This is a genomic window from Streptomyces sp. NPDC003016, assembly GCF_053591455.1.
In genome coordinates this window covers 1-113,612 of the sequence record NZ_JBSFTV010000010.1, presented here as the reverse complement: position 1 = coordinate 113,612, position 113,612 = coordinate 1, and the positions used below count along the sequence as shown (strand labels likewise).

Here is a 113,612-nt window from a genome sequence, read left to right as displayed (position 1 = left end):
GCCGGGCACGGGCCCCGAACCGCAGTGCGTCACCACCGGAATCCCGGCCTCCGCCAGGAGCCCCCACACGGGGTCGAGCAGCGCGTCGTTCGCGTCGTACGCCCCGACCTGGAGGTGGGACTTGAAGACCCGCGCCCCGCTCTCCACGGCCTGCCGCACATACGCCGCCGCCCCCTCCTCCGGGAAGAACGTCGCCGTACGCAGGCACTCGGGGGTCCGGGCCGCGAAATCCGCCGCCCAGCCGTTGAGCCAGGCCGCCATCCCCGCCTTGTGCGGATAGAGCATCGAGGTGAAGTACCGCACCCCGAACTCCCGCAGCAGCGCGGCCCGTTCCTCCTCCTCGTGCCGGTAGACGACGGGCCACTCCGTCCCGGTCAGCGGCCCGACGGCGTCGAAGTACGCCCACACCTTCCTGAGCACCCGCTCCGGCATGAAGTGCGTGTGCACGTCGATGATCCCCGGCAGCCCGAGCCGCTCCCAGAACCGCCGTACGCCCGCGGCCTCCCCCTCGCCCGCGCCCTCGGGCACGTCCGCACTCCGCGCACGGCGCGGTTCTTCCTCGTACCTCTCGTCCATGCCGGTCACCCTCCCCCGCGGGCACCCCCCGGTCCACCCTCCTGGGCAAGGGATCCCAAGAGGGCCCACGCCCCGCCCTCCCGGTCAGAAGAGCCCGCCCTGCACGCCCCGCTCCACACTCTTCACCGGCACGCCCACGCCCGCCGCCCCACTCTCCGCCCCGGCCAGCTCCCACCCGCTCATCAGCCGGGTGTCGAGGACCACCACCCCGCCGTCCGCCGTCCCCAGATGCAGATCGGGCCCGGCCGCGGCCAGCAGCCGCCCCGCGACCACCCCGCCCGGGACCAGTTCGGTCACCACGCCGGTCATCGGCCGCAGCCCCTCCAGCCCGAACACCCGGGCATGGTCCACCGCCTCGAAGGGCGCCCGCTCCAGCGACTCCGGCCAGCCCGCGAGCGCCCCGGCCCGCCCGTGCAGCTCCTCGATCTCCCGCGCCCGCTCCGCCCTCCCGGGCAACGAGGTCCGCACGGCCCGCTTGTCCTTGTACGGGATCCGGTCCGGCACCCCCAGCGCCGCCCGCAGCAGTTCCTCGGTCCGCCGCGCCGCCATCAGCGGCCCGCGCCCCAGCCAACCGAACGCCACCGCCCCCTGCTCCAGCAGCCGCGCGGACCCGCGCTCGTCCGCCGTGATCCCGACCTTGACCATCCCGGGACCGAACCAGGCCAGGTAGACGGCGTACGGCCGCGGATCGTCCGCCACCGTGTCCGCCGCCACCGACCGCGACCGGTCCAGCCGCGCGCACTCGGGGCACTGCCCCCCGCTGCTCCGCCCCGGCACCACGGCACGCAGCGGGCACCCGCCCCGGCGCGCCCCGACGCACAGGCGCTCCGCACCCGTCACCCGGAACGCGATGTCGCTCCCGTACGCCGGCTCACTGACCCGCCCGGCCCGCCCCGGACCCCCGCTCCCGCCCTGCCCGTACTCGTACTCGTACTCGTACCAGGCAAGCACCGGCCGCCCCCCTGCCCACCGCAGCCCACCGCACCACCAGCCCATACCCGGAGGCTAACGGCGCCCTCCCTCCGGAACGCAGAAACCGGAGGCCCCGACGATTTCTCGTCAGGGCCTCCGGCCTGTTGTGCACTCGGCAGGATTCGACCCTGCAACCTTCTGATCCGTAGCTCCGGCCGGAACGGTCAGCGACGGCCATACCGGCCGCTTCGCGGCACTGTGGGCTCCGGGCCGTCCCGCTGCGGAACACCCGTCACACGTGCAGCTCACTCCTGGCCGCCCTTCGGGTGCATCCGAAAGTGGCACCGCGAATCCTTCGCCGCTCGCAGATCGCCATGACGATGGAGGTCTACGCCGAAGCGAGCGAGGAAGCCGTACGCGCCGCGATCGGCAAGCCGTCCGAAGCGACGGCCGGCACCGGCTGACACGGTTGCTGTACTTCGCTGCTGTACGGGAAACACCAGAGGCCCTCAGGATTTCTCCTGAGGGCCTCTGGTCTGTTGTGCACTCGGCAGGATTCGAACCTGCAACCTTCTGATCCGTAGTCAGATGCTCTATCCGTTAAGCTACGAGTGCTTGGCGTCCTGGGCTTTTCTGCCCCGTCGGCGTTGCGAGAACAACATTACATGACCTGCGCCGTGACGCGAAATCCATTCCCCACAGCCCTGCTGAGCTGCGGAAACGGCCTTCGAACAGCCCTGGAACGACCGAAGCCCCGGTCCAGGGACCGGGGCTTCGGTGATCACACGCGGAGGCGGAGGGATTTGAACCCTCGATGGGCTTTAAAACCCAAACCGCATTAGCAGTGCGGCGCCATAGACCGGACTAGGCGACGCCTCCAGCACACTCTCGCCTGCGCGAGTGGGTGCGTGCAGATGATGACACAGCCTTGCGGGGTGCCACCAATCGCTGCCCACGGTACTAGGCAGGCGGGCCGAAGAGCAAAGTCCTGGCCGTTGCGCAACGCCGCGGGCCTCGGAGCGTTAGAGAGTGCGGGGCACCCGGCCCCTGCTTTCCTCGCCCCAGGAGTCTCCATGCTGCGTCGCCTCGTCCTCACAGCCGCCGCGTCCGCCGCCGTACTGTCCGCCGCCCTCCCCGGCGCCACCGCCGCGGCCATGCCCATCCCGCTGCCGTCGCTCCAGGAGGTGCTCCCGGTGACGGACGATCCGCAGAGCCCGCAGGACCGGCTCACCGTGACCACGGCCGAGACGGGCAACCGGGCCGCCAACGGAACGTACGAACTGCGCTGCGGACCCGCCGGCGGCACACACCCCGACGCGCGGTCCGCCTGCAACCGGCTCGAGGAGCTGGCCAGGCAGAACGGCGACCCCTTCGCGCCCGTGCCGCAGGACCGGATGTGCACCCATCAGCACGGCGGCCCCGCCACGGCACGGATCATCGGAACGTGGCACGGGCGGAGCGTCAACGCGAGCTTCAATCGGGGCAATGGCTGCGAAATCTCCCGCTGGCGCGAAATGGAGCCGGTGCTTCCCAGCGTGCGTTCCTAGTCCGCCCCTGTTCCGCCTCCAGCAGCTCCAAGGGGGGCTCGCACCTGGTCAGGGCGTACGCCACGACGTCCGATGTGCCCCCAACCGCACAGAACCTTGGTGAGAGCTCCCCCTCATCCGCCGTCGCGCGCCCACCGCCTGCCTTTAGACTCCCTCCAATGACAGCTTGCGGCCCGAGGGTCAGAATGAGGCCGGTTGTCGGCAAGGTGCAGTAGTTCAGGGAGGAACCGTCGACGTGAGCAGCAGGCCATCCCGAGGCGCTGCTCGCCTCGCAGCAATACTCGACGCGCTCCCTGACGGGCTGTTGCTCGTCAATTGCAACGGCACCGTCGTCAACGCCAACACCATCGCCCTGGAGATGTTCGAGTCGCCGGGCACCGGGCTCGTCGGGCGCGGACTGCTGGATCTGCTGCCCTCCTTCGACTCGAAGCTGATCCCTGGATCGATGCGGCGGGCCGACGGCGCGGACGACCAGGGACGTACGAAGCCGACCCGGATGATCGCGCGGCGCACGGACGGGACGGAGTTCCCGGTCGAGGTGACCAGCGCGAACCTGGAGGACGGCCGGGACGCGTACGCCTCCCACACCGATCGCCCCGGCTACACCGGCGACGAGCTGCTGATGCTCGTCGTGCGCGATCTGTCGGGAACCGTCGACACCGAGGCGGAGCTGGCGCGTTCGCAGCGCCAGACCGAGATGATCCTGCGGGCCGCGTCCGAGGGCGTCGTCGGGACCGACACCGACGGGCGCGTGGTGCTGGTCAACCCGGCCGCCGCGCAGATCCTCGGCTACCGCGCGAGCGACCTCGGCGGCAAGGAGCTGCACACCCTCGCGATCCACTCGCGCGCCGACGGCAGCCCCTTCCCGTACGACGACTCGCCCCTCGCCGACACCCTCAAGTCCGGGCGCAAGCACCGGGTGCGCGGGCAGGTCCTGTGGGCGAAGAACGGCAAGCCGGTGTCGGTCGACCTGACGACCGCCCCCGTGCGGGACGGCGACCAGCTGGTCGGCGCGGTGATGACCTTCACCGACCGCCGGCCGTACGACGAACTGGTCGAGAAGCAGGCCGAGGTGCTCGACCGCGAGAACCGGCGGTACGAGGAGATGGCCGCGCGCCACGCCCAGCTGACCGCCGTACTGGGCGACTCGCTGCGCGGGCCGCTGGAGGAGCTGCGGGGCGAGCTGGGGACGCTGGCGTCCGACCCCGCCGGGCAGCTGTGGCCCGAGGCCAACCAGATCCTGCACCATCTGGCCGCCGGGTACGCCCGGATGACGACCCTCGTCGACAACGTGCTGGGCTTCCAGCGCCTCGCGGCGGGCACGGAGCGGCTGGACAAGAAGAAGGTCCTGCTCGACGGCGTCGTGACGGCCGGTGTCGAGGGCGCTATCGAGCTGATCGGGCCCGGACGCGCGCAGTTCGCGGTGCACGCGCCGCCGATCGAGGCCGAGGTGGACGCCGGGCGGCTGGCGACGGCGCTCGCCCACCTGGTCGCCGACGTGGCCGGGATCGACTCGACGGGCAACGCCCCGGCGGCGGCGCCCGGCGGCGGGCACACGGACTCGACGATCGTGGTCGCGGCGGCGCAGCGCGGCGAGGTCGTACGCATCGAGGTGCGCGGTCCGTACGCCGGGGGAGACCCGGTGCACGAGCCGATTGTGCGCGGCATCGTGGCGGCGCACGACGGTGTGCTCCAGACGCATGAAGTGCCCGGTATGGGCGGAAGTGCGTACGTACTCGAAGTACCGCTCGGCGCGGGTGCGGGGGCGACGGTTCCGGCGCAGGGCAAGGCTGCCGTGGCCGCTCCCGACCCGGTGCCGGTGCCGGCGCAGCAGTCGGCGTCCACGGACGGGGCCGGACGGCGGGCACGGCGGGGATCCACGGACGCCTTCCTGGAACTGGAGAGCAAGAGCGCGGCGGCCGAGCCGGCCGACGCAGGCGGCGACGGTGAGGCGGCGCCCACCGGGCGGCGCCGGGCACGGCGCGGCGGGCCGGGCGAGGCCGGCGCCGCCGGTCCGCAGGAACGCATTCCGGCGCAGGGCGCGGGGGACGGCGGCCCGGGTGTTCCGGCCCTCGGTCCGGGGTCCGGCGGTACGGGGCGCAGGCGCGGGCGGCCGAGTCCGGTCGAGGGGCGTACGGGCGGGGACGGTGGCGGCGTAGAACTGCGTGCCGCGCTGCCCGCCGCCGGTGCTCCCGCTGCTCCTGGTGCCGTCTCGGAGGGCTCCGTCGTGACGGCCTCCGAAGGGGCGCACGGAACCGGGCGCGCGGCGCTCGGGGAGACGGTGCCGCCCCAGGGGGTGCCCGTCGACGTACCGGGAGCGGCAGGGCAGCGCGCACGGCGCGGCGGGAACGGGGCGCACGAGAACGCTCTTCCCGCACTGTCCGCCGCGCCGCCCGCCGGGGGCGAGTCCCCGCAGCAGTCTTCCGGGCGACGTGCGCGCAGGGCGCTCGCCCCGGCGCAGGAGCGTTCCCCCGAGGCCCCTCGCAGCGCGTTCGCGCTGCCGCCGGCCGACGCCGACCGCGTGCCGCCGACGGCGGGCGAGGCGGACGCCTCGCTGCCGGGGCGCCACGACGCCGTACGCACCGCTCCGGACGCGGACCGCACTCCGCCGCAGCCGCACCCCGCCCCGGCGCCCACGGGGCGGCGCAGGGCGCGCAGGGACGTTCAGCCGGGGCAGCCGGGGCAGCTGGGGCAGCTGGGGCAGCTGGGGCAGCTGGGGCAGGCAGGACAGCCTGCGCAGCCCGACTGGGCGGCGAACGGGACTCCGGAGCACGCAACGGCCGCGCCCTCCCCGAGCGATGCGGGAGAGCAACAGGCGAAGGCAGGCGCGGAGGCGGGAGCGGGAGCCGGGTCTTCGGCTCCGGACGCCCACAGCGCCCCCCACGACACCGCGCGGACCGGCGGTGCCGCCTCCGTGCCCCCGGGCTGGTCCGCCTCTCCCGGCGGGACCACCACCACGGCCACCGGTACGACCCAGACCTGGCCCGCTCGCGACTTCGCGGCGGGGGCGAACGAGGACGAGGCCGAGCAGCACGGGGGCGGCCCGAACGGCGCCGCATCCGCCCCGGCCCCCGCCACCACCTCCGCTCCGGCTCCCACTCCCGCTCCGGCTCCCACTCCGGCCGCCGGGCCGCAGCAGCCGCGTACCGCGCAGCCGTTGCCGCCCGCCCAGCCGTTGCCGCCCGCCCAGCCCGTGCCCGCCGACTCCTCGCAGGGCCGTGCGTTCAGCGTGCGCACCCTCGGCCAGGGCATGCCGTTCGCGCAGCAGATCGCCCAGCAGCAGAACCAGACCCTGGGTTCGGGCCGGCGCCGCAAGCTCGCCGCCGGGCGGACCGAGGCGGAGCAGCCCGTATCCGCCGAGGGCGCCGAGGTCCCGGAAAGCGCCGAGCCCACCGCCCGCCCGCACCCGCACCCGCACACCCAGGGCCCGCTCCAGCACCGGCTGCCGGCCCAGGCCGAGGGGCGCGCGTACGCCATAGGCGCACCCGACGAGGGCTCCGAGGGGCCCGAGCCGCTGGACGGTCCCAACGGCGCCGTGGAGGTGGCCAACCGGCCCCAGCCGCAGCCCGTCGACGACGAGCTGCCCCCGGAGCCGCTCGACAACCCGCGCCGCCTGCTGGTGTGGCCGGCCCCCGATCCCTCGACGCAGCAGGCGCTGTGCGACCGCGGCTACCGTCCGGTGGTCGTGCACTCCCGCGAGGAGGTGGACGCGCAGATAGCGGCTTTCCCCGCCGCGCTGTTCGTCGACCCGCTGACCGGGCCGATCACCCGTACCGCGCTCCAGTCGCTGCGCCAGGCCGCCGTCGCCGCCGAGGTCCCGGTCCTGGTGACGGCCGGGCTCGGGCAGGCGACGCGTGAGGCGGCGTACGGCGCGGACCCCGCCGTACTGCTGAAGGCGCTCGCGCCGCGCGACAGCGAGCAGCACCCGTCGCGCGTCCTGCTGATCGACGAGCACGAGGAGATCGCGCTCGCGCTCACGGAGACGCTGGAGCGGCGCGGCCTGCAGGTCGCACGCGCCGCGACGGACACCGAGGCGGTCGCGCTGGCGACGCAGATGCGGCCGAACCTGGTGGTGATGGACCTGATGCAGGTACGCCGCCGCCGCGCCGGGATCGTGGACTGGCTGCGCGCGAACGGGCAGTTGAACCGCACTCCGCTGGTCGTCTACACCTCGGCCGGACGCGACGAGGGCGAACTGCACCGGCTCGCCTCGGGGGAGACGGTGCTCTTCCTCGCGGAGCGCTCGACCAGCGGTGAGGTGCAGGGCCGGATCGTGGATCTGCTCGCGAAGATCGGCACCAACTGAGCCGTGGCCGGTGCGGAGTGAAGGGGACCCCGTCGTCGCGGGTCCCCTTCAACGGTCCGGCCCGGCAGTCCGGCTCGGCAGTCCGGCCGGGGCGTCAGAACTCCGTGACGTCCAGCTCGCCGTCCGCGTACTGCTTGCGGATCACCTTCTTGTCGAACTTGCCCACGCTCGTCTTCGGCACGGCCGGGACCGTCGCCCACCGCTCCGGCAGCTGCCACTTCGCGATCCTGCCGGCGAGGAACGCCCTCAGCTCCTCGTAGTCCGCGGTCGCGCCCTCCTTCAGCACCACCGTCGCCAGCGGGCGCTCGCTCCACCTGTCGTCCGGTACGGCGACGACGGCCGCCTCCGCGACGTCCGGGTGGGCCATCAGGGCGTTCTCCAGCTCCACGCTCGAAATCCACTCTCCGCCGGACTTGATGACGTCCTTCGCGCGGTCGGTGAGGGTGAGGTAGCCGTCGGGGCTGATGACGCCGATGTCGCCGGTCCTGAGCCAGCCGTCCGCGCTGAACTTGTCGTCCGGCCTGAGGTCCTCGCCGGCCGCGCCGCCGTAGTACGCCCCCGCGATCCAGTTGCCGCGTACCTCCAGCTCACCCGCCGATTCGCCGTCCCAGGCGAGGACGTCGCCACCGGGCCCGACCAGGCGCGCCTCGACACCGGCCGGGAAGCGGCCCTGCGTGACGCGGTACGGCCACTCCTCCTCGGGGGTGAGCCCGGCCGGCGGGTGGGCCATGGTGCCGAGCGGCGAGGTCTCCGTCATGCCCCAGGCGTGGCACAGGCGCACCCCGAGCTTGTCGTACGCCTCCATGAGGGCGGGCGGGCAGGCCGCGCCGCCGATGGTGACGCTCGCCATGGAGGAGAGGTCGCGGGGGCGGGCCGTGACCTCGGCGAGCAGGCCCTGCCAGATGGTGGGGACGGCGGCGGCGTGCGTCGGCTTCTCGCGCTCGATCATCTCGGCGAGCGGGGCGGGCTGGAGGAAGCGGTCCGGCATGAGCATGTTGATGCCGGTCATGAAGGTGGCGTGCGGCACCCCCCAGGCCATGACGTGGAACTGCGGCACCACGACGAGGGTGGTGTCGCGGTCGGTCAGACCCATCGACTCGGTCATGTTGACCTGCATGGAGTGCAGGTAGAGCGAGCGGTGGGAGTAGACGACGCCCTTGGGGTCACCGGTGGTGCCGGAGGTGTAGCACATGGCCGCGGCGGCGCGTTCGTCCAGCTCGGGCCAGTCGTACGTGGTGGGGCGGTCCGCTATCAGGTCCTCGTACGCGTGCACGCGCGGCGCGCAGCCGTCGAGGAGCGAGCGGTCGCCGGGACCCGACACGACCACGTGCTCGACGGTCTTCAGGTGCGGGAGGAGCGGCGCGAGCAGCGGCAGCAGCGAGCCGTCGGCGATGACGACGCGGTCGGCGGCGTGGTTGACGATCCAGGCCAGCTGCCCCGGGGGCAGGCGCAGATTGAGCGGGTGGAGCACGGCGCCCATGGAGGGGATCGCGAGATACGCCTCCACGTGCTCCGCGTTGTTCCACATGAGGGTCGCGATCCGCTGGTCGCCGTCGACACCGAGCTCGTCGCGCAGGGCGTTCGCGAGCCGGATGGCGCGCTCGCCGGTCTCGGCGAAGGTGCGGCGCCGGGGCTCGGCCTCACCGGTCCAGGTGGTGACCTGTGAGCGACCGTGGATCGTCATCCCGTGCGTCAGGATGCGGGTCACGGTCAGTGGTACGTCCTGCATGGTGCTCAGCACGGCGTCCTCCCGGTGGGCGCTACGTGGCAGTAATAAGGGTGGCCTGATTCTGCGCACGTACCGCTCGGTATGTCACTACTTCCGGGGGTACGAATCGGCTGAGACCCGCGAAGAGGCCCGGGGAGAGCCGGGGAGACCCGGGGAGATCAGCGGGCCGGGGCCAGTTCCGGGTCCTCGCGGAGTTTGCCGAGGGCGCGCGAGACGGCGCTCTTGACCGTACCGACGGAGACGCCGAGGATCTCGGCCGTCTGGACCTCGCTGAGGTCCTCGTAGTAGCGCAGGACGACCATCGCGCGCTGGCGGTCCGGCAGCTTCATGACCGCCCGCCACATCGCGTCGCGCAGCGCCTGCTGCTCGGCGGGGTCGGCGGCCGTGGTGGCGGCGGTGGCGGTGGCGGCCGGCTCGGGCAGCTCGTCGGTGGCGAACTCGTCGACCTTGCGCTTGCGCCACTGGGAGGTGCGGGTGTTGAGCAGGGCGCGGCGTACGTAGCCGTCGAGGGCGCGGTGGTCCTCGATGCGGTCCCAGGCGACGTACGTCTTGGTGAGCGCCGTCTGCAGCAGGTCCTCCGCGTCGCACGGGTTCGCGGTGAGCGAGCGCGCGGTGCGCAGCAGCACGGGCCCCCGGGCGCGGACGTACACGGAGAACGACGGACAGGGCGTCGGTGCCGGCGTCGGCGTCGGCGCCCTCGTCGCCGCCTTGGAGGCGCTGGTGCAGACAGGCGTGGTCATGGCTCCACGCTAGGAGCGGGTACCGCGCCGCGGATCGGCCCCAGGTCCCGGAGCCGGATCCGCCTCAGGTTGTAGGGATGGTGCCGGCCCCACCTCCTGAGGGTGGAGGACGCACGGACTTCCGTAGGGGGCGCGTCTCGGGGGCGGAGCCGGCTCGTCGGCCGTTGCGGCAGGTCAGGGGTGTTTCAGGAGCGGGTCAGGAACGGATCCGGGCGACCGGGGCGTCCACCGTGTTGCGGTCGATGCTCAGGCGCCGGCCTCCGTGCTTCTCCGTGACGTTCCCGGCGTACTGGTGGATGCGGCGGTGCGGCGTCCAGGCCCGGTCGGACAGGGACCGCTCGCCGTACAGCGACGGCTTGCCGTTCCAGCGGGCGAACCACATCGCCGACGGCAGGTCCGCCTCCTTCGCCTTGCGGGCGCGCTCCATGTGCCGCACGCCGGAATCCGCGCTGCTGTAGAAGCCGGGGAGGTACGCGTACTTGCGCACTTCACGGCTCCAGCCGCGGACGAAGTCGAGGGTGGTGCGGGCGCAGCGGCTGTTTCCCGCGTCGTACGCCTCCATGTCGAGGTAGAGCGCGCTGCCCTTGAGCATGCCCAGCGCCTTCGCCGCGCGGACCGCCTGCCTGGCCTCCTTCTTGCCCTGGCGCCAGGGCGCGTTGCCCATCCTGACGTGCCGCTTGTTCTTGGCCACTACGCAGGGGGACTGCGAGCCGACGAAGACGGGCAGCACCCGCCAGCCCGTCCGGTCCACCTCCGCCACCCACTTCTTGGTGAGGTTGCGCTGCTTGGGACAGGCCCGGCCGCGGCCTCCGAAGTAGACGCCGACGGCCCGGTACGGGGAGGAGCGCCAGGCGCGCATCGTGGAGAGCGACGGGGTCAGGCAGGTGTCGAAGGCCCGGCCGCGGAAGGTCACGGTGGGGGCCGCGGCGGGGGCAGGAGCGGAGGCCGGGGCGGGGGCCGGGGCTCTCGACTGTGCGTCCGCCTGTCGCGGAACGCCCAGCACTCCGAGCACGGCCACCAGCGCGACTGCGTATCCGAGGAGTCTCTGCAGGTACATGGGGAGGTACATGGGGAGAGTGAACGTGCCCCCGGCGCCGCCGGGCGCCTCTCACACCCCGCCGTCAGCCATCCGCGCCCAGGTTCAACCCGGACGTGGGAACTCCTTGCCCGGGCGGCGGCACCCGGGCGGCGGTACCCGGGCGGCGGTATCCGGGCGGCGGTATCCGGGCGTGATCACGCCCCGGAACGGGAACGGCCTGCGTGACGGCGCCGACAGCACCATCACGCAGGCAGTCATTCACCCCGCAGCACAGACCCCGGCCGGGCCCCGGCTCACCAGAGCTCGGCGAAGTTCACCGCGACGTTGTCGTTGGACTGGTCGATCGCCGTGAAGCCCCAGCCGCTCACGCTCGCCGTGTTGTTCTGGTTCGACGCACCGGCACCCGTCGCGACCTGCTGTGTGGTGGTCGAGTTGCCGTAGTTGTCGTTGCCGACACCGCTGCCGCCGATCGTGGCCACGCTGGCGTTGGATCCGTCGTTCGCGAAGGAACCGTTGTCCGCGAGGGCGACACCCGAGAAGAGAGCGGCCGCGAGGGGCAGGGTGGCAACGGCGGCGATGACGCGAGCGGTACGGATGTTTGCCATGTGAATTCCTCCGTGGGCTGTAAGTACGGCTTTTTCCGGGGCAGTTGGCCGACTGCCTCAGTGTTGGTCACGACGTCGCGAGATCAGAATTGCCCACCGAATCCCCGGCGAACCAGGTCGGAGTCCCTTATTCCCCCTCAAGCGTGAGGACATGTCGATAAACACCCTTCACGCCCCCAAAACCCCAGCTCACCCCTGTCGCACCCCACACCCCGGACCCACCAAGGGAAAAAGCGTTCCCCCGCATTTCCGGCCACCCCCTTCCCTCGTCCGCCCCCCTTCCTTTATTCGAACCTACGTACGAAAATAGATCCATGGCCACCTACGACCGGCGCACCGCCACCCTGGCCCTCGCCCACGCCCTCTCCGCAGCCGAGCGCGGGCTCCCCGTCATCCCCTGTCCCGCACCAAACTCCCCGCCCTGCGCTCCCCGCACCGGGACGCCCCCGAGCCGTTCCTGTGCCGGGGCGAGTGCGGGCGCCCGGGACACGGTGTCCACGACGCCACCGCCGACCCCGCCACCGTCCGCGCCCTCTTCGCCGCCGCCCCCTGGGCGACCGGCTACGGCATCGCCTGCGGCCGCTCCCCGCACCACCTCATCGGCATCGACCTGGACACGAAGTCGGACACCGACGCCACCGCCTCCCTCAGGCACCTGGCGCTGCGGCACCTCTTCACGATCCCGGAGACCGTCGTCGTCCTCACCCCCAGCGGCGGCCGCCACATCTGGCTGACCGGCCCGCCCGGCGTCACCGTCCCCAACTCCGCGAGCCGCCTCGCCCCCGGCATCGACATCCGCGGCGCCGGGGGCTACCTGGTGGGCCCCGGCTCCCTCACCGACCACGGCATCTACCGCACCGCGCCCGGCACCGGCCACCTCGCGCCGGCCCCCTGCCCCGGCGCGCTCCTGCGCCTCCTCGTGCCCCCCGCCCGTTCCCACCCCCGCGCGGGCCGCCCCGCCGACGGGCCCGGACACGGCCACGGCCTGGTCCAGTTCGTACGGGCGGCACACGAGGGCCAGCGCAACACCCGCCTGTTCTGGGCCGCTTGCCGCGCGTACGAGGACGGCATCGGCGACTCCCTCGCGGACGCACTCGCCGAAGCGGCCGTCCACGCGGGCCTCACCGACCGCGAGGCCCGCGCCACCCTCGCCTCCGCCGCCCGCCTCACCACGGCCTCCTGAGCCCGCGCGCACGCCACCGCGCGAGCACACAGCGCCGCGCGCGAGCACACACGGGACACGCGCCGGACATGCCGAAGGGACGCCCGGAAACTCCGGACGCCCCTTCGGACGGACTGCGGTGGGTGTGGGATTTGAACCCACGGTGACATCGCTGCCACGACGGTTTTCAAGAGAGTGCTGTGAGAAACGACTCCGGTGTGCCTGACCTGCACCTACCGAGCTTTCAGGCCCTCTTAGGTTCGGTTGTGGTCCACTCCTGGTCCACAGGTCTCACTTCCGCGGGGCTCGCACGTCGGGCACACGCCTTCGCCTGATCGAGTTCTCCTGGGGGAAGACTGTTCACATGCCACGTGAGTACCGGGTCGGGATCGTCTGCACCGACAGGGGACAGCATGCACGGATTCGCTTGACCATGGCACGACGTGAACCCGACGGTAGTCATGGGATGACCTATGCATTCAGATATTTTGCGTCGCCCATGAGTGATGCCGAGCCTGGCTCCATGGTGGGACGCAATTCGTACATCTTCAGATGTCCCTCGTGCTCGCGCACTCCACAGGTCGAGGCAACAAGATGGTGGCAGATCGTAGATGAAATGAGGGCTGGGGGCTTCACAGAGCTGGATGTCTCGTTGCTACCATGACCCTGCTGCCGTATGGATCGGGCAGCCCCTGGGCGAGGACGGGGTTACTTTCCAGTCGCTTGAGCGACGTTCGCCGCAAGCCCACTCATCCGGTGGGTAGCTTCTAGCTGCCCACGGAGACTTCATGCAGGGCTTTATCCTCGATGTCCTTGCCAATCTGGCCGCAAGCTCAGTTGCAACCATGGGCGTACTTGCGACCCGCAACGTGCTGTCCCGTTGGCGTAGTCGTCGAAGCCAGCGAAGCGACGGCGACGCCAGCTAGCCACGACGGCCAGCCGACCGGTCCCGCGTTGAGGCAGACACGGGACCGGTGCTAGCTGGCTAGTGACCCTGGCGAACATCCCAGTGTCGTCAGCTCAGTGTGTTCTCGATGGCCTCGAAGATGTCGGCGTCGGTCTCCTGCTGCCAGGACGGCAGGTCGGGCCAGTCAGCCACGTAGCCCGGCTTCGGGTCCTCGAAGTACTTGAACATCTGGGCCGTCCAGCACGTCGCAACGAACCGGCTCTTCTGTTCACGGGACAGCCTCGACGTGTGGCCGCCGCTGATCTCGATGAACTGCCGGACCTGGTCGTAGACCGATCCGGCGGCCTCGCGCTCCCACTGCGGGGTCTCTTCCCACGGGGTGACGTAACCGGCCTTCGGCTCCCCGGGGAAGTGCTGATGCACCCCCGCGATCCAGGTTTCCCGGAACAGTCGTGCACCTTCGGTCTGCGACATGTCTGCCCCTCTCGTCACGGCGTGCTCAGCGTGGCGATCTCCGCCCCCAGCTCCGCTACGCGGTGGTCGCGGTTCAAGGGACCGAACTCGTCGCACAGGGCTTGGAGTCTACGGGCGACGTACCCGGATGCTGAGGCTCGGGCCAGGCCGACGGCTTCCCGCCCGTACGCAAGAACCTGGTCTGGATCACGCCGCTTCGCGCCGATGGCGGCCAGGCTGGTCAGCACTGCACCCCGGCGCCGATATGACTGCCCCGACGCAAGGGCTGTCTGCGCCAATGCGCTCTTCAACGTCGCTTCCGCCAGGTCCAGGCGTCCGAGCTGCACGTACCGCGCACCGCGTTCCTCGGCCAGGCGAGTGCCGTCGAACCGGAGCCATCCGCCATTCGTACTGTCCGCGGTGAGATCCATGACCTTCTCGGCCTGGTCCAGCGCGCGTTCGCACGCTGTGAGGTCCCCAAGGCCGGCGTACGCCTCCGCTTGGACCGACGCGACCCAATGCCGCGTCGAAAGGTCGCTGTCCCCTCGACCGGCCAGTCGTTCGGCCGCACCCAGCATCTGCGCCGCCTGGCGGTAGCGCTGCTCGGACATGTCCACGTAGGCGTGGCGTACGAGGGCGCAGGCCCACAGGTCGTACGCGCCCGCGTCCTTGCTGACTGAGGCCGCGAGCGAGTACGAGGCTGCGGCGTCGGTGTACCGGTTCCCGTCGAAGGCGACTTCGCCGGCCATCTGGAAGAGATCCGCCGCTGCGCTCAGAAGGGGGCGGGAGCCGCCTCGGCTGGCAGCCAGTGCTCCGTTCAGAGTCGTCAGCTGGTCACGGATGACGGGGTAGACCGAGCCTTTCGAACGCGCCAGTTGGTAGACCTGCCACAGGTGGCTGTTCATCCGCTCGAAGTCGGCGGGCATCCCCCTCAGCACCCCATCGGCGAGGGCCTCGGCCTCGTCGACTGGCAGGGCCGTCAGGGCCCCGCTGACCGTGAGGATGCGGAGGAATTCGCGGCGGATCATTTCGTCGGGGTCTCCCGCGCTCGGGTGGTCACTGGACTGCTGCCCTGTGGCCTCCTGCCCTGCGGCTCGTAACTCTGTCAGGAGGGCGTCAAGCTCTTGGAGGCTGACTTCGAGGGCGATGGCCAAGCCTCGCCGCTGAGGTGGCTGCGGTTCGATCCTGCCGCTCTCCCAGCGCCCGACCGTCGTGCGGTCCACGCCGAGCAACCCGGCCAATGTCTCCTGACTGTAGCCCAGGGTCCTACGCCGTTCGGCTAGCCCCATGACGACCCCTTCCCGCGACTTCGAAGCCTGCGGCACCCGTGCACGGATCTGATCCAAGAATGCGGCATGTATGCCGTGGAGTCCTTCGACTCTCGCCGCTTTCATGAGAGTTGACGCGAACAGACCGGTCATGAAGCAGCGGAAGGGTGCGCATATGGGAACGCAGAACGGCGCCGATGGGCACGTCCACAAACGACGCTCTCGGCCTCTCGACCTCGCTTCCGAGCCGCGCCTCCTCATGACGCTTCGCGTCTCCCGCGACTCCGGTCGTACGTGGTCTCGGACGACCCGTGTCCAGTCGGGTGACCCTTACGTCATCCTCTCGGACCCGGGCCGCTACCCGCCGTGCGAGTGCCCGCGCTGTGGCGGCGAGCCAGTATCCGCCCGTGCACTCAGCCCGGCACCCGTCAAGCCGGGGACGGCGTAGTGGATGCCTTACCTCAAGCACGGCGGAACGGTTGTGACCCGCAGGGCTGGCGCCAACAACTCGCTGTGTTCCTCTACATCGTCGGCGTGAGCGTCGTTGTGGTGGTCCTGGCCCTAGCTGGGGACCCCGGCCACTGACCCCCAGATCTCGGCCTCGCTCTTCCTGAGCACGCCCGGGTCCGATGCACCAACCGCGAGTGGTGCCAGCCCCGCCTATTTGGCTTTCTCTTCTGTATGGAGCCCCTTCGTGGAAAGCGCACCACACACGCCGTTCCGGCACCCTCACCCCCCTCGCAACGAGAGCTGCGGGGACTGGGCGGTAGCGGCGCCGACTCGTCCGGCAAGAGCTGCGGCACCTGCAACGGGCTCGGCGAGATCTACTGCCGCGCTGGCCGCCAGGGCTTGCGCGCGCCGTCACGTTCCGTGATTCGGAAGGAAGGGCACTGATGACCCACGCTCTGATCGCCTCCCCGTTCCTCGACGGGCACCTACTCCTCAAGCCTGGGGCTCGGTCCGGGGCCCGGATCCCCACCGCCGATTACAACGAGCTGCGGAACGCCACCGCCGACGGCCAAGCGCTGCCCGCATGGGCGGTGCAGACCGCCGCCGAGGTGTGGGGCCTGGATCTCATCGGCCGACGCGTGCAGGGCACGGTGCTGGTGCGCGAGCCGTCCCCGTACGGCTATTGCCGCGCCTCCTGGGAGATCAACCTCGGCTGCAACTTCGGCTGCAAGCACTGCTACCTCGGCGAGCGCCCCTTCTCCGGCCTCGACTGGGAGGGCAAGGTGCGGCTGCTGGACATCATGCGCGAGGCCGGTGTCCTCTGGCTCCAGATCACTGGCGGCGAGCCCACCATGGACCCTCACTTCCAGGGCGCCTACCGGTACGCCTGGCAGGCCGGGATGATGCTCACCATCTCCACCAACGGCTCGCTGCTCTGGCGGCCGGACCTCCTCAAGCTCTTCCGCGACAGCCCGCCCTACCGGCTGGTCGTCAGCATGTACGGGGCGAGCGAAGAATCCTTCGACACGCTCACCCAGCGCCGCGGGGCCTGGAAGGCATTCCGGCGCGGCATGGACGCCGCGCGCGAGGCGGGCCTGCCCCTGCGCATCAACGTCGTGGTGACCGAGGACAACGCCTCGGAGGCCGATGAGATGGCCGCCCTAGCCGAGGAGTGGAACGTCGAGAACCACGCGTACACGAACATGACGCCCACGATTTATGGCGGTGGTGAGCCTCTGCTCGCCCAGTCCGCCGCGCACCTGCGGCAGCGCAAGCCGTTCGCCGGATGCAACGCGGGACACACCTTCTTCCACGCCGACCCGCACGCCAAGGTATCGATCTGCAAGGTCGGCCGGGACGACCAGATCGACCTCATGGCTGAAGGCGTCGACGGCCTCACCCGGCTCGGCGCGATTGCCGACCGCCTCATGCTTCGCACCGGAGGGTGCGAGGGCTGCGCCTTGTCCGGCACCTGCCGGGTCTGCCGCCCCCTGGCCAAGCACTACCAGGAAGCCAAGGCGCCGCTGCACAGCTACTGCCAACACGGCGACAAGGAGAACGCATCATGACCCCGCCCGTACTGGTGGACCTTCTGCCCGGCCCGCCGCCCTCGGCGCGCCGCGCTGCACCGCCCGTAGCCGCCCTCGCGGTGACCGCCGTCCTGGACCTGGACGACATCGTGGAGAGCGCAGAGTGCTCCTGCGACGCCGGCGACGACAACCCCCACTGACCGACGGATCCAGTCGGTTCCGCTCAGGCCCTGGCGTATTCGCGTCGGGGCCTGAGCCCTGACCGGCCGACCGCTAGGGTGCCGCTCATGCTCTTCCGTTGGGACTGGCTCCAGCCCGTATTGACCGCGCCGATCGTGCCGACGCTCGGTCCCGTCCATCCCAACGCCCTGACCGTCGACATCTTCGAAGACACCCTGCGAGTGGCCGCCACCGGGGACTTCCTCCCCTACGACAAGGACCGGCGCTGGGGCGGGGAGAAGGACGAGATGGTCCTCCGCGACGACGTGGTGCACCAGCCGGATCACACCCTCATCCCCACCCTGAACCGGCGCGGACGCGGCACCGTCAAAGTGTTCGCCTATGGGCACTGCGGCAGTGTCGTGAACAAGGCAGCAGAGCTGGCCGCCAAACTCGCCGCCTTGCACGACGCGGTCAACGGCCGAGTCGTGCGCCCGCTCGGCCCCGAGACCGACTCCCCCCGCGGCACTCGCATCCAACTCCAGGACTTCACCACCCGCGCCTGCTCCGACCCCGGCAGCCCGGTCCGCCCTGTGACCGACTGGCCGACCACAGTCCAGGAGACCTTCGCGCCGTTCGCCACTGCCATGGCCGCTGATGGCCTGGCCTTCCTCCACGCCCAGATGCAGGACGGCCTGTGCGGCCCGGTCCTCGCCGCCGCCGTGGAGGACCGAATTTTGGGCGCGATCGGCCCCATGGAAGTACGCCCCGACGCGATCGGATGCGCCCAGCTGATGCCTCAGTACTTCGCCGTCCTACCCGAGGCGCGAGGTCAGGGCTTGGGCCGCGCCCTATGGCGGGCCGCGATGCACTGGGGCCAGTCCCACAGCGCCGCCTACCAGCTCCTTCAGACCGAGGTCGGCGGCCCTTCCGACAGGCTGTGCCAGGCCGAAGGACTGACCTCCCTCGGTTTCAGTCACACCACACCGGCGTAGCCACTTCAGCGCCTGCGCTCCCACGACAACTGCACTACCCGCTCTGGCCGTCGCCCATGCTGGTGCGGCGTACAACGCGGTCGGCCGGAGCGGCTTTGGCCGGTGTCCTGTTCGGGTTGGGGTCGGGCATGTTCAGGGGGCCGTACGCTGGCCCGGCAACTCGGGCAGGCTTTGCCCCTGCCCGGAATTTGAACGAGTGGCCCCCTGGACTTGCCCGACGCGGGCCCCGAGCCGAACAGGTGGGTAAAGCCGTGGAGGCCGGCCGCCCCGGCCACAGCTGGTTGAACGGCAATCCGCGGTGAACGGTGCGGACTTGGCATGCGCCCCGCTCCTGCTGGCCGTGCTCTTCGTGGGGCGGCAGGCGAGGTTCTTCACGGGTATGGCTGCCCGCTTCTCGGGCTTTTGCGGCGCGAGCGGGCGGGGGCCGTCGCGGGCGGTGGCGGAGACATGGAGCCAGCGGCGGCCTGGGGCCGCCGCGCCGCGCGGCCCGCGCCAGCGGGCCGCCTTGATCCAGTAAAGAAACTTTGGACAGCTCACCCCTTCGGCTGCTTTCGGCCGGTAGGCAGTGGGCGCTTTGCCATGTTTCACCCCGTTCTCCTAGCGATCTAGCTGTTTCACACCAGTCTGTTCGCGGGATCGCCGGAATCTATCCACAGGCTCCCCGCTGTCTGATGTTCCTGCTGGAAGTTGTCCACAGGTGTACAGCCGGATGCGGGGCCGCTGGAAAAGGGGCGGAGATGCGCGTTCTGAGGGGTGTCCGCTTTCGCTGATTGCGTGCGGCTCGCGCCGGAAGTTCCGGGGCCTATGTACACAGAAAACGAGAGATGTGATCCAGGTCATGTACATGCGGGGTCAGACGCGGACCGATTGCGACACCTCTATAGGCATCCCGGGGTCGCGGGCGGCGAAACATAGCCGACGATCGCCGGTTAGGGAAACCGGGAATTCTCCGGATCATTGCCGCAGTCGGAGAGCCCGCGCACCAGGAGAAGGGGCTGTGATGGGGGTCACATGGGCGACTGTCACACGCTCAGGGTTTTCGACACCTGTAGCAAGTGAGAGTCCGGATGCCCCTCGGACGGCTCGTATCCGGCGGGGCGGAAATTCGGAATTCACGGATTCTCCGGAGGATTACCGGAGGGCTGCGGCCCAGGAAGCAGAGGTGGGACGGGTGGGGATCGATGGCGGTCCGCGCTGGTCACAGCGGCCGACGGCTTTCCGCGTGGCGGTACGGCCCTGCGACTCTTCCGCCCGTACGGCGGGAAGTCAGGAGGGTTTCGCCTACGCGCTCCCGCCCGGCGGGCACCAGGGTTGCGGCAGGGAGTCCGGGTTCAGCAGGCTTCCGGAACAAGAGGCCCGATGGTGCACGCGAGCGTCACCAGGGCGGGCCACCGAGGGGTCTTGCGAAACGGTACGAAAGCACGGCACGGCGATGGACGGGGAAACGGTGAACGAGTCGGAGATAGCAGCGCTGGACGCGGACGTGACGCGCCTTGCAGTAGAAGTGGCCGACCTCGCGTCGTTGATTCAGTCCGCGAGGGGCGAGGCTATGCGTCTTCTTCGTCTCCGTCGACCTGACGCTTCAGTTCCTGCATCAATTCGAGAACTTCTGTCAGGTGGTCCCGCATGACAGAAACGTCCCGCCGAAGGTCTGCGACCTCTTGGGAGAGTCGGACGTATCGCGCATCAGGGCTGGGGGGAGCGTCGGAAGGTGCTTCCGCAGGTTCTTGCTGAACCTCCGTAGATGCGGTTTCGGGGGCGGGCCGGCGGATGAAGCTGCCCCGCCCCTGAACGCTGTAGATCAGCCCTTCGCTCTTGAGCATCCGGAACGCGTTCTGCACGGTGGCACTGGCGAGCCCGAACTTCTCTTGCAGCTCCCGCGAGGACGGCACCTTGTCGCCAGGGCCTAGCTTGCCGCTCTGGATCTGGCGTCGCAGGTACTCGGCCACCTGGACGTAGGGCGGCCGGGAGTCGTCTTCGAGGGGCAGTGTCATGCCCGCAGGATACGACCGCCGCCCCTGGCCCACCTATGGAACGCACGGATAGCAGGCTCCCTCCAACACGCAGGTGTTGCAGTACACCTATGTGTTGTGGTTATCTCTGGGTGTGGCCGAGCGGTCACAACCCCGACTGAAAGGGCTTCTCTGTCATGGCCAGGACCTTCATCCGTGTGCACGTACTGGACTCCACGAACGTCATGGTCGGCACGCCGGCGGTGCCGAAGTGGAAGGACCAGGAGAACGGCGTGCGTTCGGTGGACTTCGAGACCGGTGCGCCGCTGTGCACGCTGACGCTCTTCGTGATGGAGGGCGACCGCGCCGAGGCGCTCAAGGTGGCTGTTCCGCAGACCGGTCTGCCCAACGGTCTGCACCCGGGCCGGTTCGTCCGCCCGGTGGACCTCTTCGCCAGCCCGTGGGCGCGGATCTTCAACGACCAGCTTCAGGAGGGCGTGGCCTACCGCTGCGCGGCCCTGGAGTTGGTCGCCACTCCACAGGTGCCGCAGGACGTGGCCGCGCCCGAGGCCGCTGCGGCATGACGCCGCTCCCCGCACGCCGGGGTGAGACCCAGGATGGCGGCCGCTCGCTCGTGATCTTCGTGGACGAAGCGGCCGCCTGCCTGGGGGAACTGCGCCCCCTGGTCTTGCAATTCCCCGCGCGCTTGGTACCGCGCGATTTCCCGAACGAAATGAAGGAGGACTGGTGAACGAGCTGGACAATGCGTTCGGCTGGCTGCGTGGAGCGGTGTGGCTCGGGCTCGGGCTGATGGCCCTGTGGGCCGTGGTCTGGGTCGTCCGTTATCTGATGGCCTCGCCGATGGAGCGGATCAGCATCCGGCAGGCGGTAAGGATCCGTCGGGGTTGGAAGCGACTGGCGCAGATGTGCGGGCTGTCGGTTACGGACAAGATGCCCACCGCCCTGGCCTCGCTCGCCAACACGGACGGCAAGCAGCCCAAGCCGCGGGTCCTGGTCCCGGCCCTGAAGGTCACCCCCGACGCCTTCGGAGTGAGGGCGTGGGCGACCTGCCTGCCGAAGGTGGGTCTGGCCGAGTTCCAGAAGGCCGCCCCCTACCTGGCGGATGCCTGGCGCATGACCCGTGTGTCCGTGCTGCCGGGGGACAATCCCGGACAGGTCATGCTGCGCGGGGTGCGGGTGGACCCGCTGATCACGCCGACCGCTCACGTGCCCACCGGCCGCCCGCCGAAGGAGTACGCGAAGTGGGACCTGGGCGTGGACGAGTTCGGCATGCCCGTCTTCGTGCCCCTTAAGGAGGTTCCCGGGGTGGCCATGGGCGGCCTGCCGGGCTTCGGTAAGACCTCGTGCGTGAACCGGCTGGTGTGTGACTGGGCTCCTTCGCCGGCCGTTCAGTTCGTCTTCTTCGACGGGAAGGTCTCCCACGCTTACGAGGGCGACTACGCCGACCTCGTACAGCGGGCGTTCGAGTTCTGCGGCGATGACCTGGAGGAGGCGAACAAGAAGCTGAAGGAACTGGTCGAGCTGCGCCGTGGCCGCTCAGCGTCCATCCGCAGCGTGCTGGGCGTGAAGAACATGTGGCACGTCGGCCCCTCGGCGGACTGGCCGCTGATCGTCGTCGTCATTGACGAGGCCCATACCTACTTCCGCGACCACAAGGGCTCCGATCCGGCCACGAAGCGGCTGGCCGCGCTCGCGGCGGAGAACGCCCGCCTGGTGGAGGACCTGGTGAAGAAGGGACGCTCGGTCGGCTTCCTGACTCTGCTGACCACGCAGAAGACCACCGGGGACGCGATTCCCACGTTCATCCGGGACGTGTGCCCGGTCGGACTGTCCTTCGCGCAGAAGACCGCCGACGCCGCCGTGGCCGCGCTCGGCGACGACATCCGCGAGTGGCCCGACGCCAGCCCGGTCAACCTCCAGGACCCCGCCTACGTCGGTGTCGCGGTCATGTCCCAGCACGGCCGCCCCGGCTTCGTCCGCATCCGCACCCCCTACGTCGCCGACGAGGACGCCGCCCGCGTCGCCGAAGGCACCGCCCACCTGGTGCGCCACCCGGCCAGGCTCCTGGAGGACCTGGTCAGCCGTGCAGCCGTGGACCTCACCAAGGAAGACCCCGAACCCCCGGCGGAGGCGGCCTGACATGCGCCCCATCATGCGGATCTACATCCGGCACATGCGCAAGGCGATCACCACTGGGGACCTCGACAGGGCGGGACGGATCGGTATCGCCGCATACCGCATCGCCAACACCAACGAGCGCCGGGTTCTGGAGACCTACCTCGGCCCGAACGCCGCCCGCATGGCCGGCCTCACTCCCTGGAACTGAGCCACCGTCCTCGGACCCGACTTCACGCACGGAAGGAGGTGAAACCTCTTATGTCAGAAGACCGGATCACTCAGCGCACCGTGACCGTGGTCATGGCGGTCATCGCCCTGCTGGCCTTCGTGTTCTCCTTCGGCAACGTCTGGTCCCTGGCCCTGCGCCTGGGCATCCCCGGCCCGATCGCACCCCTGATCGCGCCGATGGTGGACCTGTCCGTCCTCGGTCTCCTGGTCGCCCTGCGGTACCTGTCCCTGCGCGGCGTGGCCGCCGACGACCTCAAGGGCGCGAACCGGCTGATGCACACCTCCGGCTTCTTCACCCTCGCCCTCAACATCGCCGAACCCGTCATCGCCGGGCACTACGGCCGCGCCTGCGTCGACGCCGTGGCCCCGCTGCTCCTCCTCGGCTGGGGTGCCGTCGGCCCGGCGCTTCTGCGCCACTTCCACGCCGTCACCACACCGGCCCCCGCCGCCGCACCGGCTGTGTCCCTGGCCCCGGCCCCCGTGACCGACCCGGCGCCCAATCCGGAACCGGTACCGGAAGACCCCACGGCCGAACCCGAAGCCGCCCCCACCTCGGAGCCTGCTTCTGAATCGGTTGCCGTGTCCGAATCCGCGGTGCCCCCGACTCCCGCGCCGACGCCCATCGCTCCCGCTCCTGTCGCTGTGCCGCCTCCGGCGGTCAAGGTGGCCCCGGCCCTGCTGGACGCCGCCCGCGAGATCGCCGACACCCACCGTGCCGCATACGGCCAGCCGATCACCGCGCCGGAACTCAAGGCCCGCCTCGGCGTCAGCCTCCCCCTGGCCACCGCCGCACACGCGGCCCTGACGGCCTAACCCACCCGGCACCTCCCCATTCCCGGCCCCATGGGCCTGACCCGCCATGCCCCCGGGCAGCACCACCAACCCTCCCTCGGTGCTGTCCGGGGCCCTCATCCAGCGGAAAGGATTCATCTGCCGATGCCCCGCGACCTCGACCTGCGGCACGTGATCAGCCCCGCTGTCCGGGACCTGATCGAACTGGCCAACCTCGGCGACTTCGACCGCACCCGCGAACAGATCACCCGCCTACGCGGCTGCACCCGACCGATCAACCTCGTCGGCCACACCATCACCCGCAACCACACCGGCGACGTGGTCCGCTCCTACTCGACCGACCACGAACCCACCGGGCGGCTCCTGACCACCTGCGGCAACCGCCGCGCCTCCCGCTGCCCCACCTGCTCCCGCCTCTACGCCGCCGACACCTACCACCTCATCCGCGCCGGACTCTCCGGCGGCAAGAACGTCCCTGAAACCGTCCGCACCCATCCCAGGGTCTTCCTGACCCTCACCGCCCCCTCCTTCGGCCCCGTCCATAACCGACCCACCACCAAAGACGGCAAACCCCACCCCTGCCGCTGCGGCATCCGCCACCCCGACGGCGCCCCCGAACTCGGCACCCCGCTGAGCCCGAAGACGTACGACTACACCGGCGCCGTGCTGTGGAACGCCCATGCAAGCGCTCTTTGGGCACGCTTCACCCTCAACCTCCGCCGCACCCTCGCCGCCAACTTGGGCCTCACGCAGAAGGACATGAACGCGGCCCTGCGGATCTCCTTCGCGAAGGTCGCCGAGTACCAGCAGCGCGGCCTGGTCCACTTCCACGCCGTCATCCGCTTCGACGGCCCCGACGGTCACACCAGCCCTCCGCCGAGCTGGGCCACCGCAGACCGCCTCCTCCTCGCCATCAAGCCCGCGCTGAAACGCACCAGCCTGACTGTGGTCTCCGACACCGTGGGTGACCACGAAATCCACTGGGGCAAGAAGTTCAAGGTGGACGAGATCACCGCGCTCGGCGACGGCGAACTCACCGACAAGGCGGTGGCGGGCTACATCGCCAAGTACGCCACCAAGAGCGCCGAGGACTCCGGCACGGTTGACCGTTCGTTGGTCTGCCGGACCTGCTCCGGCCGTGGCACGGTCGGCGACCGTATCCGGGACCTGTGCCCCGACTGCGAAGGCACCCGCCGGGCCGAGCCCTTGCGGGACCTGCCCGTCCACCAGCACGTGAGGCAGATGATCCGCACCGCCTGGGATCTCGGCGGCCTGCCCGAGTTCGCAGATCTCAAGCTCTGCAAGTGGGCCCACATGCTCGGCTTCCGCGGCCACTTCTCCACCAAGTCCCGCGCCTACTCCACCACCCTCGGCGCCCTCCGCGACGTACGCCGCGCCTGGCGCCTCGCCCAGGCCGACACCGCCCGCACCCGCGCTGGCCACCCCGCACTCGCCCCGGACACCGTGCTCGTCACCGAGTCCTCCTGGGCCTACCTCGCCTCGGGCTACCGCCCCGGCGAGGAACTCCTCGCCGCCCAGACCCGCCACGAAATTGACCAAGCCCGCGCCCACAAGGAACGAATCAAGACTGAAGGGGAGGTGTGGCAGTGATCGCCGCACCCGTCAGCCGGACGCTGACCCTGGCCGAGGCTCTTGCGGAGATTCGTATGTCCCGAGCCGCGTTCTACCGGCTCAGAGCCCGAGGCAAGGCCCCACGCCATCTCAAGCTCCCCAACGGGCAGATCCGCATCCGCCGGGCTGACCTCGACGCGTGGTTCGAAGGCTGCGAGGTGCCGGCATGCTGACGTACGACGTGAAGATCTGGGGCATCCGCAATCGCTCCGACCGCGCTGCCGCCTACCAGCTTCGCTGGCGGGTCGGTGCCCAGCCGTTCTCCAAGAGCTACAAGCTCAAGGCGCAAGCGGACGGCCGCCGCACGGAACTCCTGACGGCCCTGCGCAACCGCGAGCGCTTCGACACCGACTCAGGTCTGCCCGAGTCCGAGGTCCGAGCTCTGGAATCCTCCACGTGGTTCGCCCACGCTCGCGCGTACGCCGCGATGAAGTGGCCGACCGCCTCGGCCAAGCACCGCGCAAGCATCGCAGACGCCCTGGCGACGGTCACTCCCAAGCTGGTCAAGGACAACCGTGGCGCTCCGGCAACGAAGGTTCTTCGTGCCGCGCTTTACTCCTGGTCCTTCCGGTTCATCCGTAGTGACGACGGCCAACTGCGGTGCCGTCTCGATGTGGAGACGCCTCCGGCCGACATCATGGCCGCGCTCGACTGGATCGACCGTAAGTCCGTGGACATCACCGACCTGAGCACGCCTTCCGTAGTACGGTCCGCGCTTAACGCCCTGAAACTCAAGATGGACGGGACGCCTGCGGCCGAGAACACGGTCAGGCGCAAGCTCCCAGTGTTCAGCAACTGCCTCAGGTACGCCGTGGAACGCGAGTTGCTCACCAAGGTGCCCCTGGGCCAGGTGGACTGGAGCCCGCCGGAGACAGACGACGAGATCGACTTCCGATTCGTCCCCGGTCCCCGGCTCGCCAGGGATCTGATCGACGCCGCTGGAAGGCAGAGTGAACGCGGTCGGCACCTGAAGACGTTCTATGGCTGCCTCTACTACGCAGCGAATCGGCCGGGTGAGGCGACCGGGCTACGCGAGAACGACTTCGTCCTCCCCGAAGAGGGCTGGGGAGAGGTGATCCTCTCTATCAGTACCCCACGCGTGGGGTCGGGCTGGACGGATACGGGCGAGTCCTTCGACACTCGGGGCCTCAAGAGACGGGCCCGCAAGGCAACCCGTTCCGTGCCCATCCCTCCCGTCCTCGTCCGCCTGGTCCGCGAGCACATCAAGGAGTTCGGCACCGCCGAGGACGGCCGCCTCTTCCGCGCGGTCCAGGGCGGCCACCTGCTCTCAAAGGAGTATGGCGAAGTCTGGCAGGCCGCTCGCCGCGAGGTCCTGACGACAGCCGAAGTGGACTCGCCGTTGGCAGACGTTCCGTACTCTCTCCGGCACGCGGGCGTCTCCCTCTGGCTCGACTCCGGCGTCACGCCCGCCGAGGTTGCCCGGCGCGCCGGCCACAGCATCGCGGTCCTCTTTCGCTTCTACGCCAAGGCGATACATGGATCTCAGGACAGGGCCAACGCTCTAATCGAGAGTCGCTTGCTATAGCGTCACCTCGACGCGACCTGACCGCTCGTGCTTCCAGCCGGAGCAGGAATAGCGATGGCCGCTTCCCGACCTACCTCGCGCCCCTCAGAGTATTGGTCCAGAAGGCCCTCCAAACGGGATACGACAAATTCCCACTCGTCGAGCACGACAGAAGAGGCATTCAAGAGACCCGAGCGGCCATGCAAAATGTCCGATGACTTCTTGTAAATATGGCGAGACAGCCTGATGACGCCAAGGACTTCTCCGTACCTATCCTGCCCAACAAGGCCGAGCACAAAGGCTAGCTGAGCATCCGCCCCGTTTGAGATAGACGGCAGTCGATCCGGCTTGCACACTAGCTTATAGGCATCGAAAGAAACCCTCTCGATTCGTAGCCTCAACTCCAGAACCTTGATTCTGCGCAACGAGAGGTCGGCCACATACATTCAGAAACCCCACTCCCCCAGCGTCGAACACGCATCAAGACCCGCCCTGATTTCCAATTTCAAATCTGCCTTCACTTCCTCATTCCCATGCGCAGCACCGTTCCACTTGGCAACGTGATGCCCACATGCCTGCCTGGCCTTATCTACAGGGTGAGGAAGAGCGGGATCCAAAGAGATGATCTGCTTAGCTGAGTCGAGTCGCTTCACGGTCGTCATTGCTTCATCCAGAAGCCCCAATGACATAGCCACATTCTCTCCCGAGTGGAGCGAATACCGGACAACACACTGCCTTAGCGCATCATCCAATGCCTGCCGCAGCAACCCACGGATGATCTGCACCTCGCTAAGGTACCCGGTAGAAGAAACCTTGGGCGAGAACTGCCATACCGACTCGGCGTCCTTAATGAGGACTCGCCACAGTTCGTCTGTCTTCTCGACTGAGATCTCTCCCCGAACCCCGTCACGACTCACAGCCCATGCATCGCACACTAGACTCCGCGCCAAGAGGTGCTCCTTCAGGCGCTCATCGTGAGTTAGAACGATGACACGCCTAATCTTAGCCAGGTCGGAAATCACGGCCGCAAGCCTGTCCACTCTAATTTCATCGAACGAATGGACAGGGTCATCAAGGATTAGAAAATTGAATGGCCCAGCGCCAGCCGTTGCGAAGAGCGGGGCAAGCAGGAAGGCATTCCTCTGTCCCGCGCTTAGCATGGCAAGTTCCAGCTTGTTCCCGTCGGCTCCCTGCACTGAGATCTCAGCCCGTGTCCGCTTGAGGCTTACCGACTCCAACACGATGCCTGCATCCTTTAGGAGCCGCTCTACCTGCACACCGGCCTTACCTTCGAAACGAACAGTGCGCCCGGTACGCAGGCGGTCCTCAAGTTCACCGATACACTTGCGCGTCGCTTCCCAGAGGGGAGCAGACTCGGCTTCCTCGTGCTCCTGCTCCCAGGCCGCGATATACGATTCCAGCATCGCCCTACGGCCCCGTCGCCACTGAGCTGAAATATCACTCAATTCGATCGCCTTAGCCGAAAGACCCTTCCAGGATTCCCCCGACAGTGCCTCACGAATACTTAGGAATTCTTTTACAACAGGGGCGACAGGCTGCTCACCGTACCCCTCAAACGCGGCCAGCAGAGCGGCATAATCAGATCGAAAACTCTTTAGCAGAGCTTCGTCGAACTCCCCTAGCCCTGAAACGATATCGAGAACGGTCGGGATGACCTCAATGGCTCCCCGTAGCGTCTTCAGCGAGGCGTTTGTCGCATTCCTTCTTGGCGCGGCCTCGGCAACATTGGCGAGGTTTTCAGCCAGGCGCTGTACCCAATCGGATACCTCACTGTCACATACCGGGCAGATATATCCGATGTTGGCAACCTGCCCAACCTCTGAATGGAGAGAAGTCAGATGAATCGCCAAGCGATGGTGAATCGTAGGAACGTCCCCCAACACCAGCTCTAGAGCCCGATCAACATCATGCAGTGAAGTTATCAGCCTTTCGATTCCAGCCGCCGTGACTTCAGGTAGCGTTGCTCCAACTTCAGTGAGTCCATTCTCAGTTAGCCAGGCCCGCACATCGTGCATATCTTCATTCCAAAAAACATCCGGAAGATGATGCTGTGGATCGAGACCCTGGAAGTGGGCGTCTACCTTGGCTACCCTCTCCTTAGCGCTTTTGAGTGCGACTGTGAGGCGCTTACGGCTAGCCGATGCAGAAGAGCTAATCTCCTCGACACGACGTTCCAGGTGATCGAAGCAGCCACCAAGTGCGAGCAGGTTTTCGATATACCTCTGCAGATCTTCATGCTGCTGTACACGCCTCTCTACGTCGGCGTACGAAAATACCGGCGGGTGAGATTCAACGGCGTAGCCCCATGGAGTTTCCGAAATATCGAATCTCTCAGTCGCCCCGTTCGGAAGCTCACGAAGAGAATCGAATTTGCCAACCTGACCATCCTTGCCGATCTGGGCTGCGAGCCGAAGGGACTCGTCGCCACGCATCAACCTGACTTCAACCGTCGCTACTTCCGCATCGCGAGCACAGTTCACTTTCTCCCACAACGGACTCTTCCCGCTTCTCGCGGCCGCCGGAGTGACTGCTGCCCACCAGTCGGATCGCCCTGAAAGCGCCGTGCGAATGCCATCAGAGATACTCGACTTGCCGGATCCATTGGGCCCATGAATGATGGTCACGCCCGGCGTCGGGTCAAACTGAAAAGAGAATGGAACGGTGGCGCCCTGAAATCCCTCGATCCTCAACGAAACTAGGTCCCACGAAAGACCGATCGCGGGATCCCAGGCATCGGTTATCCCTGTTCCCCTGATCCCCTCGATCAGAGTGATGAGGTTTCCCCAAGCCTTCTTCTTCTGAGGGCTGTTCGCACGAGCCAGTACGATCTTGCTCTCCTCGGCAAGGTCTGAGTACGTGAGAAGGCTCAGTTCGCTGGGGCCGGCCGAGGATGGGGAGCCATCGCCATCAGAGGCCGAACTGGTAGCCGTGTGACGACGAGGATCCACCGATGCTCCCTGTGCAGAACGCTCTTTGCGAGTCGTGATGCTACCCAGGTAACTACGGCTGGTGCATGGGGTTTTGCCCGATTCCCTTTACCCTGCTATGGAAGGTTCACAGTGGTCCACGCCTGGTCCACACACCATGATCTAAAGCGGCACACGGGCGAGTCAGGGTGAGACAGGGGCCCATGCCGAAGGGGCGCCCCTGATGGGACGCCCCTTCTGACCTGCACATACTCTGACCTGGCGGTGGGTGTGGGATTTGAACCCACGGTGACATCGCTGCCACGACGGTTTTCAAGACCGTTCCCTTAGGCCGCTCGGGCAACCCACCCTCGCGCCACCGTCCCGCGGCGGCGCGAGGACAGCCTAACCGGTCAGCTGTCGTCGCCCTCGCGCTGGCCCAGGGTGACTTCGACCGTCGAGGTCTTGCCGTCGCGCTCGTACGTGAGCGTGACCTTGTCGCCCGGCTCGTGGGTCCAGATCTCGCTGATCAGGGTCGGGCCGCTGTCGATCACCCGGTCGTCGAGCTTGGTGATGACATCGCCCGCCTTCAGACCGGCCTTGCCCGCCGGGCTGTCCGACGGGACCGCCGGGGTGCCGCCCGTGCCGCGGTCCGCGATGACGGCGCCGCCGTCGCCCTTCGGGTCCATGGAGACCGTGGCGCCGATCACCGGGTAGACCGGCCGGCCCGTCTTGATCAGCTGCTGGGCGACCGTCTTCGCCTGGTTGACCGGGATCGCGAAGCCCAGGCCGATGGAGCCCGCCTGGGACTGGCCGAAGCCACCGGTGCCGGCCGACTGGATGGCCGAGTTGATGCCGATGACGGCGCCGCTCGAATCGAGCAGCGGGCCGCCCGAGTTGCCCGGGTTGATCGACGCGTCGGTCTGCAGGGCGCTCATGTACGACGCCTTGCTGTTCTGGCCGTCGCCCGAGGCCACGGGCCGGTTCTTGGCGCTGATGATGCCGGTGGTGACCGTGTTCGACAGGCCGAAGGGCGCGCCGATGGCGATCGTCGAGTCGCCGACCGCGACCTTGTCCGAGTTGCCCAGGGGCAGCGGGGCCAGGCCGGAAGGGGCGTTCTTCAGCTTCAGCACGGCCACGTCGTAGCCCTGCGCGCGGCCGACCACCTCGGCGTCGTACTCCTTGCCGTTGGAGAAGGTGACCGACAGTTCGCCGCCGTCCGCCGCGGACGCCACCACGTGGTTGTTGGTGACGATGTGGCCCTGCACGTCGTAGACGAAGCCCGTTCCCGTGCCGCCCTCGCCGTCGCCGCCCTGCGCCTCGATGGTGACGACGCTCGGCAGGGCCTTGGCCGCGACCGCCGCGACGGTGCCCGGGTCGCGCTTGAAGTCCTTCGTGTTGCCGGACGCGGAGACGGTGGTCGAGTCGGTGGGGTTGTCGCCCCGCTCGGCGGCCCAGTACCCGATGCCGCCGCCGACGCCGCCCGCGACCAGCGCGGCGGCCAGCACCCCGGCGACGAGACCGCCGGCGCGCTTCTTCTTGTGCGCGGGAGGTACGGGCCCCATGGGCGCGCCCCATCCGGGACCGGCGCTGTCGCCGCTGCCACCGCCGCCGTGGGAGGGCGGGGGAGGCGGCCATCCGGCCCCGGGCTCTCCCTGCGACTGCGGATACGACTGCGGATGCGGCTGCGGGGCGGGAGCCACGGGCTGCGGCACCGGCATGTACCCCGGCTGCGGGGTGGGGGTGTGCCCCTGCGTCGTGGGGTTGTGGGCGGGCCGCTCGGGGGCGGGGTTCTGGGCAGCCTGCTGGTCGGGGGCGGGGTTCTGGGCGGACTGGCTCGCGGCGGGCGGCGCCGGCTCGTGGCCGGGGGCCACGGCGTCCGTGCCCGTGGCGTCGGGGGCGGGCCCGGGAGCGGCCACCGGCACGGGAGGTGCTGACGGGGCGGCCGGAACCGCAGTGCCCTCGTTCTCGGTGCTCACAGCTCTCTTCTCCTCGGTACCACGTCGGTCTCGGTCAACGTCACCAGTGTGCAAGTGTCCGCTGTCAGCTTTTCTCACCGCACATCAGGCGGCCGTAAGCGGTTCCTGTGCATCCACGGAACATCCTTTACATCGGTCAAAACGCCCGCATCCCGAGAAGGGCCGAACCAGCTCCCCCCTGTGACGTGTCTACGCGCCTACCCACCCTCGGTGACACCATGACGCGGTGACTCACGCACGGCAGCACACCATCCAAGTCGTCGCTCACCGCGGTGCCTCCGAGGACGCCCCCGAACACACCCTGGCGGCGTACACCAAGGCCATCGAGGACGGCGCGGACGCCCTCGAGTGCGACGTACGGCTCACCGCGGACGGGCACCTCGTCTGCGTCCACGACCGCAGGGTGAACCGCACCTCCAACGGCCGCGGCGCCGTCTCCGCCCTCGAACTGGCCGACCTCGCCGCCCTCGACTTCGGCTCCTGGCAAGGCGGCGAGGAGTCGCCGGACTGGGATCCGGCCCGGGGGCACAGCCCTGGCGAGTTCACCTCCGTACTCACCCTGGAGCGCCTCCTGGAGCTGGTCTCGGACGCCGGGCGCCGCGTCGAGCTGGCCATCGAGACCAAGCACCCCACCCGCTGGGCCGGCCAGGTCGAGGAGCGGCTGCTCCAGCTGCTGAAGCGCTTCGGCCTGGACGCGCCCGTGGCCGGCGAGCCCTCACCCGTGCGCGTCATGAGCTTCTCGGCACGCTCGCTGCACCGGGTGGCGGCCGCCGCGCCCGCCCTCCCCACCGTCTATCTGATGCAGTTCGCCTCCCCGCTCCTGCGCGACGGGCGGCTTCCGGCCGGTGCGCACATCGCGGGCCCCGGCATCCGGATCGTCCGCAGCCACCCCCGCTACATCGAACGGCTGCACCGCGCGGGCCACCCGGTGCACGTCTGGACGGTGAACGAGCCGGAGGACGTCGAACTCTGCGCGCGCCTCGGCGTGGAAGCGATCATCACAAACCGCCCGAAGCAGGTGCTTTCCCAGCTCGGCCGCTCATGATTTTCACTACAGGGAGTGCACCGGCGCGTTCGGTCCGTATTCGATCAGTGCGAGTGCGTCACCGACCGGCGCCTGGCCGGTTTCCGGTCCAGGCCATTGGGGCATTCACTCCCTGGCGTGGGGCGAAGGAGGTCTCGGGGGTGGCGTTGGTGGTGGCACGAGAAGTGCCCACGTCGTCGAGCATGGCCGTGCCCCATGGCCCTGCGGGCGTGGGGGAAGCAAGACGCCGTATGCGCGACGAACTGCGTATCAACGGAGTGTCCGATTCGGTCATCGACGATGCCGTACTGATCCTGTCCGAACTGCTCAGCAACTCCTGCCGCCACGGCAGGCCACTGGGCCAGGCCGAGGTGGGCGACGGCGACATACGTGCCGCGTGGCGCGTCGACACGGCAGGCGGGCTGACCGTCGAAGTCACGGACGGAGGCGGGCCCACCCGGCCGGTTCCAGCCACGCCCTCGGTCACCGCACGCGGCGGCCGCGGGCTCAACATCATCACGGCGCTGGCACAGGACTGGGGCGTCCGGGACAACGCGTCCGGCGAGGTCACGGTGTGGGCGAACGTCACCGACGGGCACCGGCGCGACGACTTCGCCACGCGCATCGCGGTCCCGGAACTGGACTTCGCGGTCCCGTTCGACGACCTGGACTGACCAGGGGGCGGGCCGGGACCGGCACCGAACCGGTCCGAACCGACCCCGCCGGTCCCGGCCGGGGGCGTCTCAGCGGCTAGGCTCGCGCCCGACACAGCACTGCCGTGAACGGGAGAAGCCAAGCCATGGCCAAGAAGCGCCCCCAGCCCGCAAGGGGAACCACGTCGCAGGCCCAGGTGAGCAGCGGGGAGGTGCCGGTCGTCGGAGCCCGCGAGCCCTGCCCGTGCGGCTCCGGCCGTCGCTACAAGGCCTGCCACGGCCGCGCCGCCTCGCACGCCGTCACCGAGCTGGTCCAGCGCCCCTTCGAGGGCCTGGCCGGCGAGAGCGACTGGGTCGCCCTGCGCGAGCTGGTGCCCGCCGCGACCGCAGCGCTGACGCTGAGGGACGGGCTGCCGGACGGCGTTCCCTCCGTCACGCTGGCGACCGTACTGCCGATGGCCTGGCCCGCCCTGCGCCGCGACGACGGTTCCGTCCTGCTCGGACTGCAGAACGACACCCCCTCCGGCGACCTCAGCCGCGACCTCGCGGACACCCTGCGACGCGCGCTGACCGCGAAGCCCGGCACCCCGGTGACGGCCGAGCGCGCCCCCGCGGACGGACCGCGCCTCCAGGACCTGCTCGACCCGGACGCCGCGTTCGAGCCGGAAGTGCACTCCGGCTTCGAGTTCTGGGTCCCCGACGCGGAGAACGCGACGCCGGAGGTGAGCGCCTCCCTGGAACGCGCCAACGCCGCCGCGATCCCCACCGTCAGGCTGACCGGCGTCGACGCCGCGTACTGGTGCGAGACCCCCGACAAGAACCACCTGCGCTGGGTCATGCCGCACGCCGAGGAGCAGCTTCTCGACGCGCTCGCCCGGCTGCACGCCGCCGGTACGTCCTCACTCGGCGAAGGCACACGCCCCCAAGCCCCCAACTCCGTTCGAGCAGGGGGGACCCCCTTGGTCGGTTCCTTCCGGGCGCACGGGCTGATGGTTCCGGTGTGGGACCTGCCGAGCGAGGTCAGGGCGGAGGACATCGAGAAGCCCGCCGCGGAGTTCGCCGAGCGGCTCGCCGCGGCCCTCGCGTCGGACGCCCCGCTGACCCCGGAGGAGCGCCGCGCGCGGGGCGGACTCACCAACCGCCAGGTGACGCTCAGCTGACAACCGCAATTCCCGCGGACGGCCGGGGACTCCGGCCACAACTCCCCATATCGGCAGGTAAACCCCTGTCCGAATAGGTGAGATCAAATTTGCCAACCGTGGATATCTTGTTACGGTTCTGAGAGCCCGGTCGCTGGTGCATCCCCCGTCGCCAGCGGCCGGGCCTTTCCGTGCCCCGGTCCCGCCACTGTGCGTAATCGGATGATCAACGGGGAGCGGGAGTCGCCGAGTTGCTTCCCGAACGCAACAGCAGCGGGCCGTTTCCCGCCGCAGCGAACTCCGAAACCGCCGAATAGTGAGCGGCCTTTCCGCGCGACGGTTCACGCGGTGTTTCGCATACTCCCGGCTCGTCCTCGGCGCTCACCACGCAATGCATCTGAACGGTCCGGCCGCCGGGGCCCATCAGCGTGAGTACGGAACGCAGCTCCGTACCCGTGGCATTGCGGTAGTAGGTACGCGCCCACGTGTCGCCGCCGTCGGTCAGCACACAGGTCTGCCCCTCGACGCCTTCCGGGGAGCTGAGCTCGGGGCCGCACTGCGCGGCCGGGTCGCGGCCGGACGGAGGGGCGGACGGAGAGACCGGCGAAGGGACGGGGGGAAGGGCGGTCAGCGGCGCGGGTGAGGGGGTGGCCCGGGAAGCGCTCCCGGGAACGGTCACGGAGACACTCCCGGGAAGGGCCGCAGGGTCGTTCCCGGGAACGGTCGCAGGGGCGTTCCCGGGAACGGTCGCAGGGGCGGCCTTGGCGTCGTCGGGCGCGGGCGCGGGCGCGGGTTCGGGTTCCGCCGACGCGCCGGCCAGCGGCAGCAGGACGGTGAACGCCACGACGGCCGCGAGTCCGATCATGCGGAGGTTCAAGGCGGGTCCCACCTGTCAGCTGCCCGGAAGTTCTTGCGGTGAGCCGAAGGTATCGACGGATGGCCCGCACCAAGGCCGCCGCGCGCCCGATTCCTCCGGAATCCCCCGGAACACGGGCTCCCTCACCCCCGTACGGGTGAGCCGGCGGCGCGTCCTCCTACAGCAGCCGCCGCCGGCCTCACGCCCCCACACCCCACACCCGCACTCGGCACGCGCTTCCGTACGCGCCTCAGTACGCGAGCCGGCTGCCGCCGTCCGGTGCGCCGTTGCTCGCCGCGACCAGCGCGTCCACGACCGCCTCGACATCCGGCAGCCAGGGCGCGGCCGAACCGGACAGGGGCGCCCTCTCCCAGCGCACCTGCCCGGTGCCCGTCTCCGAGGGCGGCAGCACCAGATAGCCGCCCTCTCCGTGGAACCGCAGCGAACTGGGCACCCAGTCCTTGGCGTACAGCAGCTCACCGAGCCGCTCCAGGGAGTACGGGGCGACCAGCAGCGACCAGCGGGTCGGGGTCGCGACGACCGGGCCGAGGCGCATCCCCATGCCGTCGAGCGCCGTCAGCGCGACGGCGCCGGCGGCCGACGGGAGACTGATCGCGCACGGGGCCGCGCCCCCGGTGGCCAGCACGACGGGGGCCGTCGGGCGGTTGGTCCACCACCAGCGGATCATGCGTTCATCGGTGGTGGCCGCCAGGATGCCCGGGTCGAAGGGGTGCGCGCCGGGTACCACGCATTCGGGATCGGGGCAGGCGCAGCCCTGCCCAGGGCCGTCGCGGCCGTCGCGGCCGTCGCGGCTGCCGCGTCCACCGGACGCCTTCAGCCCCACGCCGGGGAGTACGGGCCACTGCCAAGCGGTGGCGCAGGTCAGCGCCGCACCGAGCTGGGCAGGCCCCGCGCTCCGCCGGAACCGGAGGAGCCTGCGTCGCCTTCCGAGGATCTCGCGCATGAGCGCTCGTTCCTTTCCGTTGAACGCCGGGGTCCATGTCGCACTGTGCGTGCGCATCTTCACTGGTCGTGCACGTCGCGTACTGGCTGCGTACTGGTGGCACACCGCCGCGCTTTCAGCCTGCGGCACGGGCAGCGCCTCGGGGCTGAGCGTGAAACGTGGCGGAGGGTGGCGTACGGATGGCGCTTGACTGATCCGTAGGAGATCCGTAGTGCTGCGGTCCGGCCGCTCGGGGATGGGGCACGGCCCGCGGCGGTTAAGACGCCCGGTCCCGCCACCAGGTTCCAGGGCGGTCCCAACTGCCCCTGTCCCTCACCGATCAGGTACCCATCACGGCTGGTATGACGCGCTGTCGAACGCCCTCAGTCGACCTCAAATCGCTGCCGTGTCTGGCATTTTTAGGCCAAGTTGACTATCCCCACAGACACCAGGGGTTCCACGATCGCCATGCTGGACATCCCCTCACTTGTGCGTGTACATGTGGATGCATTGATAGCGGCGCAGAATGACATGGGGGTTTGCGATGCTATTGAGCAGAACGCACCAGCAGGAAAGCCTGCGATCATGAGCGCCCCGCACGTACCGAAAGTGGCTGGAATCGATCCAGCGGTTCCCTCCCCCGCCCACAATGCCGCGTCCCTTCCGCCTGCTCCCGCCCCACCCGCCGCGGGCGTGGTGCTCCAGGACCGGCTCGCGGGCTGGGTCTCCGACCTCACCACCCTCCATGAACTCACCGAGCGCCTGACCCGCACCCGTTCGACCGACGCCGCACTGCACGAACTGCTCCGCGCCGGTGCCGCCCTCGTGGGCGCCCGCCGCGGCTTCGTGGTCCTCGAACCGGCCGACGACGCCGGCCCGTCCGCCACCGTCGGCCTCGGCCTCGGCCACGCCGACCTCGGCCACATCGAGACCGTGCCGCGCAGCGCCACGTCGTACGGCCGGCTCCTCGACGGCCTCCCCGGATCCCCCCGCCCGGGCGAGATCGTCCACCCCGACCTCCTCGGTGAGGCGGAGCTCGACCCGCGCCACCGCGAAGTCGCGGCGCGCCTCGGCTACGCCGCCAGTTACGCGCTGCCCCTGGCCACCGAAGCGTCCCCGCGGCTCGGCGCGGCCGTCTGGCTGTACGACGAACCGGCCGAACCCACGGAGCGCCGGCGTCACCTCGCCGGTCTCTACACGCGCTACGCCGCCGAACACCTGGCCCGGCTGCTGGAGCTGGAGCTCGCCCGCGCGCAGGTGGCGACCGTCGCCGAGGAACTGCTGCCCAGCAGGCTGCCCCGGGTCGCCGGGGTGCGGCTCGCCGCCCGCCACCGCACCGGACCGCACGGCGGCGGCGACTGGTACGACGCGCTGCCGCTGCCCGAGGGCGCCCTGGGACTGGCCGTCGGGTCGGTCTCCGGATCGGGGCCCAGCGCCCTGGCCGCGATGGGACGGCTGCGGGCCAGCCTCCGGGCGTACGCCGTGATGGAGGGCGAGGACCCCGTCGCCGTACTGTCCGACCTGGAACTGCTGCTGCGGCTCACCGAACCCGCCCGGTCGGCCACCGCGCTCTTCGCCTACTGCGAACCCGCCGGGGTCTCCGCTGCCGGAGACCGGGGGAGCCGGATCGTGCTGGCCGGGGCCGGGCACAGCCCGCCGCTCGTCATCGGCGCCCGGCGCACCGAGTACGTCGAGACGTCGCTCTCGGCGCCGCTGGGCATGCTGTCCTGCTGGGAGGCGCCGAGCGTGGAAATCGCGCCCGCACCCGGCGAAACGGTCCTCCTCTACACCGACGGGCTGCTCCAGCGCACCGGTGACCCGATGGACCGTGCTTTCGCACGGCTGCACGCGGCCGCCGCGAGTGTGCCCAGGGCCGACAGGGACGACCCGGGAGCGATCGCCGACCATGTGCTGCGGACCGTGCTGCCGGACGGCGGTGACACGGCCGGCTCGGCGGACGCGGCGGAGGACATCGTGCTGCTGGCGGCACGGTTCGACTGATTCCTCACAGTTGTCCACAGGGCCCTGGGCCGTCCTTCCGTCGCACATACGATGGAGGGCGGTCCAGTGTCGTATCAAGGAGACAGTCGTGTCCGAAGAGCTCAGCCCGGAGACCCCGGAAGAGTCCGAAGAGCCGATCAAGCAGCGGAAGAACGGCCTGTACCCGGGCGTTTCCGACGAGCTCGCCGAGAACATGAAGTCCGGCTGGGCCGACACCGAGCTGCACGGCCTGGAGCCGATCGCGCAGGCCCGGCACACCGCCGACCGCCGCGCCGCGCTCTCCGCGCGCTTCCCCGGCGAGCGCCTGGTCATCCCCGCGGGCAACCTCAAGATCCGCTCCAACGACACCGAGTACGCCTTCCGCGCCTCCACCGAGTACGCGTACCTCACCGGCGACCAGAGCCAGGACGGCGTCCTCGTGCTGGAACCCCGTCCGGAAGCCGGCGGGGGCCACGACGCGACGGTCTACCTGCTGCCCCGCTCCAACCGTGAGAACGGCGAGTTCTGGCTCGACGGCCAGGGCGAGCTGTGGGTCGGCCGCCGTCACTCCCTCGCCGAGGCCGAGCAGGCCCTCGGGATCCCCGCCAAGGACGTCCGCGAGCTGACCGCCGCCCTGAAGGAGGCCACCGGACCGGTCCGGTGCGTCCGCGGGCACGACGCCGCCATCGAGGCCGCACTGACCGACAAGGTCACCGCCGAGCGCGACGAGGAACTGCGCGTCCACCTCTCCGAGGCCCGCGCCGTGAAGGACGACTTCGAGATCGGCGAGCTCCAGAAGGCCGTCGACTCCACCGTCCGCGGCTTCGAGGACGTCGTCAAGATCCTCGACAAGGCCGAGGCGACCAGCGAGCGCTACATCGAGGGCACCTTCTTCCTGCGCGCCCGCGTCGAGGGCAACGACATCGGCTACGGCTCCATCTGCGCCGCCGGACCCCACGCCACCACCCTCCACTGGGTGCGCAACGACGGCGACGTACGCTCCGGCGACCTGCTGCTGCTCGACGCCGGCGTGGAGACCCACACCCTCTACACCGCCGACATCACCCGCACCCTGCCCATCAACGGCACCTTCACCGACCTCCAGCGCAAGATCTACGACGCGGTGTACGAGGCCCAGGAAGCCGGCATCGCCGCCGTGCGGCCCGGCGCCAAGTACCGCGACTTCCACGACGCATCGCAGCGCGTGCTCGCCGAAAAGCTCGTCGAGTGGGGCCTGGTCGAAGGCCCGGTCGAGAGGGTCCTGGAGCTCGGCCTCCAGCGCCGCTGGACCCTCCACGGCACCGGCCACATGCTCGGCATGGACGTCCACGACTGCGCCGCCGCCCGCCGCGAGGCGTACGCCGACGGAACGCTGGAGCCGGGCATGTGCCTGACCGTCGAGCCCGGCCTGTACTTCCAGGCGGACGACCTGACCGTGCCCGAGGAGTACCGCGGCATCGGCGTGCGCATCGAGGACGACATCCTCGTCACCGAGGACGGCAACCGGAACCTGTCGGCCGGGCTGCCCCGTCGCTCCGACGAGGTCGAGACCTGGATGGCGCGGGTCAAGCAGGGCTGACCCGCCTGCCACCCCCGCCGCGAGGGCACGCCGCTCAGGGCCTTCAGGACACCTTGAGCAGCGCGCCCTCGCGCCATTTCAGGATCTTGTCGAAACTGACCACCGCACCGTGCCCCGGCCTGTTCCCGAAATGCACGTGATCGGCGAGCTGCTCGATCAGGCACAGCCCTCTGCCGCTCTCCGCCGAGGCGAGCGCCGGAAGTGGCGCGGCAGGGCGGCCCCGCCGCGAGAGGGGAAAACCCGGCCCGGAGTCGGCGACCTCGATACGGCATTTCTCGCCGTCCAGATAAGCGGTCACGCGGTATTCCGCGGAAGGTGCTCCGGACCCTTCGTCCCCGCCGTGCTCGACCGCGTTCGCACAGGCTTCGCTGAGCGCGACCGACAGGTCGTAGGAGATGTCCGGATCGACCCCCGCCGTCTCCATGGCGCCGAGCAGAAGGCGGCGGGCGAGCGGGACGCTCGCGGCTTCGCGCCGCAAGTGGAGAGACCACCAGATGCTCATGCTCCAGCCTCCTGGCTGCGGCTCGACATACGGTTACGTATTGCCGTGGGCGACGCTCCATAAGCGTGGAGTCAACGTGTTTGCGCTCATTCGGCCGACGCGAGCACTCCTTACGCCGGTGTATACGCTCCTGGACCTGCCGTAGGCATACCGGGGGCGCAGTGCGATGATGTCGAAGCCATGTCTACGTCCGACGCACGCGCCGGAGCCGGTCTGCGGCTGCTGAGGACCGCGGTGTTCACCGCGGTCTGCGTCGTGCTGTCCGCGACAGGACACGCCATGGCGTCCTGCGCCACCGTCCCCTGGTGGACGCTGGTACTCGGCGCCGCCGCCGTGTTCGGCCTGGTCGCCCCGCTCGCCGGACGCGCGCGCTCGATGCCCGCCATCGCCGCCGCACTGACCTGCGGGCAGCTCGCCCTGCACGCCCTCTTCGGGCTGGGCCAGCACAGCCCGGCCCTCGAAAGCGCGGCCACCGACACCTCGCTGCGCGCCTTCGCCGCGAAGCTCGTGTGCGGCGCGGGCGCACTGCCGCTCAGCACGGCCGAAGCGCGGCGGATCGTCACCGAAGCGGGCATCGACCCGGCGTCCGTACACACGGCGCAGCAGCACCTCGCGCACACCGCGCACGCCGCGCACACGGGCATCGCCGCCGGACCGGTCGCCGGACTGCTGCCCACCCTCCCCATGCTGCTCGGCCACCTGCTGGCGGCCGTCGCGACCGGATGGCTCCTGCGGCGCGGGGAGAGCGCACTGTCCCGGCTGGTCGTGCTGTCGGCCCACGGGGTCGCGGAAGGCGCGCTCGTACGGTCGCTGCGCGCCGCCCTGGCTCTCGTACGGTCGCTGAACGCCGGCCCGCTCCCCGGGGCGCCCGCGCACGGGCCGCGCGCCCTGCGCACCCCCTTCGTCACGTCCCTGCGACCGGCCGGCGAAGCCCTCCAGCACACGGTGATCAGGCGCGGACCGCCCGCTGCGGCGCTCGTCCTCGCAGCCTGACACGGCGCACTCCCCGGCACAGCACGCACCACACCACGGGAGCCGCGTCGTGATGCCGGTGCGCACCCGCGCGCCGGAACACCATTCACCCCTGCTCCGTGGAGTACTCACAGCCATGAACATCACCCGTGTCTCCGTCTCCGTCGCCGCCGCGGCTTCCACCGTCCTGCTCTTCGCGGGAACGGCCTTCGCACACGTCGGCGTACAGCCCGTCGGGCCCGCCGAGAAGGGCGGCTACGCCACCGTCAACGTCAAGGTGCCCAACGAGCGGGACAACGCCTCGACCGTCAAGCTCGAAGTCTCCTTCCCCAGCGCCCACCCGCTGTCGTCCGTGATGCCGCAGCCCGTGCCCGGCTGGAAGGCCGAGGTCACCAAGGCGAAGCTCGACAAGCCGCTCAAGGTCCACGGCAGGGAGATCGACGAGGCCGTCTCCAAGATCACCTGGAGCGGCGGCAAGATCGGCCCCGGCGAGTTCCAGCAGTTCCCGCTCTCCCTCGGACAGCTGCCGGAAGACGCCGACCAGCTGGTCCTCAAGGCCGTCCAGACGTACGACAACAAGGAAGTCGTCCGCTGGATCGAGGAGCCCAAGGAGGGCGAGGAGGAGCCGCAGTCCCCCGCGCCCGTCCTCAAGCTGAGCGAGCCCGCCGGTGACGACCACCACGGCGGCTCCGACGATGCGGCCAAGAGCGAGGACGGGGAAACGGCCAAGGCCGACGACGGTCACGAGAGCGAGACGGCCGCCGCCGACGACACCGCCGACACCTCCGGCAGCGACACGACCGCCCGCGTCCTCGGTGTCATCGGCATCATCGTGGGTGTCGCGGGTGTGGCCTTCGGCGTCCTCGCCGGGCGCCGCCGCACCTCCTGACGTCCCCCGACGCCCCCCGCACCTTCACTGAAACACCGGGATCCCCCTCCATGCTCAAGAAGAACGCGCTGGCCGTGGCGCTCGTCGCCACGGCCGCGCTCACCCTGTCCTCCTGCGCCGGCGACACGGCCGACAGCGGCTCCAGCCCCGTCTCCGACGTCTCCGCCGGTACGGACGAGAAGGCCGCGACCGTACTCGACCGGCCCTTCGAGAAGCCGGACCTCGTCCTCACCGACACCCACGGCGAGAAGTACGACCTGCGGGAACGCACCAAGGGCAAGCCGACGCTCATCTACTTCGGCTACACCAACTGCCCCGACGTCTGCCCGCTGACGATGAGCAACATCGCCATCGCCCACAAGAAGCTCCCCCAGGCGGACCGGGACAAGCTCCAGGTCGTCTTCATCACCACCGACCCCGAACGGGACACCCCCGAGGCGCTCGGCACGTGGCTCAAGGGCGCGGGCGACCCCTCCTTCACCGGACTCACCGGCGACTTCCCGACCATCCAGGCCGGGGCCCGCCGCATGGGGATCGGCATCGACCCGCCGAAGAAGGAGAAGGACGGCTCGGTCGTCTCCATGCACGGCGCACAGGTCATCGCGTTCTCCCCGAAGACCGACGCCGGATACGTGCTCTACAGCGACGACACCACCGCCGACGACTACATCGAGGACCTCCCCGAGCTGGTCGAGGGGGAGAACCCGTGAACCGCCGCACCACCCTCGCCACGGCCGTGGCCCTCACCGCGGGCCTCGTACTGGCGGGCTGCTCCACCGGATCCGGGAGCCGGCGACCCGCGCTGAAGGTCGAAGGGGCCTTCATGCCGGAGCCGGTCACGGACGACATGGCCGCCGGCTTCCTGACCGTGAAGAACGACAGCGACACGGCGGACCGGCTCACCTCCGTCACCAGTGACATCGCGGGCGAGGTCACGATCCACCGGACCACGGACCAGAAGATGCAGGAGGTCGATTCCTTCGACGTCCCCGCGGACGGTGAGCTGAACCTCGAACGCGGCGGCAACCACCTGATGTTCATGGAGCTCAGGAAGAAGCCCGAGCAGGGCGACACGGTGTCCGTGGAACTGCACTTCGAGAAGGCCGGCCCGATCAGGGCCGAGCTTCCCGTGAAGGAGACCACCCACAACCCGGACAAGCAGTGAGGGACTGACACGCCATGCCCCCATCCGCCCCGCCCTTCGGAGCCGCAGTGATCAGGCTGCTGCTCGTCACCACGGCGCTCCTCGGCACACTCCTCGCAGGAGCCGCTCCCGCGTCCGCGCACGCCGCACTGACCGGGAGCGACCCGAAGGACGGGGCGGTGGTCGCCACCGCTCCCGAGCACGTCACCCTCACCTTCTCCGAGAAGATCGCTCTCGGGAACGACTCGATCCGCGTACTGGAACCGAGCGGCAAGCGCTCCGACACCGGCGAAGTGCGCGACATGAGCACCGGAGGCGTCGTCAAGTACGGCGTTCCCCTGCACGCCGGGCTGCCGGACGGCACGTACACCGTCGCCTGGCAGGCCGTCTCCGCCGACAGCCACCCCATCTCCGGCGCCTTCACCTTCTCCGTCGGCGCCCCTTCAGAGACCACCGTCGCCCTGCCCGAACAGAGCGCGGGCGGCGGCCTCGTCGGCGCGCTCTACGGCATCGCCCGCTACACCGCGTACGCCGGCTTCGTCCTCCTCGTCGGCGGCGCCGCCTTCGTCCTGGCCTGCTGGCAGCGCGGCGCGGGCGAGCGGCCGCTGCAACGCCTCGTCGTGCGGGGCTGGATCACGCTGACCGCGTCGACCCTGGTCATGCTGGTGCTCCGCACGCCCTACACCGGCTCCGGGAAACTCGCCGACGCCTTCGACCTCAGCGGGCTCAAGGCCGTACTGGAGACCAAGACCGGCGCCTCGCTCGTCTCGCGGCTGCTGCTGCTCGGCGCGGCCGCGCTCTTCGTCGCCGTGCTGTTCGGGGCGTACGCGAAGAGGGAGGACGCCGAGGAGAAGAAGGACCTCACCTTCGGGCTCGCCCTGGGCGGCGGCGTACTGGCCGCCGGGATCGCGGCGACCTGGGCGCTCTCCGAGCACGCGTCGACCGGCATCCAGACCGGCATCGCGATGCCCGTCGACGTACTGCACCTGCTGGCCGTCGCGACCTGGCTGGGCGGTCTGGCCGCGCTGCTGGTCGCGCTCTACCGGGTGCCGGACATCGAACGCGGCGCCGTACGGAACTTCTCCCGTGTGGCCTTCGCGGGCGTCACCGTGCTGGCCGCGACCGGGCTCTACCAGTCCTGGCGGCAGGTCGGGTCCTGGTCGGCGCTGACCGGGACGGCGTACGGACGGCTCCTGCTCGTCAAGATCGGGCTGATCACCGTCCTCGTCGGGACCGCGTGGTTCTCGCGGCGCTGGACGGGGCGGCTCGGGGAGCGGCTCGCGCCGGAGGCGGAAGCCGCCGCGACCGCCGAGGAGCGGACCGAGGAGCGGGAGACGCGGGGGGCGCGGGAGGCGCAGGCCGAGCCGGTCACCGTGCCCGCGGACCCCCAGCGGGCCGCGCAGCTCGCCCGGCAGAAGGCCGCGATGACCACCGCGCGCGTCAAGCGGGTACGCGACGCCGACCCCGGGCGGCTCGGGCTGCGGCGCTCCGTACTCGCGGAGGCCGCCGTCGCCGTGGTGGTCCTGGCCGTGACGACCGTACTGACGGGCACCGAGCCCGGACGTACCGAGGAGAAGGAGGCGGGCCGGAGCGGAACCGCTGCCGCCGCCGTCCCCGACCGCCCGGTCGACGTCCGCATCCCCTTCGACACGGGCGGCGAGGACGGCAAGGGCACCGCCCGGGTCGAACTCGACCCGGGGCGCTCGGGGAGCAACGCCCTGCACGTGTGGCTGGAGCGGCCCAACGGACGGGCGATGGACGCACCCGAGCTGAAGGTCGCGTTCACGCACAACGCCAAGGAGATCGGGCCGCTGCCCGTCGTCCCCGACCGCATCGCCACCGGACACTGGAGTGCCAACGGAGTGCAGATCCCCATGCCGGGGACGTGGGAGCTCGAAGTGACCGTACGCACCTCCGACATCGACCAAGTGACCGTGAAGAAGAACGTGAAGATCGGCTGACCGGCGTGAGTGACAGCGACATCGACAACGGCATCCCGAGGAGGCGGCTGCTCGGGGCGGCGGGCGCGGCCGGCGCCGCGGGCCTCGTGCTCGGCGCCGGAGGCGGAGCGGCCGGATACGCCGCGGCCTCGGGCTCCGGCGGGGGCGACGGGGAGGCGAAGGCGCTGGCGTCCGTCGGCTCCACCGCCGTCCCCTTCCACGGCGAGCACCAGGCCGGCATCACCACGCCCCTCCAGGCCCGCGGCCACCTCGTCGCCTTCGACCTGGCGCCGGGCGCCGGGCGCAAGGAGGCCGCGGCCCTGCTGCGGCGCTGGTCGGCGGCGGCGCGGAGGATGACGGCGGGCGAGCCGTCCGGGGAAGCCGACACCGGGGTGGCGCTGGACGCGGGGCCCTCCTCGCTGACCGTCACCTTCGGCTTCGGCCGCACCTTCTTCGGCCGTACGGGCCTGGAGAAGCAGCGCCCCGCCGCGCTCGACCCGCTGCCCGACTTCTCCTCCGACCACCTGGACACGCGGCGCAGCAACGGTGACCTGTGGGTGCAGATCGGCGCCGACGACGCCCTGGTCGCCTTCCACGCGCTGCGCGCGATCCAGAAGGAGGCGGGGGAAGCCGCCCGGGTGCGGTGGCAGATGGACGGTTTCAACCGTTCCCCGGGTGCGACCGCGCAGCCGATGACCACCCGCAACCTGATGGGACAGGTCGACGGGACGGGCAACCCGAAACCGTCCGAGGCCGACTTCGCCCGGCGGATCTTCGTACCGGCGGACGGGAGCGGCGAGGGGCCCGGGTGGATGGCAGGCGGCTCGTACGCCGTCGTACGCCGCATCCGGATGCTCCTCGACGAGTGGGAGAAGCTGGCGCGCGGCGACCAGGAGAGGGTCATCGGGCGCAGGAAGAGCGACGGAGCGCCGCTGACGGGCGGGAGCGAGACCACCGAACCCGACCTGGAGAAGACCGGCTCCGACGGCAAGCCCGTCATCGCCGCCAACGCGCACGCCCGCATCTCCGCCCCCGAACAGAACGGCGGCGCGGCGATGCTGCGACGGCCGTTCTCCTACCACGACGGGATCGCCGCCGACGGTACGCCGGACGCGGGACTGCTCTTCGTCTGCTGGCAGGCGGACCCGCTGCGCGGCTTCGTCCCGGTGCAGCGCAAGCTCGACCGGGGGGACGCGCTGTCGCCGTTCATCCGGCACGAGGCGAGCGGGCTGTTCGCGGTGCCGGGCGGTGCGCGGGACGGGGAGTACGTGGGGCAGCGGCTGCTGGAGTCCTGAGGGCGCGGCACGCGTCCCGTACGGCGCATTAGGGTGACCGTATGTCGGCCACGCGCTATGCCTATCTCGGTCCCGAAGGCACCTTCACCGAGGTCGCCCTCCGTACGCTCCCGGAAGCCGCCACCCGGGAGCTCGTCCCGATGGTGTCCGTACCGGCCGCCCTCGACGCGGTGCGGGGCGGGGAGGCGGCGGCGGCGCTCGTACCGATCGAGAACTCCGTCGAGGGCGGGATCAGCGCCACCCTCGACGAGCTGACGTCCGGCGAACCGCTGATGATCTACCGCGAGGTGCTGCTGTCGATCACCTTCGCGCTGCTGGTCCGTCCGGGTACGGAGCTCAGTGACGTCAAGACGGTCACCGCGCACCCCGCCGCCCAGCCGCAGGTGCGCAACTGGATGGCGGCGAACCTCCCCGACGCGCTGTGGGAGTCCGCGGCGTCGAACGCGGACGGGGCCCGGCTGGTGCAGGAGGGCCGGTACGACGCGGCCTTCGCGGGGGAGTTCGCCGCGGCGACGTACGGCCTCGTACCGCTCGTCACCGAGATCCACGACGCAGTGAACGCGCAGACGCGCTTCGTGCTGGTGGGGCGGCCCGCGCGGCCGGCGGCGCCGACCGGAGCGGACAAGACGTCGGTGGCCCTGTGGCTGGGCGACGACCACCCGGGCGCACTGCTCGAGCTGCTCCAGGAATTCGCGGTGCGCGGGGTCAACCTGATGCTGATCCAGTCGCGGCCGACGGGTGCGGGGATCGGCAATTACTGCTTCGCGGTGGACGCCGAGGGCCACATCTCGGACCGGCGGGTGGGCGAGGCGCTGATGGGGCTGAAGCGGATCTGCCCGAAGGTGCGGTTCCTCGGGTCGTACCCGCGGGCCGGTGTGACGGCCGAGGACGTACGGGCGCTGCGGCCGGGGACCTCGGACGCGGAGTTCGTGGCGGCCTCGGACTGGCTGGCGCGGAGCCAGGACGGGCGGGTCTGACCGGCCGGGCGGTCCCCCTCGCCGACACCCGTGTTACCCACAGAAGTTATCCACAGGGTCGCTTCTCGCCCTGGGGACAAGTCGACAACGCATCCCGACATCGTCGACAAAGCGGCTCGGACGACCCGCTTCCTTCCACAGTGCAGCGGTGTGGGCAGGCAGAGCGTTGTCACCTCAATTCCATTGATCAACACTTTAGAGCGAGTAATTACCACCCGAATGAGTGTGTGAAGTGGGTTTGGACAAGGAATCCTCCACTCTCCCCGCCTTTCGGAAGGATCTCTTCCGGTGTCCACAGATCTTTCGCACAGCCTGTGGATAAGTCACGGGGGGCGCACATCCCTGTGGACAACTTGTTCGTCAACTCCCGCCCCGCGCAAGGGAGAAGCGTCAAGCCGACCGGAGGAAAGTGCCCCGTTTCGGGCAATAGGGCATGTTTTATTGACGCGCGTCGACAGACGACCGAAGCGCTCCGCCACCACCGTCCATATTTGGGCAATACGGGCAAAGCGCCATGCAATGCGAGAGCAAGTCGAGCGGCGGAAGCGGTCGCGGGTAGCCTGGTGGGGTGATTGACCTTCGCCTGCTCCGTGAGGACCCCGACCGTGTTCGCGCCTCCCAGCGCGCCCGTGGAGAAGACGTCGCCCTCGTCGACGCTCTCCTCTCCGCCGACGAGCGGCGCAGGTCGTCCAGCGTCCGCTTCGACGAACTCCGCTCCGAGCAGAAGTCGCTCGGCAAACTCATCCCCAAGGCCTCCGGAGACGAGAAGGCCGAGCTGCTGAAGAAGGCCGGCGAACTCTCCGCCGCCGTCAAGGCCGCCGACGCCGAGCAGGACGAGGCGGCCGAGGAGTCCAAGCGGCTGCTGCTCCAGCTCGGCAACATCGTCCACCCCGACGTCCCCGTGGGCGGCGAGGAGGACTTCGTCGTACGGGAGACCGTCGGGGCCCCGCGCGACTTCGCGGCCGAGGGATTCGAGCCCAAGGACCACCTGGAGCTCGGTGAGGCGCTCGGCGCGATCGACGTCGAGCGCGGCGCCAAGGTGTCCGGCTCGCGCTTCTACTACCTGACCGGCATCGGCGCGCTCCTCGAACTCGCCCTCGTCAACGCGGCGATCGCGCAGGCCACCGAGGCCGGCCTGGTCCCGATGCTGACGCCCGCGCTGGTCCGGCCCCGCGCCATGGAGGGCACGGGCTTCCTCGGCCAGGCCGCCGAGAACGTGTACCACCTGGAGAAGGACGACTACTACCTGGTCGGCACCTCCGAGGTCCCCCTCGCGGCGTACCACATGGACGAGATCATCGACGCCGGCAAGCTGCCGCTGCGGTACGCCGGCTTCTCGCCGTGCTTCCGCCGCGAGGCAGGTACGTACGGGAAGGACACCCGGGGCATCTTCCGGGTGCACCAGTTCGACAAGGTCGAGATGTTCTCGTACGTCGCCCCGGACGAGGCCGAGGCGGAGCTGGAGCGGCTGCTGGCGTGGGAGAAGCAGTGGCTGTCGTCGCTGGAGCTGCCGTTCCAGGTGATCGACGTGGCCAGTGGTGACCTGGGCGCCTCGGCCTCCCGCAAGTACGACTGCGAGGCGTGGATCCCGACGCAGGGCAAGTACCGCGAGCTGACGTCCGCGTCGAACTGCCTGGAGTTCCAGTCGCGCCGGCTGTCGATCCGGATGCGCGAGGGCAAGAAGGTGCAGCCGCTCGCGACGCTGAACGGCACGCTGTGCGCCGTTCCGCGCACGATCGTGGCGATCCTGGAGAACCACCAGCAGGCCGACGGCTCGGTGCGGGTCCCTGAAGTCCTGCGGCCGTACCTCGGGGGACGAGAGATCCTGGAGCCCCTCTCCAAGTGAGCACCGCTTCCCAGCCGTTCCCGTACAAGCTCGTCGCGACCGACCTCGACGGGACGCTGCTGCGCTCCGACGACACCGTCTCGGCCCGTACGCGCGAAGCGCTCGCCGCCGCCACGGCGGCGGGCGCGGCCCACATCGTCGTCACCGGGCGCGCGGTCCCGTGGACCCGGCACATCCTGGACGATCTGGGCTACGAGGGTCTCGCGGTCTGCGGCCAGGGCGCGCAGGTCTACCACGCCGGCGAACACCGGCTGCTGACCTCGGTGACGCTGGACCGGCAGCTGGCCGGGCTGGCGCTCGCCAAGATCGAGGCGGAGACCGGCCCGCTGGCGATCGCCGCGAGCCGCGACGGCCTGGACGGCGAAGTGCTGGTCGGGGCGGGCTACCGGGTGCAGGAAGGCCCGCTTCCGTACGTCGCCTTCGAGGACCCGTCCGAGCTGTGGTCGGCGCCGCTGAACAAGGTCTACATCCAGCACCCGGACCTGGACGACGACGAGCTGGCCCGGGTCGCGCGCCAGACCGTCGGCAGCCTGGTCGACGTGGTCATGGCGGGTCCCGGCGTGGTCGAAATCCTCCCGCTGGGCCTGAGCAAGGCGACGGGCCTGTCGCTGGCGGCGCGGCGGCTGAGGCTCAGGGCCTCGGACACGATCGCCTTCGGCGACATGCCGAACGACATCCCGATGTTCGGCTGGGCGGCGCACGGCGTGGCGATGGCCAACGCGCACGACGAACTCAAGGCCGTGGCGCACGAGATCACGGCGTCGAACGACCACGACGGCATCGCGGTGGTGCTCGAGCAGCTGCTGTCCGGCTGAGGCCGGTGGCGGGTGGCACATGGCGAGTGTTGGCCGGGTCGGTACGTCACCGGCCAACACCCTTCCCCCGTGAGGTGTACGTCACCACTGTGCCCGGGAGCGCCGGGCGGCGCCACCCCATATTCGGAGTTGTAGGATGACTGGGCAACCGGGCGAATTGTTCGGTGACCAGTGAGCCAGTGACCAGCGAGTCAGTGAGCGGCCAGCGAATCGGAGGCGGGCATGGCGCTGCGGGCGGCGGGACGGCAGTCCCTGGTGGACACCGTCGTGGAACAGTTGCGGGCCCAGCTGGCGGAGGGCGAGTGGGCCGTCGGCGACCGGATCCCGACCGAGCACGAGCTCGCCGAACAGCTCGGCGTCGGCCGCAACACGGTGCGGGAGGCGGTACGCGTGCTGGTGCACGCCGGGCTCCTGGAATCGCTCCAGGGCAACGGCACCTTCGTACGCTCGGCCGCGGACCCGGCGGCGGTACTGCGCGGTATGCGGCACGCGGGCGTACTGGACGTACTGGAACTGCGGGTCGCGCTGGAGGCCGGGGCGGCGAGGCTGGCGGCCGTACGACGCGACGAGGCGGATCTGCGCACGCTGCGCCACGCCCTCGCCGAGCTGCACGAGCAGGGCGACCGGGCCGCCGACGCCGACCTCGCCCTCCACCTCGGCATCGTCGAGGCGACGCACAACGCCGCGTTCACCGAGGTCTACCGGTTCTTCTCCGCCCAGGTGCACGAGACGCTGGTCGCCTCGCTCGGCGACCAGGAGATGCCGCCGATCGACCTGGCCGCGCACACGGCGCTGATCGACGCGATCGAGAGCGGCGGCCCGGCGGCGGCGGAACGGGCCGCACGGGCGGTCCTCCAGGTGCCGATCGACGTGGTGACGTCCCTGATCACCCGCTGACCCTGTCCTCACCCCCTGTGAAAGGTGCTTGTTTTGTCACGCCCGGATTCTGGTCAACTCCTCCTGGACGCCGAGGCCGACGTACGGCCGTCGCCCCAAGGGGCCGCCGCGAGACGGGCTCTGCTCGCCCGTCCGGTGGTGCTGCTGATCGGGATCGTGCTCGCGTCCGTCAACATGCGGGCGGCGCTGGCGAGTGCGTCGCCGCTGGTGAGCGAGATCAGCGAGACGTTCGGGCTGTCGTCGACGGCGACCAGCCTGGTGACGTCGGTGCCGGTGCTCTTCCTCGGCGTGGGCGCGATGGTGGCGCCGTGGCTGGGACGGCGGTTCGGCACCGAAGCGGTGCTGTTCTGCGCGCTGTTGCTGCTGGGCGTGGGCATTGTGGTCCGGGTGCTGCCCGGCATCCCGGCGCTGTACGGCGGCAGTCTGCTGATCGGGCTGGCGATCGCCCTGCTCAACGTCCTGATGCCGGGCCTGATCAAGCGCGACTTCCCGGGCAGAGCCGCCTCCATGACGTCGGTCTACACCGGCGCGATGATCGCGGGCGCGACGGTCGCGGCGGCCGCTTCGGTGCCGCTGGAGAAGGCGTTCGGCGACAGCTGGGAGGCGTCGCTTGCGTTCTGGTCGCTGCTCGCCGTGGTCGCCGCCGTGGCGTGGCTGCCGCAGGTACTGATCGCCCGTGGCCGTACGGGTCATGAGGTACGGGTCGTACCGGCGGGCAGCGGCGGTGACCGCCCCCGCAGTGTGTGGCGGTCGGCGCTCGCGTGGCAGGTGACGCTCTTCATGGGGCTGCAGTCGCTCTGGACGTACGTCCTGATCGCCTGGCTTCCGACGATCTTCACGGACCACGGGATGAGCCGCTCCACGGCCGGTGTGGTCTTCGCCTTCAACAACCTCATCCAGGTCGCGGGCGCGTTCGGCGTACCGCTGCTGGCCGGCCGGATGCGCAGTCAGCGCCCGCTGGTCGTCGTGGTCACGACCATGGTCGCGGCCGGTTACGCCGGCCTGCTGACCGCCCCGGTGGCCGGTGCCTGGCTCTGGTCCGCGGTGCTCGGCGTCGGCCAAGGCGGTGCGGTCGGTCTGGCGCTGACGCTGATCGTGCTGCGCTCGGGGGACGCGGTGACGGCGGCCCGGCTGTCCGGGATGGCGCAGACGGTGGGCTACCTGCTGGCCGCGGTGGGCCCGCTGGCGGCCGGCGCGGTCTACGAGGCGACGGGAAGCTGGACGCTGCCGATCGCCCTGATGCTGGGGGTGTGCGCGGCGGCCCTGGCGGTGGGGCTGTTCGCGGCGCGCGACCGGAAGGTGTAGCAGGCTGGTCCTCGTGACCCGTCCCGACGTGAGAGTGCGCAGGGTGTACGAGCCGCCGTCGGCCGACGACGGTACGCGCGTCCTGGTGGACCGGCTGTGGCCACGCGGCCTGAGCAAGGAGGCGGCGGAGGTCGACGAGTGGCCGAAGGCCCTCACCCCGTCGACGGAACCGCGCCGCTGGTACCACGCCTCTTCCGGCGACTTCGAGGAGTCCGCCCGGCGCTACGAATCCGAGCTCGCCGCCCCCGGGGCGGCAGCGGCCCTGGACGACCTGCGCCGCAACCTCGCGAAGGGGAGCCGGCTCACCCTGCTCACCGCCGCCAAGGACCCGGACCGCAGCCACACCGCCGTACTGCGGCGATTGCTGCCGGCCCGAGGTCCTCGGCGACGGCCGCGCATCAGCGGCGCTTACGCCTCTTTCCGCCCCGACCGCGCTCCAGTGCGCTCAGCCGGTGCGAGACGTCGTCCAGCCTGCGGTCGATGCGGTCCTCCATGCGGCGCATGTGGTCGGACAGATCGCAGAGCCGGTTGCTCATGGCTCCGACCACCTGGCTGGTCGCGTCGAGCCGCCGGTCGAGCCGGTCGAGCCGTAGCGAGATCCCGTGGATGACGGGGCCCAGTTCCTGGAGCACGCGCCCCACCGTGTCGAGGTGCGACTCCACCTTGGTGACGCGCTGGTCGAGCGAGGCGTAACCCGCGCGCCAGCCGTTCTCCTCGGCGTCGAGGAGGTACGTGCGGACGCACCGGGCGATGTCGCTGTCGCGAAGAAGCATCGCGATGTTGAGGACGGTGCGGCAGGTGTGGAGGGTGAGTTGGGTGGCCGCCTGTGGATAACTTGTCCCCAGGTCGTCGCTCCATAGGGACAAGATGTCCCTATGGAAGCTGCGCAGGTCATCGCCTCGCAGGACTTGCAACCCGTTCTCGTCCAGTTCGGCGCGATGCCGCTGGACGACCTTCTTGAGGACCTCTGTGGATACCTCGGAGTACCGGGCCACGTCCTCTGTGCGGACGTACATTCCGTCCGGGAGCATGACAAGCGCCTTGACCTTGTCGAGGACGTCGACGCGCACCAGATACTCGTCGCGCATGGCGCGCGATTCGAGCAGGGTGACTTCTGACGGCACGGGAGTGCCTTTCGCTCGTGGAAGCCGACGGTGGGCAGCCCTGTCCCCGGGCTTGGTGGGGGGCGGAGGACGCTCAAGGTGGCTACTCACTCTGGTGACCGGCCCGGATCCGTTCCGGTACCGGCAATCCCCGGATTCACGAACGCTCGACGTATCAGATTCCAGGTGCCTCCACGCACAGGGAACAACGAGCCGATAAACGTACAGTTACGCGGAAACACGTCAACCCCCGCCCACCGGGCGGGGGTTGACGGACGACAGCGTTCCGCTTACGGCGGTTACTCCTCGCCGGCGAGCTTGAGGGCGCGCAGCTTCTGGCCCGCGTACCAGGTCGCCGCCACCGTCACCGTCGCCAGCAGGATCGTCGCCGTCGGCAGGGCTACGTCCGAGGTGATCGTGCCGTTCTCGCCGATGCGTTCGGCCAGGGACAGCGCCCACTGCTGGACGCTGAGCGTGCGCGCGCCCGGGACGAGGCTGCCGAAGAGGGTCTCCCACACCAGCGCGTAGACGAGGCCGAAGACCACCGCGTGGCGGCTGACCGTACCGAGCAGCAGGAAGAGCGCGCTGTACGCGACCGAGGCGACCAGGGCCGCGACCGTGTAGGCGATGGCGATCTGGCCGCCGTTGCCGTTGAGGATCATCCCCGCGACGAACGTGGGGATCGCGGAGAAGGCCATCGTCACGGCGATCGCGACGACGAGCTTGGTGAAGATGATCGTGGACCGCTTCACCGGCTTGGCGAGCAGGTAGACGATCGAGCCGTCGTCGATCTCCGGCCCGATCGCGCCGGTGCCCGCGATCACGCCGATCAGCGGGATCATCGTGGCGATCGCGAAGCCGCCCAGGACGTCGGAGGCGATCTGGTCGTCCGCCCCCGTGAGCAGCCGTACCGCGACCGCGATGGCGATCAGCAGGGCCGGCAGGACGAAGAGGACGGCGGCCCGGCGGCGGCCGAGGAGGGCCCGGTAGGTGAGCCGGGCGACTGTGGGTTCGTAGATCATCGCTGCAAGCTCCTTTCAGGCCGCTACGAGGTAGGAGAAGACCGATTCGAGCGACTCGTCGGAGGGTGAGACCGTCAGCAGCCGGATGCCGTGCGCGCGGGCGACCTGCGGGAGCAGCGCCGTGAACCGGCCGAAGTCGACGGCCTGGATGCGCAGGGCCCCTTCCGCCAGATCCACTTCGATGCCCGCCGTCGACGGGTCCGCGATCAGCGCGGCGGCGAGTGCGCGGTCGTCGCTGGACCGTACGAGATAGCGGTGCGGGCGGTCCGTCATCAGGCGGCGGATCTTGCGGAAGTCGCCGGAGGCGGCATGGCGTCCGGCCACGATCACCTCGATGTGCGAGGCCAGCTGCTCGACCTCCTCCAGGATGTGGGAGGAGAAGAGGACCGTACGGCCCTCCTCGCCCATCCGCCGCAGCAGATCCATCAGCTGCATGCGCTGACGCGGGTCCATGCCGTTGAACGGCTCGTCCAGGAGCAGCACCGACGGGTCGTGGACGAGGGCGGAGGCCATCTTCACGCGCTGGCGCATGCCCTTGCTGTACGTCGCGATCTTGCGGTCCTGCGCGTACTCCATCTCGACGGTCGCGAGCGCCTTCTGTGCGGCCCGTGCGTCGAGGCCGTGCAGCTCGGCGTTGGCGACGACGAATTCGCGTCCCGTGAGGAAGTCGTACATCGCCTCCCGCTCGGGAACGATGCCGATCTCCTGGTAGACGGCTTCGTTGCGCCAGATCGGCTTCCCGTCGAGGGTGACGGCGCCGGTCGAGGGGGCGAGGAAGCCGCCCATCATGTTGATCAGGGTGGACTTGCCGGCGCCGTTGGGGCCGAGCAGTCCGGTCACACCCGGGCCGACCCGCATGGTGACGTCGTTGACGGCCACCACGTTGCCGAACCAGCGCGAGGTGTGGTCGATGTCGATGGTGGTCACAGCCCGACCTTTCGGTAGCGGCGCATCAGCACGGCGTACGAGCCGAGGACGAGCGCGAGGACGGCCAGCAGGTAGACCACGCCACTGCCGGCCGAGGGGCCCTCCCCTCCGGGGAAGGCGGAAGCGGCGCCGAGGAAGGCGGTCTGCACGCCGTCGATCAGCGTGAGGGGCGAGAAGAGGCCGAGCCATTCGACCGCCCCGGTGGAACCCTGCTCCCAGGCGATCACCTGGACCGTGGACACCGCGCCGTACGAGATGGTCAGTACGGCGATGACGGCGGCCACGCCGAAGCCGCGGCGCGGGGTGAGGGCGGCCATCACCAGGCCGAGGCCGGCGAAGAGGACGGAGAGCAGTGCCACGGAGACCAGCCCCTGTGCGAACGCCTTCGTCTGGTCCGCGAAGTCGAATTCGGCGAGCAGCGCACCGGCGTACAGGATCACCAGGGGGGTCGCCGTGAGGATGAAGAGGGCCGACGCCATCGCGGCGTACTTGGCGAGGACGTAGTCGATGCGCTCGATGGGGCGCGAGAAGTACAGCGGGACGGTTTTGAAGCGCAGGTCGCGCGAGACGGACTGCGGGGCCTGGGAGGCCAGATAGAGGCCGATGACGGCCTGCATGACGATCGCGTACCGCGTGTACTCCAGCGGCAGGTCCGTCATGCCGGGGGTGGCGACGGCGACCGCGACGATGATCGCCGCGACCAGGCACATCACCGCGAAGAGGATCATCGGCAGCACCTTGGACTTGGCGCTTCGGCCCAGGCCGTACGCGCCGCGCAGGGACTGCGAGAAGAGTGAGCGGCGTGCGTACGCCCGGCCCAGGCGCGGTCCGTCGTACGACCGGTAGCCGATGTTGTGGATACGGGTCGGGTCGGTGACCGGCGGTGTCGTGAGGTCAGACGCCATCGCGGCCGCCTCCCTTCTGCTGTACGGCGGCGAAGGGCTCGCGGGCGGCCCCGGCGTCCGATGCGGCGTGAGCGCCTGTGCCTGTGCCTGTGCCTGTCTCTGTTTCTGTGCCTGTGCGGAAGACCTCCGCGATGCGGTGGCGGCGCTGTTCCATCCGTACGAGCCCGATCCCGAGGCCGGCGACGGCGTCCCGCACCAGGTCGTACGTCTCCTCGCCGGTCGCTTCGACGAGCAGGATGTGGCCCGCGCCCGGCAGACCGTCCTCCCCGCGCGCGTGGAGCGTCACTCCCGCGGTGGTCAGCGCCTCGCGCAGGGCGCGGGTGCCGTCCGGGTGGGCCTCGCTGTCGGTCACTTCGACGGCGAGGGTGGTGGTGGTCTGCGTGAAGTCGCTGGTGGAGCTGGAGCGGAGCAGCTTGCCGCCGTCGACGACGACGACGTGGTCGCAGGTGCGCTCCAGCTCGCCGAGGAGGTGCGAGGTCACCAGCACCGAGATGCCGAAGTCGGTGTGGACGCGGCGGATGAGGCCGAGCATCTCGTCGCGGCCGACCGGGTCGAGACCGTTGGTCGGTTCGTCGAGGAGCACCAGCTTCGGGTCGTGGACCAGGGCCTGGGCCAGCTTCACGCGCTGCTTCATGCCGGTCGAGTAGCCGCCGATGGGCCGGTAGCGCTCCTCGTACAGGCCGACGTGGCGCAGCGTGTCGGCGGTGCGCTCACGGGCGGCGGTCGGCGGAAGCCCCGACATGCGTGCCATGTGGACGACGAACTCGGTGGCCGAGACGTCGGGCGGCAGCGCGTCGTGCTCGGGCATGTAGCCGACCTGCTCGCGGATGGCGCCGCCGCTGGTGGCGACGTCGAGGCCGAGCACGGCGGCCGTGCCCTCCGTGGCGGGGGACAGACCCAGCAGGATCTTGATCAAGGTGGACTTGCCGGCTCCGTTGGCGCCCACCAGACCGGTCACGCCGGGTCCGATGTCCAGGGAGAGCCGGTCAAGAGCGGTCACCCTCGGGAACCGCTTGCTCAGGCTTTCGGTCGCGATCACAGTCACGTCTTCGAAGGTAGTGGCGCACACCACAGGAGGCGTCAGACCTGGAGGCTGGATCGGTGTCCGCCTCCAGGCGTACGGACCCGTAGGGGAAGGCCGGTTCGGAGGCTGTTCCGAGGACCGGTTCGGAGGCCGTTTCGAAGATCGGTTCGAAGGCTCGTTTCCGCCTTGGTTTTCCACAGGTACGGTCGGCCCCTTGACCTCGCCGCCGGGCATGGTCACATTCGTCAGTGTCAGGTTTCCGGTTCGACGACGATCTGCCGCACGTGCGGCACTGGGCTGGGCGGGGGAGAAGCCGGCGTGAGTATCGAGGGAGCCACCGAGCGGCGGGTGCGCACGGACGGGATCGAGCTGTGCGTCGCCGAACTGGGCGACGCGGCGCGGCCGACCGTGGTGCTGGTGCACGGCTATCCGGACAGCAAGGAGGTGTGGGCGCAGGTCGCCGCGCGGCTCGCCGAGCACTTCCATGTGGTGCTGTACGACGTGCGCGGGCACGGCAGGTCGACGGCGCCCGTGCCGCTGCGCGGCGGTTTCACGCTGGAGAAGCTGACGGACGACTTCCTGGCGGTCGCGGACGCGGTGAGCCCTGACCGGCCGGTGCACCTGGTCGGGCACGACTGGGGGTCCGTGCAGGCCTGGGAGTTCGTGACGGTCGGGCGCACCGAGGGCAGGATCGCCTCCTTCACCTCGATGTCCGGCCCGTCCCTGGACCACTTCGGCCACTGGATCCGGAAGCGGATGACGCGGCCGACCCCGCGCGCGGCGGCCCAGCTGCTCGGGCAGGGCGCCAAGTCCTGGTACGTGTACATGCTGCACACCCCCGTCCTGCCGGAGCTGGCCTGGCGCGGCCCGCTCGGCAAGCGGTGGCCCGGAATCCTCCGGCGGATGGAGAAGGTGGCGGCCGGTGACTACCCGACGGCGTCACTGCCCCGGGACGCGGCGCACGGCGCCTGGCTCTACCGGGACAACGTCCGCGCCCGGCTGCGCCGGCCGCGCGCCGACGCGTACGCCCACGTACCCGTCCAGCTGATCACGCCGACCGGCGACATGTTCCTCTCCGAGCGGCTGTACGACGATCTGGAGCGGTGGGCGCCGCGTCTGGTGCGGCGCACGCTGCCCGCGAAACACTGGGTGCCGCGCACGCGGCCCGACCGACTGGCGTCCTGGATCGCCGAGTTCGTCACGGCGAACGAGGACACCGCGAACGAGAGCACGGTGAGCGAGGAGACCGCGGCGGGGGCGGCGCCCGGGTCCACGGTGGCGAGCGGTCCGTACGCCGACCGCTTCGGCGGGCAGCTCGTCCTGGTGACGGGCGCGGCCGGCGGCATCGGGCGGGCCACCGCCCACGCGTTCGCCGAGGCGGGGGCGCGGATCGTGGCCGTCGACCGGGACGCGGAGGGCGCGGCCCGTACGGCGGAGACGGCCCGGCTGATCGGCGCCCCCGAGGCGTGGGCCGAGACGGTGGACGTCAGCGACGAGCGGGCGATGGAGAAGCTGGCCGAGAAGGTCGCCGCGGAGTACGGCGTCGTCGACGTCCTGGTGAACAACGCCGGAATCGGCCTCTCCGGCTCCTTCCTGGACACCACCTCCGAGGACTGGAAGGAGGTCCTCGACGTGAACCTGTGGGGTGTCATCCACGGCTGCCGGCTCTTCGGCAGGCAGATGGCCGAGCGCGGCCAGGGCGGCCACATCGTCAACACCGCTTCCGCGGCGGCGTACCAGCCGTCGAGGACACTGCCCGCGTACTGCACGTCGAAGGCGGCGGTGCTGATGCTGAGCGAGTGCCTGCGGGCCGAGTTCGCGGGCCGGGACATCGGGGTCAGTGCGATCTGCCCCGGGTTCGTGAACACCGGCATCACCTCGACCGCGCGGTTCGCCGGAACCTCGGCGGCGGAGGAGAAGCGCCGGCGGCAGAAGGCCGCGCTGCTGTACGGGCGGCGCAACTACCCGCCGGAGAAGGTCGCGGAAGCGGTGCTGAGGGCCGTCGTACGCAACCAGGCGGTCGTGCCGGTGACGCCCGAGGCCCGCGGTCTCCGCTTCCTGTCGCGCTTCTCGCCGAGGGCCCTGCGCGCGATCGCCCGGATCGATCCGCCGCTGTGAGCACCGAGGGGCACGGAGAGCACTCGGAGCGCCGGCAGTACCAGGAGCACCTGGAGTACCTGGAGTACCGGATCGAGGACCTCGCGCACCTGAGCGGCACCACGGTCCGTACGATCCGCGCCTACCAGGACCGCGGGTTGCTGCCCAGACCGGAGCGGCGCGGCCGGTCCAATGTGTACGGGGACACACATCTGGCCAGGCTCCGCCAGATCACCGGCCTCCTCGAACGCGGCTACACCCTGGCGAGCATCAAGGAACTGCTGGAGGCGTGGGACGCGGGCAAGGGGCTCGGCGGGGTGCTCGGGCTCGTCACCGAGGTCGGCGGGCCGTGGACGGACGAGGAGGCGGGCCGGATCTCGCGGTCCGAGCTGGCCGAGCGGTTCGGCGGGAAGCCCGGCGCCGCGACGGCCGGCGAGGCGGTCGACGGGGCAGTGGTCGACGGGGCGGCCGTCGGCAAAGCGGTGGTGGGCGAGGCGGTGGTGGGCGAGGCGGTGGAGAAGGTGATCGACGAGGCGGTGGAGCTGGGGGTGCTGGAGCGCGTACCGGGGCGGGACGACGAGTTCCTGGTGCCGTCACCACAAGAGCTCGCGGTGGCGGCCGAGTTGCACGCGGCGGGGGTGCCGTTGCCTGCGATCTCCGGACACCTGAGGGAGCTTCGCGTTCAGATGGAGCACATCGCCGAACGTTTCCTGGAGTTCACCGCCGAGCACGTGTTCGCCCGTTGCCTCGGCCACCGCCCGCCCACCGACGCGGACGCGGCGGACGCGGCGACGCTGGTGCGGCGCCTGCGTCCGCTCGCCCAGCAGACGGTCGACGCGGAACTGGCCCGGGCCATGCGGTTGTTCGCCACCCGCCGCCTCCAGCAGCACCTCGGCGCGGCCGCCCCGCCCGCCGCCTCGCCGGCCACCTCGCCCGCCGCCGAACCGGAGCCCGTCGCGGTGACGCTTCCGGGGGAGACCGTGCGCGCTGTCCGCGCACTGGTCGGTCCCGCCCGCGCGGCGGCATTCATTTCCGCAGCGGCCGAGCGGGAGGTGCGGGCCAGGACATTGGATGCACTTGCCGCAGACGGTGCGCTGAGGGCCGATGTCGTCGAAACACCCTGAATTCTCTTGCCAGTTATCCACAGAGTCGTCAAATCCCTTGTGTAAAACACGCCCTACCTGTGGATCAAACCTGCTCGTTCAATGAAGTGGCGTGATGCTCGTCTCGCTGTGCACTCTGGTGAGATGGACGAAAGACGCACCACACAGGTGTCGAAGTACCTCTCGGCCCATCTTCGGCACCGGCCCGAGCGGATCGGGATCGTGCTCGACGAGCACGGCCGGGTGGAGATCGACGCCCTGCTCCGGGCCGCCGCCGAGCACGGCTTCCCCTTCACCCGGGCCGAGCTCGGCCATGTCGTCGCCGTCAACGACAAACAGCGCTTCGCGATCGAGGGCCCTCTGATCCGTGCCCGCCAGGGGCACACGGTGGAGGTCGACCTGAGGCTTCCGGAGGCCGAGCCTCAGGCGTACCTTTACCACGGCACCGTCGCCCGCAGCCTCGACGCGATCCGGGCCGAGGGCCTGCGCGCCATGGCCCGCCACGACGTCCACCTCTCGCCCGACCGCGAGACCGCCGCACGTGTCGGCGCCCGGCGCGGCCGCCCGGTCGTCATCAGCGTCGACGCCGGGGCCATGCACCGCGCCGGTCATGCGTTCCGGGTGAGCGACAACGGCGTATGGCTCACCGCGTCCGTACCGCCGCAGTTCCTGCGCTTTCCGCGCTGAGCCGGGCCCCGGCCCGGCGTCAGCCCAGTGCCAGCCGGCGCAGCCCCTGACGTTCGGCCGCGGTGCGTTCGGCCGCGGACATCGGCAGCCGGCCGGTCGCCTTGCGAAGAAACTTCGTACGGCCCCAGCCCGCCCCCGACACCGTGACCGGCCGGTCGTACGGGCGTCCGTCCAGCAGCAGCCGCGCCACCACGTCCGCCGCCTCCCCGGTCGGCCACGGCTGGTGACCGAGCCCCGCCGCGATGTCGAAACCGTGCACGCACACCTCGACGACCCGCGTGACGAGGAAGTCGGACAGCAGCATCGGGTCACCGTGCCGGGTACGGACCTGGCGCTCCGGCGGCTCCTTGACGCAGGCAGTGGTCACGGAGCGCCAGACGGCGTCGAAGTGGTCGGCGAGGGCCCGGCCGTCGGCATACGCGGCGGCGGACTCCCGGGCCGCTTCGACCCGCAGGTCGTTGCTCCGCGGCGAGAAGCGCTCGTCCGGCGCGTAGTAACCGGCGGCCGTCACCAGAACACCGGACGGCTCGGGCTCGGGCTCGGCCAGCATGTCACCGGCCCGGCCCACGGCGGTCGTCAGGTGGGCGACCACCTCGCGCACGGTCCAGGGGCCGCACGGACTCGGCCGGTCCCACTCCCCTTCCGGGATCTCGCAGACCTTCTCGTACAGGCGCTGCGATTCGGCCCTGAGGGCCGCCAGAACCGTTTCCCCGTCCATACGGGCCAGCCTAGGCACGCCGCATGATCTCCGGCACGGAAGACCGGCACTTTCCCACCGGGGGATGTCTGAGCCGGGGTCCCGGCTCGTCTCCCGGCTCGTGTCCCGGCCCGTGTCCCGGCTCGTGTCCCGGTCCGTGTCCCGGTCCGTGTCCCGGTCCGTGTCTCGGCCGGATGGTCAGGAGCTGAGCTGGGGCAGTGCCTCCGTCGCGATCCGCTCGAAGACCTTCTCGTCGGCCGCGAAGTCCGAGTCGGGGACCGGTGCGTGGAGCACGATCTCGGTGAAGCCGAGCGCGAAGTACCTGCCCGCGAAGTCGACGAAGGCGTCGAGGGACTCCAGCGGACCGTTTCGCTCCGGGGTGAAGCCGGTGAGCAGGATCTTGTCGAGTCCGCCGACGTCCCGGCCGGTCTCGGCGCAGGCGGTGCCCAGCTTGGCGATCTGGCCGCGGACGGCCTCCTCCGACTGCGCGGGCGTACCGGACTCGAAGAGCTTCGGGTCGCCCGTGGTCACCCAGGCCTGGCCGTACCGGGCGACGAGCTTCAGCCCGCGCGGGCCGGTCGCGGCGATGGCGAAGGGGAGCCTGGGACCCTGAACGCATCCGGGGATGTTGCGGGCCTCGACGGCGGAGTAGTGCTTGCCCGTGTGGGTGACGGCGGGCTCGGTGAGCAGCCGGTCCAGGAGCGGCACGAACTCACCGAAGCGGTCGGCGCGCTCGCGCGGGGTCCACGGCTCCTGGCCGAGCGTGGTGGCGTCGAATCCGCTGCCGCCGGCACCTATGCCGAGCGTGACGCGCCCGCCGGACACGTCGTCCAGCGTGATCAGGTCCTTGGCGAGCGTCACGGGGTGGCGGAAGTTCGGCGAGGTGACGAGGGTGCCCAGACGCATGCGCGAGGTCGCGCCGGCCGCGGCGGTCAGGGTCGGGACGGCGCCGAACCACGGGCCGTCGCGGAAGGTCCGCCAGGACAGGTGGTCGTAGGTGTAGGCGGTGTGGAAGCCGAGCCGCTCGGCCCGCTGCCACGCGTCACGCCCGCCCTCTGACCAACGGCGGATGGGAAGGATCAAGGTACTCAGACGCATCCCCCGACCCTACGCCGCCCGCCCCGGCCACCGACGGGCCGTGCCGGAAGCCGTGCCAGGGACCAGGGACCAGGGCAGAAGCCGCGCCCGCCGGAGCGAACGCGGGGCGCGAGGCGCGGGAGCGCGGGGCACGGAGCGCGAGGCGCGAGGCGCGGGAGCGCGGGGCGCGAGGGCGCCGGGGCGGGTGATCGCGGGGTCCCCTCCCGCAGCGCGCCGGACGGTGGCGGGCCGGCGACCGACTGGCTCTGTGGGGAGGCTCTCACATGTGCGTCCCTTCGCACGCCCGTGCACCCCATACGGGAAGATGGATCCGTGACCTCAGCTACCGACCCCCAGCAGGCCCGGCCGGCCCCGGCCGGCCCCATCACCCCGCGGCTGATCGCGACCGACCTCGACGGCACGCTGCTGCACGACGACAAGTCCGTGTCGGACCGTACGGTCGCCGCACTCGCCGCCGCCGAGCGGGCCGGCATCGAGGTCTTCTTCGTCACCGGCCGCCCGGCCCGCTGGATGGACGTGGTCAGCGATCACGTCCACGGCCACGGCCTGGCGATCTGCGCCAACGGCGCCGCCGTCGTCGACCTGCACGCGGGCGGCACACTGGTCCAGGTCCGCCCGCTGGCCCGCGAGGACGCCCTCGCCGTCGTGCTCGCGCTGCGGGCCGCCGCCCCCGGCGCCTCCTTCGCGGTCGAGCTCTCCACCGGCATCCACTACGAACCCGATTACCCGCCGTTCCACCTCGACCCGGGCGCGACCGTGGCCACCGCCGAGAAGCTCCTCCACGAGGCGGCCCCCGGCTCCGGGGCCCCGGTGATCAAACTGCTCGCCCACCACGCCGAGCTGGCCCCCGACGACTTCCTCACCCTGGCCCGCGCCACGGCGGACGAGCGCGCGTCCATCACCCGCTCCAGCCCGACCGCCCTCCTGGAGATCAGCGGTTACGGCGTCTCCAAGGCCAGCACCCTGGCCCAGTGCTGTGCGGAGCGCGGCATCTCGCCCGCGGAGGTCGTGGCCTTCGGCGACATGCCGAACGACGTGGAGATGCTGTCCTGGGCGGGCACGTCGTACGCGATGGGCAACGCGCATCCGGCCGTGGTGGCCGCGGCGTCCGGCCGTACCGTCGCGAACAACGACGACGGCGTCGCGGTGGTCATCGAGCGCATCCTGGCCGGCCTGTAGCCGAGTGGGGGGCGACCTCCGGACCGTCCCTCAGAAACCCGCCCCGCGCTCACGCATCCACGGCCCCGGGGCGATCGCCGACCCCATGTGGGGAGTGAGCCGCACCTCGAAGTGCAGGTGCGGCCCCGAGGAGTTGCCGGTGGTGCCGGCCTGCCCGATCCACTGTCCGGTACGCACCCGCTCCCCCTGGTCGACCATGACCCCGGCCAGGTGCGCGTACTGCGTGTAGTAGCCGTCCGGGTGCCCGAGCACCACCTCGATCCCGAAACCGCCGCCGCAGGAGACGGAAACGACACGTCCCGCGCCGACGGCCCGCACCGGTGTGCCGATGTCCACGGCGAAGTCCTGCCCGGTGTGCCGGCTCCTCCAGCGCGCCCCCGTACCGCCGAACCCGGCGGACAGCTCGTACCCCTTCACGGGGGTCACCCACCTGGGCGTGGCGGGCGGTTCCCCCTCCTCCAGCCGTACGGCGCCGGCGCAGCGCCCCGCCGCGACACTGCGGTCCGCCTCGCCCTGGAGCTGCCACCGGGCGTCCTTCAGCCTCGCCGCGATGCCCCGCTTGATCGACGCGAGCCGCAGCGTACGGACGTCGAGATCGCGCCAGGCAGCGGTCGCCCGCCGCTCGTCCTCGAGGAGCCTGCGCTCGGCCCGCTCGGCCCGGTGCAGCGTCCGGGTCACGGCCAGCCCGGCCTGCCGGGCGAGCCGGTGGTTGTCCACCACCTCCTGCGGATCGTCGGCGAGCAGCAGCTTCGCCGCGTGCACGATGCCTCCGCCGCCGGCCCGGTACTGGGCACGCGCGATCCGGCCCACGTCCCCGCGCAGCCCCTCCATCTCGCGCCGCTCCTTCCCGATCAGCCGCTCCAGGCGCAGCGCCTTCGCCCGCTGGCTCCGGGCCGCGCGCCTGCCGCGCTCGTACGCCTCGACGGCCCGGGCGGTCTCTTCGTACAGCCGCGCCACCTCGGCGCCGATGGCCGGCCCGTCGGAGGGGGTTTCGTCACCGGCGGGAGCAGAACCCGGTGCGACAGGGACACGGACGAGGGGAGCGGCGGCAACAGCAGCGGGCGCGGGAAACCACAGCAGCACGCACAGCACCGGCACGAGCAGCCGCTGGCAGGGTCCGAGGTGCATCCACGGATCGTGTCCCGGTCACCCCGCGATTGCGGGTACCAGGGCCACCTCACCGGGGTGTCGTCCCGCCATCCGGCGTACCCGGGGCGCCGCGGCGGCGCTACAGCGGCGCCTCCCACACCACCGTCGTGCCCCCGCCGCCCTCCCCGAGCCCCGGCCCGCACCGGCTCGTACCGCCCAGTGACTCGGCGCGCCGCTTGAGGTTGCGCAGTCCGCTGCGCCGGCCGCCCTCCGGGATGCCGACACCGTCGTCCGCGACCGAGAGCCGCACCCCCCGGCTGCCGTCCGCCAGCTCGGCGGTGGCGTCGACGACGACTTCGATACGGGATGCCCGCGCGTGCCGGAAGGCGTTGGACAGCGCCTCGCGCAGCGCCGCGACGAGGTTCTTGCCGGTGAGCTCGCCGACCAGCGCGTCGACCGGGCCGACGAAGCGGTGCGCGGGCCTGAAGCCCAGCGGCACGGCCGCCATGTTGATCTCCCGCAGTACGCGTGTGCGCAGCCCCACGGGCGCCTCGGCCGGACCCTGCTGGAGCGCGAAGATGGCCGTACGGATTTCCTGGATCGTCACGTCCAGCTCGTCCACCGCCTTGCCCACCCCGGCCCGCACCTCGGGCACGACGGACCTGCGCTGGGCGCTTTCCAGCATCAGTCCCGTGGCGAACAGCCGCTGGATGACCAGGTCGTGCAGATCGCGGGCGATCCGGTCGCGGTCCTCGTACACCGCGAGCCGCTCCCGGTCCCGCTGCGTCTCCGCCATCATCAGCGCGAGCGCGGCCTGGGAGGCGAACTGCGTGGCCAGCGTCCGTTCCGACTCCGTGAACGGCTTCCCGCCCCGCGCGCGGGGGGTGGCGAGGGCGCCCAGCACCCGGCTGCCGCTGCGCAGCGGCAGCAGCATGCACGGGCCGTACCGCTGCGCCATCCTCGTGATCATGAGGGGGTCACCGGCCGGGTCGCCGATGAACACCGCCTCGCCGTCGAGAAGCCGCGCGACGACCGGGCTCTCCGGTGGGAGGACCACGCCGAGCGACTCGGACGGTTCGTCGGCCGAGACCGCGACGATCTCCAGGCCGCCCTCCTCGGCGGGCAGCAGCACCATCGCGGCGGCCGAGTCGGCGAGGTGGCGGGCCTGTTCCGCGACGACGGTGAGCGCGTCGTCGGCGTCGCCGCCCGACAGGAGCGCGGTGGTGACGGCGACGGACCCGTCGATCCAGCGCTCGCGCTGCCGGGCCGCCTCGTACAGCCGGGCGTTGCCGATGGCGATCCCGGCCTCCGTGGCCAGCACCCGGACCATGTGCAGGTCGTAGTCGTTGAACTCGGCTCCGCCGTTCTTCTCGGCGAGGTAGAGGTTGCCGAAGATCTCGTCCTGTACGCGGATGGGGACGCCCAGGAAGGTCCGCATCACCGGGTGGTGCGCCGGAAATCCGGCGAAGCGCGGGTCGGTCGTCAGGTCGCCGAGCAGCACCGGCTCGGGGTGCTGGACCAGGGCGCCCAGCAGCCCCTGGTGACCGTCCGGCAGCCGCCCGATCCGCTGGGCCTGCGCCTGGTTCACGCCGTACGTCACGAAGTCCGACAACCCGTCGCGTTCCTGGTCGACGACGCCGATCGCCGCGTACCGGGCGTCGGCGAGTTCCGCGGCGGTCTCGCAGATCCGGTCGAGGGTGGAGTGCAGTTCGAGCCCCGTGCCGACGGACCGCATGGCCTCCAGCAGCTGGGGCACGCGCGCGGTGAGTTCGGTGGAGAGGCCCTGCAGGCTGCGGGTCGCCTCCGCGGCGGCTTCGCGATGGTCTTCCGGTTCCGGCACGTCGTGCACTGGCATGCCCTCGAGCCTAGTAAGGAAGTACCGTTCCGGGCGAAAAGCCGGATGCACAGCGGTTCATCCGGTCGGACCGGTTCGACCGATTCATCGGATCAGACCGGTTCGACCGGTCAGGCCGGTCAGACCGGTTCGGCCTCCCGTTCACGCTCCAGCATCCGCCGCAGCGGCCCCTCGGTCTCCACCAGCGCCGCGTACCCGCCACGCTGCACGACGCGCCCGTCGTCCAGCACGATCACCTCGTCCACGGCCTCCAGCCCCCGGAGCCGGTGCGTGATGATCAGCGTCGTACGCCCCTCGGTGGCCCTGAGCAGGTCGGCCGTCAGCGCGTCCGCCGTCGCCAGGTCGAGGTGTTCGGCGGGCTCGTCGAGTACGAGTACGGGGAAGTCGGCGAGGAGGGCGCGGGCCAGCGCGAGACGCTGGCGCTGGCCGCCCGAGAGACGGGCGCCGTGTTCGCCGGCCATCGTGTCGAGGCCGTCGGGCAGGCCGTCCACCCAGGTCAGCAGCCGGGCGGCGGCGAGGGCGTCCCTCAGCTGCTCCTCGGTCGCGTCGGTCCGGGCCAGCCTGAGGTTCTCGCGTACCGAGCTGTCGAAGATGTGCGCGTCCTGCGCGCACAGGCCGACGAGCCTGCGCACGTCGTCGCCGTCCAGTTCGGCGGCGTCCGTCCCGCCGAGCGTGTACGTCCCCGCCCGCGCGTCCAGGAAGCGCAGCAGCACCTGGGCGAGCGTCGTCTTCCCCGCTCCGGAAGCGCCGACCACGGCGATGCGCCCGCCCGCTTCCAGCGTGAGGTCGAGGCCGGACAGCGCGTCCCGCTCCTGCCCGGCGTACCGGGCGCTCAGCCCGCGTACCTCCAGCGGGAACGGCGACGCGGGCCGGGCGGCGGGGGTGTGCGGCTCGCGCACCGGCACCGGCGCGTCCAGCACCTCGTACACGCGCTCCGCACTGTGCTTGACGCGCCGGCGGTACTGCACGGCGAGCGGAAGCCCGGTGACGGCCTCGAAGGCGGCCAGCGGGGTCAGCACGACCACCGCCAGCGTCACCCCCGACAGCCGCCCGTCCTGCACCGCCTCCACCCCGGCGAGCGCGGCGAACACGACGGTCAGCCCGCAGGCCAGCGAGGAGAGCCCGCCGCCGAGGGCGGTGGCGGTCGCACTCCGCGAGGCGATCCGCGTCAGCGCCCCGTCCGCTTCCCGGACGCCCTGGACACGCCGCTTCAGCGCGCCCGCGACGGTCAGCTCGGCCGCTGCGCCGAGCAGGTCGACGACGCGCGTCGCCAGCACTCCGCGCGCGGGCGCCAGCTGCCGTTCGGCCCGCCGGGCACACGCCCCGCTCAGCCACGGCACGCCCACCCCGGCGACGAGCAGCCCGGCGGCCAGCACCGCACCGGCCTCGGGCAGCAGCCACGCGGTGAACCCCACGGCACCCGCGCTCACGACGACCGCCGTCCCGACGGGCAGCAGCCACCGCAGCCAGTAGTCCTGGAGCGCGTCCACGTCCGCCACCAGCCGGGACAGCAGATCACCGCGCCGGGTCTCGCGCAGCCCGGCGGGCGCGATCCGCTCCAGCCGCCGGTACACGGCGACGCGCATCTCGGCGAGCATCCGCAGCACGGCGTCGTGCGACACGAGCCGCTCGGCGTAACGGAAGACGGCCCGCCCGATGCCGAAGGCCCGGGTCGCGGTGACCGCCATCATCAGATAGAGCACCGGGGGCTGCTCGGAAGCGCGCGAGATCAGCCACCCGGACACGGCCATGAGCCCGACGGCCGATCCGAGCGCGAGGCTCCCGAGCCCCAGCGCGAGCCCCAGCCGCCCCCGCAGCTCCCCGGCGGCTTCCCGGACCCGCCCCAGCGCCCCACGCCCGCCGGCACCGGCCGCGCCCCCTGCCATCACGGGGCCACCGTCCCCACCCACCGGCTCCACCGATGCCATGGAGGCCACCGAGGCCACCGGCTCCACCGACGCCACGGAGGCCACCGGCCTCACCGAGGCACCCGCCGTCCCCCTTCCGACGGGCGGGAGGGCGGGAGACCCTTCCGCCCCGAGGGGAGGCGCGTCCCGCACGCCCGCATCCGCCCCGCACGGCCGGGTCAGTTCCACCACCCGGTCCGCCACAGCCAGCAGCGCCGGCCGGTGCACGACCAGCACCACGGTCCGCCCCGCCGCCAGCCTCCGTACCGCCTCGACGATCCCCGCTTCCGTCTCGCCGTCCAGGTTCGCCGTCGGCTCGTCGAGCAGCAGCAGCGGCCGGTCCGCGAGGAACGCCCGGGCGAGAGCGAGCCGTTGGCGCTGTCCGGCCGAGAGCCCGGCGCCGTCCTCCCCGAGCCGCGTCTCGGCGCCCTGGGGGAGCGCGGCCACGAAGTCGTACGCCCCCGCGTCCCGCAACGCCGTCACCACCGCCGCGTCGTCCGCCTCCGGCCGCGCCAGCCGTACGTTCTCGGCGACCGTTCCCGCGAAGAGGTGCGGCCGCTGCGGCACCCACGCGATCCGTTCGCGCCACCGCTCCATCGACACGTCCGCCAGGTCCACCGCGCCCGGCCCGTCGCCGACGACCACGCGTCCCTCGTCCACCGGGGCGAACCCCAGCAGCACGTTCAGCAGCGTGCTCTTGCCGATCCCGCTCGGTCCGACGACGGCGACCGTCTCGCCCTCCGCCACGACCAGCGACGCCGAGTCCAGCGACGCCTCGGTCCGCCCCGCGTGCCGGACCGTCACCCCCTCGACCCGCAGCGGCCCCGCGGGGGCGTCCGCGTCACCCGCCGGCCCTCGCGGCTGCGTCTCCAGAACCTCGAAGATCTCCTCCGCGGCGGCCAGTCCCTCCGCCGCCGCGTGGTACTGCGCCCCCACCTGCCGCAGCGGCAGGTACGCCTCGGGCGCCAGCACCAGGATCACCAGACCCGTGTACAGATCCAGGTCCCCGTGCACCAGCCGCATACCGATACCCACCGCGACCAGCGCCACCGACAGCGTGGCCAGCAGCTCCAGTGCGAACGACGACAGGAAGGCGATGCGCAGCGTCCGCATGGTGGCCTGCCGGTACTCGGCCGTGATCGACCGGATCGACTCGGCCTGCGCCTTCGCCCGCCCGAAGACCTTGAGCGTCGGCAGCCCGGCCACCACGTCCAGGAAGTGCCCGGACAGCCGCGAGAGCAGCCGCCACTGCCGGTCCATCCGCGCCTGGGTGGCCCACCCGATCAGGATCATGAAGAGCGGAATGAGCGGCAGCGTCACCACGATCACCGCCGCCGAGATCCAGTCCTCGGTGACGATCCGCGCGAGCACCGCCACGGGTACGACGACCGCGAGCCCGAGCTGCGGCAGGTACCGCGAGAAGTAGTCGTCCAGCGCGTCGACGCCCCGCGTCGCCAGCGCCGCCAGCGACCCCGCCCTTCCCGAAGCTCTCGGCTCCGCCCGAGCAGGGGAGACCCCGTCTCCCGTCAGCCACCCGGGCCCCAGCGCGACGGCCCGCTCCAGCAGCCGCCCCCGCAGCTCGGACTTGACCGCCGCGCTCGCCCGGTGCGCGGCGAGTTCCGTCAGCCACGCCACCAGGGCCCGTCCCACCGCGACCGCCGCCAGAAGCATCAGCGGTGTACGCAGCTCCGGGCCGCCGAGCCCCCGCTGGAACGCGCCCACCACCACCTCGGCGATGAGCATCGCCTGGGCGATGACCAGGCCCGCCCCGGCAAGGCCGAGGACCACCACGGCCCCCAGGAAGAGGCGCGTGGCGCGGGCGTACCGGAGCAGACGCGGGTCGATCGGTTTCACGTGAAACATCTCCCACTAGTGCGCATCGGCGATGTGCTGCGTGCCGATCCGCTTACGGAACACCCAGTACGTCCAGCCCTGGTACAGCAGCACCACCGGCATCGCGATCCCGGCGCACCAGGTCATGATCTTCAAGGTGTACGGCGTGGACGAGGCGTTGGTGACCGTGAGGCTCCACGCGTCGTCCAGCGAGGACGGCATGACGTTCGGGAACAGCGTCAGGAACAGCATCGCGACCGCGGCCACGACGGTCACCCCCGAGAGCCCGAACGCCCAGCCTTCACGCCCCGCCGCCGTGAACCCGACCGCCGCGACCAGGGCCAGCACCGCCACGGCCATCGCGACGAGGCTCGCCGCGTCGCCGTTGTCCGCCTGCGTCCAGCCCAGGAAGGCGAGCGCCAGCACCCCGGTGACGGCCCCGAGCCCGAGCGCGAGCTTGCGCGCCCGCTCCCGGATGTCACCGAGCGTCTTGAGCCCCGCGAAGACCGCGCCGTGGAAGGTGAAGAGGCTCAGCGTGACGAGCCCGCCCAGCAGCGCGTACGGGTTGAGCAGGTCGCCCAGGGTGCCGACGTACTCCATCTCGGCGTCGATCTTCACGCCGCGCACGATGTTGCCGAAGGCGACGCCCCACAGGAAGGCGGGCAGCAGCGAGGTCCAGAAGATCGCGTGCTCCCAGTTGGCCTGCCAGCGCTCCCCGCTGCGCTTGACCCGGTACTCGAACGCGACTCCGCGCACGATCAGGCAGAGCAGGATCAGCAGCAGCGGCAGGTAGAACCCGGAGAAGAACGTGGCGTACCACTCGGGAAAGGCGGCGAAGGTCGCGCCGCCCGCGCTCAGCAGCCACACCTCGTTGCCGTCCCAGACGGGGCCGATCGTGTTGATCAGCACCCGCTTCTCGGTCCGGTCGCGGGCCAGCAGCTTGGTGAGGACGCCGATCCCGAAGTCGAAGCCCTCCAGGAAGAAGTAGCCGATCCACAGGACGGCGATCAGGACGAACCAGACGTCGTGCAGTTCCATGACTGTGCAGCTCCCTCGGCCTAGTACGAGAAGGCCATCGGCTTGTCGGCGTCACGCACGTCGCCGCCGATCTTCATGGGCGGGTTCAGGTCGGCCGTGCTGAGCTCGGGCGGTCCGGCCTTGACGTACTTGACGAGCAGCTTGACCTCGATGACGGCCAGGACGGCGTACAGCAGGGTGAAGGCGACCATCGAGGTGATGATCTCCGCCTGGGACACCCCGGGGGAGACCGCGTCGCGGGTCTGCATCACGCCGTAGACGACCCAGGGCTGCCGCCCCATCTCGGTGAAGATCCAGCCCCACGAGTTGGCGATCAGCGGGAACGCCATCGTCCACAGGGCCAGGAGCCAGTACAGCCGGGTGAGCCTCGGCCCGAGCGGCTGCCTCAGCAGCACCAGGTGCGGCACCTCCTCCTCCCCGGTCCGCAGGGCGGCCGGCAGCAGGAACTTCTTCCGCGTGAGCCACAGCCCCAGCAGTCCGAGGGAGAAGGACGCCATGCCGAAGCCGATCATCCAGCGGAAGCCCCAGTAGGCGACGGGGACGATGGGCTTGTAGTCACCGGGGCCGAACTTCTCCCGCAGGGCCTCATTGGTGTCGTTGATGCCGGGCACATAGGACTCGAAGTCGCTGTGGGCGAGGAAGGACAGCAGGCCGGGTATCTCCAGGGCGACCTTGTTGTGCCCCTTGTCGACGTCCCCGTACGCGAAGACGGAGAAGGGCGCCGGGCTCTCGCCGTCCCACAGCGCCTCGGCGGCGGCCATCTTCATCGGCTGCTGCTCGTACATGACCTTGCCGAGGGTGTCGCCGCTGACCGCGGTGAGCAGACCGCCGACCGTCAGGGTGACCAGGCCGAGCCGCAGCGACGTCCGCATCACCGGGACGTGCTTCTTGCGCATCAGGTGGAAGGCGGCGATGCCCACCATGAAGGCGCCACCGGTCAGGAAGGCCGCCGAGAAGCTGTGGAAGACCTGGTTGAGGGCGGTGTTCTGGGTCAGGACCAGCCAGAAGTCGGTGAGCTCGGCGCGGCCCTTCTCCTCGTTGATCCGGTAGCCGACGGGGTGCTGCATCCAGGAGTTGGCCGCCAGGATGAAGTACGCCGACAGCAGGGTGCCGATCGAGACCATCCACATGCAGGCCGCGTGGAGCTTCTTGGGCAGCTTGTCCCAGCCGAAGATCCACAGTCCGATGAAGGTGGACTCGAAGAAGAAGGCGATCAGCGCCTCGAAGGCCAGCGGCGCCCCGAAGACGTCACCGACGAAGCGCGAGTAGTCGGACCAGTTCATGCCGAACTGGAACTCCTGGACGATGCCGGTGACGACACCCATCGCGATGTTGATCAGGAAGAGCTTGCCCCAGAACTTCGTGGCCCTGAGGTACTTCTCCTTCTGCGTACGCACCCAGGCCGTCTCCAGCCCCGCGGTGAGCGCGGCCAGCGAGATCGTCAGGGGGACGAAAAGGAAGTGGTAGACGGTGGTGATGCCGAATTGCCATCGCGCGAGAGTCTCCGGCGCCAGAGCTAGGTCCACGTCGCCTTCTCCTTCGTATCGCCTCGGAGCTTGTGGAGCTTGTGAACGCGTTCACATTCACAAGCAACAGTATGGCGCACACGCATATCGCGACATCCAGCCGGGGGGTACAACTGTGCCCTCGAACACCTCCGAAAAGGCGCACGAGGGCACAGGAAAGCAAGGAGTAAGGGGCGATGCGACCACAACAACCAAGGCCGGGTGCCCGTGCGGGACAGAGCGTGTGACTTACAGCTCCCTGCGGAACGCCTCCGCGGTGTGCAGCAGGATGTCGTTGGCCTCCGCCTCGCCGATCGTGATCCGCAGCCCCTCGCCCGCGAAGGGCCTGACGACGACGCCGGCCTCCTCACAGGCCGCCGCGAAGTCGGCCGTACGCTCCCCCAGCCGCAGCCAGACGAAGTTCGCCTGCGTGTCCGGCACGGTCCAGCCCTGCTTGACCAGCGCCTCGTGCACCCGCGTGCGCTCGCAGACCAGTGAGCCGACCCGCCCGAGCAGTTCGTCCTCGGCCCGCAGCGAGGCGACCGCCGCGTCCTGCGCCAGCTGGCTCACCCCGAAGGGCACCGCCGTCTTGCGCAGCGCGGCCGCCACCGGCTCGTGCGCGACGGCGAAGCCGACCCGCAGCCCGGCCAGTCCGTACGCCTTGGAGAAGGTACGCAGCACCGCCACATTGGGGCGGCCGCGGTAGAGCTCGATGCCGTCGGGCACCTCCTCGTCCCGGACGAACTCCCGGTACGCCTCGTCCAGCACCACCAGCACGTCCGAGGGCACCCGGTCCAGGAACCGCTCCAGCTCGGCCCCGCGCACCGCCGTGCCGGTCGGGTTGTTCGGGTTGCAGACGAAGATCAGCCGGGTCCGCCCGGTGATCGCGTCGGCCATGGCGTCCAGGTCGTGCACGTCACCGTCGGTCAGCGGCACCTCCACCGCCGTGGCGCCGCTGATCCGCGTGATGATCGGGTACGCCTCGAAGGACCGCCAGGCGTAGATCACCTCGTCGCCGGGGCCCGAGGTCGCCTGGAGCAGCGACTGCGCGACCCCGACCGACCCGGTGCCGGTCGCCAGGTGCGACACGGGCACCCCGAACCGGTTCGCCAGTTCGTTCATCAGGCCGGTGCAGGCCATGTCCGGGTAGCGGTTGAGGCTCCCGGCGGCGGCGATCACGTCGTCCAGCACACCGGGCAGCGGCGGATACGGGTTCTCGTTGGAGGACAGCTTGTACGCCACCGGTCCCCCGGCAGCGGCAGGCTTCCCCGGCTTGTAAGTGGGGATGCCGTCCAGCACCGCGCGCAGCTTGGGGCTCGTCTCGCTCACTTCGGGTCCTCCTCGACCGTACGTACCACCAATGCTGCTCACCTTATGAGGATTGCGGCCCTCTGCGAATGGCAGGCGCAAAGAACAGGGGGAGCGCTCCACGCCCTGGCGCGCGCCCCTGGCTCACTCCGTGGCGCGCGTCCCCCGTGAAGGTGAGTTGAGACCTCTTCGAGATGTGGGCCACTGGGCAGGGCTGCGCCGATCGACACGTGCCAATGGTTTACCTTTCCCGCCAACTCCCTTGTAATCCAAGGTGATTAACGCGATGGAGCCTTGCAGAAACGTGCCTGTCAACGCCTGCATATGCATCCGCCCTAACCGCCTGCCCGAGCCCTACTATCGGCTCGCCATGACAGCAGCAGGGAAGCATCAGGTGAGCCGGACGGAAACCCACCGGCGGAGCACCCGGCCAGGACGAGCGGGCATTCGGGACGTCGCCGCCGCCGCCGGTGTCTCCATCACGACGGTCTCGGACGCGCTCAACGGCAAGGGCCGGCTCCCGGACGCCACCCGCAGCCATGTCCGCGAGGTCGCCGAGAGACTGGGCTACCGCCCCTCCGCGGCGGCCCGCACCCTCCGTACCGGCAAGTCGGGCCTCATCGGCCTGACCGTGACCACCTACGGGGACGAACCTTTCACCTTCACGGAGTTCCCCTACTTCGCCGAGATGGCCAGAGCCGCCACGTCCGCCGCGCTCGCCCGCGGATACGCCCTCGTCATCCTCCCCGCCACCTCCCGGCACGACGTCTGGTCGAACGTCGCCCTCGACGGCACCGTCGTCATCGACCCGTCCGACCAGGACGCGGTCGTCACCGAGCTCGTACGCCAGGGCCTTCCCGTCGTCTCCGACGGCCGGCCCGCCGGCACCCTGCCCGTGACCGCCTGGGTCGACAACGACCACGAGGCAGCCGTCCTCGGCCTGCTCGACCACCTCGCCGACGCCGGAGCCCGCCGCATCGGACTGCTCACCGGCAACACCACCGACACCTACACCCGCCTGTCCACCGACGCGTACCTGTGCTGGTGCCAGCGCGTCGGCCAGGACCCGGTGTACGAGTCCTACCCGGCCCACGACCCGTGCGCGGGCGCCGTCGCCGCCGACCGGCTGCTCGCCCGCCCGGACCGGCCCGACGCCGTCTACGGCCTCTTCGACCCCAACGGCACCGACCTGCTCGCCGCCGCCCGCCGCTACGGACTGCGCGTACCCGAGGACCTGCTGCTCGTCTGCTGCAGCGAATCCACCGTGTACGCCGCCACCGAACCCCCCGTCACCACGCTCTCGCTGAAGCCGCGCAGGATCGGCACGGCCGTCGTCCAGCTCCTCATCGACGCCATCGAGGGCGTCAACACCGACGGTCCCGTCGAGCAGGTCATACCGACCGAACTCATCGTCCGGACGTCCTCGCAGCGCCGGCCGCCCCGCACCAAGGTGAGCCCACCACGCTCACCTTCCGGGGACTGACCTCACCAATTCGGGCGAAACGACCAGAGAACCGCGTGCGCATCCGGATTCACCACCCCTGGTGCGTCACAGAGCACGAGCCGCATTCCTATGATGGGCGCACGACACCGCGGACCCACCACGACCAGGTGAGGCCGGAAGGTGTACGGCGGCGCGCGACGGTGGTGGAGGGGTCGATGACACAGGGGGCCGGTCAGGGACCCGCAGTGCGGACGGCTACAGTGCGGGACTTCCGCGTACCACCGTACGCACAGGCCCCCATTCCCGCGCACGCGCCGCACCCGCACGCCGTCGGGAGCGCCTACGCCCCCGACGAGGAGCCGGAGGGGTACACCCCCACGCAGCGCGACCTGCCGGTGATCAGCCGCGGCGGCCCGGGCGACACGGTCCAGATGACCGCGCAGACCGGACCCGAGCCGTGGCCCGCCGCCGGCGAAGGGCTCGGGCCGCTCTTCGTCGTGGGCGATGTGCACGGCTACCTCGCCGAACTGCTCGCCGCCCTCGCGGAGCAGGGGCTCATCGACGCCGAAGGCCGCTGGGCCGCCGGCAACGCCCGGCTCTGGTTCCTCGGCGACTTCACCGACCGCGGACCCGACGGCATCGGCGTCATCGACCTCGTGATGCGGCTGTCCGCCGAGGCCGCGGCCGCCGGCGGCTACTGCAAGGCCCTCATGGGCAACCACGAGCTGCTGCTCATCGGCGCCAAACGGTTCGGCGACACCCCCGTCAACTCCGGTGCGGGAACGGCGACCTTCCAGGCCGCCTGGCTGCTCAACGGCGGCCAGAAGTCCGACATGGACCGCCTCCAGGACGTACACCTCCAGTGGATGTCCCGCCTCGACGCGGTGGCACTGGAGGACGCTCACCTGCTGACGCACTCCGACACGACGGCCTACCTCGACTACGGCCACACCATCGAGGACGTGAACGACACCGTCCACGACATCCTCACGCGCAACGACGCCGACGAGTGCTGGGACGTCTTCCGCAAGCTCACCAAGCGCTTCGCCTTCCGTGACGAGGGCGGCGCCCAGGCGGCGCGCGAGCTGCTCGGCGCGTACGGCGGCGAACGCATCGTCCACGGTCACAGCCCCATCCCCTACCTGCTGGGAGAGGTGGGCAACGAGAGCGCGGACAACGGCGAGAACGCGGGGCCGGTCATCGAAGGACCTCACGTGTACGCCGACGGGCTCGCCATCGCCATGGACGGCGGCGTGACCATGGCCGGAAAGCTGCTGGTGGTCCAGCTCCCCCTGCACGGCTGACCCCGGCCGGGGAAGACGCGGCCATATCCACGCCGCACTTACCACTGGGCCTATTTCCGGAAACCCCCTGTCACCCCCTGCCATGAGCGCTCTACCATCGGCTTATCCGTAGCAGGCTCTCCTCCGTTTCCGCCCAACCGCCCGCCCGGAGCGGGCTGTACGGCCCTACGGAGCATCGGGGGATGCACATGAACAGCAGCGCTCCGCACCTGCTGGCCGAGGACCGCCCGGAATTCGAAGGCGTCCTCGACGAGGCACTGCGCACCGCTCGTCACCGTCCGGATCCAGCCGCTGCCGGGCAGCGGCTCACCACCGCACAGCTGCGCACCATGGCGATGGACGCCAGCGCGCTCATCGCCGCCGCCGCGGCCGCCGAGTACGACCACTACGTCAAGGTCCGCGAGGAAGTACGCACACCTCCCGCGGCGGCCGGCCGCGCCGGTTCCGTCCTCCCCCTGGGGGAGAGCGCCGAGACGACGGGCGCGGGCGTCGTCGCCGTCGTCGCCGTCCTGACGCCGCTGCTCGCGGGAACCGCCGCGGCCATCTTCCTGATCGTCGGCTCCCTGCTCACGCTGCTCACGCCCGAACCCGCCTTCGCCCACACCCTGCTGACGGTGGGCTGGCTCTTCGGGGCGCTCACGGCGGTGGGCATCCTGGTCGCCGCGGCCGGGCTGCTGCTGGCGGCTCTGCGCAACGGCTCGACGGCGTTCTTCGCGGACCGGGGAAGCGAGCTGCCGGAGGAGGTCGCCCGGGCCGGGGAAGCCTGGCGTCACGCCCTGCTGGAGCGGGGCGTCGTACCGTTCCTGCGCGAGGCCCGGGCCGGGCCGGGCACGGACCCGCCGGACCCGCCCGGCCCGGCGCCGCACCGGCCCGCCGGCCGTATGCCCGATCTGGGGTACTCGCGGCCCGACTACAGCAGTCCGGGCCCGGACGGCGGCACCACGCCGGGGCCGCGCCCGAGCTTCTCCAGCCCGGACTTCTCCAGCCCCGACTTCGGCGGCCCGGACCACACGCCCGACTGACGCCGGCAGCCGGCGCACCGCCCGCCCCGCCGCGCGTTCCACCGACGCGCGGCCGTGGACGTGGACCAGCGCCGGGGGGGCCAGCGCAGGGGGGAACAGCGCCGGGGCCGGCGGGGCCCACCGGTGCATCCGGTCCGTCCGCAGGAGGTACCTGGACACGTCCGCCGGGCGGAAGGGGACAAGCTCCGCCGTCCGGTGTTCCCACCGGTCGGCGACGCCCCAGCAACGATCAAGGGACGGTGTGGTCCTGCCCGTTCTGTTACCGCCCGGCCGGCGGGCCCCGCCCCCCGACAGGGGCCCGCCGGGCGCTCAGTCGGCGATCGGCAGGTACACCCGGTTGCCGGCGGCGGCGAACTCCTTGGACTTCTCCGCCATGCCCGCCTCGATCTCGTCCTGCGTGCCGCCGTGCTCACGCCGGATGTCCTGGCTGATCTTCATCGAGCAGAACTTCGGCCCGCACATGGAACAGAAGTGCGCGGTCTTCGCCGGCTCGGCGGGCAGCGTCTCGTCGTGGAACGACCGCGCCGTGTCCGGGTCCAGCGCCAGGTTGAACTGGTCCTCCCAGCGGAATTCGAAACGGGCGTCCGACAGCGCGTCGTCCCACTCCTGCGCCCCCGGGTGCCCCTTGGCGAGGTCCGCCGCATGGGCCGCGATCTTGTACGTGATGACGCCGGTCTTCACGTCGTCCCGGTTGGGCAGGCCCAGGTGCTCCTTGGGCGTGACGTAGCAGAGCATCGCCGTGCCCCACCACGCGATCATCGCCGCGCCGATGCCGGACGTGATGTGGTCGTACGCCGGGGCCACGTCCGTGGTCAGCGGGCCGAGCGTGTAGAACGGCGCCTCCTCGCAGATCTCCTGCTGGAGGTCGATGTTCTCCTTGATCTTGTGCATCGGGACGTGCCCCGGGCCCTCGATCATCGTCTGCACGTGGTGGCGCTTGGCGATCGTGTTGAGTTCCCCGAGGGTCCGCAGCTCGGCGAACTGCGCCTCGTCGTTGGCGTCCGCGATCGAACCGGGCCGCAGGCCGTCGCCGAGCGAGTACGTCACGTCGTACGCCGCGAGGATGTCGCAGAGCTCCTCGAAGTTCTCGTACAGGAACGACTCCTTGTGGTGCGCCAGGCACCACGCGGCCATGATCGATCCGCCGCGCGAGACGATGCCGGTCTTGCGGCGGGCGGTCAGCGGGACGTACGGCAGGCGCACGCCGGCGTGGACCGTCATGTAGTCGACGCCCTGCTCGGCCTGCTCGATGACCGTGTCCTTGTAGATCTCCCAGGTCAGCTCCTCCGCCCGGCCGTCGACCTTCTCCAGTGCCTGGTAGAGCGGGACGGTGCCGATCGGGACGGGGGAGTTGCGCAGCACCCACTCGCGGGTGGTGTGGATGTTGCGGCCGGTGGACAGGTCCATGACCGTGTCGGCGCCCCACTTGGTCGCCCACGTCATCTTGTCCACCTCCTCCTCGATGGAGGAGGTGACCGCCGAGTTGCCGATGTTGGCGTTGACCTTCACCAGGAACCGCTTGCCGATGATCATCGGCTCGATCTCCGGGTGGTTGACGTTCGCCGGCAGCACCGCGCGGCCCGCCGCGATCTCGTCCCGTACGACCTCGGGCGCCACGTTCTCGCGGATCGCCACGAACTCCATCTCGGGCGTGATGTCCCCGCGCCGGGCGTACGCGAGCTGCGTGACGGCCTGGCCGTCACGGCCCCGGCGCGGCTGGCGCGGACGGCCCGGGAAGACCGCGTCGAGGTTCCTGAGGCCCCCGCGCGGCGAGGTGTGCTTGATCCCGTCGTCCTCGGGGCGGACCGGGCGGCCCGCGTACTCCTCGGTGTCGCCGCGGCCGATGATCCAGTTCTCGCGCAGCGGCGCGAGTCCCCGGCGTACGTCCGTCTCGATGGTCGGGTCGGTGTACGGGCCGGACGTGTCGTACAGCGTCACGTCCTTCCCGTTGGTGAGGTGCACCTGACGGACCGGCACGCGAAGATCCGAACGCGAGCCCTCGGGCCCGGTCACGTATCCCTTGTGCCAGCCCGGCTTGCGGCCGTCCTGGCTGGTGGCAGGCGTGTGTGCATCCGCTGTGGTCATGAGACCTACTCCCTACGCCGGCATTACCCGGTAACAGGTTCGGCGGTCGGCGCAGCGGCTTCCGTACGGATGTCCGTACGGATGTCAGCGCCCTCTCAGCCCGGTGCTCCGAGCTCCCGCGTGTGCAAAGGTGCCCCCACGCTAGCGTCATCTCTGGCGCGCTGACCAGAGGGCCCCCTCCGTTCTTGCGATGATCGGTCGGTGACGTCCCCCCAGCCAACGCCCGAGAACCACGGCCACGCCCACAGCCACGCCCACAGCCACGGGCCCGCCGCGCCCGTCTCCCAGCACCTGCGCAAGGTCATCGCGGCCGTGCTGATCCCCTTCGCCACGGCCGTTTTCGTCGGCCTCGTCGTGCTCTGGCCGGGCGGCGCGCCCGAGCACGAGCGCACGGGTGTCGGTTTCGACCGGCAGACCGTGTCGGGCAGGGTGACGGACGTGCAGCAGGTCGACTGCAAGGACGTGAACGCCGCCCAGGTGCCTCCCACCGGTGACACGTCCACGCCGTCCGGCCGCGAGGCCCAGCAGGCCCAGCAGGGCACCTGCGAGAAGGCGACGATCGAGGTCACGTCCGGCAAGGACAAGGGCCGCACCTTCACCGAGATCGTCCAGCCCGACGCGCCGAGACAGCTGAACGAGGACCAGGGCGTGGTGGTGGCGTACGCGCCCGACGCACCCCGCGACCTCCAGTACTCGGTGACCGATGTGGACCGCGGGTTTCCGATGGCCCTGCTGGCCGGGATCTTCGCGCTCGCGGTGATCGCCGTCGGCCGGATGAAGGGCCTGATGGCACTGATCGCGCTCGCCGTGTCCTTCGCGGTCCTGACCCTGTTCATCCTCCCCGCGATCCTCCAGGGCTCGAACCCGCTGATCGTCGCGGTCGTCGGGGCGAGCGCCATCATGCTCATCGCGCTCTACGCCTGCCACGGCCTGACGGCCCGTACGTCCGTCGCCGTCGTCGGCACGCTCGTCTCCCTGCTGCTGATCGGTCTGCTGGGCTCGCTCTTCATCGGGTGGGCGTTCCTGAGCGGCAACACGGACGACAACACCGGGCTCATCCACGGCCTCTACCCGGACATCGACATGAGCGGCCTGCTGCTGGCGGGCGTCATCATCGGCTCGCTCGGCGTGCTCGACGACGTGACGGTCACCCAGACCTCGGCGGTCTGGGAACTCCACCAGGCGGACCCGTCGATGGGCCCGCGCGCCCTGTACCGGGCCGGCATCCGCATCGGCCGCGACCACATCGCGTCCGTCGTCAACACGCTCGTCCTGGCGTACGCGGGCGCCGCACTGCCCCTGCTGCTGCTCTTCTCGATCGCGCAGAGCAGTGTCGGCACGGTCGCCAACAGCGAGCTGGTCGCGGAGGAGATCGTACGGACCCTGGTCGGCTCGATCGGTCTGGTCGCGTCGGTGCCGGTGACCACCGCGCTCGCCGCGCTGGTCGTCTCGGCCGACCGGCCGGCGTCCGGCGGGGGCGCTGCGGCTCTTCCCGTACGGGGTGGCGGAGGCGGCAAGCGGCGCCGCAAGCGCTGAGACGGCCTCGAGCGCCGGGCGGCCTTCGGCCGGAACCTCCCGGCCGACGCCTTCAGCCGGTGCCTTCAGCACGTGCCTTCAGCCGGTGCCTTCAGCACGTGCCTTCAGCCGGCGCTCTGCTCCTCGGCGAGGATCCGGTCGAGCGCGTCCTCCAGGTCCCCGTCGAAGTCCCCGCGGGTGCACTCCTGCCCCAGGGGCACCAGCCGGTCCGTACGGTCGAGGAACGCCACCAGCGGGGCCGCGCTCGCCCGGAACAGCGCGCGGTCCCCGGCGACCTGGAGCCGGATGTGCACGTCCATGAGCCCGTCCGGACCGGCCGGCTCGATGTGCACATCGCCTTCGCCGCACGGCATGTTGAGACCGTCGAGAAGCAGCTCCCGCCCGAACACCCAGGTGACGGGGGCGTCGCCGGGCAGGTGGAACGTCATCCGCACCGCGTACGGATCCCTGGTCGCGTACCGGAGCTCCACCGGGATCCGGAAGGAGAGCTCCTCCGAGACAAGGAAGCTCATCATGACGTCTGCCTGAACCGACTCGCGCATGCTCAAACCCCGCACTAGTGAGACTGGCCAGGAATCGTCCCCCTGGCCCTCTTGACGACATGGTGCTCGAAGCAGTAGCAGATCACAAGGAGTGATATTTCAGATACTGATAGAGAAGGTGAACGAGCCGAGCAACATCTCCACCGCACTGCGTAGTTGTGTGATCGCGAGAAGCAACCGCTCCTCCTGGTCGGCGGGGAGGGAAATGGCCATCGTGGCGGCAGTGGAACCGACGGTGATCGGAATGGCCGCGCAGACGGATCCGACCGCGTACTCCTGGCGTTCCACGACCGGACGCATCCGTTCCGTCGCTGCCAGGCGGTCCAGCAGGGCCTCCTGGTCACGTACCGAATGCGGCGTGAGCGGCTCGACCGGATGACGGGCCAGGTGGTCCCGGCGGGACCCCTCGTCGAGCTGGCTCAGCAGACACTGGCCCAGCGCGTGGGCGTGGCAGGTGGCACGGAAGTCGGCCCACTCCTCCACGGCGGGTGACGACGGGCCCTCCGCGACCGCGACGAGCTCGATCTCGCCTTCGCGGTAGAGGGCGAAGTAGACGGCCACGCCGAGCGCGTCCCGCCAGCACTCCAGCGAGTCCGTGATCATGCCGCGGCGATTCTGCCGCGCGCTCGAACCCGTCAGCCGCCCGACCGCCTCGCCGAGGACGAACACTCCCTGCTGGCGGCGCAGGTAGCCCTCGTGCGCCAGCGTGCGCAGCAGGTGATAGGCGGTCGGCAGGGGGAGGCCGGCCTCCCTGGCGAGCTGCTTGGCCGGGGCCCCGTCGGCATGGGCGCCCGCCGCCTCCAGCAGACGAAGGGCGCGCTGCACCGAACCGATCAGGGTCGGGGCAGCGGCGGTGTGTGCCGTGGCCACAGGACTCACCCCCAGGCGTGGTGACGGGCTGCGCGCCCGCCTGCGGGGGCCGCCCCCGCGGGCTCGCCGCGGGCCTGGGCCGATGGAGTGGGGATCGCCCTCGGCCGGCGCCGGTTGCCGGGCCACGAGTCCCAGGGGCGGCGGAGAATCGTTACCCTAACCGGCCGTCCCGGGCGCGCAGGATGTTTGCCGCCCGGGTCCCCCGAGTGGGCTAACGGCCCTGCGGAGGGCGCCCGAACGGCGTACGTACGGCGCTCGGGAGGCGTACGTACGGGGCGTCCGGGGCGCGTCCGGTCCGCCGGTCGCGCCGCCCGGCTACGAGGGCGACGCCATGAACTTCCGCACGACGTAGATCAGGCCGCCGACCAGGGCGACGAAGACCAGCACCTTGAAGAGGAGACCGATCAGCAGACCGATCGCGCTCAGGATGACGCCGCCGAACACCGCCAGAGCGATGACGGGCACCGCGACCCACTTCACCCACCACGGCATCCCCGCGAACAGCTCCCGCACGGCCATCGTCTTGCCTCTTCTCCCTCGAAGCCTTCTTCCTGACCCCGATGCTAGGGGCGAAAGGGTGGCCCACGGAGACCCCGGAGCCCTTGAAGACCCCTGATCGGCCCCCTAGGGAACCCTGACGTCCGCGTCAGCTCTCGGGCGGGGAGAAGACGACCATCACCCGCAGGTCCTCGCTGATGTGGTGGAACTTGTGCGGCACCCCGGCCGGTACGTACACCACGCTGCCCCGCCCCACCTGCGTCGTCTCCATGCCGACGGTGATCGAGGCGCGCCCGCTGACGACGAAGTAGACCTCGTCCTCACGGTGCGGCTGCTGCGGGTCGCTCTCGCCCGCGTCCAGGGCGTACAACCCGACCGACACGTTCCTTTCCCTCAGGAACTGCAGATACGCGCCCTCGTTGGCGGCGCGCTCCGCCTCCAGTTCGTCCAGCCGGAATGCCTTCATCGTCCGTCCGCCCCTCGGCCCGTCGGACGCCGGTGTCCGGCGCCGATCATGTCTGCCACGATCAGACACATGATGAATTTCGTAGTCAAGACGATCGCCAACGCGGCGGCCCTGGCGGTAGCCATCTGGCTCTTCCAGGACATCACGCTGACCGGTGACAGCACCGGCAACAAGGCGCTGACGCTGATCGTCGTCGCGCTCCTCTTCGGCCTGGTGAACTTCCTCGTCAAGCCCGTCGTGAAGCTGCTGACGCTGCCGCTCTTCGTTCTCACGCTCGGACTGATCACGCTGGTGGTCAACGCGCTGATGCTGCTGCTGACCTCCTGGCTGGCCGACACGTTCGATCTCGGCTTCCACGTCGAGGGGTTCTGGACGGCCGTGCTCGGCGCCCTCGTCATCAGCATCGTCTCGTGGGCGATGAACGTCATCCTGCCCGACAAGGACTGATCCATGAGCACCACGAACAACGGCAGCGGCACCGGCACCGGCACCGGCGACGGCACCCGGGCGGTACGGGCCGGACTGCCCGACCCCGTCGCGTACGAACCGACCCTCCCGGGACCGGTCTTCGCCGCGCACTACCACCTGCCCGGCGAGCCGACCGGACCGTACACCTACGGACGCGACGAGAACCCCACCTGGACGCACCTGGAACGGGCCATCGGCGAGCTGGAGGCACCGGAGGAAACAGGCGTCGAGACGGTCGTCTTCGCCTCCGGCATGGCCGCCGTCTCCGCGGTCCTCCTCTCGCAGACGCGGGCCGGCGACACGGTGGTCCTGCCCTCCGACGGCTACCAGGCACTCGCGCTCGTACGCGAACAGCTGGAGGCGTACGACGTACGGGTGCGCACCGCGCCGACCGGTGGCGACGCGCAGCTCGGCGTACTCGACGGGGCCCGGCTGCTGTGGCTCGAGACGCCGTCCAACCCGGGGCTCGACGTGTGCGACATCCGCAGGCTCGCGGACGCGGCGCACGCCGCCGGGGCGCTGGTCGCCGTCGACAACACCCTCGCCACCCCGCTCGGCCAGCGCCCCCTGGAGCTCGGCGCGGACTTCTCCGTGGCCAGCGGCACCAAGGGCCTCACCGGCCACGGCGATGTCCTGCTCGGCTACGTGACCTGCCGCGACGCGGAACTGGCGGCGCGGGTACGGCGCTGGCGCAAGGTCGTCGGGGCGATCCCCGGGCCGATGGAGGCCTGGCTGGCACACCGGTCCCTGGCCACCCTCCAGCTGCGCGCCGACAAGCAGGGCGCGAACGCGCTGGCCCTCGCCGAGGCGCTGCGCGAGCATCCGGCCGTGAGCGGCCTGCGCCACCCCGGGCTGCCCGGCGACCCGTCGTACACTCTCGCCTCGCGCCAGATGCGCCGCTTCGGCTCCGTCGTGTCCTTCACGCTGCCCGACCGCGGGTACGCGGAGCGCTTCCTGGACGGGCTGCGGCTGGCCGAGGACGCGACCAGCTTCGGCGGGGTGCGGTCCACCGCCGAGCGGCGCGCGCGGTGGGGCGGCGACGCCGTACCGGAGGGCTTCATCCGCTTCTCCGTCGGGGCCGAAGACCCCGAGGACCTGGTGGCGGACGTCCTGCGCGCACTCGACGCGGCCACCCCTGGCGCGTCCTGACATCCCTGACGCGTCCTGACACCCACTGGCGCGTCCTCCGCGTACGGCGGACGGTCCGAGTCTCCCCCCTCATGACTCGGACCGTCCCGGTTCCCTACGTGAAGAACCGCGCGGTCAAGGCTAGTTGACTCTGCGTCAGTGTCCAATCACAGGAGCGACAGGGACCTATCGACATATTTATAGTGGTGACCGTCGGCGATTTCGCCGGGACGGGAGGGCACGCCGTGGACCTGGCTCTGCTCCGCACGTTCGTCACGGTGCACCGGGCCGGTTCCTTCACCCGCGCCGCCGCCCTCCTCGGACTGTCGCAGCCCGCGGTGACCAGCCAGATACGCACCCTGGAGCGCCAGTTGGGGCGCCCGCTGTTCCTGCGCCAGGCCCGCGGCGTCACGCCCACGACCGTCGGCGACGAGCTGGCGCACCGGGCGGCGCCGCACCTGGACGCACTCGTCGAGATCACAGAGGCGGGACTCGACGAGGACTCCGGCGTACGGACCCTGCACCTCGCGGGGCCGCCGGAGTTCACGTCCGTACGCGTCCTGCCCACGCTCTCCCCGCTCATCGCGCAGGGCCTCGCGCTGCGCATCTCCTTCGGCAACGCCCAGGAGACCCTGGAGGGCCTCGCCGCCGGACACCACGACCTGGCCGTCTCGACGGACCGGCCGCGCGGCACCCTGCTCACCGGAAGCCCGCTCTGCGACGAGGAACACGTCCTGGTGGCCGCTCCGCGCTGGGCCGGAAGGATCGGTCCCGGACTGCTGCGCCGCAAGGGGCCGCAGGTGCTGGAGCAGCTCCCGGTGGTGGAGGTCCACGAGTCGCTGCCGCTGGTCACCCGCTACTGGACCACCGTCTTCGACACCCGGCCGGCCGCGGCCGGCACCGTCATAGCGCCCGACCTGCGGGCGGTGCTGCACGCCACGGTCGCGGGCGCCGGGCTCGCCGTACTGCCGAGGTACCTGTGCGAGGAGGCGCTGGAGCGGGGAGAGGTGGTGGCGCTCTTCGACCCGCCGGTGCCGCCGCTGCGGACCTACTTCCTGGCCGTACGCACCGGCACGCTCACCCTTGCGCACATCGCGCGGGCGCACGAGTGGCTGCTGCGCGCCGCCACCGACTGGTGCTGAGCCGGCCGTACTCGGCGGACAACAGCGGTGTGTGCGTTTCAGAACGGGCGGAGCGGGCCACTGTACTGCCATGACCGGCACCTCTTTTCCCGAGGGAACCACCCCCGCGCCGCCGAGGCCCGTGGTCAAGCGCACCGCGCGCGCCATCCTGCTCGACGGCGACGACCTGATCCTCATCAAGCGCACCAAGCCCGGCGTCGACCCGTACTGGCTCACGCCGGGCGGCGGCGTCGAACCGGAGGACGCCACTGTCGTCGACGCCCTGCACCGCGAGGTCGACGAGGAGCTCGGCGCGAAGATCTCCGACGTGGTGCCCTGCTTCGTCGACACCGTCGAGCACATCGCGGACGGCGGGGTGACGGGCGTGAAAGTGCAGCACTTCTTCGTCTGCCGGCTGGAGTCCATGGATCCCGCGCGCAGACACGGGCCCGAAGTCGACGAACCGCGCGGAGAGTACGAGATCGTGCGGGTGCCCTTCAGCCGGGTCGGGATCGCGGCGGTGCACCTCGTGCCGCTGTCGCTGCGGCACTACCTGGACGGCAACATCGAGGGCGTACGGGCGATGCACGCCCACGACCTGGGGTGACGGGCCCGGGGCTCGAAAGCCTGGCGGGCCCGGGGTTCGAGGGCCCGGGGTTCGAGGGCCCGGGGCCAGAGGGCTCGGGTCCGGGCTAGTCGCCCGCCGCCACCAGCTCTTCGAGGGAGTCGTGACGGATACGGTCGCCCGGGATCCCGAGGTTCCTGAGGGCGTCGATGCCGCTGCGGATCATGCCGGGCGGACCGGAGAGGTACGCGTCGTAGGAGTTCCACGGACCGTGCTCCATCACCGCGTCCGGGAACTGCGTCCTGCCGTCGACCACCGGGCGCACGGACAGCCACGGGTGCGACTGCTGGAGACGCAGCATGGTGTCGATGTCGTACAGGTCGTCATCGCTGCGCGCACCGTAGAAGACGTCGACTGGGCGGCGCGCGCCGTGCTCGGCCACGTCCTCGACGAGCGCCTTGATGGGCGCGATGCCGGTGCCTCCGCCGAGGCAGAGCAGGCCGTTGTCGGTGGTGTGGTCGACGGTCATCGAACCGGCCGGGGGGCCGAGGCGCACGGTGTCGCCGGGGCGGGCGCGGTGGACCAGGGCGTTGGAGACCCAGCCGGCCGGGACCGCCTTGACGTGGAAGGACAGCAGGCCGTCGGGGCGGGGGGCCGCGGCGAAGGAGTAGTGCCGCCAGATCCGCGGCCACCAGGGGGTCTCCAGGCTCGTGTACTGGCCGGCCAGGAACGGGTAGGGCTGGTCGGGACGCAGGGTGATGACCGCTATGTCGGGGGTGCGCAGATCGTGCGAGACGACTTCGGCCTGCCACCAGGCGGGCGCCCTGAGCTCGTTCTCCGCGGCCGCGTCGATCATGATCTGGGAGATCGCGGTGTACGCACGGATCCACGCGGCCTCGGACTCGTCGTCCCAGGTGGCCGTCGCGTAACGGGCCAGCGCGCCGAGGAGGGCCTCGCCGACCGCCGGGTAGTGCGCGGCCTGGGTGCCGTACTTGCGGTGGCCGCGTCCCAGGTTGCTGAGGTACTCGGTGAGCACGGGCTTGTCGTCGATGTGCTCGGCGGCGGTGAGCAGCGCCTTGAGCAGGCGGTCGCGCTGGGTGTCCATGGCGGCGGGGAAGAGCGCGCGCAGGTCGGGGTGACGGGTGAAGAGCAGCGCGTAGAAGTACGAGGTGACCTTGCCGGCGTCGGGGCCGATGTCGGCGAGGGTGCGGCGGACGAGGGCTGCGTCGGGAGAAACGGGGGCGGCGGGCGCCGCGGGAGCGGAGGGCGCGGTGGGCGCTTCGGGGGCCGCCGGCGCTTCCGGCACTTCGGAGGCCGCCGGCGCCGCGGGGGCTACCGGCGCCGCGGGGGCTACCGGCGCCGCGGGCGGGACGTCGGAGGCCGGGGCGCGCGTGGCGGCGGGGGCCGGCGCGGAGACATGGTCGGGCCGGGGGCGCGATGCGCCGGTGCCCACCGGGCGTATCGCGGACACCGGGCGGCTGGGGCCCGGTATCCGGTCCTGGCCGGTCTCGGAGTCCTGGCCGGGCGGCTGCCGAAGCCCCGCGTCCGGCTTCTTGCGCGGCTTGAACCAGCCGCCGCCCTCACTGGAGGTGCCGCTGTCGGCCGACGTGGTGGTCGGAGCGTCCATGAATGTGCCTCGCCTCGAACATCTCTCGGTCGGTCTCTGCACTTCCGGAACCGGAAGGTGCTCGCAATTCCCCGCTCTGCTGCTGGTCTGTGCCTCAGTTCTGCCGATGTCGACAGGACACATTAATCACGCCGCTGCCTCCATTTGGGGTGAGCCGGACAAAACTGTGACATTGACCGCAGTTCTTGTTGTCACAGCATGGCAGGCACCGCTCTCGCATCGGACAAAGTCGAGGAAGTCCGGGCATCCGAGCCCGTTTTCCGGTTACGCTGCTCTGCCCGCCTCATGCCTGATGACACCAAGGCGCCGGGAGCAGACCGGAGACGACCCTACCGGCGGTAGCCCGGCACACAAGCCCCCTGCCCCCGCTGCTCCTACCCCCTAATTCACGCTTTCCCCGTGATCATTCCGGAATTACCGGCAGAACCTCATTGGTTACCAGTGCGTACGCCTCTCGCAGGTCGCCACCCCGGTAGGCGAGCACAGCAAGATCCGAAACGTGGTGATCCGCGTTGACGGCCACGGAAAGCGGAACCGCCGCGAAGATCTCCGCGTCCGACATCGAATCCCCGTAAGCAACGCAGTCACGCCGTCCCAGTCCGAATTTTTCACAGAGCCGGTCTGCGATCCTCACCTTCGCAGACGCGTTCAGGATGCCCGCCCGTTCCACCGGCTCCAGAAAAGGCACTGCGGGCCAGCGCGAACCGTGGGTGGCATGCGCGCCCCAGGCCAGCAGCCGCTCCACGAAGAAGTCCGGCGAAAGGGAGATGACGGCGCAGTACTCACCACGCGAGCGGATGTCCGCCCACACCTCCTTGATGCCCGACAGCCACGGCGCGCCCTCGAAGGCCGCCGTCACCTGCGCCTGAGTGAGCCGTGCCCACAGCGCTCCGGCCCGTACGGCGAACTCGTCGGGCGCCAGGCCGTGCAGCAGAAAATCCCGTTCCAGCTCGGCGATCTCGGCGCTCACACCCAGCTGACGGGAGATCTCTACAGCCGCCGCCGAACCTCGCATCAGCGTTCCGTCGAGATCGAAGAGATGAAGTCGCGTCATGTACGCCGAGGCTAGTACGCGCGGTTACCCCCTCGCTCAGACGCCGGACCGGCCCGTCGCCGTGTTTCACGTGAAACCACTCTCACGCCCCGACAGCCCTGGGGACCCACCCGTCGCGGCCGGCGTCTCCGAGCCGCCGCCTCCTCTTCACGTAAAGCGGTGGACGCGTGATCGGTGCGTCGGCCAGCCTGATCCAATGCCGACTTCCCTCGCCGATCTGCCTGTCCGACGCCTGACCCTGCGCGATCTCACCGCCTGCGCCGACCTCTCGGAAGACCGGGGCTGGCCACGCGAGGAGCACAAATGGGGCCTGCTGCTCGCTTCCGGCACCGGTTACGGCATCGACGCACCGGAAGGAAAAGGTCTCGCCGCCGCGAGCGTCCTCACCTCGTACGGACCCGGACTCGCCGCGATCGGCATGATGCTCGTCGCGGAACGTCACTCACGGCAGGGCGTCGGCCGCCGCATGATGCGCCACCTCGTCGCGGAAGCCGGAGACATCCCCCTCACCCTGCACGCCACCCCCAACGGCCGCCCGCTCTACGAGGAGCTCGGCTTCACCGTGACCGGCAGGGCCGAAATGGTGCGCGGCCACTTCCGTCCGGCCGGCCCCCCGGCCGAAGTACCGACCCGCCCCGCCACCGCCGACGACCTGCCGGCGATCCTGCGCCTGGACACCGAGGTCTTCGGTCTGGACCGCACCCTTGTGCTCACCCGGCTGCCCGCCTTCGCCGACCAGATCCGGGTCGCCGAGGACAAGAACGGCATCACCGGGTACGCCGCCGCCTGGCCCAACATGCACACCCATGTCGTGGGCCCGCTGATCGCCGGGGACACGCAGACCGCCAAGGCACTGATCGCCTCCCTGGCCGCCGGCACGGACCGCCCCCTGCGCACCGACATCGACGTACGCCACGAGGAACTGCTGGCCTGGGTGAAGGCCTGCGGCCTGGAGCCGGTCGCCTTCAACGACGTGATGACCTACAAGATCCCCGCCCTCCCCGGCGACTGGACCCGCCGCTTCGCCCCCCTGACACTCGCGGCAGGCTGACGGCGGGTCCGTGCCCGGCCCGCTTACCGGCCACCGGCCACCGGCTCGGCTACCGGCTGGGTTACCGGCCGAGGGCTGCGACAGCGGTGGTCGCGAAACCGTGGTCCTGGCCGGGCGCTCCGCCGCCCACACCGACCGCACCGATCAGGCGGCCGTCACGGTGGACCGGCACTCCTCCGGCGATGAACAGGAGGGGACGCTCCAGCGCGGTCGGCAAGGTGTGGAAGAGCCCACCGGGCTGGACCGCGTCGACCAGTTCGGCGGTCGGGGCGTTCAGCTGGAGCGCGGTGTACGCCTTGCGCGTGCTGGTCTCACCGGCGATCAGTACGGTCCGGTCGTCGCGCCGGAAGGCCGGCAGGTGACCGCCCGCGTCGAGAACGGTGACAGCGACGGTGACCCCGGCCTCCTCGGCCGCGCGGCGGGCCGCGTCGACGAGGGTTTCGGCGTCCTGAATGGTCAGCGGGACGACAGAGGTCGCGGGTGCGGGTGCGGTGGTGCTCATGGGGTGACTCCTCGAATTACCGGTGGGGGTGATTCAGCGACGCGCGGCGGCAGTGGTGACAGCGGCCGGCTCGGGGACCGATCCCGTGACGACCCGGCTGCGGGCGTCCGTGCGGCGCTCCAGGGCGCCGGACAGGAACGCGAGGCCGAGAGCCGAGGCGGCGAGCACCGCACCGACCCAGTTGGGCGCGGTGTAGCCGAGGCCGGCCGCGATGACGAGGCCGCCGAGCCAGGCGGCGAGCGCATTGCCGAGGTTGAACGCGCCGATGTTGACGGCGGAGGCAAGAGTGGGAGCGCCCGCGGCCTGGTCCAGTACGCGCTTCTGGAGCGGCGGAACGGTCGCGAAGCCCAGCGCGCCGATCAGCACGATCGTGACCGCCGCCGTGATCCGGTGGTGCGCGGTGACCGTGAAGAGGGCCAGGATCACGGCGAGGGCGCCCAGGGAGACGTACAGCAGCGGCATCAGCGCACGGTCCGCGAACTTGCCGCCGATCAGGTTGCCGCCGACCATGCCGAGTCCGAAGAGGACCAGCAGCCAGGTGACGGACCCGGCGGAGTAGCCGGCGACGCCGGTCATCATCGGTGCGAGGTAGGTGATCGCGGCGAAGACGCCGCCGAAGCCGAGTACGGTCATCGCCATGGCGAGCAGCACCTGCACGTTGCGGAAGGCGGCCAGCTCGTGGCGCAGCCGTACGCCCTCGGGCTTCGGCGTCTCCGGTACGAGCCGGGCGACGCCCGCGAGCCCGAGCACCCCGAGCGCCGCCACCGCGGCGAAGGTGAGCCGCCAGCCGTGGCTCTGCCCGATGAACGTGCCGAGCGGGACGCCCACGACGTTGGCGACGGTGAGGCCGGTGAACATCATGGCGATGGCTCCGGCCTTCTTCTCCGGGGCGACCAGGTCGGCCGCGACGATCGACCCGATGCCGAAGAACGCGCCGTGCGCGAGGGACGCGACCACCCGGCCGGTGAGCATCACACCGAACGAGGGAGCGAGTGCCGAGAGCAGGTTGCCCGCGATGAACAGTCCCATCAGCAGCATCAGCATGCGCTTGCGGGAGATCCGGGTACCGAGGACCGACATCAGCGGAGCGCCCAGTACGACACCGAGGGCGTAACCGCTGACCAGGTAGCCGGCGGTGGGGATCGAGACACCGAAGTCGGTGGCGACCTCGGGCAGCAGACCCATGATCACGAACTCTGTGGTGCCGATCCCGAACGCCCCGATGGCGAGGGCGAGGAGTGCGAGTGGCATGGCCAGACCTTCCGAATAGATTGCGCATGCACCTTATGGGCGTTCACAATAATTGCAGGCGCCGAATAATTGCAAGCGCGGGCTATTGCGATAGTCGTCTATCCTGGCTCCCGGGCTCAAGCCGCTCCGGACAAGGAGAGATCCATGACAGCGACAGACCCCGCCCTGACCGCGCTCTCCCAGGGCTGGTGCGCCCTCTCCCTGCTGCACAGCAGGATCGCCACCCACATCGAGAAGGCCCTCCAGGGCCGCCACGACCTGAGCGTGCGCGAGTACTCACTCCTCGACGTCCTCAGCCGCCAGCACAACGGCCCCGGCGGACATCTGCGGATGCAGCAGGTCGCCGACGCCGTCGTACTGAGCCAGAGCGCCACCACCCGCCTGGTCTCCCGCCTGGAGGACCGCGCCCTGCTGACCCGCTACCTCTGCGACACCGACCGGCGCGGCATCTACACCGACGTCACCGATGCCGGCCAGGCCCTGCTCGCCGAGGCCCGGCCCACCAACGACGCCGCACTGCGCGAGGCCCTCGACGAGGCCGCGAAAAACCCTGAGCTGGCCCCCCTGGTCAAGGCCGTCGAAGAACTGCGCATCCCCGCGCCGACTGCGTAATCTGCGCTCCATGAGCGATCTTGAGATACGCCCCGCAGCACCCGGTGACCTCCCGTCGATCGTGGCCATGCTCGCCGACGACCCGCTGGGCGCCCAGCGCGAGTCCCCCGACGACCTCGCCCCGTACACCGCCGCCCTCACCCGGCTCGCCGACGACCCGAACCAGCAGGTGGTCGTCGCCGTACGCGAAGGCCGGGTCGTCGGCACACTGCAGCTCACCGTCGTCCCCGGGCTGTCCCGGCGCGGCTCCACCCGCTCGCTCGTCGAAGGCGTACGCGTCCACGCCGACGAGCGCGGCAGCGGCCTCGGAACACAGCTGATCGAGTGGGCGATCGACGAATCCCGGCGCCAGGACTGCCAGTTGGTCCAGCTGACCTCCGACGCCACCCGCACCGACGCCCACCGCTTCTACGAGCGGCTCGGCTTCGAAGCCTCCCATGTCGGATTCAAGATGAGTATCTGAAAACCACTTCTTCATCCGATTCGACTCATTGCCCCGGCAAGAGGGGGCGGCCGTATGCGCGGACCCCGTCCCCCACTCGAACAGGCCCAAAGGCCCAGGAGGAGACGGGTCAGAGGGTCGACGGAGTCACTCTGCTGGAATCCGGGACGCTGCGCGACAGCGCCGCCGAGCGCACGGAAGCGCTCGACAAAGTCAAGGCGCTCTCACTGCTCCCGGACGGGACGCGTGTGACGACACAGATGGTCGCCGACTACTTCGAGGCGGTCGAGGACGAAGTGACCTGCCTCCGACGCGTACTGGGTGAGCGCGAGGCAGCCGGATCGATGGGTGCGCTCGACGCCATGAACCCCCGCCCGTTCGAGCAGCACCTCGCCCGGCTCTGCCGACGCGACGGCTGCGACCGCGTCACGGTCACCGGAGGCCACGGCGGTACGGGCGCCCACATCGTCGCCTGCGCCCCGACGGCCGCCGCACCGTCATCCAGGGCAACTCCCGGACCCCGGCGGCGACCATCACCAGCGGTGACGTCCAGCAGTTCATCGGCATGGCCAGGCTGGACCACAACGCCGACATCGCCCTGCCCGTCGCCACCTGCCCGTTCGCCCGGGACGCGCTGCTGCTGGCCAACCGCCACGATGTGACCGCAGTCCACCGCGGCCTGCTGGAAGCGTGGGACAACGGAGCCGCCCTGCACGTCCTCAACAGCAACACTTGAAGCGTCTCCGCCGGAGCCGGACCGCAGAGGGGGACCGAAGTCGCAATTCGCGCCTGCGGCTTCGGGCCCGCCCGCACTCTCCCGGCACCCCCTCCCCCTGCACGGTTTCACGTGAAACCTCACAGGGCGCGCCAGCCGCCTTCGTCCACACCTCCAGGAACCGCGTCCCCCGGCTCGTACGGCTCACGCGTGAAGACGAACGACCCCAGGTCGAGATGGCTCACCGAGCCGTCCTCCCGCCGTACCACCCGGAGCGTCTCCCCCAGGTGGTAACCGTCGAGACCGGTCCAGGTCCCGTCCGGCCGGGCCGCGAAGCGCGAGCCCCGGCCGTTGCCCCGCAGCGGCTGGAGCTCGAGGGCGCGGTCGGCGCCAAGCGAGAGGGCGTACGACGCCGTGCCCCAGAACCATGGGCCCGTCAGCACCAGCAGCTCCTGGTCGACTTCGGCCAACGGCCGCCAAGGTTCCGGGATGCGCGGCTCGGCCTCGACGACGATACGGACCAGATCGGCCGCCACCGCCGGCGCGGACACCCCCGACGTGGCGTTGGCGAGCGCGACCGCGGCCACCCCGTCCTCCACACTCATCCACAGGCCCGCGACAAAGCCCGGCAGCGAACCCGTGTGCCCCACCAGCGTCCGCCCACCGCTGTGGACGATCTGCATCCCCAGCCCGTAACCACCGGCCGCCTCTCCAGGACCCGCCGGAGCGGCGGGCGTGCGCATCTCCCGTACGGACTCGGCACTCAGCACCTTCTCGTCACCCGCCGCGAGGAACGCGGCGAAGCGGCAGAGGTCGGCGGTCGTCGACCAGAGCTGACCGGCCGGAGCCATCACCCCGAGATCCACAGCCGGTTCGGGCAGCATCACATCCGCCCACGGATGCACGGCCCAGCCACCGGCGTGCGGAGCCTCGGGCCTCGCACGCGTACGGCGCATGCCCAGCGGCTCCAGGACCTCGCGCCGCAGCACCTCGGCCCAGGAATCCCCGCGTACGGCCTCGACGAGCCGGCCGAGCAGCGTGTAGCCGGGGTTGGAGTAATGGTGAACACGCCCGACGGGATGGATGCGCGGCTGCTCACCCAGCACATCACCGAGCCCGGGACGCAGAGCACCCGGGGTCCGCTCCCACCACGGCCCAGGAGTCTCCGCAGCCAACCCCGCGGTGTGACTGAGCAGTTGGGCGACGGTCGCCTCCCCCACCCCCGTACCCGGAAGATGCTTCTCCAGGGGGTCACCGAGGTCGAGCGTGCCTTCGTCACGCAGCCGCATGACCAGCACAGCGGTGAACGTCTTGGTGATCGAACCGATCCGGTACTGCGTACCGGCGTCCGGCCCGTGCCCGTCGACCGAGGTACGAGAGCCCGTCCAGACGGTCTGCCCGTCACGGGTCACCGCAGCGACGAACGAGGGCGCCCTGCCTTCGGCCTGTGCGGTGGCGATGCGGTGCAGAAGGGCGCGTTGCGTACAGGGAAGCAGCTCTTCGAGCGGGGAAGTCATGGTCAAGACCTACCGGCGCGGCCTCATCCCGTCGACTTCTTTTCAGAAGGTTCAGCTGCGGATTCTCTCTTCCGCTGTCGCAGGGCGGGCCGGTGATCACGTGTCCGCCCGGCGGACGGCCGCGATACCCGTCGACACCGGTGTCGGCCGGTCGGGCGAACCCGGGCGTCATGGCGGCGGCCACCTTCAGACGCAGCTCCGCCTCGCCTTCCTTCCCCAGGCGCTGAAGGGTGTGGCCGAGCATGAGCCGCGCGCAGGAGTCGTCCGGCGCATCGGCGCTCAGGCGTTCCAGCACGTCACCGGCGCGTGTCAGCTGGGCGGAGTGGAAGTGACCGCGGGCCGCGGGCCGACGGACGTTCAGGTCCTCCGCGTCTTCGTCCAGCAGGGGTTTCAGCAGGGCGAGGGCGCCGATGCCCCCTCCACATGACCTCGAGCCCGAGAACCCACGCCATGGTTCAGGTCCGGGATCTCGCGGCCTGTGGCACGAGGCAGTGCTCTGACCTGCGGGCCGTCAGACTGTCTCACACCGTGTCCACCTCTTTGTGCCTCGGAGCGGGCGGCATTTGCTCACGGTCGGCAGCACCCCTGCTGCGCCCCCCGCTTCCCCGGAGCACCCGAGGTCTCCACCTCGTACCAGGGCCGGAGCCGCGGGTACCACCCCTTCATGACCGGCCCGAGATGCGCCTCGACCCCGTACCCGGATGCCCCCTTGCAGGGGAGGTCGTAGAGGAACGACGTCACGATGACCTCGATGCACGTGCAGACGGGCGCTGAGGCTGTTGAGCCGGGTTCTGACGCGGATCCCCGGAGAAACCGGTCATTGGGGAGCGCCGGTCTCCGGATGAGTCTCCGTAGCGGGTGGCCATCGCGGCGGCGCGGTTGCGCAGGGTGATGCGCAGCGACTGCGGGGCCAGGGCTTCCGCGCGAATTTTCGGCTGCGTGGCCGGGAGCGTGCGGTGATCGGCCTGCGCGGCATCACAACCGGGCGCAGACACCCCGAGGAGCTGGTCGAGCGCGGGCCGACCCGCCAGTCCCAGACCCGTGGCCGATCGGCCTCGGAGCTGAACTACCCGACGCTGCTGGTGCACTGCTGAGATACGGGCTGGATTGCCGAACCGAATCGGCCCCCTACATCAGGACGTCACGTCTGCGCCATGTCCACGAAGCGCGAGTAGTGGCCCTGGAACGCCACCGTGATCGTCGCCGTCGGACCGTTACGGTGCTTGGCCACCATCAGATCCGCCTCACCGGCGCGCGGCGACTCCTTCTCGTACGCGTCCTCACGGTGCAACAGGATGACCATGTCGGCATCCTGCTCGATGGAACCTGATTCACGCAGGTCGGAGACCATCGGCTTCTTGTCGGTCCGCTGTTCGGGACCACGGTTCAGCTGCGACAGCGCGATCACCGGGAGCTCCAGCTCCTTCGCCAGCAGCTTGAGGTTTCGGGACATGTCCGAGACCTCCTGCTGACGGCTCTCCGCCCGCTTCGAACCACCGGACTGCATCAGCTGCAGATAGTCGATGATCACCAGCTTCAGATCATTGCGCTGCTTCAGCCGCCGGCACTTCGCCCGGATCTCCATCATCGACAGGTTCGGCGAATCGTCGATGTAGAGCGGCGCCTGTGAGACGTCAGGCATACGCCGTGCCAGCCGCGTCCAGTCCTCGTCCGTCAGCGTGCCCGAACGCATGTGGTGGAGCGCCACCCGGGCCTCGGCCGACAGCAGGCGCATCGCGATCTCGTTGCGCCCCATTTCGAGGGAGAAGATCACGCTGGGCAGGTTGTTCTTGATCGAGCAGGCCCGTGCGAAGTCCAGCGCCAGCGTCGACTTGCCCATGGCGGGGCGGGCCGCGATGACGATCATCTGCCCCGGGTGCAGGCCGTTGGTCAACGAGTCGAAGTCCGTGAAACCGGTCGGCACACCGGTCATCTCGCCGGTGCGGGAACCGATCGCCTCGATCTCGTCGAGCGCACCCTCCATGATGTCGCCGAGCGGCAGGTAGTCCTCGCTCGTGCGCTGCTCGGTGACGGCGTAGATCTCGGCCTGGGCGGAGTTGACGATGTCGTCGACATCGCCGTCGGCCGCGTATCCCATCTGCGTGATCTTCGTGCCCGCCTCGACCAGCCGGCGCAGCACCGCCCGCTCATGGACGATCTCGGCGTAGTACTCCGCGTTGGCGGCGGTCGGCACCGTCTGCACCAGGGTGTGGAGATACGAGGCGCCACCGACCTTCGTGATCTCGCCGCGCCTGGTCAGCTCGGCGCCCACCGTGATGGGGTCGGCCGGCTCACCCTTGGCGTAGAGGTCGAGAATCGCCGTGTAGACGGTCTCGTGGGCCGGGCGGTAGAAGTCATTGCCCTTGAGGATCTCCACCACGTCGGCGATGGCGTCCTTCGAGAGCAGCATGCCGCCGAGAACGGACTGCTCCGCATCGAGGTCCTGCGGGGGGACCCGCTCGAAAGCGGGGGAGCCGCCCTCCCAGCCGCCGCCTTCACCGCCGCGGTCGTGCTGCTCGTCGCGGCCCCGGCCTTCGCCACGGCGCCGACGGGGAGGCAGACGGTCACCGGGACCGCTGTCGGCCCAGGGGTCGTCCAACGGCTCGGAAATGCTCACCGGGCCACCTCCTCCCGTCCGCTTCGCGGACCTCGCTGTGCCACTCTTTCTTACGGCACGGCTCTGACAAATAAGATGCCCGACTCCGGTTCCGGCGCATGAAGTTCGACGCGCTTCCAGGGCCGGAACAGAAGGCGGGCGCCGCACCACGGTAGGCCCGCGGGCAGCCTCAGCCAATCTGGTTATCCACAGGCCCTGTGGAAGAAAGACCAGTTGCTGTGGAGAACTCCCCAGAACCTGTGCACGGACCGGGGGACAGCGCTGTGGACAAACTCATAGTGACCCCGTCCACACCGCCCTGACCTGCCTTTTCTCCATCCACCGGCTGTGGGGAAGAAAAACTTCGCCGCCCGGTTCAAGATCAGAACAAACGGCACACACCCGGAGGCGAAAAGCGCTCCTCCGTAAGGACCGCAAGCCCATTGCATCTCTTACCTGTGGAAGATTAGATTGAACCCATGACTCAGGCATCCGCGGCAGCGAAGACCAGTCGGCGCCGACACGACCGCGAGATCATCGCACTCGCCCTCCCGGCCTTCGGTGCCCTGGTCGCCGAGCCACTCTTCGTGATGGTCGACAGCGCCGTCGTCGGCCACCTCGGCACCCCGCAGCTCGCCGGTCTCGGCATCGCCGCCGCGCTCCTGATGACCGCCGTGAGTGTCTTCGTCTTCCTCGCTTACGCCACCACCGCTGCGGTCGCCCGCCGGGTCGGCGCGGGCGACCTCGCGTCCGCCATCCGTCAGGGCATGGACGGCATCTGGCTCGCACTGCTCCTCGGTACCGCAGTGATCGCGGTCGTCCTGCCTTCCGCCCCCTGGCTCGTCGATGTCTTCGGCGCCTCCGACACGGCGGCACCGTACGCCATCACCTATCTGCGGATCTCCAGCCTCGGCATCCCCGCGATGCTGGTCGTACTTGCGGCCACAGGCGTCCTGCGCGGTCTCCAGGACACCAGGACCCCGCTCTACGTCGCCATCGGCGGCTTCGCCGCCAACGCGGCCCTCAACGTGGGCCTGGTGTACGGCGCCGGGCTCGGCATCGCCGGTTCCGCGTGGGGCACCGTGATCGCCCAGTGCGGGATGGCCGCCGCCTACCTCACGGTGGTGGTACGGGGTGCGAGAGCCCACGGTGCGTCCCTGCGCCCCGACGCCGCCGGCATACGGGCCTGCGCACAGGCCGGCGCGCCCTTGCTGGTCCGTACGCTCTCGCTGCGCGCCGTCCTGATGATCGCCACTGCGGTGGCCGCCCGGCTCGGTGACGCGGATGTCGCCGCCCACCAGATCATCCTGTCCCTGTGGAGTCTCCTGGCCTTCGCCCTCGATGCGATCGCCATCGCGGGCCAGGCGATCATCGGGCGCTACCTGGGCGCCAACGACGCCAAGGGTGCGCAGGAGGCATGCCGGCGGATGGTGCAGTGGGGCATCGTCTCCGGGGTGGTGCTCGGGGTGCTGGTCGCGGTGTCGCGGCCGCTGTTCGTCCCTCTGTTCACGGGCGATCCGGTGGTACGGGACGTGCTCCTGCCCGCACTGCTGGTGGTGGCCGTGTCCCAGCCGGTCTCGGGCATCGTCTTCGTGCTGGACGGTGTACTGATGGGCGCGGGCGACGGGCCGTATCTGGCGTGGGCCATGCTGGTGACGCTGGCGGTCTTCACACCGGTCGCCCTTCTGGTACCGGCGGCCGGCGGCAGGCTGACCGCCCTGTGGTGGGCGATGACGCTGATGATGGCGGTCCGGATGGTGACGCTCCTGCTGCGCACCCGCTCGGGCCGATGGGTCGTCACGGGCGCCGCACGCTGAGAGCTGGGTGCTGAGAGCCCGCAGGGAACTGCGTTTCACGTGAAACGGCGAAGGGCCGCACCCCGTGGGGTGCGGCCCTTCTGACTGCTCTGCGATGCGCAGCGCTTAGGCGGCTACGACCTCGACGTCCAGCTTCGCAGCGACCTCGGCGTGCAGACGCACGGAGACCTGGTGCGAACCAAGGGTCTTGATCGGAGCGCCCAGCTCAACACGGCGCTTGTCGACCTCGGGGCCACCGGCGTCCTTGATCGCCGAAGCGACGTCGGCCGGGGTGACGGAACCGAAGAGGCGGCCGGCGTCGCCGGAGCGAACGGGCATGCGCACCTTCACGCCTTCGAGCTTGGCCTTGATCTCGTTGGCCTGCTCGATGGTCGCGATCTCGTGGATCTTGCGGGCGCGGCGGATCTGTGCCACGTCCTTCTCGCCACCCTTGGTCCAGCGGATCGCGAAACCACGCGGGACCAGGTAGTTGCGAGCGTAGCCGTCCTTGACGTCAACGACGTCGCCGGCAGTGCCGAGGCCAGTGACCTCGTGGGTGAGGATGATCTTCATTTTTCGGTCACCCTTCCCTTATCGCGCGGTGGACGTGTAGGGCAGCAGCGCCATCTCACGGCTGTTCTTGACTGCCGTGGCGACGTCACGCTGGTGCTGCGTGCAGTTGCCGGTCACGCGGCGGGCACGGATCTTGCCGCGGTCGGAAATGAACTTCCGCAGCATGTTCGTGTCCTTGTAGTCCACGTACGTGACCTTGTCCTTGCAGAATGCGCAGACCTTCTTCTTAGGCTTGCGCACAGGCGGCTTCGCCATGGTGTTTCTCCTGTGTGATCAAGAAGTGGGGTACGGGCCCGCCCTAGAAGGGGGGCTCGTCCGAGTAGCCGCCGCCGGCGGCGGAACCGCCGGAGCTTCCGCCCCAGCTGCCGCCGCCCTGCTGCTGACCGCCGCCGGCCGGTGCACTGCTGGCCCAGGGGTCGTCGGCGGGAGCGCCGCCGCCCTGCTGCTGGCCACCGGGGGCTCCGCCCCAGTTGCCGCCGCCCTGCTGCTGGCCGCCGCCGCCGTATCCGCCCTGTCCGCCTCGGCCGGTGGTCTTGGTGACCTTGGCCGTGGCGTTCTTGAGGCTGGGGCCGACTTCCTCGACGTCCAGCTCGTAGACCGTGCGCTTGACGCCCTCGCGGTCTTCGTAGGACCGCTGCTTGAGCCGGCCCTGAACGACGACGCGCATGCCTCGCGTAAGCGACTCCGCGACGTTCTCCGCCGCCTGACGCCAGACCGAGCAGGTGAGGAACAGGCCTTCGCCGTCCTTCCACTCATTGGTCTGCTTGTCGAAGATGCGGGGAGTGGACGCGACACGGAACTTCGCGACCGCCGCACCGGACGGGGTGAAGCGCAGCTCGGGGTCGTCGACGAGATTGCCGACGACCGTGATGACGGTCTCGCCTGCCATGGGTGAACCTCTCGGCGGGGATTGCTGCTGGCTGCTTGTTGCTACTCGGACCCGATTACCGCTGAGCTACTGAGCTCAGTGGGTTTCGGGGCGGAGGACCTTGGTCCGGAGGACCGACTCGTTCAGGTTCATCTGTCGGTCGAGCTCCTTGACGACCGCAGGCTCGGCCTGGAGGTCGATGACCGAGTAGATGCCCTCGGGCTTCTTCTTGATCTCGTAGGACAGACGACGACGGCCCCAGGTGTCGACCTTCTCGACCTTTCCGTTGCCCTCACGGACGACGGAGAGGAAGTTCTCGATCAGCGGGGAGACAGCGCGCTCCTCGAGATCGGGGTCGAGGATGACCATCACTTCGTAGTGACGCATGTGGAACCCACCTCCTTTGGACTCAGCGGCCACGGTCGTTCCGTGGCAGGAGGGTCGTGATGCGTAAGCAACGGTATCGGCCGCCACTGACAAGCCGGCTTCTTCGAGGGAAGAGGCTTGTTTTCTGGCGTGGGCAGACACCGGTGCAGACCGTACAGACTACCTGCTCACCGCCTTCCGGTTGAAATCCGGCCGGGAAGGGCCACAATCTGTACACATCGGGTGTGTGCGGCATCACGGTTCGCCGCCTTCGAGCAGGAGGTGCCTTATGGCACATGCAATGCGACGACGCTCCCCGTCCTCCCTCTTCGAGACGGACGGCAAGCCCCATCCGCTCCAGGACACGCTGCTCGCGGTGACGCTGGTGCTGGGCGCGGTCGCCTTTGTCTCGGCGATGTTCCACGGCCTGCACCTGCTCAGTTCGTGGGCGGGGCTGGTGGGGATCCTCACGGGTGCGTACGGCCAGTTCGTCTCGGTCACGACACGTGAACGGACCCTGCTGATCCTCGGTCTGGGAGCCTCCGCGATCGGCTTCTACCTCGGTATGGCGCACGGCGGACTGTTCGGCGGGGTGCTGGGATAGGACCGGCTCGGCCGGAGGGCCAGTCGGGGCGCTCCCCTGGCGCAGTAGGCTTCGGCGCGAGAGCCGGAGCCCCTGATCCCATGGGGACAGACCTGCCGAGGAGCGCCCCGCATGAGCCTGACCCTGAGGACCATCAGCCGAGAGCAGCATCTGGCGTACATCCAGAGCCTGCCCGCGGCAAGCCACATGCAGGTCCCGGCATGGGCCGATGTCAAGGCGGAGTGGCGCGCGGAGAGCCTGGGCTGGTTCGACGGAAACGACCAGCTGGTGGGCGCGGGCCTGGTGCTCTACCGCCAGCTGCCGAAGATCAAGCGTTACCTCGCGTACCTGCCCGAGGGCCCGGTCATCAACTGGTTCGCGCCGAACCTGGACGAGTGGATGCGGCCGATGCTGGCGCACCTGAAGCAGCAGGGCGCGTTCTCCGTGAAGATGGGGCCGCCCGTCGTGATCCGGCGCTGGGACGCGACGGCGATCAAGTCGGGCATTCAGGACCCGGACGTGAAGCGCCTGCGCGACGTCGAGGCGACGCACATCGAGCCGCGCGCCTTCGAAGTCGCGGACCGGCTGCGGAAGATGGGCTGGCAGCAGGGTGAGGACGGGGGCGCCGGCTTCGGTGACGTACAGCCCCGTTACGTCTTCCAGGTGCCGCTGGCGAACCGCTCGCTGGAGGACGTCCACAAGGGCTTCAACCAGCTGTGGCGGCGCAACATCAAGAAGGCCGAGAAGGCCGGCGTCGAGGTCGTCCAGGGCGGCTACGAAGACCTGGCCGAGTGGCAGCGGCTGTACGAGATCACCGCGGAGCGCGACCACTTCCGGCCGCGTCCCCTCGCGTACTTCGAGCGCATGTGGACGGCCCTCAACTCCGAGGACCCCAACCGGATGCGGCTGTACTTCGCGCGCCACGAGGGTGAGAACGTGGCGGCCGCGACGATGCTCATCGTCGGCGGTCACGTCTGGTACTCCTACGGCGCTTCGGCGAACCACAAGCGTGAGGTCCGGCCCTCGAACGCGATGCAGTGGCGGATGCTGCGCGACGCGTACGCGATGGGCGCGACGGTCTACGACCTGCGGGGCATCAGTGACTCGCTCGACGAGACGGATCACCTCTTCGGCCTGATCCAGTTCAAGGTGGGTACGGGCGGGCAGGCCGCCGAGTACCTCGGTGAGTGGGACTTCCCGCTCAACAAGCTCCTGCACAAGGCGCTCGACATGTACATGTCGCGCCGCTGATCCCCGCTCGACCCCGTTTCCCTTCATACCCCTGATACACCGCAGCCCCGAGAAAGGTTCCGGACCGGCCATGGCGCTCACCCTCTATGTCGACACCGCGCGCTGGCGGGCGCACCAGAAGTCCGTGCTCGATCAGTTCCCGGGAATCGTGCCGGTCTGCAAGGGCAACGGCTACGGCTTCGGCCATGAGCGGCTCGCGGACGAGGTGACCCGTTTCGGCTCGGACATCCTGGCCGTCGGCACCACCTACGAAGCGGCCCGCATCAAGGACTGGTTCGGTGGTGACCTGCTCGTCCTGACGCCGTTCCGGCGTGGCGAGGAGCCGGTTCCGCTGCCGGACCGGGTGATCCGCTCGGTGTCGTCGGTCGACGGGGTGCACGCCCTGGTCGGCGCCCGTGTCGTCATCGAGTGCATGAGCTCGATGAAGCGTCACGGGGTGAAGGAGGAGGAGCTCGGACAGCTCCACGCGGCCATCGAGGACGTACGCCTGGAGGGCTTCGCCCTGCACCTCCCGCTGGACCGCATGGACGGTTCGGACGCGGTCGAGGAGGTCATCGGCTGGATGGACCGGCTGCGGGCGGCCCGGCTTCCGCTGCACACGATGTTCGTCAGCCACTTGAAGGCCGAGGAGCTGGCGCGGCTGCAGCAGCAGTTCCCGCAGACCCGTTTCCGTGCGCGCATCGGTACCCGGCTGTGGCTGGGCGACCACGAGGCGACGCAGTACCGGGGAGCGGTGCTGGACGTGACCCGGGTGTCCAAGGGCGACCGGTTCGGTTACCGCCAGCAGAAGGTGGCCTCGGACGGCTGGCTGGTGGTGGTGGCCGGTGGTACGTCGCACGGTGTCGGTCTGGAGGCACCGAAGGCGCTGCACGGTGTGATGCCGCGCGCGAAGGGCGTGGCGCGGGCCGGGCTCGCCACGGTGAACCGCAATCTCGCGCCGTTCGTGTGGGCGGGCAAGCAGCGCTGGTTCGCCGAGCCGCCGCACATGCAGGTGTCGATCCTGTTCGTCCCCGCGGACGCCCAGGAGCCGAAGGTGGGCGACGAGCTGGTGGCCCATCTGCGGCACACGACAACGCAGTTCGACCGTCTCGTCGACCGCTGACAGCCCGCGGCGTCAGCCGCCGCCGGACGTGGTGGTGCCCCATTTCACCTGGGGCCCCTCCACGTGGTGCGCGGCATGCCGCGGCGGGTGTGCCGCCCTGCGCGCCGCCCTGCCCAGGACGAACGTGTCCTGGGCCCCGTCGAGGACGCCCCCCGAGGGGTCGTCCGTTCCGTCGCGCCGTACGGCGTCCCGGTCGGGCATGAGGATGTCGCGTACGACGACGGCGCACAGGTAGAGCGTGGCCAGCAGGTGCAGCGCGATGGCGAGCTGGTAGCCCTCGGGAGGAAGCCCGCGCTGCTTGTCGCCACTGGTGGTGTACGCGAGGTACATCCAGATCCCGAGGTAGTACATGACCTCGCCGGCCTGCCAGATCAGGAAGTCGCGCCAGCGCGGCCGGGCCAGGGCGGCCAGGGGGATGAGCCACAGGACGTACTGCGGCGAGTAGACCTTGTTGGTGAGGATGAACGCGGCGACCACCAGGAAGGCGAGCTGGGCGAAGCGCGGCCGGCGGGGCGCCGTCAGGGTCAGGGCCGCGATGCCCGCGCACAGCAGGAGCATCAGCAGCGTCGCGTACGTGTTGACGGCTTCGACGTCGAGCGGCTTCCCGGTGCGCTGCGTGATGATCAGCCAGAAGGACCCGAAGTCGACGGACCGTTCCTGGCTGAAGGTGTAGAACTTCTTCCACCCCTCGGGGGCGAAGATCATGACGGGCAGGTTCACCAGGAGCCAGGCCCCTGCCGCGCCGAGCAGCGCGGTCCCGTACTCGCGGTACCTGCCCGCCCTCCAGCACAGTGCGAGGAGCGGTCCGAGGAGGAGTACGGGGTAGAGCTTCGCGGCGGTGGCGAGCCCGATGAGGATGCCGAAGGCCAGTGAACGTCCCCGGGACCACATGAGCATCGCGGCGGCGGTGAGGGCGACGGCGAGCAGGTCCCAGTTGATGGTGGCGGTCAGCGCGAGGGCCGGCGCGAGAGCGACGAGCAGCGCGTCCCAGGGGCGTCGTCGGTGCGTACGGGCGACGCAGACGGCGATGACCGAGGCGCAGATCATCAGCATGCCCGCGTTGACCATCCAGTAGGCCTGTTCGCGTTCCTGGACGGAGCCGTCGAAGGGCAGGGTCAGCCAGGCCGCGACCTGCATGAAGAGCCCCGTCAGGACGGGGTACTCGAGGAACTGCATGTCGCCGGACAAGCGGTCGAAGTACGGTACGAGGCCGTCGGCGAAGCCCCGCCCCAGATACAGGTGGGGGATGTCGGAGTAGCAGGCGTGCGTGTACTGCGAACTGGTGCCGCGGAACCAGGCCCACTCGTAGCAGGGGATCTTCTGCACCATGCCGAGCGCGAACATGCCGATCGCCACCAGGGCGACGACACGGACCGGCGTGAGGCGGCCGGCGCCCAGCCCGGCCCACCGGCCGACGGGTCCGCCGATCAGCTCGCTGCCCGCCGCGGCGACTTCGTCCTGCTGCGTGGGCCGTACTACGGGCCGGTCCTCGTGCACGCTCGTCATGGGGTCATCCTGCCGTACGGGGCTCTGCATGCGGCGAGGGCCGCCGCACCGGGTGCGACGGCCCTCGTCAGGGGTGGTGGGGTGGGGCGTGGCGTCAGCCGTCGCCGCCTCCTCCTCCGAACAGGCCACCGTTGCTGCTGTCGCCGTTGCCCGGCTTGCCGTCGGTGCCGCCGTCGGCGGTGGCGCCGTCGGTCGCGCCGCCCTCGGTGCCGCCGTCGGTGGCTCCGCCCGTGTCGGTGCCGCCTGCGTCCGTACCGCCTGTATCGGTGCCGCCCACGTCCGTACCGCCGTTGTCGGTGCCGCCGTTGTTGTCGCCGCCCTTGTTGTCACCGTCGTCGCAGGCCCAGTCGAGCGGCGCGCAGGTCTCGTCACTGGAGGGAGTCGCGGACTCGGACGGCTTGACCGTCTCCGTTTCCGAGGGGGTCGGGGACGGTGTCGCGGACGGCGGCGTCTCGGAGGGCGTCTCGGACGGGGTGGGGGTCGGCGTCGGGGCCGGCGCACCGACCGAGTCGGCCTTCTCACCGATCGGGTTGGCCTCGGGGAAGTCCTTTACGGCTTCGTCCTTGAGCGCTTCCTTCATGTAGTCCGTCCACACCTCGGCGGGAATGTCACCACCGTGGATGGAGGCAACGCCACCGGTGTCGTTCATGGACAGCAGTTCGCGGGATTCGGGATCCGTACGGAACATGGTGACCGAGGTCGACAGCTGCGGGGTGTAGCCGACGAACCAGGCCGACTTGTTCTTGTCGGTGGTACCGGTCTTGCCCGCGGCCGGGCGGCCCAGCTTCTTGGCCTTGGTGCCCGTGCCGTTCTCGACGACGTTCTTGAGGACCTTGGTGACGTTGTCCGCGACGTCGTTGGTCAGTTTCTGCTGACCCTTGGGCGCCTCGAAGTCGCCCAGTTTCTGGCCGTCGCGGACGACCTCCACGACGGAGTAGGGCTCGTGGTGCTTGCCCGAGGCGGCGAACGTCGCGTACGAGTCGGCCATGCGGATGGCGCTCGGGGTGGACGTACCCAGGGAGAACGAGGCGTTGTTGTTGGGATCCATCGAGTCCCTGAGGATGCCGGTGTCCTCCGCGACCTGGCGCACGTTGTTCAGGCCGACGTCGATGCCGAGCTGGGCGAAGGGCGTGTTGATGGACTTCTCCATCGCCTCGGTGAGCGTGACGTAGCCGTACGGCGTGGGGCTCTCGTTCTTCTGCCTGAACGGCTGTCCCTTGTTGTTCATCAGGGGGTCGCCGTCGCGGTTCCTGATGATGGTTCGGTCGTTGCCGTTGTACTTGCTGTCCGGCGAGAGTCCTTCGCCTTCGGCGGTGTTCTGGGTGCCGTACGCCATCGCCGCGGCGAGGACATAGGGCTTCCATGTCGAGCCGACGGGGACGCCGGAGGTGTCGGCGTTGTTGGTGAAGTGCTTCTTGTCCCAGCCCTCGCCACCGTAGAGGGCGACGATCGCGCCGGTCTTCACGTCCACCGAGGCGGAGCCGAACTGGACGAACCTGTCCTTGTCCGGGCGCTTCTTGAGGTCCAGGAAGTCCTTGCGGGTCTTGTTGACCGCATCCTCCATCGCCTCGACCTTCTCCTTGTTGAAGGTCGTGTAGATGCGATAGCCGCCGCGCGCCAGGTCCTCGACCCCGAGGCCGGCCTGCTTCATCACGTACTTCTTGGCGGTCTCGACCAGGTAGCCCTTCTGGCCGGTGAGGCCGGTGGCCTCCTCGGAGTCCTTGAGCTTGGGGAACGTCGTGTACTTCGCCCGCTCCTCCTTCTTCATCAGACCCACCTCCACCTGACGGTCGAGGATCCACTCCCAGCGCTCCTTGGCGCGCTTGGTGTTCGCCTCGGGGGTGGCGTTGGTGCCGATGCCGCCGTCGGGGTTGTAGAGGTTCGGCCCCTTGAGGACCTGGGCGAGGAACGCGCTCTGTTCCGGCTTCAGGTCCTTGCTGTCCGTGCCGAAGTACGCCTGGGACGCAGCCTGGATGCCGTAGGCACTACGGCCGTAGTAGGCGGTGTTCAGGTAACCGGCGAGGGTCTCCCTCTTGTCTTCCTGCACACCGACCTTGAGCGAGATGATCAGCTCGGTGAACTTGCGCTTCAGCGTCTGGTCCTGGTCCAGGTAGTTGTTCTTCACGTACTGCTGGGTGATGGTCGAGCCGCCCTGGGTCTCCCCGCCCATGGCCATGTTGACCACGGCCCGGCCGATGCCCTTGGGGTCGACGCCCCAGTCGTCGTAGAAGGAGGCGTTCTCGGCCGCGATCACCGCGTCCTGCATGGACTTCGAGATCTTCTCGAGGGGGACGTTCTGGCGGTTGCGCTCGCCGTCGGTCGTGGCGAGCTGCGTCTTGTCGTCCCAGTAGAAGACGTTGCTCTGCGCCTGCGCCATCTTCTGCGCGTCGGGCGTATCGACCCAGGCGAAGGCCGCTCCCGTTCCCGCGACCAGGACCGCGAAGAAGCCGAGGCAGGTGCCGCCGATCAGCTTCCAGGACGGCACGAACCGCCGCCACCCGTACTTGTCCGAACGCGGGTAGTCGATGAACCGCTTCCTGGCCGGCGGTCCTCCGCGCCCCCGCGCGGGGGCGCCCCGGCGTGCGCCGCCGGCCGCGCCGCGCTGGGCGGCGCGGCGGGCTTCGGCCCTGCCGCCCGGCGGGCGCTCGTCTCCGTACGAACCGGAGTACGACTCGGTGGTACTGGTGTGGGTGTCCCGCATGGGTGCCGCGCGGCGGCCTGATGGCTGCTGGGCGGCTCGCCGGGCCGCGGCGCGTCCGCCGTCCTGCGGCTGCGACGGTTTGCGACGGTGCTCGCTCATCGAACGACTACTCCTCGGGCAGGCGAGAGCGCCTGGAAGCGGCAGGTGAGTTCCGGTCCCCCCGAAGTACGGACCAGCCCTGGTCGGGGCTCGTCCGTACGGCCTCATGTACATCCAGGACGAGGACGCTCCCTGGCGTCACTTGGTTCCCGGTGGTCTGCATGCCGCACAGACTACGCACCGTCAAAACCCGCCCAGCGCCGAGGTTCGCCTCAAATCAGGCAAGTTACGCGCATCGAAATGGTGATGTGACGCCGTTCACCACGGCTCCCCTTGTCGCATCGGAGCTGCCGTTCTATCGTCTGGATGTATCGAGTCGATACATCAGCTCGGCATAAGGACCGACGGCGACTGAGGAGGCGAAGGATGAGCAGGCGCTCAGGCATCCTCGAATTCGCCGTGCTCGGTCTGCTGCGCGAGTCCCCGATGCACGGTTACGAGCTGCGCAAGCGCCTCAACACCTCGCTGGGGATCTTCCGCGCTTTCAGCTACGGAACGCTCTACCCCTGCCTCAAGACGCTCGTGGCAAACGGCTGGTTGATCGAAGAGACCGGCAGTGCTGCGGAGGAGGCGCTCGCCGCTTCGCTCGCGGGACGCCGAGCCAAGATCGTCTACCGGTTGACGGCCGAAGGTAAGGAGCACTTCGAGGAGCTGCTCTCCCACACCGGCCCCGATTCCTGGGAGGACGAGCACTTCGCCGCCCGTTTCGCCTTTTTCGGGCAGACGGAGCGCGAGGTGCGGATGCGGGTCCTCGAGGGCCGCAGGAGCCGGCTGGAGGAGCGTCTCGAGAAGATGCGCGCCTCCCTGGCCCGTACCCGGGAGCGGCTCGACGACTACACGCTTGAGCTGCAGCGTCACGGTATGGAGTCCGTGGAGCGCGAAGTGCGCTGGCTGAACGAGCTCATCGAGAGCGAGCGGGCGGGGAGGGATCGGCGACGATCCGACCCCGAGAGCCCGGCTCGTCACGACACCACATCCGAAGAGACGGACGGCCTGCCCCGGCACCGGGACGACACCGGGCCGGATCCGTCCGACGACACCGCAAAGTGAAGCCCTGCACATCCGCAGGGCTTCGTCGAGAACACAGGGAGCAACCGCCAATGGGTTCGGTTCGCGTAGCCATCGTCGGCGTGGGCAACTGCGCCGCCTCGCTGGTGCAGGGCGTCGAGTACTACAAGGACGCCGACCCGGCGGGCAAGGTGCCGGGTCTCATGCACGTGCAGTTCGGCGACTACCACGTGAAGGACATCGAGTTCGTCGCCGCCTTCGACGTCGACGCGAAGAAGGTCGGCCTCGACCTCGCGGACGCCATCGGTGCCAGCGAGAACAACACCATCAAGATCTGTGACGTGCCGAACTCCGGCGTCACCGTGCAGCGCGGTCACACCCTCGACGGCCTGGGCAAGTACTACCGCCAGACCATCGAGGAGTCCGCCGAGACGGCCGTCGACGTCGTCCAGGTACTCAAGGACACGCAGGCCGACGTCCTCGTCTGCTACCTGCCCGTCGGTTCCGAGGCGGCTGCGAAGTTCTACGCGCAGTGCGCCATCGACGCCAAGGTCGCCTTCGTCAACGCTCTCCCGGTCTTCATCGCCGGCACCAAGGAGTGGGCGGACAAGTTCACCGAGGCGGGCGTCCCGATCATCGGTGACGACATCAAGTCGCAGGTCGGCGCCACCATCACGCACCGCGTCATGGCGAAGCTCTTCGAGGACCGGGGCGTCGTCCTGGACCGCACGATGCAGCTGAACGTCGGTGGCAACATGGACTTCAAGAACATGCTCGAGCGTGAGCGCCTGGAGTCCAAGAAGATCTCGAAGACGCAGGCCGTCACCTCGCAGATCCCCGACCGCGACCTCGGTGCGGACAACGTCCACATCGGCCCGTCGGACTACGTGGCCTGGCTGGACGACCGGAAGTGGGCGTACGTACGCCTCGAGGGCCGCGCCTTCGGTGACGTTCCGCTGAACCTGGAGTACAAGCTCGAGGTCTGGGACTCCCCGAACTCCGCGGGTGTCATCATCGACGCCGTGCGCGCAGCGAAGATCGCCAAGGACCGCGGCATCGGCGGCCCGATCCTCTCCGCGTCCTCGTACTTCATGAAGTCCCCGCCGGTGCAGTACTTCGACGACGCGGCCCACCGCGCCGTCGAGAGCTTCATCAAGGGCGAGGTCGAGCGCTAAAAGCTCAGGCTGCCGCGCCTGCCGCGCTTGAAACTCCACCGCAGGCCGATCGTCGAGGGTCCCCGGGCAATTCCGCCCGGGGACCCTCGACGTGTGTGACCCTTGCTCGCATGCCCGTCGTACGTGATCTGCGCGTACTCCTGCGCCTGACCGACTTCCGCCGCCTGCTGGCGGTCCGGCTGCTCTCCCAGTGCGCGGACGGCGTGTACCAGGTCGCGCTCGCCGCATACGTCGTCTTCTCCCCGGAGAAGCAGACCTCGCCCGGCGCGATCGCCTCGGCGATGGCCGTCCTGCTGCTCCCCTACTCGGTGGTCGGCCCCTTCGCGGGCGTACTGCTCGACCGCTGGCAGCGCCGCCAGGTCTTCCTGTACGGGAACCTGCTGCGGGCCGCGCTCGCCTGCGGCACGGCGCTGCTGATCCTCGCGTCCGTGCCCGACTGGCTCTTCTACGCCTCGGCCCTCTCCGTCACCGCCGTCAACCGCTTCGTACTCTCCGGGCTCTCGGCCGCACTGCCGCGCGTCGTGGGCACCGACCGGCTCGTCGTGGCCAACTCACTCTCTCCGACCGCCGGTACGCTCGCCGCCACCGCGGGCGGCGGCCTCGCGTTCGCCGTACGGCTGGTGGCGTCGGACTCCGATGCGGCGGTGGTGCTCCTGGGAGCGGCCCTCTATCTCTGTGCCGCCCTGTCGTCGCTGCGCATGAGCCGCGAGTTGCTCGGCCCCGACCCCGAGCGGGTGCAGCCGCGGCTGGGCGCCGCGCTGGCTTCCACCGCGCGGGGCCTCGCCGACGGCCTGCGGCACCTGGCGGAGCGCCGGGCCGCGGCACGCGCGCTGGCCGCGATGACGCTGATGCGCTTCTGCTACGGCGCACTGACGGTCATGGTGCTGATGCTGTGCCGGTATGCCTGGGCCGACGGGCCGGGGGACGGTTCCGAGGGACTGGCGCTGCTCGGGATCGCCGTCGGGATCTCGGGAGCGGGATTCTTCACGGCCGCGGTCCTGACGCCATGGGGGGCGGGGCGGCTCGGACCGTACGGGTGGACGATCCTGTGCGCGGGGGCGGCCGCCGTACTGGAACCGGCCCTCGCCCTGCCTTTCACGCCCGTCCCGATGATGATCGCCGCCTTCGTGCTCGGCCTCACGACGCAGGGCGTGAAGATCACCACGGACACGGTGGTGCAGTCGTCGGTCGACGACGCCTTTCGCGGGCGGATCTTCTCGGTCTACGACGTGCTGTTCAATGTCGCGTTCGTGGGCGCCGCGGCCACGGCCGCGATGGTGCTGCCTCCTGACGGGCGCTCGGCCGCCCTGGTGGTCGCGGTCGCTCTCCTCTATGCGGCGGTTGCCGCGACCATGTTCCGCTGGAGCCGGGCCGAGGGCGCCCTGTAGTGCGGGCAGCGAATGCGGTGAGGGGTGGTGTTTCACGACGGCGCCGGAAGTGGACTCGGGGACGGGCGGCCCGGCGGGCTCGGCGGGAGGCGGGCC

The 113,612-nt window shown here is 70.2% G+C and carries 98 protein-coding genes, 3 tRNA genes and 3 pseudogenes (1 of these 104 running past the window's edge); 56 read left to right on the top strand and 48 right to left on the bottom strand.

Annotation, left to right across the window (positions count from 1 at the left end):
• Window positions 1–576: the 5' portion of an amidohydrolase family protein gene (locus ACWDZ4_RS11145; RefSeq protein WP_451508120.1), read on the bottom strand. The gene continues 366 nt to the left of window position 1, outside the view; 576 of the gene's 942 nt are visible here — the first part of the coding sequence; the start codon lies at window positions 574–576; the stop codon falls past the left edge of the window.
• A gap of 84 nt (window positions 577–660) precedes the next feature.
• Complete coding sequence (locus tag ACWDZ4_RS11140; protein ID WP_451508119.1) at window positions 661–1,572, bottom strand: DUF2797 domain-containing protein; 912 nt, start codon at window positions 1,570–1,572, stop codon at window positions 661–663.
• 164 nt (window positions 1,573–1,736) lie between these two features.
• On the opposite strand from ACWDZ4_RS11140, the pseudogene ACWDZ4_RS11135 reads away from it, so the two are divergent.
• Window positions 1,737–1,952 (top strand): annotated as a pseudogene (locus ACWDZ4_RS11135) (site-specific integrase); the annotation flags it as partial.
• Between the two features lie 78 nt (window positions 1,953–2,030).
• Here the strand turns inward: ACWDZ4_RS11135 and ACWDZ4_RS11130 are convergent.
• Both ACWDZ4_RS11130 and ACWDZ4_RS11125 read right to left on the bottom strand, forming a co-directional pair.
• Window positions 2,031–2,103: transfer RNA gene (locus tag ACWDZ4_RS11130), tRNA-Arg, on the bottom strand.
• Window positions 2,104–2,276: 173 nt separating this feature from the next.
• Window positions 2,277–2,367, bottom strand: a tRNA-Ser gene (locus ACWDZ4_RS11125).
• A 194-nt stretch (window positions 2,368–2,561) separates the two neighbouring features.
• On the opposite strand from ACWDZ4_RS11125, the gene ACWDZ4_RS11120 reads away from it, so the two are divergent.
• Complete coding sequence (locus tag ACWDZ4_RS11120) at window positions 2,562–3,035, top strand: SSI family serine proteinase inhibitor (RefSeq protein ID WP_451508118.1); 474 nt, start codon at window positions 2,562–2,564, stop codon at window positions 3,033–3,035.
• A 235-nt stretch (window positions 3,036–3,270) separates the two neighbouring features.
• Window positions 3,271–7,341, top strand: coding sequence for a PAS domain-containing protein (locus ACWDZ4_RS11115; RefSeq protein ID WP_451508117.1), 4,071 nt, complete (start codon window positions 3,271–3,273; stop codon window positions 7,339–7,341).
• Window positions 7,342–7,435: 94 nt separating this feature from the next.
• Here ACWDZ4_RS11115 and ACWDZ4_RS11110 read toward each other — a convergent pair whose 3' ends face one another.
• The 4 genes from ACWDZ4_RS11110 to ACWDZ4_RS11095 form a co-directional block, all read right to left on the bottom strand.
• A complete protein-coding gene (locus ACWDZ4_RS11110) occupies window positions 7,436–9,082 on the bottom strand; it encodes a long-chain fatty acid--CoA ligase (RefSeq protein ID WP_451508116.1) in 1,647 nt (548 codons plus the stop codon).
• A 146-nt stretch (window positions 9,083–9,228) separates the two neighbouring features.
• Complete coding sequence (locus ACWDZ4_RS11105; protein ID WP_451508115.1) at window positions 9,229–9,810, bottom strand: SigE family RNA polymerase sigma factor; 582 nt, start codon at window positions 9,808–9,810, stop codon at window positions 9,229–9,231.
• A 196-nt stretch (window positions 9,811–10,006) separates the two neighbouring features.
• Window positions 10,007–10,879, bottom strand: coding sequence for a DUF1906 domain-containing protein (locus tag ACWDZ4_RS11100; RefSeq protein ID WP_451508114.1), 873 nt, complete (start codon window positions 10,877–10,879; stop codon window positions 10,007–10,009).
• 263 nt (window positions 10,880–11,142) lie between these two features.
• Window positions 11,143–11,454, bottom strand: coding sequence for a hypothetical protein (locus ACWDZ4_RS11095; protein WP_451508113.1), 312 nt, complete (start codon window positions 11,452–11,454; stop codon window positions 11,143–11,145).
• A gap of 314 nt (window positions 11,455–11,768) precedes the next feature.
• Here ACWDZ4_RS11095 and ACWDZ4_RS11090 point away from each other — a divergent pair.
• Window positions 11,769–12,637 (top strand): annotated as a pseudogene (locus ACWDZ4_RS11090) (bifunctional DNA primase/polymerase).
• Between the two features lie 994 nt (window positions 12,638–13,631).
• Here the strand turns inward: ACWDZ4_RS11090 and ACWDZ4_RS11085 are convergent.
• Both ACWDZ4_RS11085 and ACWDZ4_RS11080 read right to left on the bottom strand, forming a co-directional pair.
• Window positions 13,632–13,997, bottom strand: coding sequence for a hypothetical protein (locus ACWDZ4_RS11085; RefSeq protein WP_451508112.1), 366 nt, complete (start codon window positions 13,995–13,997; stop codon window positions 13,632–13,634).
• Between the two features lie 14 nt (window positions 13,998–14,011).
• Entirely contained in the window at window positions 14,012–15,265 is a 1,254-nt protein-coding gene (locus ACWDZ4_RS11080; RefSeq protein WP_451508194.1) for a helix-turn-helix transcriptional regulator, read from the bottom strand.
• 872 nt (window positions 15,266–16,137) lie between these two features.
• On the opposite strand from ACWDZ4_RS11080, the gene ACWDZ4_RS11075 reads away from it, so the two are divergent.
• The 3 genes from ACWDZ4_RS11075 to ACWDZ4_RS11065 all read left to right on the top strand — a co-directional run bounded on the left by ACWDZ4_RS11075 (window position 16,138) and on the right by ACWDZ4_RS11065 (window position 18,377).
• The gene (locus ACWDZ4_RS11075; RefSeq protein ID WP_451508111.1) at window positions 16,138–17,262 is read left to right on the top strand and encodes a radical SAM protein; all 1,125 of its coding nucleotides are present in this window, start codon (window positions 16,138–16,140) and stop codon (window positions 17,260–17,262) included.
• Complete coding sequence (locus ACWDZ4_RS11070; protein WP_331742349.1) at window positions 17,259–17,423, top strand: hypothetical protein; 165 nt, start codon at window positions 17,259–17,261, stop codon at window positions 17,421–17,423. The genes ACWDZ4_RS11075 and ACWDZ4_RS11070 overlap by 4 nt, the downstream gene beginning before the upstream one ends.
• Before the next feature lie 87 nt (window positions 17,424–17,510).
• Window positions 17,511–18,377, top strand: a complete 867-nt coding sequence (locus ACWDZ4_RS11065) for a GNAT family N-acetyltransferase (RefSeq protein WP_451508110.1) — start codon at window positions 17,511–17,513, stop codon at window positions 18,375–18,377.
• 1,547 nt (window positions 18,378–19,924) lie between these two features.
• On the opposite strand, the gene ACWDZ4_RS11060 is transcribed toward ACWDZ4_RS11065, so the two are convergent.
• The gene (locus ACWDZ4_RS11060; protein WP_451508109.1) at window positions 19,925–20,371 is read right to left on the bottom strand and encodes a GntR family transcriptional regulator; all 447 of its coding nucleotides are present in this window, start codon (window positions 20,369–20,371) and stop codon (window positions 19,925–19,927) included.
• A 155-nt stretch (window positions 20,372–20,526) separates the two neighbouring features.
• Here ACWDZ4_RS11060 and ACWDZ4_RS11055 point away from each other — a divergent pair, with 155 nt between their 5' ends.
• From ACWDZ4_RS11055 to ACWDZ4_RS11020, 8 genes are all read left to right on the top strand, one after another.
• Entirely contained in the window at window positions 20,527–20,913 is a 387-nt protein-coding gene (locus ACWDZ4_RS11055) for a hypothetical protein (RefSeq protein WP_451508108.1), read from the top strand.
• On the top strand, window positions 20,910–21,080 hold the full coding sequence (locus ACWDZ4_RS11050) for a hypothetical protein (protein ID WP_451508107.1): 171 nt from the start codon (window positions 20,910–20,912) through the stop codon (window positions 21,078–21,080). The genes ACWDZ4_RS11055 and ACWDZ4_RS11050 overlap by 4 nt, the downstream gene beginning before the upstream one ends.
• A complete protein-coding gene (locus tag ACWDZ4_RS11045; RefSeq protein WP_451508106.1) occupies window positions 21,077–22,489 on the top strand; it encodes an FtsK/SpoIIIE domain-containing protein in 1,413 nt (470 codons plus the stop codon). Before ACWDZ4_RS11050 ends, ACWDZ4_RS11045 begins: the two co-directional genes overlap by 4 nt.
• A 1-nt stretch (window position 22,490) precedes the next feature.
• Window positions 22,491–22,676, top strand: a complete 186-nt coding sequence (locus ACWDZ4_RS11040) for a hypothetical protein (protein ID WP_451508105.1) — start codon at window positions 22,491–22,493, stop codon at window positions 22,674–22,676.
• A 50-nt stretch (window positions 22,677–22,726) separates the two neighbouring features.
• Window positions 22,727–23,509: a DUF2637 domain-containing protein gene (locus tag ACWDZ4_RS11035; RefSeq protein WP_451508104.1), complete on the top strand. Its 783-nt coding sequence runs from the start codon at window positions 22,727–22,729 to the stop codon at window positions 23,507–23,509.
• Between the two features lie 123 nt (window positions 23,510–23,632).
• Window positions 23,633–25,099 carry a replication initiator gene (locus ACWDZ4_RS11030; protein WP_451508103.1) on the top strand — a complete coding sequence of 489 codons (1,467 nt, stop codon included), beginning with the start codon at window positions 23,633–23,635 and terminating at the stop codon, window positions 25,097–25,099.
• On the top strand, window positions 25,099–25,293 hold the full coding sequence (locus ACWDZ4_RS11025; RefSeq protein ID WP_451508193.1) for a helix-turn-helix transcriptional regulator: 195 nt from the start codon (window positions 25,099–25,101) through the stop codon (window positions 25,291–25,293). The genes ACWDZ4_RS11030 and ACWDZ4_RS11025 overlap by 1 nt, the downstream gene beginning before the upstream one ends.
• Complete coding sequence (locus tag ACWDZ4_RS11020; RefSeq protein WP_451508102.1) at window positions 25,287–26,666, top strand: tyrosine-type recombinase/integrase; 1,380 nt, start codon at window positions 25,287–25,289, stop codon at window positions 26,664–26,666. The genes ACWDZ4_RS11025 and ACWDZ4_RS11020 overlap by 7 nt, the downstream gene beginning before the upstream one ends.
• 425 nt (window positions 26,667–27,091) lie before the next feature.
• Here ACWDZ4_RS11020 and ACWDZ4_RS11015 read toward each other — a convergent pair whose 3' ends face one another.
• The 3 genes from ACWDZ4_RS11015 to ACWDZ4_RS11005 form a co-directional block, all read right to left on the bottom strand.
• Window positions 27,092–29,614, bottom strand: coding sequence for an AAA family ATPase (locus ACWDZ4_RS11015; protein WP_451508101.1), 2,523 nt, complete (start codon window positions 29,612–29,614; stop codon window positions 27,092–27,094).
• A 238-nt stretch (window positions 29,615–29,852) separates the two neighbouring features.
• A tRNA-Ser gene (locus tag ACWDZ4_RS11010) sits at window positions 29,853–29,942 on the bottom strand.
• 43 nt (window positions 29,943–29,985) lie between these two features.
• Window positions 29,986–31,551: a S1C family serine protease gene (locus tag ACWDZ4_RS11005; protein WP_451508100.1), complete on the bottom strand. Its 1,566-nt coding sequence runs from the start codon at window positions 31,549–31,551 to the stop codon at window positions 29,986–29,988.
• A gap of 226 nt (window positions 31,552–31,777) precedes the next feature.
• Here ACWDZ4_RS11005 and ACWDZ4_RS11000 point away from each other — a divergent pair, with 226 nt between their 5' ends.
• The 3 genes from ACWDZ4_RS11000 (at window position 31,778) to ACWDZ4_RS10990 (ending at window position 34,388) form a co-directional block, all read left to right on the top strand.
• Window positions 31,778–32,596 carry a glycerophosphodiester phosphodiesterase gene (locus ACWDZ4_RS11000; protein WP_451508099.1) on the top strand — a complete coding sequence of 273 codons (819 nt, stop codon included), beginning with the start codon at window positions 31,778–31,780 and terminating at the stop codon, window positions 32,594–32,596.
• A 53-nt stretch (window positions 32,597–32,649) separates the two neighbouring features.
• On the top strand, window positions 32,650–33,249 hold the full coding sequence (locus ACWDZ4_RS10995; RefSeq protein ID WP_451508098.1) for an ATP-binding protein: 600 nt from the start codon (window positions 32,650–32,652) through the stop codon (window positions 33,247–33,249).
• Window positions 33,250–33,374: 125 nt separating this feature from the next.
• A complete protein-coding gene (locus ACWDZ4_RS10990; RefSeq protein WP_451508097.1) occupies window positions 33,375–34,388 on the top strand; it encodes a DUF5926 family protein in 1,014 nt (337 codons plus the stop codon).
• 205 nt (window positions 34,389–34,593) lie between these two features.
• Here the strand turns inward: ACWDZ4_RS10990 and ACWDZ4_RS10985 are convergent, their stop codons facing one another.
• Both ACWDZ4_RS10985 and ACWDZ4_RS10980 read right to left on the bottom strand, forming a co-directional pair.
• Window positions 34,594–35,244 carry a hypothetical protein gene (locus ACWDZ4_RS10985; RefSeq protein ID WP_451508096.1) on the bottom strand — a complete coding sequence of 217 codons (651 nt, stop codon included), beginning with the start codon at window positions 35,242–35,244 and terminating at the stop codon, window positions 34,594–34,596.
• A 229-nt stretch (window positions 35,245–35,473) separates the two neighbouring features.
• Entirely contained in the window at window positions 35,474–36,187 is a 714-nt protein-coding gene (locus ACWDZ4_RS10980) for a bifunctional DNA primase/polymerase (protein ID WP_451508095.1), read from the bottom strand.
• Window positions 36,188–36,634: 447 nt separating this feature from the next.
• On the opposite strand from ACWDZ4_RS10980, the gene ACWDZ4_RS10975 reads away from it, so the two are divergent.
• Together ACWDZ4_RS10975 and ACWDZ4_RS10970 are read left to right on the top strand one after the other, a co-directional pair.
• On the top strand, window positions 36,635–38,167 hold the full coding sequence (locus ACWDZ4_RS10975) for a PP2C family protein-serine/threonine phosphatase (RefSeq protein WP_451508192.1): 1,533 nt from the start codon (window positions 36,635–36,637) through the stop codon (window positions 38,165–38,167).
• Window positions 38,168–38,255: 88 nt separating this feature from the next.
• Entirely contained in the window at window positions 38,256–39,725 is a 1,470-nt protein-coding gene (locus ACWDZ4_RS10970; RefSeq protein WP_451508094.1) for an aminopeptidase P family protein, read from the top strand.
• A gap of 43 nt (window positions 39,726–39,768) precedes the next feature.
• On the opposite strand, the gene ACWDZ4_RS10965 is transcribed toward ACWDZ4_RS10970, so the two are convergent.
• Window positions 39,769–40,227 (bottom strand): ATP-binding protein, encoded by a 459-nt coding sequence (locus ACWDZ4_RS10965; RefSeq protein WP_344496051.1) that lies wholly within the window; start codon window positions 40,225–40,227, stop codon window positions 39,769–39,771.
• Window positions 40,228–40,407: 180 nt separating this feature from the next.
• On the opposite strand from ACWDZ4_RS10965, the gene ACWDZ4_RS10960 reads away from it, so the two are divergent.
• From ACWDZ4_RS10960 to ACWDZ4_RS10905, 12 genes and pseudogenes are all read left to right on the top strand, one after another.
• The gene (locus ACWDZ4_RS10960; RefSeq protein WP_451508093.1) at window positions 40,408–41,220 is read left to right on the top strand and encodes a hypothetical protein; all 813 of its coding nucleotides are present in this window, start codon (window positions 40,408–40,410) and stop codon (window positions 41,218–41,220) included.
• Between the two features lie 115 nt (window positions 41,221–41,335).
• Window positions 41,336–42,088, top strand: coding sequence for a YcnI family copper-binding membrane protein (locus tag ACWDZ4_RS10955; RefSeq protein WP_451508092.1), 753 nt, complete (start codon window positions 41,336–41,338; stop codon window positions 42,086–42,088).
• A 50-nt stretch (window positions 42,089–42,138) separates the two neighbouring features.
• Entirely contained in the window at window positions 42,139–42,798 is a 660-nt protein-coding gene (locus tag ACWDZ4_RS10950) for an SCO family protein (protein WP_451508091.1), read from the top strand.
• Entirely contained in the window at window positions 42,795–43,253 is a 459-nt protein-coding gene (locus tag ACWDZ4_RS10945) for a copper chaperone PCu(A)C (protein WP_451508090.1), read from the top strand. The genes ACWDZ4_RS10950 and ACWDZ4_RS10945 overlap by 4 nt, the downstream gene beginning before the upstream one ends.
• Before the next feature lie 14 nt (window positions 43,254–43,267).
• Complete coding sequence (locus ACWDZ4_RS10940; protein ID WP_451508089.1) at window positions 43,268–45,193, top strand: copper resistance CopC/CopD family protein; 1,926 nt, start codon at window positions 43,268–43,270, stop codon at window positions 45,191–45,193.
• 5 nt (window positions 45,194–45,198) lie between these two features.
• Complete coding sequence (gene efeB / locus ACWDZ4_RS10935) at window positions 45,199–46,467, top strand: iron uptake transporter deferrochelatase/peroxidase subunit (RefSeq protein WP_451508088.1); 1,269 nt, start codon at window positions 45,199–45,201, stop codon at window positions 46,465–46,467.
• 41 nt (window positions 46,468–46,508) lie between these two features.
• Window positions 46,509–47,444, top strand: coding sequence for a prephenate dehydratase (gene pheA / locus ACWDZ4_RS10930; RefSeq protein ID WP_451508087.1), 936 nt, complete (start codon window positions 46,509–46,511; stop codon window positions 47,442–47,444).
• A gap of 568 nt (window positions 47,445–48,012) precedes the next feature.
• The gene (gene serS, locus ACWDZ4_RS10925; protein ID WP_451508086.1) at window positions 48,013–49,290 is read left to right on the top strand and encodes a serine--tRNA ligase; all 1,278 of its coding nucleotides are present in this window, start codon (window positions 48,013–48,015) and stop codon (window positions 49,288–49,290) included.
• The gene (locus ACWDZ4_RS10920) at window positions 49,287–50,105 is read left to right on the top strand and encodes an HAD family hydrolase (protein ID WP_451508085.1); all 819 of its coding nucleotides are present in this window, start codon (window positions 49,287–49,289) and stop codon (window positions 50,103–50,105) included. The genes serS and ACWDZ4_RS10920 overlap by 4 nt, the downstream gene beginning before the upstream one ends.
• A gap of 222 nt (window positions 50,106–50,327) precedes the next feature.
• Window positions 50,328–51,002: a FadR/GntR family transcriptional regulator gene (locus ACWDZ4_RS10915; protein WP_451508084.1), complete on the top strand. Its 675-nt coding sequence runs from the start codon at window positions 50,328–50,330 to the stop codon at window positions 51,000–51,002.
• Window positions 51,003–51,035: 33 nt separating this feature from the next.
• Window positions 51,036–52,307: a CynX/NimT family MFS transporter gene (locus ACWDZ4_RS10910; protein WP_451508083.1), complete on the top strand. Its 1,272-nt coding sequence runs from the start codon at window positions 51,036–51,038 to the stop codon at window positions 52,305–52,307.
• 13 nt (window positions 52,308–52,320) lie between these two features.
• Window positions 52,321–52,674, top strand: a pseudogene (locus ACWDZ4_RS10905) (DUF488 domain-containing protein); the annotation flags it as partial.
• Window positions 52,675–52,705: 31 nt separating this feature from the next.
• Here ACWDZ4_RS10905 and ACWDZ4_RS10900 read toward each other — a convergent pair.
• The 5 genes from ACWDZ4_RS10900 to ACWDZ4_RS10880 form a co-directional block, all read right to left on the bottom strand.
• Window positions 52,706–53,431, bottom strand: a complete 726-nt coding sequence (locus ACWDZ4_RS10900; RefSeq protein WP_451508082.1) for a hypothetical protein — start codon at window positions 53,429–53,431, stop codon at window positions 52,706–52,708.
• Between the two features lie 278 nt (window positions 53,432–53,709).
• Window positions 53,710–54,429: an ABC transporter permease gene (locus ACWDZ4_RS10895; RefSeq protein ID WP_451508191.1), complete on the bottom strand. Its 720-nt coding sequence runs from the start codon at window positions 54,427–54,429 to the stop codon at window positions 53,710–53,712.
• A gap of 18 nt (window positions 54,430–54,447) precedes the next feature.
• The gene (locus tag ACWDZ4_RS10890) at window positions 54,448–55,359 is read right to left on the bottom strand and encodes an ABC transporter ATP-binding protein (RefSeq protein ID WP_451508081.1); all 912 of its coding nucleotides are present in this window, start codon (window positions 55,357–55,359) and stop codon (window positions 54,448–54,450) included.
• A complete protein-coding gene (locus tag ACWDZ4_RS10885; protein ID WP_451508080.1) occupies window positions 55,356–56,264 on the bottom strand; it encodes an ABC transporter permease in 909 nt (302 codons plus the stop codon). Before ACWDZ4_RS10885 ends, ACWDZ4_RS10890 begins: the two co-directional genes overlap by 4 nt.
• The gene (locus ACWDZ4_RS10880) at window positions 56,254–57,303 is read right to left on the bottom strand and encodes an ABC transporter ATP-binding protein (RefSeq protein ID WP_451508190.1); all 1,050 of its coding nucleotides are present in this window, start codon (window positions 57,301–57,303) and stop codon (window positions 56,254–56,256) included. The genes ACWDZ4_RS10885 and ACWDZ4_RS10880 overlap by 11 nt, the downstream gene beginning before the upstream one ends.
• Before the next feature lie 303 nt (window positions 57,304–57,606).
• On the opposite strand from ACWDZ4_RS10880, the gene ACWDZ4_RS10875 reads away from it, so the two are divergent.
• From ACWDZ4_RS10875 to ACWDZ4_RS10865, 3 genes are all read left to right on the top strand, one after another.
• Window positions 57,607–59,406: an SDR family oxidoreductase gene (locus ACWDZ4_RS10875; protein WP_451508079.1), complete on the top strand. Its 1,800-nt coding sequence runs from the start codon at window positions 57,607–57,609 to the stop codon at window positions 59,404–59,406.
• A 50-nt stretch (window positions 59,407–59,456) separates the two neighbouring features.
• Entirely contained in the window at window positions 59,457–60,509 is a 1,053-nt protein-coding gene (locus ACWDZ4_RS10870) for a MerR family transcriptional regulator (RefSeq protein ID WP_451508189.1), read from the top strand.
• Window positions 60,510–60,632: 123 nt separating this feature from the next.
• The gene (locus ACWDZ4_RS10865; protein WP_451508078.1) at window positions 60,633–61,175 is read left to right on the top strand and encodes an RNA 2'-phosphotransferase; all 543 of its coding nucleotides are present in this window, start codon (window positions 60,633–60,635) and stop codon (window positions 61,173–61,175) included.
• Window positions 61,176–61,194: 19 nt separating this feature from the next.
• Here the strand turns inward: ACWDZ4_RS10865 and ACWDZ4_RS10860 are convergent, their stop codons facing one another.
• Window positions 61,195–61,893: a maleylpyruvate isomerase N-terminal domain-containing protein gene (locus tag ACWDZ4_RS10860; RefSeq protein ID WP_451508077.1), complete on the bottom strand. Its 699-nt coding sequence runs from the start codon at window positions 61,891–61,893 to the stop codon at window positions 61,195–61,197.
• A 177-nt stretch (window positions 61,894–62,070) separates the two neighbouring features.
• Entirely contained in the window at window positions 62,071–62,970 is a 900-nt protein-coding gene (locus ACWDZ4_RS10855; protein ID WP_451508076.1) for an LLM class flavin-dependent oxidoreductase, read from the bottom strand.
• Window positions 62,971–63,282: 312 nt separating this feature from the next.
• On the opposite strand from ACWDZ4_RS10855, the gene ACWDZ4_RS10850 reads away from it, so the two are divergent.
• On the top strand, window positions 63,283–64,149 hold the full coding sequence (locus tag ACWDZ4_RS10850) for a Cof-type HAD-IIB family hydrolase (protein ID WP_451508075.1): 867 nt from the start codon (window positions 63,283–63,285) through the stop codon (window positions 64,147–64,149).
• A gap of 30 nt (window positions 64,150–64,179) precedes the next feature.
• On the opposite strand, the gene ACWDZ4_RS10845 is transcribed toward ACWDZ4_RS10850, so the two are convergent.
• The 6 genes from ACWDZ4_RS10845 to hisC form a co-directional block, all read right to left on the bottom strand.
• Window positions 64,180–65,277 (bottom strand): M23 family metallopeptidase, encoded by a 1,098-nt coding sequence (locus ACWDZ4_RS10845; RefSeq protein WP_451508074.1) that lies wholly within the window; start codon window positions 65,275–65,277, stop codon window positions 64,180–64,182.
• A gap of 100 nt (window positions 65,278–65,377) precedes the next feature.
• The gene (locus ACWDZ4_RS10840; RefSeq protein WP_451508073.1) at window positions 65,378–67,093 is read right to left on the bottom strand and encodes a GAF domain-containing protein; all 1,716 of its coding nucleotides are present in this window, start codon (window positions 67,091–67,093) and stop codon (window positions 65,378–65,380) included.
• 119 nt (window positions 67,094–67,212) lie between these two features.
• Window positions 67,213–70,854 carry a thiol reductant ABC exporter subunit CydD gene (gene cydD, locus ACWDZ4_RS10835; protein WP_451508072.1) on the bottom strand — a complete coding sequence of 1,214 codons (3,642 nt, stop codon included), beginning with the start codon at window positions 70,852–70,854 and terminating at the stop codon, window positions 67,213–67,215.
• 15 nt (window positions 70,855–70,869) lie between these two features.
• The gene (gene cydB / locus ACWDZ4_RS10830) at window positions 70,870–71,871 is read right to left on the bottom strand and encodes a cytochrome d ubiquinol oxidase subunit II (RefSeq protein WP_451508071.1); all 1,002 of its coding nucleotides are present in this window, start codon (window positions 71,869–71,871) and stop codon (window positions 70,870–70,872) included.
• Between the two features lie 20 nt (window positions 71,872–71,891).
• Window positions 71,892–73,397 (bottom strand): cytochrome ubiquinol oxidase subunit I, encoded by a 1,506-nt coding sequence (locus tag ACWDZ4_RS10825; protein WP_451508070.1) that lies wholly within the window; start codon window positions 73,395–73,397, stop codon window positions 71,892–71,894.
• A 228-nt stretch (window positions 73,398–73,625) separates the two neighbouring features.
• A complete protein-coding gene (hisC, locus tag ACWDZ4_RS10820) occupies window positions 73,626–74,705 on the bottom strand; it encodes a histidinol-phosphate transaminase (RefSeq protein WP_451508069.1) in 1,080 nt (359 codons plus the stop codon).
• A gap of 349 nt (window positions 74,706–75,054) precedes the next feature.
• Here hisC and ACWDZ4_RS10815 point away from each other — a divergent pair, with 349 nt between their 5' ends.
• From ACWDZ4_RS10815 to ACWDZ4_RS10805, 3 genes are all read left to right on the top strand, one after another.
• A complete protein-coding gene (locus tag ACWDZ4_RS10815; RefSeq protein WP_451508068.1) occupies window positions 75,055–76,167 on the top strand; it encodes a LacI family DNA-binding transcriptional regulator in 1,113 nt (370 codons plus the stop codon).
• 176 nt (window positions 76,168–76,343) lie between these two features.
• Entirely contained in the window at window positions 76,344–77,432 is a 1,089-nt protein-coding gene (locus tag ACWDZ4_RS10810; RefSeq protein ID WP_451508067.1) for a metallophosphoesterase, read from the top strand.
• A 182-nt stretch (window positions 77,433–77,614) separates the two neighbouring features.
• Window positions 77,615–78,454, top strand: a complete 840-nt coding sequence (locus ACWDZ4_RS10805; RefSeq protein ID WP_451508066.1) for a hypothetical protein — start codon at window positions 77,615–77,617, stop codon at window positions 78,452–78,454.
• A gap of 309 nt (window positions 78,455–78,763) precedes the next feature.
• Here the strand turns inward: ACWDZ4_RS10805 and thiC are convergent, their stop codons facing one another.
• Window positions 78,764–80,539: a phosphomethylpyrimidine synthase ThiC gene (gene thiC / locus ACWDZ4_RS10800; protein ID WP_451508065.1), complete on the bottom strand. Its 1,776-nt coding sequence runs from the start codon at window positions 80,537–80,539 to the stop codon at window positions 78,764–78,766.
• A gap of 201 nt (window positions 80,540–80,740) precedes the next feature.
• Between thiC and ACWDZ4_RS10795 the strand changes: the two genes are divergently transcribed.
• Window positions 80,741–82,075, top strand: a complete 1,335-nt coding sequence (locus ACWDZ4_RS10795) for a YibE/F family protein (protein ID WP_451508064.1) — start codon at window positions 80,741–80,743, stop codon at window positions 82,073–82,075.
• Between the two features lie 104 nt (window positions 82,076–82,179).
• Here the strand turns inward: ACWDZ4_RS10795 and ACWDZ4_RS10790 are convergent, their stop codons facing one another.
• The 4 genes from ACWDZ4_RS10790 to ACWDZ4_RS10775 form a co-directional block, all read right to left on the bottom strand.
• The gene (locus ACWDZ4_RS10790) at window positions 82,180–82,617 is read right to left on the bottom strand and encodes an SsgA family sporulation/cell division regulator (protein WP_451508063.1); all 438 of its coding nucleotides are present in this window, start codon (window positions 82,615–82,617) and stop codon (window positions 82,180–82,182) included.
• 99 nt (window positions 82,618–82,716) lie between these two features.
• A complete protein-coding gene (locus ACWDZ4_RS10785; RefSeq protein ID WP_451508062.1) occupies window positions 82,717–83,487 on the bottom strand; it encodes an IclR family transcriptional regulator in 771 nt (256 codons plus the stop codon).
• Window positions 83,488–83,802: 315 nt separating this feature from the next.
• On the bottom strand, window positions 83,803–84,000 hold the full coding sequence (locus ACWDZ4_RS10780; protein ID WP_451508188.1) for a DUF5326 family protein: 198 nt from the start codon (window positions 83,998–84,000) through the stop codon (window positions 83,803–83,805).
• A 133-nt stretch (window positions 84,001–84,133) separates the two neighbouring features.
• A complete protein-coding gene (locus tag ACWDZ4_RS10775; protein WP_451508061.1) occupies window positions 84,134–84,451 on the bottom strand; it encodes a cupin domain-containing protein in 318 nt (105 codons plus the stop codon).
• Between the two features lie 69 nt (window positions 84,452–84,520).
• Between ACWDZ4_RS10775 and ACWDZ4_RS10770 the strand changes: the two genes are divergently transcribed.
• From ACWDZ4_RS10770 to ACWDZ4_RS10755, 4 genes are all read left to right on the top strand, one after another.
• The gene (locus tag ACWDZ4_RS10770; RefSeq protein ID WP_451508060.1) at window positions 84,521–84,898 is read left to right on the top strand and encodes a phage holin family protein; all 378 of its coding nucleotides are present in this window, start codon (window positions 84,521–84,523) and stop codon (window positions 84,896–84,898) included.
• A gap of 3 nt (window positions 84,899–84,901) precedes the next feature.
• The gene (locus tag ACWDZ4_RS10765) at window positions 84,902–86,068 is read left to right on the top strand and encodes a cystathionine gamma-lyase (protein ID WP_451508059.1); all 1,167 of its coding nucleotides are present in this window, start codon (window positions 84,902–84,904) and stop codon (window positions 86,066–86,068) included.
• A gap of 224 nt (window positions 86,069–86,292) precedes the next feature.
• Window positions 86,293–87,189, top strand: coding sequence for a LysR family transcriptional regulator (locus tag ACWDZ4_RS10760; protein ID WP_451508187.1), 897 nt, complete (start codon window positions 86,293–86,295; stop codon window positions 87,187–87,189).
• A gap of 70 nt (window positions 87,190–87,259) precedes the next feature.
• Window positions 87,260–87,775, top strand: coding sequence for an NUDIX domain-containing protein (locus tag ACWDZ4_RS10755; RefSeq protein WP_093800080.1), 516 nt, complete (start codon window positions 87,260–87,262; stop codon window positions 87,773–87,775).
• Window positions 87,776–87,860: 85 nt separating this feature from the next.
• Here the strand turns inward: ACWDZ4_RS10755 and ACWDZ4_RS10750 are convergent, their stop codons facing one another.
• Both ACWDZ4_RS10750 and ACWDZ4_RS10745 read right to left on the bottom strand, forming a co-directional pair.
• Window positions 87,861–89,360, bottom strand: a complete 1,500-nt coding sequence (locus ACWDZ4_RS10750; RefSeq protein ID WP_451508058.1) for a globin domain-containing protein — start codon at window positions 89,358–89,360, stop codon at window positions 87,861–87,863.
• Between the two features lie 403 nt (window positions 89,361–89,763).
• A complete protein-coding gene (locus tag ACWDZ4_RS10745; protein ID WP_451508057.1) occupies window positions 89,764–90,414 on the bottom strand; it encodes an HAD family hydrolase in 651 nt (216 codons plus the stop codon).
• A gap of 196 nt (window positions 90,415–90,610) precedes the next feature.
• On the opposite strand from ACWDZ4_RS10745, the gene ACWDZ4_RS10740 reads away from it, so the two are divergent.
• A complete protein-coding gene (locus ACWDZ4_RS10740) occupies window positions 90,611–91,465 on the top strand; it encodes a GNAT family N-acetyltransferase (protein ID WP_451508056.1) in 855 nt (284 codons plus the stop codon).
• Window positions 91,466–91,526: 61 nt separating this feature from the next.
• Here ACWDZ4_RS10740 and ACWDZ4_RS10735 read toward each other — a convergent pair whose 3' ends face one another.
• Both ACWDZ4_RS10735 and ACWDZ4_RS10730 read right to left on the bottom strand, forming a co-directional pair.
• The gene (locus ACWDZ4_RS10735; RefSeq protein WP_451508055.1) at window positions 91,527–91,967 is read right to left on the bottom strand and encodes a GlcG/HbpS family heme-binding protein; all 441 of its coding nucleotides are present in this window, start codon (window positions 91,965–91,967) and stop codon (window positions 91,527–91,529) included.
• Between the two features lie 33 nt (window positions 91,968–92,000).
• Window positions 92,001–93,218, bottom strand: a complete 1,218-nt coding sequence (locus ACWDZ4_RS10730; protein ID WP_451508054.1) for an MFS transporter — start codon at window positions 93,216–93,218, stop codon at window positions 92,001–92,003.
• 144 nt (window positions 93,219–93,362) lie between these two features.
• Between ACWDZ4_RS10730 and ACWDZ4_RS10725 the strand changes: the two genes are divergently transcribed.
• Both ACWDZ4_RS10725 and ACWDZ4_RS10720 read left to right on the top strand, forming a co-directional pair.
• A complete protein-coding gene (locus ACWDZ4_RS10725) occupies window positions 93,363–93,830 on the top strand; it encodes a MarR family winged helix-turn-helix transcriptional regulator (RefSeq protein WP_451508053.1) in 468 nt (155 codons plus the stop codon).
• Between the two features lie 10 nt (window positions 93,831–93,840).
• Window positions 93,841–94,293, top strand: a complete 453-nt coding sequence (locus tag ACWDZ4_RS10720; RefSeq protein WP_451508052.1) for an N-acetyltransferase family protein — start codon at window positions 93,841–93,843, stop codon at window positions 94,291–94,293.
• 203 nt (window positions 94,294–94,496) lie between these two features.
• Here the strand turns inward: ACWDZ4_RS10720 and ACWDZ4_RS10715 are convergent, their stop codons facing one another.
• Window positions 94,497–94,736 carry a hypothetical protein gene (locus ACWDZ4_RS10715; RefSeq protein WP_451508051.1) on the bottom strand — a complete coding sequence of 80 codons (240 nt, stop codon included), beginning with the start codon at window positions 94,734–94,736 and terminating at the stop codon, window positions 94,497–94,499.
• Between the two features lie 101 nt (window positions 94,737–94,837).
• Here ACWDZ4_RS10715 and ACWDZ4_RS10710 point away from each other — a divergent pair, with 101 nt between their 5' ends.
• Complete coding sequence (locus ACWDZ4_RS10710; protein WP_451508050.1) at window positions 94,838–95,008, top strand: hypothetical protein; 171 nt, start codon at window positions 94,838–94,840, stop codon at window positions 95,006–95,008.
• Between the two features lie 119 nt (window positions 95,009–95,127).
• Here ACWDZ4_RS10710 and ACWDZ4_RS10705 read toward each other — a convergent pair whose 3' ends face one another.
• Window positions 95,128–96,504 carry a serine hydrolase domain-containing protein gene (locus ACWDZ4_RS10705; RefSeq protein ID WP_451508049.1) on the bottom strand — a complete coding sequence of 459 codons (1,377 nt, stop codon included), beginning with the start codon at window positions 96,502–96,504 and terminating at the stop codon, window positions 95,128–95,130.
• Between the two features lie 100 nt (window positions 96,505–96,604).
• Here ACWDZ4_RS10705 and ACWDZ4_RS10700 point away from each other — a divergent pair, with 100 nt between their 5' ends.
• Window positions 96,605–96,931 carry a hypothetical protein gene (locus ACWDZ4_RS10700; RefSeq protein WP_451508048.1) on the top strand — a complete coding sequence of 109 codons (327 nt, stop codon included), beginning with the start codon at window positions 96,605–96,607 and terminating at the stop codon, window positions 96,929–96,931.
• 714 nt (window positions 96,932–97,645) lie between these two features.
• Here ACWDZ4_RS10700 and dnaB read toward each other — a convergent pair.
• Window positions 97,646–99,103, bottom strand: coding sequence for a replicative DNA helicase (gene dnaB, locus ACWDZ4_RS10695; protein ID WP_344496136.1), 1,458 nt, complete (start codon window positions 99,101–99,103; stop codon window positions 97,646–97,648).
• Between the two features lie 476 nt (window positions 99,104–99,579).
• Between dnaB and ACWDZ4_RS10690 the strand changes: the two genes are divergently transcribed.
• The gene (locus ACWDZ4_RS10690; RefSeq protein ID WP_451508047.1) at window positions 99,580–100,917 is read left to right on the top strand and encodes an MATE family efflux transporter; all 1,338 of its coding nucleotides are present in this window, start codon (window positions 99,580–99,582) and stop codon (window positions 100,915–100,917) included.
• Window positions 100,918–101,022: 105 nt separating this feature from the next.
• Here ACWDZ4_RS10690 and rplI read toward each other — a convergent pair whose 3' ends face one another.
• The 4 genes from rplI to rpsF form a co-directional block, all read right to left on the bottom strand.
• Window positions 101,023–101,469, bottom strand: a complete 447-nt coding sequence (rplI, locus tag ACWDZ4_RS10685; protein WP_344495961.1) for a 50S ribosomal protein L9 — start codon at window positions 101,467–101,469, stop codon at window positions 101,023–101,025.
• Window positions 101,470–101,487: 18 nt separating this feature from the next.
• On the bottom strand, window positions 101,488–101,724 hold the full coding sequence (rpsR, locus tag ACWDZ4_RS10680; RefSeq protein WP_003949403.1) for a 30S ribosomal protein S18: 237 nt from the start codon (window positions 101,722–101,724) through the stop codon (window positions 101,488–101,490).
• A 43-nt stretch (window positions 101,725–101,767) separates the two neighbouring features.
• Window positions 101,768–102,358, bottom strand: coding sequence for a single-stranded DNA-binding protein (locus tag ACWDZ4_RS10675; RefSeq protein ID WP_451508046.1), 591 nt, complete (start codon window positions 102,356–102,358; stop codon window positions 101,768–101,770).
• 75 nt (window positions 102,359–102,433) lie between these two features.
• Window positions 102,434–102,724, bottom strand: coding sequence for a 30S ribosomal protein S6 (gene rpsF / locus ACWDZ4_RS10670; RefSeq protein WP_006604399.1), 291 nt, complete (start codon window positions 102,722–102,724; stop codon window positions 102,434–102,436).
• Between the two features lie 268 nt (window positions 102,725–102,992).
• On the opposite strand from rpsF, the gene ACWDZ4_RS10665 reads away from it, so the two are divergent.
• The 3 genes from ACWDZ4_RS10665 to ACWDZ4_RS10655 all read left to right on the top strand — a co-directional run bounded on the left by ACWDZ4_RS10665 (window position 102,993) and on the right by ACWDZ4_RS10655 (window position 105,639).
• Window positions 102,993–103,307, top strand: a complete 315-nt coding sequence (locus ACWDZ4_RS10665) for a hypothetical protein (protein WP_451508045.1) — start codon at window positions 102,993–102,995, stop codon at window positions 103,305–103,307.
• 111 nt (window positions 103,308–103,418) lie between these two features.
• Entirely contained in the window at window positions 103,419–104,537 is a 1,119-nt protein-coding gene (locus ACWDZ4_RS10660) for a lipid II:glycine glycyltransferase FemX (protein WP_451508044.1), read from the top strand.
• Window positions 104,538–104,607: 70 nt separating this feature from the next.
• Window positions 104,608–105,639 carry an alanine racemase gene (locus tag ACWDZ4_RS10655; protein WP_450259307.1) on the top strand — a complete coding sequence of 344 codons (1,032 nt, stop codon included), beginning with the start codon at window positions 104,608–104,610 and terminating at the stop codon, window positions 105,637–105,639.
• Window positions 105,640–105,651: 12 nt separating this feature from the next.
• Here the strand turns inward: ACWDZ4_RS10655 and ACWDZ4_RS10650 are convergent, their stop codons facing one another.
• Window positions 105,652–107,145, bottom strand: coding sequence for a glycosyltransferase family 87 protein (locus ACWDZ4_RS10650; RefSeq protein ID WP_451508043.1), 1,494 nt, complete (start codon window positions 107,143–107,145; stop codon window positions 105,652–105,654).
• Window positions 107,146–107,239: 94 nt separating this feature from the next.
• Entirely contained in the window at window positions 107,240–109,945 is a 2,706-nt protein-coding gene (locus tag ACWDZ4_RS10645) for a transglycosylase domain-containing protein (protein WP_451508042.1), read from the bottom strand.
• Between the two features lie 366 nt (window positions 109,946–110,311).
• On the opposite strand from ACWDZ4_RS10645, the gene ACWDZ4_RS10640 reads away from it, so the two are divergent.
• From ACWDZ4_RS10640 to ACWDZ4_RS10630, 3 genes are all read left to right on the top strand, one after another.
• Window positions 110,312–110,995, top strand: coding sequence for a helix-turn-helix transcriptional regulator (locus tag ACWDZ4_RS10640; RefSeq protein ID WP_451508041.1), 684 nt, complete (start codon window positions 110,312–110,314; stop codon window positions 110,993–110,995).
• Window positions 110,996–111,045: 50 nt separating this feature from the next.
• Window positions 111,046–112,128 carry an inositol-3-phosphate synthase gene (locus ACWDZ4_RS10635; protein WP_451508040.1) on the top strand — a complete coding sequence of 361 codons (1,083 nt, stop codon included), beginning with the start codon at window positions 111,046–111,048 and terminating at the stop codon, window positions 112,126–112,128.
• A 110-nt stretch (window positions 112,129–112,238) separates the two neighbouring features.
• Window positions 112,239–113,516, top strand: a complete 1,278-nt coding sequence (locus ACWDZ4_RS10630; protein WP_451508039.1) for an MFS transporter — start codon at window positions 112,239–112,241, stop codon at window positions 113,514–113,516.
• Window positions 113,517–113,612 lie beyond the last annotated feature (96 nt).

Coding starts and splice junctions, on each gene's coding strand:
- ACWDZ4_RS10845 (WP_451508074.1), bottom strand. CDS start 65,277: ATGCACCTCGGACCCTGCCAGCGGCTGCTCGTGCCGGTGCTGTGCGTG.
- thiC (WP_451508065.1), bottom strand. CDS start 80,539: ATGACCACAGCGGATGCACACACGCCTGCCACCAGCCAGGACGGCCGC.
- ACWDZ4_RS10755 (WP_093800080.1), top strand. CDS start 87,260: ATGACCGGCACCTCTTTTCCCGAGGGAACCACCCCCGCGCCGCCGAGG.
- ACWDZ4_RS11100 (WP_451508114.1), bottom strand. CDS start 10,879: ATGTACCTCCCCATGTACCTGCAGAGACTCCTCGGATACGCAGTCGCG.
- ACWDZ4_RS10805 (WP_451508066.1), top strand. CDS start 77,615: ATGCACATGAACAGCAGCGCTCCGCACCTGCTGGCCGAGGACCGCCCG.
- ACWDZ4_RS10750 (WP_451508058.1), bottom strand. CDS start 89,360: ATGGACGCTCCGACCACCACGTCGGCCGACAGCGGCACCTCCAGTGAG.
- ACWDZ4_RS10720 (WP_451508052.1), top strand. CDS start 93,841: ATGAGCGATCTTGAGATACGCCCCGCAGCACCCGGTGACCTCCCGTCG.
- ACWDZ4_RS10635 (WP_451508040.1), top strand. CDS start 111,046: ATGGGTTCGGTTCGCGTAGCCATCGTCGGCGTGGGCAACTGCGCCGCC.
- ACWDZ4_RS10725 (WP_451508053.1), top strand. CDS start 93,363: ATGACAGCGACAGACCCCGCCCTGACCGCGCTCTCCCAGGGCTGGTGC.
- ACWDZ4_RS10735 (WP_451508055.1), bottom strand. CDS start 91,967: ATGAGCACCACCGCACCCGCACCCGCGACCTCTGTCGTCCCGCTGACC.
- ACWDZ4_RS10740 (WP_451508056.1), top strand. CDS start 90,611: ATGCCGACTTCCCTCGCCGATCTGCCTGTCCGACGCCTGACCCTGCGC.
- ACWDZ4_RS10840 (WP_451508073.1), bottom strand. CDS start 67,093: ATGCCAGTGCACGACGTGCCGGAACCGGAAGACCATCGCGAAGCCGCC.
- ACWDZ4_RS10675 (WP_451508046.1), bottom strand. CDS start 102,358: ATGGCAGGCGAGACCGTCATCACGGTCGTCGGCAATCTCGTCGACGAC.
- ACWDZ4_RS10655 (WP_450259307.1), top strand. CDS start 104,608: ATGGCGCTCACCCTCTATGTCGACACCGCGCGCTGGCGGGCGCACCAG.
- ACWDZ4_RS11085 (WP_451508112.1), bottom strand. CDS start 13,997: ATGTCGCAGACCGAAGGTGCACGACTGTTCCGGGAAACCTGGATCGCG.
- ACWDZ4_RS10990 (WP_451508097.1), top strand. CDS start 33,375: ATGGCCAAGAAGCGCCCCCAGCCCGCAAGGGGAACCACGTCGCAGGCC.
- ACWDZ4_RS11120 (WP_451508118.1), top strand. CDS start 2,562: ATGCTGCGTCGCCTCGTCCTCACAGCCGCCGCGTCCGCCGCCGTACTG.
- ACWDZ4_RS10705 (WP_451508049.1), bottom strand. CDS start 96,504: ATGACTTCCCCGCTCGAAGAGCTGCTTCCCTGTACGCAACGCGCCCTT.
- ACWDZ4_RS10765 (WP_451508059.1), top strand. CDS start 84,902: ATGAGCACCACGAACAACGGCAGCGGCACCGGCACCGGCACCGGCGAC.
- ACWDZ4_RS10810 (WP_451508067.1), top strand. CDS start 76,344: ATGACACAGGGGGCCGGTCAGGGACCCGCAGTGCGGACGGCTACAGTG.
- ACWDZ4_RS11070 (WP_331742349.1), top strand. CDS start 17,259: ATGACCCCGCCCGTACTGGTGGACCTTCTGCCCGGCCCGCCGCCCTCG.
- ACWDZ4_RS10790 (WP_451508063.1), bottom strand. CDS start 82,617: ATGCGCGAGTCGGTTCAGGCAGACGTCATGATGAGCTTCCTTGTCTCG.
- ACWDZ4_RS10950 (WP_451508091.1), top strand. CDS start 42,139: ATGCTCAAGAAGAACGCGCTGGCCGTGGCGCTCGTCGCCACGGCCGCG.
- ACWDZ4_RS10815 (WP_451508068.1), top strand. CDS start 75,055: ATGACAGCAGCAGGGAAGCATCAGGTGAGCCGGACGGAAACCCACCGG.
- ACWDZ4_RS10975 (WP_451508192.1), top strand. CDS start 36,635: ATGCTGGACATCCCCTCACTTGTGCGTGTACATGTGGATGCATTGATA.
- rplI (WP_344495961.1), bottom strand. CDS start 101,469: ATGAAGATCATCCTCACCCACGAGGTCACTGGCCTCGGCACTGCCGGC.
- ACWDZ4_RS10710 (WP_451508050.1), top strand. CDS start 94,838: ATGGCCAGGCTGGACCACAACGCCGACATCGCCCTGCCCGTCGCCACC.
- ACWDZ4_RS11055 (WP_451508108.1), top strand. CDS start 20,527: ATGGCCAGGACCTTCATCCGTGTGCACGTACTGGACTCCACGAACGTC.
- ACWDZ4_RS10865 (WP_451508078.1), top strand. CDS start 60,633: ATGGACGAAAGACGCACCACACAGGTGTCGAAGTACCTCTCGGCCCAT.
- rpsF (WP_006604399.1), bottom strand. CDS start 102,724: ATGCGTCACTACGAAGTGATGGTCATCCTCGACCCCGATCTCGAGGAG.
- ACWDZ4_RS10775 (WP_451508061.1), bottom strand. CDS start 84,451: ATGAAGGCATTCCGGCTGGACGAACTGGAGGCGGAGCGCGCCGCCAAC.
- ACWDZ4_RS10645 (WP_451508042.1), bottom strand. CDS start 109,945: ATGAGCGAGCACCGTCGCAAACCGTCGCAGCCGCAGGACGGCGGACGC.
- cydB (WP_451508071.1), bottom strand. CDS start 71,871: ATGGAACTGCACGACGTCTGGTTCGTCCTGATCGCCGTCCTGTGGATC.
- rpsR (WP_003949403.1), bottom strand. CDS start 101,724: ATGGCGAAGCCGCCTGTGCGCAAGCCTAAGAAGAAGGTCTGCGCATTC.
- ACWDZ4_RS10855 (WP_451508076.1), bottom strand. CDS start 62,970: ATGCGTCTGAGTACCTTGATCCTTCCCATCCGCCGTTGGTCAGAGGGC.
- ACWDZ4_RS11095 (WP_451508113.1), bottom strand. CDS start 11,454: ATGGCAAACATCCGTACCGCTCGCGTCATCGCCGCCGTTGCCACCCTG.
- ACWDZ4_RS10980 (WP_451508095.1), bottom strand. CDS start 36,187: ATGCGCGAGATCCTCGGAAGGCGACGCAGGCTCCTCCGGTTCCGGCGG.
- ACWDZ4_RS11030 (WP_451508103.1), top strand. CDS start 23,633: ATGCCCCGCGACCTCGACCTGCGGCACGTGATCAGCCCCGCTGTCCGG.
- ACWDZ4_RS11040 (WP_451508105.1), top strand. CDS start 22,491: ATGCGCCCCATCATGCGGATCTACATCCGGCACATGCGCAAGGCGATC.
- ACWDZ4_RS10860 (WP_451508077.1), bottom strand. CDS start 61,893: ATGGACGGGGAAACGGTTCTGGCGGCCCTCAGGGCCGAATCGCAGCGC.
- ACWDZ4_RS10885 (WP_451508080.1), bottom strand. CDS start 56,264: ATGGCGTCTGACCTCACGACACCGCCGGTCACCGACCCGACCCGTATC.
- ACWDZ4_RS11035 (WP_451508104.1), top strand. CDS start 22,727: ATGTCAGAAGACCGGATCACTCAGCGCACCGTGACCGTGGTCATGGCG.
- ACWDZ4_RS10630 (WP_451508039.1), top strand. CDS start 112,239: ATGCCCGTCGTACGTGATCTGCGCGTACTCCTGCGCCTGACCGACTTC.
- ACWDZ4_RS11105 (WP_451508115.1), bottom strand. CDS start 9,810: ATGACCACGCCTGTCTGCACCAGCGCCTCCAAGGCGGCGACGAGGGCG.
- ACWDZ4_RS10650 (WP_451508043.1), bottom strand. CDS start 107,145: ATGACGAGCGTGCACGAGGACCGGCCCGTAGTACGGCCCACGCAGCAG.
- ACWDZ4_RS10965 (WP_344496051.1), bottom strand. CDS start 40,227: ATGAGCATCTGGTGGTCTCTCCACTTGCGGCGCGAAGCCGCGAGCGTC.
- ACWDZ4_RS11020 (WP_451508102.1), top strand. CDS start 25,287: ATGCTGACGTACGACGTGAAGATCTGGGGCATCCGCAATCGCTCCGAC.
- pheA (WP_451508087.1), top strand. CDS start 46,509: ATGTCGGCCACGCGCTATGCCTATCTCGGTCCCGAAGGCACCTTCACC.
- ACWDZ4_RS11140 (WP_451508119.1), bottom strand. CDS start 1,572: ATGGGCTGGTGGTGCGGTGGGCTGCGGTGGGCAGGGGGGCGGCCGGTG.
- ACWDZ4_RS10640 (WP_451508041.1), top strand. CDS start 110,312: ATGAGCAGGCGCTCAGGCATCCTCGAATTCGCCGTGCTCGGTCTGCTG.
- ACWDZ4_RS10660 (WP_451508044.1), top strand. CDS start 103,419: ATGAGCCTGACCCTGAGGACCATCAGCCGAGAGCAGCATCTGGCGTAC.
- ACWDZ4_RS11080 (WP_451508194.1), bottom strand. CDS start 15,265: ATGGGGCTAGCCGAACGGCGTAGGACCCTGGGCTACAGTCAGGAGACA.
- ACWDZ4_RS11060 (WP_451508109.1), bottom strand. CDS start 20,371: ATGACACTGCCCCTCGAAGACGACTCCCGGCCGCCCTACGTCCAGGTG.
- ACWDZ4_RS10940 (WP_451508089.1), top strand. CDS start 43,268: ATGCCCCCATCCGCCCCGCCCTTCGGAGCCGCAGTGATCAGGCTGCTG.
- ACWDZ4_RS10955 (WP_451508092.1), top strand. CDS start 41,336: ATGAACATCACCCGTGTCTCCGTCTCCGTCGCCGCCGCGGCTTCCACC.
- ACWDZ4_RS11065 (WP_451508110.1), top strand. CDS start 17,511: ATGCTCTTCCGTTGGGACTGGCTCCAGCCCGTATTGACCGCGCCGATC.
- ACWDZ4_RS10745 (WP_451508057.1), bottom strand. CDS start 90,414: ATGACGCGACTTCATCTCTTCGATCTCGACGGAACGCTGATGCGAGGT.
- ACWDZ4_RS10915 (WP_451508084.1), top strand. CDS start 50,328: ATGGCGCTGCGGGCGGCGGGACGGCAGTCCCTGGTGGACACCGTCGTG.
- ACWDZ4_RS10730 (WP_451508054.1), bottom strand. CDS start 93,218: ATGCCACTCGCACTCCTCGCCCTCGCCATCGGGGCGTTCGGGATCGGC.
- ACWDZ4_RS10690 (WP_451508047.1), top strand. CDS start 99,580: ATGACTCAGGCATCCGCGGCAGCGAAGACCAGTCGGCGCCGACACGAC.
- ACWDZ4_RS10770 (WP_451508060.1), top strand. CDS start 84,521: ATGATGAATTTCGTAGTCAAGACGATCGCCAACGCGGCGGCCCTGGCG.
- ACWDZ4_RS11075 (WP_451508111.1), top strand. CDS start 16,138: ATGACCCACGCTCTGATCGCCTCCCCGTTCCTCGACGGGCACCTACTC.
- ACWDZ4_RS10960 (WP_451508093.1), top strand. CDS start 40,408: ATGTCTACGTCCGACGCACGCGCCGGAGCCGGTCTGCGGCTGCTGAGG.
- ACWDZ4_RS10665 (WP_451508045.1), top strand. CDS start 102,993: ATGGCACATGCAATGCGACGACGCTCCCCGTCCTCCCTCTTCGAGACG.
- ACWDZ4_RS11050 (WP_451508107.1), top strand. CDS start 20,910: ATGACGCCGCTCCCCGCACGCCGGGGTGAGACCCAGGATGGCGGCCGC.